Source organism: Arthrobacter sp. 05N429 (assembly GCF_056397045.1).
This window is the reverse complement of sequence record NZ_JBFTMQ010000010.1, coordinates 1-113845: the sequence shown is the minus strand read 5'-3', so window position 1 is coordinate 113845 and position 113845 is coordinate 1. Positions and strand designations below refer to the sequence as shown.

Annotated in this window: 100 protein-coding genes and 2 pseudogenes; 61 read left to right on the top strand and 41 right to left on the bottom strand. The window is 64.2% G+C overall.

Features of this window, described 5'->3' with window-relative positions; genetic code table 11:
• Nucleotides 1–658: 658 nt before the first annotated feature.
• Nucleotides 659–1315, bottom strand: a complete 657-nt coding sequence (locus AC1DF4_RS15605) for a hypothetical protein (RefSeq protein WP_476913733.1) — start codon at nucleotides 1313–1315, stop codon at nucleotides 659–661.
• 194 nt (nucleotides 1316–1509) lie between these two features.
• On the opposite strand from AC1DF4_RS15605, the gene AC1DF4_RS15600 reads away from it, so the two are divergent.
• A complete protein-coding gene (locus tag AC1DF4_RS15600; protein WP_441406564.1) occupies nucleotides 1510–1692 on the top strand; it encodes a PspC domain-containing protein in 183 nt (60 codons plus the stop codon).
• Nucleotides 1693–1864: 172 nt separating this feature from the next.
• Here AC1DF4_RS15600 and AC1DF4_RS15595 read toward each other — a convergent pair whose 3' ends face one another.
• Nucleotides 1865–2059, bottom strand: a complete 195-nt coding sequence (locus AC1DF4_RS15595; RefSeq protein ID WP_476866026.1) for a hypothetical protein — start codon at nucleotides 2057–2059, stop codon at nucleotides 1865–1867.
• Nucleotides 2060–2189: 130 nt separating this feature from the next.
• Between AC1DF4_RS15595 and AC1DF4_RS15590 the strand changes: the two genes are divergently transcribed.
• Nucleotides 2190–3998: an AfsR/SARP family transcriptional regulator gene (locus AC1DF4_RS15590; protein WP_476913732.1), complete on the top strand. Its 1809-nt coding sequence runs from the start codon at nucleotides 2190–2192 to the stop codon at nucleotides 3996–3998.
• 144 nt (nucleotides 3999–4142) lie between these two features.
• Nucleotides 4143–4493: a hypothetical protein gene (locus AC1DF4_RS15585; protein WP_476913731.1), complete on the top strand. Its 351-nt coding sequence runs from the start codon at nucleotides 4143–4145 to the stop codon at nucleotides 4491–4493.
• 111 nt (nucleotides 4494–4604) lie between these two features.
• On the opposite strand, the gene AC1DF4_RS15580 is transcribed toward AC1DF4_RS15585, so the two are convergent.
• Nucleotides 4605–4808, bottom strand: coding sequence for a cold-shock protein (locus AC1DF4_RS15580; RefSeq protein WP_024365339.1), 204 nt, complete (start codon nucleotides 4806–4808; stop codon nucleotides 4605–4607).
• A gap of 332 nt (nucleotides 4809–5140) precedes the next feature.
• On the opposite strand from AC1DF4_RS15580, the gene AC1DF4_RS15575 reads away from it, so the two are divergent.
• The gene (locus AC1DF4_RS15575) at nucleotides 5141–5524 is read left to right on the top strand and encodes a TfoX/Sxy family protein (protein WP_476913730.1); all 384 of its coding nucleotides are present in this window, start codon (nucleotides 5141–5143) and stop codon (nucleotides 5522–5524) included.
• A 90-nt stretch (nucleotides 5525–5614) separates the two neighbouring features.
• Here AC1DF4_RS15575 and AC1DF4_RS15570 read toward each other — a convergent pair whose 3' ends face one another.
• Nucleotides 5615–6352 carry a hypothetical protein gene (locus AC1DF4_RS15570; protein ID WP_476913729.1) on the bottom strand — a complete coding sequence of 246 codons (738 nt, stop codon included), beginning with the start codon at nucleotides 6350–6352 and terminating at the stop codon, nucleotides 5615–5617.
• A 366-nt stretch (nucleotides 6353–6718) separates the two neighbouring features.
• A complete protein-coding gene (locus tag AC1DF4_RS15565; protein WP_476913728.1) occupies nucleotides 6719–7933 on the bottom strand; it encodes an acyltransferase family protein in 1215 nt (404 codons plus the stop codon).
• Between the two features lie 291 nt (nucleotides 7934–8224).
• Here AC1DF4_RS15565 and AC1DF4_RS15560 point away from each other — a divergent pair, with 291 nt between their 5' ends.
• From AC1DF4_RS15560 to AC1DF4_RS15545, 4 genes are read left to right on the top strand one after another with little or no spacing between them, the layout of a single operon-like run.
• Nucleotides 8225–9214: a 2-keto-3-deoxygluconate permease gene (locus AC1DF4_RS15560; RefSeq protein WP_476913727.1), complete on the top strand. Its 990-nt coding sequence runs from the start codon at nucleotides 8225–8227 to the stop codon at nucleotides 9212–9214.
• Nucleotides 9211–10404 carry a four-carbon acid sugar kinase family protein gene (locus tag AC1DF4_RS15555; protein ID WP_476913726.1) on the top strand — a complete coding sequence of 398 codons (1194 nt, stop codon included), beginning with the start codon at nucleotides 9211–9213 and terminating at the stop codon, nucleotides 10402–10404. The genes AC1DF4_RS15560 and AC1DF4_RS15555 overlap by 4 nt, the downstream gene beginning before the upstream one ends.
• A gap of 10 nt (nucleotides 10405–10414) precedes the next feature.
• Nucleotides 10415–11419, top strand: coding sequence for a 4-hydroxythreonine-4-phosphate dehydrogenase PdxA (gene pdxA / locus AC1DF4_RS15550; protein WP_476913725.1), 1005 nt, complete (start codon nucleotides 10415–10417; stop codon nucleotides 11417–11419).
• 16 nt (nucleotides 11420–11435) lie between these two features.
• Nucleotides 11436–12203 (top strand): DeoR/GlpR family DNA-binding transcription regulator, encoded by a 768-nt coding sequence (locus AC1DF4_RS15545; RefSeq protein ID WP_476913724.1) that lies wholly within the window; start codon nucleotides 11436–11438, stop codon nucleotides 12201–12203.
• Nucleotides 12204–12212: 9 nt separating this feature from the next.
• Here AC1DF4_RS15545 and AC1DF4_RS15540 read toward each other — a convergent pair whose 3' ends face one another.
• Nucleotides 12213–13472: a S8 family serine peptidase gene (locus AC1DF4_RS15540; RefSeq protein WP_476913723.1), complete on the bottom strand. Its 1260-nt coding sequence runs from the start codon at nucleotides 13470–13472 to the stop codon at nucleotides 12213–12215.
• Between the two features lie 227 nt (nucleotides 13473–13699).
• On the opposite strand from AC1DF4_RS15540, the gene AC1DF4_RS15535 reads away from it, so the two are divergent.
• Nucleotides 13700–14179, top strand: coding sequence for a hypothetical protein (locus AC1DF4_RS15535; RefSeq protein ID WP_476913722.1), 480 nt, complete (start codon nucleotides 13700–13702; stop codon nucleotides 14177–14179).
• A gap of 136 nt (nucleotides 14180–14315) precedes the next feature.
• Nucleotides 14316–15896 carry an alkaline phosphatase D family protein gene (locus AC1DF4_RS15530; RefSeq protein ID WP_476913721.1) on the top strand — a complete coding sequence of 527 codons (1581 nt, stop codon included), beginning with the start codon at nucleotides 14316–14318 and terminating at the stop codon, nucleotides 15894–15896.
• Between the two features lie 65 nt (nucleotides 15897–15961).
• On the opposite strand, the gene AC1DF4_RS15525 is transcribed toward AC1DF4_RS15530, so the two are convergent.
• Nucleotides 15962–16810 carry an esterase/lipase family protein gene (locus tag AC1DF4_RS15525; RefSeq protein WP_476913720.1) on the bottom strand — a complete coding sequence of 283 codons (849 nt, stop codon included), beginning with the start codon at nucleotides 16808–16810 and terminating at the stop codon, nucleotides 15962–15964.
• 430 nt (nucleotides 16811–17240) lie between these two features.
• Between AC1DF4_RS15525 and AC1DF4_RS15520 the strand changes: the two genes are divergently transcribed.
• Nucleotides 17241–17459, top strand: coding sequence for a hypothetical protein (locus tag AC1DF4_RS15520; protein WP_476913719.1), 219 nt, complete (start codon nucleotides 17241–17243; stop codon nucleotides 17457–17459).
• A gap of 113 nt (nucleotides 17460–17572) precedes the next feature.
• Nucleotides 17573–17821: an HNH endonuclease gene (locus AC1DF4_RS15515; RefSeq protein WP_476913735.1), complete on the top strand. Its 249-nt coding sequence runs from the start codon at nucleotides 17573–17575 to the stop codon at nucleotides 17819–17821.
• A gap of 288 nt (nucleotides 17822–18109) precedes the next feature.
• On the opposite strand, the gene AC1DF4_RS15510 is transcribed toward AC1DF4_RS15515, so the two are convergent.
• Both AC1DF4_RS15510 and AC1DF4_RS15505 read right to left on the bottom strand, forming a co-directional pair.
• Nucleotides 18110–19966 (bottom strand): alpha/beta hydrolase family protein, encoded by a 1857-nt coding sequence (locus tag AC1DF4_RS15510; protein ID WP_476913718.1) that lies wholly within the window; start codon nucleotides 19964–19966, stop codon nucleotides 18110–18112.
• A 102-nt stretch (nucleotides 19967–20068) separates the two neighbouring features.
• Entirely contained in the window at nucleotides 20069–20680 is a 612-nt protein-coding gene (locus AC1DF4_RS15505) for a DUF4230 domain-containing protein (RefSeq protein WP_476913717.1), read from the bottom strand.
• A gap of 148 nt (nucleotides 20681–20828) precedes the next feature.
• On the opposite strand from AC1DF4_RS15505, the gene AC1DF4_RS15500 reads away from it, so the two are divergent.
• Entirely contained in the window at nucleotides 20829–22016 is a 1188-nt protein-coding gene (locus tag AC1DF4_RS15500; protein ID WP_476913716.1) for a flavin-containing monooxygenase, read from the top strand.
• Between the two features lie 22 nt (nucleotides 22017–22038).
• Here AC1DF4_RS15500 and AC1DF4_RS15495 read toward each other — a convergent pair whose 3' ends face one another.
• Nucleotides 22039–22806 (bottom strand): hypothetical protein, encoded by a 768-nt coding sequence (locus AC1DF4_RS15495; protein WP_476913715.1) that lies wholly within the window; start codon nucleotides 22804–22806, stop codon nucleotides 22039–22041.
• A 264-nt stretch (nucleotides 22807–23070) separates the two neighbouring features.
• On the opposite strand from AC1DF4_RS15495, the gene AC1DF4_RS15490 reads away from it, so the two are divergent.
• From AC1DF4_RS15490 to AC1DF4_RS15480, 3 genes are all read left to right on the top strand, one after another.
• Nucleotides 23071–23232 carry a hypothetical protein gene (locus AC1DF4_RS15490; RefSeq protein ID WP_476913714.1) on the top strand — a complete coding sequence of 54 codons (162 nt, stop codon included), beginning with the start codon at nucleotides 23071–23073 and terminating at the stop codon, nucleotides 23230–23232.
• 819 nt (nucleotides 23233–24051) lie between these two features.
• Nucleotides 24052–24372 carry a hypothetical protein gene (locus AC1DF4_RS15485; protein WP_476913713.1) on the top strand — a complete coding sequence of 107 codons (321 nt, stop codon included), beginning with the start codon at nucleotides 24052–24054 and terminating at the stop codon, nucleotides 24370–24372.
• A gap of 590 nt (nucleotides 24373–24962) precedes the next feature.
• Complete coding sequence (locus AC1DF4_RS15480; RefSeq protein ID WP_476913712.1) at nucleotides 24963–27758, top strand: ATP-dependent helicase; 2796 nt, start codon at nucleotides 24963–24965, stop codon at nucleotides 27756–27758.
• Between the two features lie 31 nt (nucleotides 27759–27789).
• Here AC1DF4_RS15480 and AC1DF4_RS15475 read toward each other — a convergent pair whose 3' ends face one another.
• The 8 genes from AC1DF4_RS15475 to AC1DF4_RS15440 all read right to left on the bottom strand — a co-directional run bounded on the left by AC1DF4_RS15475 (nucleotide 27790) and on the right by AC1DF4_RS15440 (nucleotide 46593).
• A complete protein-coding gene (locus tag AC1DF4_RS15475; protein ID WP_476913711.1) occupies nucleotides 27790–30423 on the bottom strand; it encodes a DEAD/DEAH box helicase in 2634 nt (877 codons plus the stop codon).
• Nucleotides 30420–32558 (bottom strand): site-specific DNA-methyltransferase, encoded by a 2139-nt coding sequence (locus tag AC1DF4_RS15470; protein ID WP_476913710.1) that lies wholly within the window; start codon nucleotides 32556–32558, stop codon nucleotides 30420–30422. The genes AC1DF4_RS15475 and AC1DF4_RS15470 overlap by 4 nt, the downstream gene beginning before the upstream one ends.
• Nucleotides 32559–32674: 116 nt before the next feature.
• On the bottom strand, nucleotides 32675–34177 hold the full coding sequence (locus AC1DF4_RS15465; RefSeq protein WP_476913709.1) for an AAA family ATPase: 1503 nt from the start codon (nucleotides 34175–34177) through the stop codon (nucleotides 32675–32677).
• 2 nt (nucleotides 34178–34179) lie between these two features.
• Nucleotides 34180–36744, bottom strand: a complete 2565-nt coding sequence (locus AC1DF4_RS15460; protein ID WP_476913708.1) for a hypothetical protein — start codon at nucleotides 36742–36744, stop codon at nucleotides 34180–34182.
• Nucleotides 36745–37106: 362 nt separating this feature from the next.
• The gene (locus AC1DF4_RS15455) at nucleotides 37107–38327 is read right to left on the bottom strand and encodes an exonuclease domain-containing protein (protein ID WP_476913707.1); all 1221 of its coding nucleotides are present in this window, start codon (nucleotides 38325–38327) and stop codon (nucleotides 37107–37109) included.
• 31 nt (nucleotides 38328–38358) lie between these two features.
• On the bottom strand, nucleotides 38359–40149 hold the full coding sequence (locus AC1DF4_RS15450; RefSeq protein ID WP_476913706.1) for a GmrSD restriction endonuclease domain-containing protein: 1791 nt from the start codon (nucleotides 40147–40149) through the stop codon (nucleotides 38359–38361).
• A gap of 161 nt (nucleotides 40150–40310) precedes the next feature.
• Nucleotides 40311–42647 carry a HelD family protein gene (locus tag AC1DF4_RS15445; RefSeq protein ID WP_476913705.1) on the bottom strand — a complete coding sequence of 779 codons (2337 nt, stop codon included), beginning with the start codon at nucleotides 42645–42647 and terminating at the stop codon, nucleotides 40311–40313.
• A gap of 790 nt (nucleotides 42648–43437) precedes the next feature.
• A complete protein-coding gene (locus tag AC1DF4_RS15440; RefSeq protein WP_476913704.1) occupies nucleotides 43438–46593 on the bottom strand; it encodes a DEAD/DEAH box helicase in 3156 nt (1051 codons plus the stop codon).
• 174 nt (nucleotides 46594–46767) lie between these two features.
• Here AC1DF4_RS15440 and AC1DF4_RS15435 point away from each other — a divergent pair, with 174 nt between their 5' ends.
• From AC1DF4_RS15435 to AC1DF4_RS15400, 8 genes are all read left to right on the top strand, one after another.
• Nucleotides 46768–47346 (top strand): DUF7255 family protein, encoded by a 579-nt coding sequence (locus AC1DF4_RS15435; protein ID WP_476913703.1) that lies wholly within the window; start codon nucleotides 46768–46770, stop codon nucleotides 47344–47346.
• Nucleotides 47347–48992: 1646 nt separating this feature from the next.
• Nucleotides 48993–50666: a nuclease-related domain-containing DEAD/DEAH box helicase gene (locus AC1DF4_RS15430; protein ID WP_476913702.1), complete on the top strand. Its 1674-nt coding sequence runs from the start codon at nucleotides 48993–48995 to the stop codon at nucleotides 50664–50666.
• 145 nt (nucleotides 50667–50811) lie between these two features.
• Nucleotides 50812–51447, top strand: a complete 636-nt coding sequence (locus tag AC1DF4_RS15425; RefSeq protein WP_476913701.1) for a DUF6308 family protein — start codon at nucleotides 50812–50814, stop codon at nucleotides 51445–51447.
• A 401-nt stretch (nucleotides 51448–51848) separates the two neighbouring features.
• Nucleotides 51849–52856 carry a substrate-binding domain-containing protein gene (locus tag AC1DF4_RS15420; RefSeq protein ID WP_476913700.1) on the top strand — a complete coding sequence of 336 codons (1008 nt, stop codon included), beginning with the start codon at nucleotides 51849–51851 and terminating at the stop codon, nucleotides 52854–52856.
• 136 nt (nucleotides 52857–52992) lie between these two features.
• Entirely contained in the window at nucleotides 52993–54312 is a 1320-nt protein-coding gene (locus AC1DF4_RS15415; RefSeq protein ID WP_476913699.1) for an ABC transporter substrate-binding protein, read from the top strand.
• 85 nt (nucleotides 54313–54397) lie between these two features.
• On the top strand, nucleotides 54398–55474 hold the full coding sequence (locus AC1DF4_RS15410) for a carbohydrate ABC transporter permease (RefSeq protein WP_476913698.1): 1077 nt from the start codon (nucleotides 54398–54400) through the stop codon (nucleotides 55472–55474).
• Nucleotides 55471–56397: a carbohydrate ABC transporter permease gene (locus tag AC1DF4_RS15405; RefSeq protein WP_476913697.1), complete on the top strand. Its 927-nt coding sequence runs from the start codon at nucleotides 55471–55473 to the stop codon at nucleotides 56395–56397. The genes AC1DF4_RS15410 and AC1DF4_RS15405 overlap by 4 nt, the downstream gene beginning before the upstream one ends.
• The gene (locus AC1DF4_RS15400; protein WP_476913696.1) at nucleotides 56394–58025 is read left to right on the top strand and encodes an alpha-amylase family glycosyl hydrolase; all 1632 of its coding nucleotides are present in this window, start codon (nucleotides 56394–56396) and stop codon (nucleotides 58023–58025) included. The genes AC1DF4_RS15405 and AC1DF4_RS15400 overlap by 4 nt, the downstream gene beginning before the upstream one ends.
• A 314-nt stretch (nucleotides 58026–58339) precedes the next feature.
• Here the strand turns inward: AC1DF4_RS15400 and AC1DF4_RS15395 are convergent, their stop codons facing one another.
• The gene (locus AC1DF4_RS15395; protein ID WP_476913695.1) at nucleotides 58340–60643 is read right to left on the bottom strand and encodes an nSTAND3 domain-containing NTPase; all 2304 of its coding nucleotides are present in this window, start codon (nucleotides 60641–60643) and stop codon (nucleotides 58340–58342) included.
• Nucleotides 60644–61215: 572 nt separating this feature from the next.
• Here AC1DF4_RS15395 and AC1DF4_RS15390 point away from each other — a divergent pair.
• Nucleotides 61216–61569 (top strand): hypothetical protein, encoded by a 354-nt coding sequence (locus AC1DF4_RS15390; RefSeq protein ID WP_476913694.1) that lies wholly within the window; start codon nucleotides 61216–61218, stop codon nucleotides 61567–61569.
• Between the two features lie 408 nt (nucleotides 61570–61977).
• Here the strand turns inward: AC1DF4_RS15390 and AC1DF4_RS15385 are convergent, their stop codons facing one another.
• A complete protein-coding gene (locus AC1DF4_RS15385) occupies nucleotides 61978–63585 on the bottom strand; it encodes a hypothetical protein (protein WP_476913736.1) in 1608 nt (535 codons plus the stop codon).
• Between the two features lie 109 nt (nucleotides 63586–63694).
• Between AC1DF4_RS15385 and AC1DF4_RS15380 the strand changes: the two genes are divergently transcribed.
• From AC1DF4_RS15380 to AC1DF4_RS15370, 3 genes and pseudogenes are all read left to right on the top strand, one after another.
• Nucleotides 63695–63898: a hypothetical protein gene (locus tag AC1DF4_RS15380; protein WP_476913693.1), complete on the top strand. Its 204-nt coding sequence runs from the start codon at nucleotides 63695–63697 to the stop codon at nucleotides 63896–63898.
• Nucleotides 63899–64179: 281 nt separating this feature from the next.
• On the top strand, nucleotides 64180–64314 hold the full coding sequence (locus AC1DF4_RS15375; protein WP_476913692.1) for a recombinase family protein: 135 nt from the start codon (nucleotides 64180–64182) through the stop codon (nucleotides 64312–64314).
• An 82-nt stretch (nucleotides 64315–64396) separates the two neighbouring features.
• A pseudogene (locus AC1DF4_RS15370) lies at nucleotides 64397–64525 on the top strand (IS3 family transposase); the annotation flags it as partial.
• 675 nt (nucleotides 64526–65200) lie between these two features.
• Here the strand turns inward: AC1DF4_RS15370 and AC1DF4_RS15365 are convergent.
• Nucleotides 65201–65407, bottom strand: a complete 207-nt coding sequence (locus AC1DF4_RS15365) for a helix-turn-helix domain-containing protein (RefSeq protein WP_476913691.1) — start codon at nucleotides 65405–65407, stop codon at nucleotides 65201–65203.
• A complete protein-coding gene (locus AC1DF4_RS15360) occupies nucleotides 65407–65886 on the bottom strand; it encodes a DUF2975 domain-containing protein (RefSeq protein ID WP_476913690.1) in 480 nt (159 codons plus the stop codon). The genes AC1DF4_RS15365 and AC1DF4_RS15360 overlap by 1 nt, the downstream gene beginning before the upstream one ends.
• A 150-nt stretch (nucleotides 65887–66036) precedes the next feature.
• Between AC1DF4_RS15360 and AC1DF4_RS15355 the strand changes: the two genes are divergently transcribed.
• The 3 genes from AC1DF4_RS15355 to AC1DF4_RS15345 all read left to right on the top strand — a co-directional run bounded on the left by AC1DF4_RS15355 (nucleotide 66037) and on the right by AC1DF4_RS15345 (nucleotide 68339).
• Nucleotides 66037–66390, top strand: a complete 354-nt coding sequence (locus tag AC1DF4_RS15355; protein ID WP_476913689.1) for a prefoldin domain-containing protein — start codon at nucleotides 66037–66039, stop codon at nucleotides 66388–66390.
• Nucleotides 66391–66575: 185 nt separating this feature from the next.
• Nucleotides 66576–67325, top strand: a complete 750-nt coding sequence (locus AC1DF4_RS15350; protein ID WP_476913688.1) for an ArsR/SmtB family transcription factor — start codon at nucleotides 66576–66578, stop codon at nucleotides 67323–67325.
• Between the two features lie 135 nt (nucleotides 67326–67460).
• Entirely contained in the window at nucleotides 67461–68339 is an 879-nt protein-coding gene (locus tag AC1DF4_RS15345) for an alpha/beta hydrolase (protein WP_476913687.1), read from the top strand.
• A gap of 3 nt (nucleotides 68340–68342) precedes the next feature.
• On the opposite strand, the gene AC1DF4_RS15340 is transcribed toward AC1DF4_RS15345, so the two are convergent.
• Entirely contained in the window at nucleotides 68343–68723 is a 381-nt protein-coding gene (locus AC1DF4_RS15340) for a VOC family protein (protein WP_476913686.1), read from the bottom strand.
• 468 nt (nucleotides 68724–69191) lie between these two features.
• Between AC1DF4_RS15340 and AC1DF4_RS15335 the strand changes: the two genes are divergently transcribed.
• Nucleotides 69192–70757: a hypothetical protein gene (locus AC1DF4_RS15335; protein WP_476913685.1), complete on the top strand. Its 1566-nt coding sequence runs from the start codon at nucleotides 69192–69194 to the stop codon at nucleotides 70755–70757.
• Nucleotides 70754–71293, top strand: a complete 540-nt coding sequence (locus tag AC1DF4_RS15330; protein WP_476913684.1) for an NUDIX hydrolase — start codon at nucleotides 70754–70756, stop codon at nucleotides 71291–71293. Before AC1DF4_RS15335 ends, AC1DF4_RS15330 begins: the two co-directional genes overlap by 4 nt.
• Before the next feature lie 121 nt (nucleotides 71294–71414).
• Here the strand turns inward: AC1DF4_RS15330 and AC1DF4_RS15325 are convergent, their stop codons facing one another.
• A complete protein-coding gene (locus tag AC1DF4_RS15325) occupies nucleotides 71415–71780 on the bottom strand; it encodes a hypothetical protein (protein ID WP_476913683.1) in 366 nt (121 codons plus the stop codon).
• Nucleotides 71781–72039: 259 nt separating this feature from the next.
• Here AC1DF4_RS15325 and AC1DF4_RS15320 point away from each other — a divergent pair, with 259 nt between their 5' ends.
• The 10 genes from AC1DF4_RS15320 (at nucleotide 72040) to AC1DF4_RS15275 (ending at nucleotide 79437) form a co-directional block, all read left to right on the top strand.
• Nucleotides 72040–72261: a hypothetical protein gene (locus tag AC1DF4_RS15320; RefSeq protein WP_476913682.1), complete on the top strand. Its 222-nt coding sequence runs from the start codon at nucleotides 72040–72042 to the stop codon at nucleotides 72259–72261.
• Between the two features lie 194 nt (nucleotides 72262–72455).
• Nucleotides 72456–73349 carry a potassium channel family protein gene (locus tag AC1DF4_RS15315; protein WP_476913681.1) on the top strand — a complete coding sequence of 298 codons (894 nt, stop codon included), beginning with the start codon at nucleotides 72456–72458 and terminating at the stop codon, nucleotides 73347–73349.
• A 46-nt stretch (nucleotides 73350–73395) separates the two neighbouring features.
• Nucleotides 73396–73848 carry an SRPBCC family protein gene (locus tag AC1DF4_RS15310; protein WP_476913680.1) on the top strand — a complete coding sequence of 151 codons (453 nt, stop codon included), beginning with the start codon at nucleotides 73396–73398 and terminating at the stop codon, nucleotides 73846–73848.
• Nucleotides 73849–73911: 63 nt separating this feature from the next.
• Nucleotides 73912–74493 (top strand): histidine phosphatase family protein, encoded by a 582-nt coding sequence (locus AC1DF4_RS15305; protein WP_476913679.1) that lies wholly within the window; start codon nucleotides 73912–73914, stop codon nucleotides 74491–74493.
• 42 nt (nucleotides 74494–74535) lie between these two features.
• Nucleotides 74536–74802: a type II toxin-antitoxin system Phd/YefM family antitoxin gene (locus tag AC1DF4_RS15300; RefSeq protein WP_476913678.1), complete on the top strand. Its 267-nt coding sequence runs from the start codon at nucleotides 74536–74538 to the stop codon at nucleotides 74800–74802.
• Entirely contained in the window at nucleotides 74799–75197 is a 399-nt protein-coding gene (locus AC1DF4_RS15295) for a type II toxin-antitoxin system VapC family toxin (RefSeq protein WP_476913677.1), read from the top strand. Before AC1DF4_RS15300 ends, AC1DF4_RS15295 begins: the two co-directional genes overlap by 4 nt.
• 56 nt (nucleotides 75198–75253) lie before the next feature.
• The gene (locus tag AC1DF4_RS15290) at nucleotides 75254–76018 is read left to right on the top strand and encodes a DinB family protein (RefSeq protein WP_476913676.1); all 765 of its coding nucleotides are present in this window, start codon (nucleotides 75254–75256) and stop codon (nucleotides 76016–76018) included.
• 168 nt (nucleotides 76019–76186) lie between these two features.
• The gene (locus AC1DF4_RS15285; RefSeq protein WP_476913675.1) at nucleotides 76187–77851 is read left to right on the top strand and encodes a LuxR C-terminal-related transcriptional regulator; all 1665 of its coding nucleotides are present in this window, start codon (nucleotides 76187–76189) and stop codon (nucleotides 77849–77851) included.
• 102 nt (nucleotides 77852–77953) lie between these two features.
• Nucleotides 77954–78253, top strand: a complete 300-nt coding sequence (locus tag AC1DF4_RS15280) for a hypothetical protein (protein ID WP_476913674.1) — start codon at nucleotides 77954–77956, stop codon at nucleotides 78251–78253.
• A gap of 38 nt (nucleotides 78254–78291) precedes the next feature.
• On the top strand, nucleotides 78292–79437 hold the full coding sequence (locus tag AC1DF4_RS15275) for a flavin-containing monooxygenase (protein ID WP_476913673.1): 1146 nt from the start codon (nucleotides 78292–78294) through the stop codon (nucleotides 79435–79437).
• Between the two features lie 63 nt (nucleotides 79438–79500).
• Here AC1DF4_RS15275 and AC1DF4_RS15270 read toward each other — a convergent pair.
• Nucleotides 79501–79916 (bottom strand): annotated as a pseudogene (locus AC1DF4_RS15270) (ester cyclase).
• A gap of 308 nt (nucleotides 79917–80224) precedes the next feature.
• On the opposite strand from AC1DF4_RS15270, the gene AC1DF4_RS15265 reads away from it, so the two are divergent.
• Nucleotides 80225–81403: a sigma-70 family RNA polymerase sigma factor gene (locus AC1DF4_RS15265; protein ID WP_476913672.1), complete on the top strand. Its 1179-nt coding sequence runs from the start codon at nucleotides 80225–80227 to the stop codon at nucleotides 81401–81403.
• Here AC1DF4_RS15265 and AC1DF4_RS15260 read toward each other — a convergent pair.
• From AC1DF4_RS15260 to AC1DF4_RS15225, 8 genes are all read right to left on the bottom strand, one after another.
• The gene (locus AC1DF4_RS15260; protein ID WP_476913671.1) at nucleotides 81306–82667 is read right to left on the bottom strand and encodes an MFS transporter; all 1362 of its coding nucleotides are present in this window, start codon (nucleotides 82665–82667) and stop codon (nucleotides 81306–81308) included. The genes AC1DF4_RS15265 and AC1DF4_RS15260 overlap by 98 nt on opposite strands.
• A gap of 121 nt (nucleotides 82668–82788) precedes the next feature.
• The gene (locus AC1DF4_RS15255) at nucleotides 82789–83556 is read right to left on the bottom strand and encodes an amino acid ABC transporter ATP-binding protein (RefSeq protein WP_476866074.1); all 768 of its coding nucleotides are present in this window, start codon (nucleotides 83554–83556) and stop codon (nucleotides 82789–82791) included.
• A complete protein-coding gene (locus AC1DF4_RS15250) occupies nucleotides 83553–84572 on the bottom strand; it encodes an amino acid ABC transporter permease (protein ID WP_476913670.1) in 1020 nt (339 codons plus the stop codon). Before AC1DF4_RS15250 ends, AC1DF4_RS15255 begins: the two co-directional genes overlap by 4 nt.
• Before the next feature lie 6 nt (nucleotides 84573–84578).
• Nucleotides 84579–85481: an ABC transporter substrate-binding protein gene (locus AC1DF4_RS15245; RefSeq protein WP_476913669.1), complete on the bottom strand. Its 903-nt coding sequence runs from the start codon at nucleotides 85479–85481 to the stop codon at nucleotides 84579–84581.
• 84 nt (nucleotides 85482–85565) lie between these two features.
• Nucleotides 85566–85934 carry an alpha-hydroxy-acid oxidizing protein gene (locus AC1DF4_RS15240; RefSeq protein WP_476913668.1) on the bottom strand — a complete coding sequence of 123 codons (369 nt, stop codon included), beginning with the start codon at nucleotides 85932–85934 and terminating at the stop codon, nucleotides 85566–85568.
• Between the two features lie 76 nt (nucleotides 85935–86010).
• Nucleotides 86011–87363 carry a diacylglycerol/lipid kinase family protein gene (locus AC1DF4_RS15235; RefSeq protein WP_476913667.1) on the bottom strand — a complete coding sequence of 451 codons (1353 nt, stop codon included), beginning with the start codon at nucleotides 87361–87363 and terminating at the stop codon, nucleotides 86011–86013.
• A 56-nt stretch (nucleotides 87364–87419) separates the two neighbouring features.
• Nucleotides 87420–87755 carry a cupin domain-containing protein gene (locus AC1DF4_RS15230; protein WP_224048753.1) on the bottom strand — a complete coding sequence of 112 codons (336 nt, stop codon included), beginning with the start codon at nucleotides 87753–87755 and terminating at the stop codon, nucleotides 87420–87422.
• 195 nt (nucleotides 87756–87950) lie between these two features.
• A complete protein-coding gene (locus AC1DF4_RS15225; RefSeq protein WP_441407068.1) occupies nucleotides 87951–88256 on the bottom strand; it encodes an acylphosphatase in 306 nt (101 codons plus the stop codon).
• Between the two features lie 202 nt (nucleotides 88257–88458).
• Here AC1DF4_RS15225 and AC1DF4_RS15220 point away from each other — a divergent pair, with 202 nt between their 5' ends.
• Genes AC1DF4_RS15220 through AC1DF4_RS15210 form a run of 3 tightly spaced genes read left to right on the top strand, consistent with a single transcriptional unit; the run spans nucleotide 88459 to nucleotide 91014 of the window.
• Entirely contained in the window at nucleotides 88459–88722 is a 264-nt protein-coding gene (locus tag AC1DF4_RS15220; RefSeq protein ID WP_476913666.1) for a YegP family protein, read from the top strand.
• Nucleotides 88723–88775: 53 nt separating this feature from the next.
• On the top strand, nucleotides 88776–89747 hold the full coding sequence (locus tag AC1DF4_RS15215; RefSeq protein WP_476913665.1) for an ABC transporter ATP-binding protein: 972 nt from the start codon (nucleotides 88776–88778) through the stop codon (nucleotides 89745–89747).
• Between the two features lie 4 nt (nucleotides 89748–89751).
• Complete coding sequence (locus AC1DF4_RS15210; protein WP_476913664.1) at nucleotides 89752–91014, top strand: ABC transporter permease; 1263 nt, start codon at nucleotides 89752–89754, stop codon at nucleotides 91012–91014.
• Nucleotides 91015–91026: 12 nt separating this feature from the next.
• Here the strand turns inward: AC1DF4_RS15210 and AC1DF4_RS15205 are convergent, their stop codons facing one another.
• Nucleotides 91027–91839, bottom strand: coding sequence for a hypothetical protein (locus AC1DF4_RS15205; protein ID WP_476913663.1), 813 nt, complete (start codon nucleotides 91837–91839; stop codon nucleotides 91027–91029).
• Between the two features lie 4 nt (nucleotides 91840–91843).
• Nucleotides 91844–92560, bottom strand: coding sequence for a hypothetical protein (locus AC1DF4_RS15200; protein ID WP_476913662.1), 717 nt, complete (start codon nucleotides 92558–92560; stop codon nucleotides 91844–91846).
• 191 nt (nucleotides 92561–92751) lie between these two features.
• Between AC1DF4_RS15200 and AC1DF4_RS15195 the strand changes: the two genes are divergently transcribed.
• Together AC1DF4_RS15195 and AC1DF4_RS15190 are read left to right on the top strand one after the other, a co-directional pair.
• The gene (locus AC1DF4_RS15195; protein ID WP_476913661.1) at nucleotides 92752–94035 is read left to right on the top strand and encodes a mechanosensitive ion channel family protein; all 1284 of its coding nucleotides are present in this window, start codon (nucleotides 92752–92754) and stop codon (nucleotides 94033–94035) included.
• A 165-nt stretch (nucleotides 94036–94200) separates the two neighbouring features.
• A complete protein-coding gene (locus tag AC1DF4_RS15190) occupies nucleotides 94201–95994 on the top strand; it encodes a glycoside hydrolase family 13 protein (protein WP_476913660.1) in 1794 nt (597 codons plus the stop codon).
• A gap of 362 nt (nucleotides 95995–96356) precedes the next feature.
• Here the strand turns inward: AC1DF4_RS15190 and AC1DF4_RS15185 are convergent, their stop codons facing one another.
• The gene (locus AC1DF4_RS15185) at nucleotides 96357–97151 is read right to left on the bottom strand and encodes an alpha/beta fold hydrolase (RefSeq protein WP_476913659.1); all 795 of its coding nucleotides are present in this window, start codon (nucleotides 97149–97151) and stop codon (nucleotides 96357–96359) included.
• A 212-nt stretch (nucleotides 97152–97363) separates the two neighbouring features.
• Nucleotides 97364–98224 (bottom strand): pullulanase X25 domain-containing protein, encoded by an 861-nt coding sequence (locus tag AC1DF4_RS15180; protein ID WP_476913658.1) that lies wholly within the window; start codon nucleotides 98222–98224, stop codon nucleotides 97364–97366.
• Nucleotides 98225–98485: 261 nt separating this feature from the next.
• On the opposite strand from AC1DF4_RS15180, the gene AC1DF4_RS15175 reads away from it, so the two are divergent.
• Both AC1DF4_RS15175 and AC1DF4_RS15170 read left to right on the top strand, forming a co-directional pair.
• Entirely contained in the window at nucleotides 98486–98752 is a 267-nt protein-coding gene (locus tag AC1DF4_RS15175; protein WP_476913657.1) for a hypothetical protein, read from the top strand.
• Between the two features lie 8 nt (nucleotides 98753–98760).
• Nucleotides 98761–99375 (top strand): hypothetical protein, encoded by a 615-nt coding sequence (locus tag AC1DF4_RS15170; protein ID WP_476913656.1) that lies wholly within the window; start codon nucleotides 98761–98763, stop codon nucleotides 99373–99375.
• Nucleotides 99376–99396: 21 nt separating this feature from the next.
• Here the strand turns inward: AC1DF4_RS15170 and AC1DF4_RS15165 are convergent, their stop codons facing one another.
• Entirely contained in the window at nucleotides 99397–101130 is a 1734-nt protein-coding gene (locus AC1DF4_RS15165) for a SulP family inorganic anion transporter (RefSeq protein ID WP_476913655.1), read from the bottom strand.
• A gap of 328 nt (nucleotides 101131–101458) precedes the next feature.
• Between AC1DF4_RS15165 and AC1DF4_RS15160 the strand changes: the two genes are divergently transcribed.
• Entirely contained in the window at nucleotides 101459–102433 is a 975-nt protein-coding gene (locus AC1DF4_RS15160; RefSeq protein WP_476913654.1) for an aldo/keto reductase, read from the top strand.
• A gap of 80 nt (nucleotides 102434–102513) precedes the next feature.
• Here AC1DF4_RS15160 and AC1DF4_RS15155 read toward each other — a convergent pair whose 3' ends face one another.
• Complete coding sequence (locus AC1DF4_RS15155) at nucleotides 102514–103605, bottom strand: adenosine deaminase (RefSeq protein ID WP_476913653.1); 1092 nt, start codon at nucleotides 103603–103605, stop codon at nucleotides 102514–102516.
• Nucleotides 103606–103653: 48 nt separating this feature from the next.
• On the opposite strand from AC1DF4_RS15155, the gene AC1DF4_RS15150 reads away from it, so the two are divergent.
• Both AC1DF4_RS15150 and AC1DF4_RS15145 read left to right on the top strand, forming a co-directional pair.
• Entirely contained in the window at nucleotides 103654–106314 is a 2661-nt protein-coding gene (locus AC1DF4_RS15150) for an excinuclease ABC subunit UvrA (protein ID WP_476913652.1), read from the top strand.
• Between the two features lie 259 nt (nucleotides 106315–106573).
• Nucleotides 106574–107269 carry a transglycosylase family protein gene (locus AC1DF4_RS15145; RefSeq protein ID WP_476913651.1) on the top strand — a complete coding sequence of 232 codons (696 nt, stop codon included), beginning with the start codon at nucleotides 106574–106576 and terminating at the stop codon, nucleotides 107267–107269.
• A 131-nt stretch (nucleotides 107270–107400) separates the two neighbouring features.
• On the opposite strand, the gene AC1DF4_RS15140 is transcribed toward AC1DF4_RS15145, so the two are convergent.
• A complete protein-coding gene (locus AC1DF4_RS15140; RefSeq protein WP_224048740.1) occupies nucleotides 107401–107928 on the bottom strand; it encodes a hypothetical protein in 528 nt (175 codons plus the stop codon).
• 214 nt (nucleotides 107929–108142) lie between these two features.
• On the opposite strand from AC1DF4_RS15140, the gene AC1DF4_RS15135 reads away from it, so the two are divergent.
• On the top strand, nucleotides 108143–109042 hold the full coding sequence (locus tag AC1DF4_RS15135) for an MSMEG_6728 family protein (RefSeq protein WP_476913650.1): 900 nt from the start codon (nucleotides 108143–108145) through the stop codon (nucleotides 109040–109042).
• Nucleotides 109043–109052: 10 nt separating this feature from the next.
• On the opposite strand, the gene AC1DF4_RS15130 is transcribed toward AC1DF4_RS15135, so the two are convergent.
• A complete protein-coding gene (locus AC1DF4_RS15130; protein WP_476913649.1) occupies nucleotides 109053–109679 on the bottom strand; it encodes a carboxymuconolactone decarboxylase family protein in 627 nt (208 codons plus the stop codon).
• A 175-nt stretch (nucleotides 109680–109854) separates the two neighbouring features.
• On the opposite strand from AC1DF4_RS15130, the gene AC1DF4_RS15125 reads away from it, so the two are divergent.
• From AC1DF4_RS15125 to AC1DF4_RS15100, 6 genes are all read left to right on the top strand, one after another.
• Nucleotides 109855–110199, top strand: a complete 345-nt coding sequence (locus AC1DF4_RS15125) for a PadR family transcriptional regulator (RefSeq protein ID WP_476913648.1) — start codon at nucleotides 109855–109857, stop codon at nucleotides 110197–110199.
• On the top strand, nucleotides 110196–110588 hold the full coding sequence (locus AC1DF4_RS15120) for a hypothetical protein (protein WP_476913647.1): 393 nt from the start codon (nucleotides 110196–110198) through the stop codon (nucleotides 110586–110588). The genes AC1DF4_RS15125 and AC1DF4_RS15120 overlap by 4 nt, the downstream gene beginning before the upstream one ends.
• A 131-nt stretch (nucleotides 110589–110719) precedes the next feature.
• Nucleotides 110720–111592, top strand: coding sequence for an SDR family oxidoreductase (locus AC1DF4_RS15115; protein WP_476913646.1), 873 nt, complete (start codon nucleotides 110720–110722; stop codon nucleotides 111590–111592).
• 44 nt (nucleotides 111593–111636) lie between these two features.
• Entirely contained in the window at nucleotides 111637–112026 is a 390-nt protein-coding gene (locus AC1DF4_RS15110; protein ID WP_476913645.1) for a DUF1622 domain-containing protein, read from the top strand.
• A 29-nt stretch (nucleotides 112027–112055) separates the two neighbouring features.
• Nucleotides 112056–112811 (top strand): YqjF family protein, encoded by a 756-nt coding sequence (locus AC1DF4_RS15105; RefSeq protein WP_476913734.1) that lies wholly within the window; start codon nucleotides 112056–112058, stop codon nucleotides 112809–112811.
• A gap of 252 nt (nucleotides 112812–113063) precedes the next feature.
• Nucleotides 113064–113845 (top strand): DUF222 domain-containing protein (locus AC1DF4_RS15100; RefSeq protein ID WP_476913644.1); only part of this gene is annotated, 782 nt, incomplete at its 3' end.

The window sequence follows — 113845 nt, the reverse complement described above, 5'->3', positions numbered from 1 at the left end:
AAATTTGAAACCAGCTGTAAAAACCARACCACACCACGGGGTGGCGCAACCTGGTCAATTCAACCAATTCAATACAATAAATTGGTATCAACAAACTTGGCACACTATTGAGTTCTCAAACAACAGACACACCCGGCACCACCACAACCTCAGCCGTGGATCGCTCCGGAGCAACTTCCCAAACTTACCCGAACCCGGGAGCCTAAGCAAGTCAGCGTTTCCGCGACTCACAACTCCGCCAGCAGGAACCCCACCCTAATCCGGCACGCTAATCAGCGAACCATTTTTCAGGCTGTTCAGAAGGGGGTCGGTCGCTATCTTTCCGCATCAGCGGCGGCGACTCGAATAACAATACACGCCCCCAGCACCCCGCACAAATCCACCCCCACCACCCCGCACACACCCCCAAAAACCCCGCCACCACACGGAACCGGGCACCCCAACAAGCCCCCCGCCGGCCAAAACCACAACCCAGGGCTTTTGTGCGGTGCGTCACCCGCAACGGGCCCGCCGCACGGCGTCGGGCATCCGGCTGCAAGCCGGCATCGTCGTCACCTACGACTGCAGGCCGCCGTCGTGGACGCTGGCCTCAACACACTTTCCCCAGGCTCCCGCGGAACCTTGGGGCAGCCCGGTGAGTACGAGCTGCTGGGCGCTACTACACGGGGCGGGCTACCGTCTTCTCTTTGCTGTCCGCCCAGGCGATCGTCGCGTAGTACGTCGACGTAGCCGGCGAAACTACCTTTTTAGCCCCAAGGGTTACCGTGCCGGTTGCACCGCCGACCCGGCTCTTGGTTTTTGCCGACGATACGAAGCGGATGCCCTCGGAAAAGTACTTGGACTTGGTAAAAGTAGTGGACGCTTGAGCAGTGGCCCGGAAGGACAGGTCGGCCGTCATCGGCGAAACCACCGGGTTATCGGGGTCGGCATAGTTCGTGAATTCCAGGGACATCTTCAGCTGCCCTTTAGCCAACCCGTTCGGAACGACCAGGTTCAGGGTTTCCGTCTCCCCGGACCCGTCGATCAGTGTTGTGAGTGTGCAGGTGTTTTCCTGCGTGACAGACACAAAGCCCAGCTTTTCGGGCGCATTCGATCCGCGGAGCGTTAGGGCGCTGCCGAACACGCTGACCCTGGTCCGTATGCAACCATCCGTCTGATCAAATTCCGCGGTTAGTGCCTCGCCCCTCACCACGGTTTTCGTAACGCCGGGTTTCGTAACGCCGGGCCGCTCCGCCGCGGTGCTCGCTCCGGCGCTGGCGAGTTGAATGACGAGTGTTCCGGCCAGCGCCAGTACTCCGAGTGCTGTCCTTTTCATGGCGCCTCACTTTCTTAGGGCCGCGAGTCCTCACGGTTATCGGATGGTAGGACCTCGAGGTTGAGAAAACAATGGAAGGCGCTGGCCAGCGGCGACTATTGCTCCTCCGGGCATCTGGAGCAGGAACTCGACTGGCCCCGGGCGCGGGAGCGGCTCCTGTTCTCCTGACGCGCCCGCACTGCTACCTTGGCTGGATGGAACGATCACTGGTGAGGCCAAGGAACCGCAAGATCCTCGCGGGCGTGTGCGCTGCCCTTGCTGACCGCTTCGGCATCTCCGTGAAACTGGTCCGCCTCGGATTCGTGCTGTTCGGATTCTTTGGCGTCGGTGAGCTCGTCTACATCGCGCTGTGGATCCTCATCCCGAAGGCCAGTTAGCGGCAGGTTCGACGGCGGCTGCCGGCTGAGTGCCGACGTCGCCGACGTCAGGCACGACGTCAGGCACGACATTGCGTAGTGTGCCGGGCATGCTGGGGGGCGGCGGGCCGCCGGCCCACCGCCCCCCCCACAAGTTCGCTGTACGGGCGCTTGTCCTGGTCAAAATCAACCTCTACTGCACCCGCGACCCCGGCAGGTACCAGGCAAGGGATGACGTGAAGGGTTCGCTGGGCAGGTTCCCGGCGTTCCACGAGTCGGTGGACCGCACCACGGGAGTGTGGCCGTGTCCGTCCTTGAGCACGGCGCGGACCGTGGCGGTTCCGGCGACGATCACGAGTCCGAACAGCAGGACTACGAACAGTTCCATTTTTGGTTCCTCAGGGGTTGAGCGGATTGGATGGCTCCAGTGTCGGCAGCCGCCGTGTGAGCAACCGTGTGAATCCCTGCGACTTAATTCCCCGGGACGCCAGAGTGCCCCGCGGCGTAAAATGACTCCTATGGCCGAGACGTGGATCCGCCTCCTCGGTCCGCCAAAGATCGAGTCCGCAGGCACCGCTCCCCCACAGCCCAAAGGCCGCAAAGCCTGGGCTGTGCTGGCCTACCTTGCCCTGCAGCCGGACGGCGTCAGCCGGTCCCGGACCGCCATGCTGCTGTTCCCGGACGCCGCGGATCCGCTGGGCGCCCTGCGCTGGAACCTGTCCGAGCTGCGCCGGACCCTGGCCGGCGTCTCCATCACCGGCGACCCGCTGCGGCTGGCGCTCCTGCCGCCCTGGCATTGCGATGCCGTCGACTTAGTCGGCTCGGCCAACGGCCACGGCCTGGACCCGCGGACGGTTAACGGCCAGCTGCTGGAGGGGCTGTCCTTCGCGGACAACGCCGTCTTTGATTCCTGGCTGGCGGACCAGCGGTACCGGCTCGACAACTGCGTCCAGTCGCTGCTGTACGAGGGGGCGCTGGCCGCTCTCGCCGCGGGCGCTCCCGCCGACGCCGTCGAACTCGCCTCGCTGGCACTGCGCCGGGATGCCTTCCACGCGGACTGCACCGCCGTCCTGGTGAAAGCCCTCGTCGCCCTGGGCGAGCACCGGCGGGCGCGGGAGGAGGTCGCCAAATGCGCGGACCTCTACCACCGTGAGCTGGGCCTGCCCCTGCCGGTGGAAGTCCAGCGCGCCCTGGCCGACTCTGAGCCGGTGGCCGACCCGGAGCTCCACGCCACCGTGGCCACCGTCCGGTCCTATCTCGACGCCGGCAGCGCCTCCCTGTCGGCGGGCGCCGTCGACCGGGGACTCGACCAGTTGCGCCTCGCCGTCGTCCTGGCCCAGCGCACCGCGGACCGGCACCTCGTGGCCGAGTCGCTGGTGACGCTGTCCGGGGCGCTGATCCACCAGGCCGGCGGCCGAGGCGCCGAGGTGGCCGACTTCCTGCACCGCGCGCTGTCGGCGGAAGCGCCCGACGGCGTCTCCCGGACTGCCGCCGCGGCGTACCGCGAGCTGGGCTACTTGTCCGTCCAGCGCGGGGTGCCGGACCGCGCGGCCGGCTGGCTGGACCGGGCGATGCAGGCGGCCGGGGGAATCCCGGAGGAGCAGGCACGGATCCTCGCGATCCAGGGCATGCTGGCCTCGGACACGGCGCACTACGGCGACGCGGTGGCTGCCTTCGCGGAGTCGAGGAGGCTGGCGAAGTCGGTCCGGAACCGCCGGCAGCTGGCGTTCAGTGAGGCGCTGCTGGGCCGTGTGCATCTGCTGCGGGGAGATTTGGAGCTGGCAGCCGCCGCCCTGGACCGGGCACTGGACGGGGTGGCGGCGGAACACTGGACCGCGTTCGAACCGTTCGTCGCCGGGGTCCGGGGTGAGACCTACCTGGCCGCCGGGCGGCTGGAGGAGGCGGCGGACCTGATCGACCGGTCCTGGGTGATGGCCGAACTCGCCGGCGACCACTGCTACCTGGCCCTGGCCGCGGGTGCCGAAGCCCGGCTGTTCCTGGCCCACGGGGACCTCGCCGCCGCCGAACACTGGATCGACCGGGGCCTCGAGCCCAAGCCATGGTACCTCTGGTACACGGCCCGGCTGCTCGATGTGGCGGCCGAAGTCACCATCGCCACGGGCTCGCCGCGGGCCGTACAGTTCACGGAGCGGCTGGCCAGACTGGCCAGCCGGAGCGGCATGCGGGAGTTCGTAGTGCGGGCGCAGTCACACCGGGCGGCCCTCGGTGACGAGGCGGCAGCCCAGTCCGTGCCCTGGCTCGCGAAGGAAATCGACAACCCCGCGCTGACCGCGTTCCTGGCCCGCCGGCACAGCGTCACCCTGTGAGCTGACCGGCAGTGAATTAGGCGGAGTTGAGCGGGTCCGGAGCCGGTTTCGGAAGCCCTGTCCCGCCGTCGTACGCGGGACTACCATGCTCCTGTACCGATGGGATCACCACCGTGCTCACTACTGCGTGGAAGGAAATCTGTCATGGAATGCATTACGTGGTTCGCGCCGATCCTGCCCGGGAAACTGGACGAGTGGAAGGCGCTCGATGCGGAGATGAACGGCCCGCGCCGGGAGGAACATGCCCGCTCGAGGAAGCGTATGGGAGTCACCCGGGAGGTCGCCAGCCTGGTGCCGACCCCGCAGGGGGATTTCGCCTGCCTGTTCCATGAGGCCGAGGACCTGGCGAAGGCCTTCCAGACGCTCGCGGCGTCGGACGATCCCTATGATGTCTGGTTCAAGGAGCATCTGGTGAGCATGCACGGGCTGACGGCGGAGATGCTGCAGGGGCCCATCCCGGCGACGCTGTTCTTCGACTACCGCGACGCCGGTTGAGCGCCGGGATGAAGCACACACGGGTTAAACAAAAGCAGGGCCCGTCAAAGACGGACCCTGCTCGAAACCTGTAAGGTTCCGGACTCAGAAGAGTTAGCTGGAAGCTAAGTCTTAGAGAGCCTGGATGTTTACGGCCTGGGGACCCTTGGGGCCCTGCTCGGTTTCGAAGGAGACCTTCTGGTTCTCTTCGAGGGAGCGGAAGCCGGAGGAAGCGATCGCGGAGTAGTGTGCGAAGACGTCCTGTGAGGAGTCATCGGGGGAAATGAAGCCGAAGCCCTTTTCAGCGTTAAACCATTTGACGGTACCAGTAGCCATTATTTTTTGTCCTTCGTGAAGGTGGAGGAAAAGTCCCGACTTTCGGGTCCTCCGGTGTGGGGTGCTCAAAACCGCTGCTTCAGAAGAACAAGGTCTTGCAACCTTGCGTACTGCCTGAACTACGAACTGCATAAACACAACAACAGGATCAACTCTACAGGAGTTTCCGGGGGCGGCTTACCACAGCCCTGCCGTCCGGCCGTCCGCGGCAGCCCCGCCCGGTCCCAGCCGGGGTCCCGCAGCGGCGGCCCGGCAGGCCGCCTGTACCGTGCCGGGCCGCGGGCATATCCTGCAGGAAGACCAGCCCGCCACCCGTTATAAGAGGAAGAATTATGGAAATGCCGAAAGCGTCCGACGCCGACAAGGACCACTTCCGCTCGGTGCTGCCTGACCATCCCGAGGTGGTCGTCAAGCCCATGTTCGGGAACCTGGGGGCCTTCGTGAACGGAAACATGTTCGCCGGCCTGTTCGGCCCCACCATCGGCGTGAAGCTGGCCGGCGCGGACAAGGAGACGCTTGAAAGCACCGAGCGGACCGTTCCGTTCGGGCCGCCCGAGCGACCCATGGGCGGCTACACCGGGCTGCCGGAAGTCTGGAACGCCGAGGGCGACGGCGATCAGGCACGCGCCAGGGCCTGGGTGGAGAAAGCATTTGAGCACGTGGCCGGGCTGCCGCCCAAGGAGCCGAAGGTTTCCAAGGTTCGGCCCAAAAAGTAGCCGCCGACGTCGGGCGCCTGATTGCCGCGCATGGCCTCCCGGATTCGGAAGCGCGCCGGATGAGCCTGCGGTAATAGTGTTGCGCGACGTCTAGGGCACTGAAACATTCACGAGTTCTGACCGGCTCCCTGTCTGCAGGTCCTCGGTCAGGACCAGCGCACCGACGTCGGGACAGTGATATTTGTACTCCCGGGCATTCTTTTCAAGCGGCGTCCAGTCGTAGACCTTGACGCAGTCGGTGTAGGTGCCGGATTTCGTGGTGACGGTCTCGCCGGTGGCGATGGTGTCCCGGATGTCTTCCGCATGGCCGACGTAGTATTCCTGCCGGTAGGAATCGCCGACGCTTTGCTCGGCCTTCATCCAGATGCCGGCTTTAGCCCCGTCTTTTCCATGCAGGAAGCTGCCGGAGTGGTTCAGCAACATTCCGTTCCAGTAGTTGTCCACTTCCTCGCCGAAATACCAGACGTCGCCGTTTGTGTGTTGCGCCAGGTAATCCCGGGTTTCCTCGACGAGCTGCCCGTTCTTGTATTCCCTGTCCAGATACACCGCCGTCTCCACGCCAGCGATGGTCATGGTCTCGGGCAGGATTTCGATCTCAACCCTCTCGGTGACTTTTCCTTGCTCGGTGGTCTCGTACGTCAATTTCTTGCCGACCGGGAGGGCGAAGTATTTGTTGGTGATCTTGGTGGTGAAATCGGCAGGATTGATCTGCGGGTTGTACTCCGCGGCCGTGCTCCGGTTTGTGGTGTTGAAGGCAAAGAGCGTCACCCCGCCAACAACCAGCATCAGGACGATGACTCCAAAGAAGATTCTGGTTCGTGGATTCATGACCTTCCCACTCCCTCTGAGCAGAAAATCCTGTCGGGGCCAGAGCACCGCTGCTTGCCCATGGCCACGTAGAAAAAGGTAGGGCAGTCCGCACCGAACCAGGACACCCTTGACGAACACCACGCGTGGAGAGGCACCGCTCCCCCGGAACGCCAGCGAACGTACCAGCTGTCGCAGCGGGCGGGCCGCCCGTCTTCATTTTGCCCGAGCCTTTATAGGGAAGACCAGAGGCTTCCGGGGCTTACGGGACACTATTGCGCGAGCTACTGGCCCCTACAGGCCTGTAGCCGCCGCGCCCGCTGAAACGTCCGACGGCGGCCGCCCTCCGGAGTGGTTGTGCTGCGGCCCGGTTCCTTGGGCTGCCGACTACCGGTAACCGGACGTCGCGTCCGCCATCTCCCGGACGGGCGGAGTCGCCGGAATGATTTTTGCGGCCGGGACGTACGGGGTTTCCGCCGGGGCGTCGCGGCGGGTCCTGCGCTCCACGGCACGCCCTGCCGCCGTCGAAAGCCGATGGGCGGGCTGTTCCACGTAGCGGAAGAACAGCTCGGCGATCACGAACGAGGCGGCCACGGAGAGCGCGAGCGCCAGTGGAAGCGAAACGGAGCGGAGCAGGGTGACGCCGGCCAGGATGATCGGAAGGTGCACCAGGTAGAGGCTGAAGGACACGCGCCCCAGCCATTGCGCCACGGCCGTGTCACCGAGCTTCTTGGCCGAGCCGCAGGACACGAACAGCAGGACGATCAGCAGGGCGCCCACGGTGACGACGGCCTCGACGCCGGGGATCGGCTGCTCGGGGCTGATCCATTCCGCGTTGGCCAGGAAAATGCCAGCGGCGGCCACGACGAACCAGACTCCGCGCGGCCAGGACCGGGTCAGCGCACTGATCCGCTCGCGCTCGACGCCAAGGACAGCTCCGATCGCGAAGATCGGGAGGTAGATCAGCCAGTCCACGTCCTGCAGGGCTCCCACCACAGCGAGCAGGAGGGCAACGCCGATTTTCACGTGCCAGAGGCGCCGCCAGCGGAGGGCGAGAAAGACGTAGGCCGGGAGCAGGAGCGAGAACGCGACCTCCCACTTGAGGGACCACAGCGGGGTGTTGATGGTGCTTGCGCTCAGCATGAGCAGGGAATCCTTGAAGACCTGGCCCACGCTGGGGTCGATCACGTACATGTCCGCCCACGGGCTCTGCAGCGGGGACGCTGTCCGGGGAATCATCAGGATCAATGCCACGGCCACCGCCAGGGACGCCCAGGCCGGCAGGTAGAGGCGGAAGAAGCGCTTGGCGTAGTACTGCGCCCAGCTCCTGGCCGCTCCCGGCCGGGTGAACGGCAGGACCAGCACGAAGCCGGAGAGCACAAAGAAGACGTGGACCGCCGGGGTTCCGTTCCAGAGGACGTGCAGCGGGGAGAAGACAGCCCATGACTCGGCGGCGGTGAGTTCCGCGGCGCGGTCGCCGTTGACAGCGTTCCCGATTCCGGGGAGCGTCGACATGACGTGGCAGGCGACAACCACCAGGGCGGCAATCCCCCTGAGGCCATCCAGCTGAGTGACTCTTGATTGACCAGACTTAGAGCGCATTCACCTTATGTTACCAGTTCGTTACATTGCATCCCTCGCCGACGAGGGTTCCTGAGCACGTTTCGTGGCCGCCAGGCGGCCTCCTATCCACGCGCCCGCGCTCCACCGGGCGAGCTGCGCCGGAGCGGACTGGGTGCGGCCGCGGCCGCGGGCCTGTTCAGGAGCCCGGCGAACTCCACCACACTGCGCGTTTCGCGCAGACCTCTTGCGCTAAACGCGCAGAGACTCTACGATCTGTACCATTGCCGAAGCCGGGCGGCTCGGTCCATCCCACAACAATGAGGTTGCTAAATGTCTGTTCCAATCAAGGCCACCATGGAAAAAGTTCCCGGCGGCATGATGCTGATCCCGCTGCTCATCGGCGCCCTTCTCGCCACCTTCGCACCGGATTCCGCCAAATTCTTCGGTTCGTTCACGGGTGCACTCTTCACCGGCGGCACGACCATCCTCGCCGTGTTTTACGTGTGCATGGGTGCAAGCATCGATATCAAGGCCACGCCTTACATCCTGAAAAAGGGCGGCGTCCTCTTCGGCGCCAAGGTCCTGTTTGCGGTCATCATCGGCGTTGTCGCTGGCCGGTTCATGGGTGAACTTCCCATCGACGGCGGACTGCTCGCAGGCTTGTCGGTCCTGGCCATCCTGGCAGCCCTTAACGACACCAACGGCGGCATGTACATGGCGCTTATGGGCCAGTACGGCAAGCCCAAAGACGTGGCCGCGTACTCGGTCATGACGCTCGAATCCGGCCCCTTCCTGACCATGCTCACCTTGGGCGTCGCCGGCCTGTCGGCCTTCCCGTGGCAGGCCTTGGTGGGCGCCATCATCCCCCTGCTCCTTGGCGTCCTGCTGGGCACCCTCGACCCGGCCATGCGCAAGTTCCTTTCGTCTGCGGCCCCCGTTCTTATTCCGTTCTTCGCCCTCGCCCTTGGCTTCGGCCTGAACCTCGAAAAGGTGCTGAGTGCCGGCCTGCTTGGCATAGCGCTTGGCCTGTTCGTCCTGATCGTCGGCGGTGCTGTGCTCTTCTTCGCTGACAAGCTGACCGGCGGCTCTGGCATTGCCGGCCTGGCGGCTGCTACCACCGCGGGCAACGCTGCCACGGTTCCCATGCTGGTAGCCGCAGCCAACCCCGCTTACCTTCCCGCAGCGGGACCCGCCACCGTCCTGGTTGCCGCGTCCGTAGTGGTCACCGCCATCGGCTGCCCCCTCATGGTTGCCTGGTACGCCAAGCGCCTTAAGGCCAAGGAAGCCACGGCAGTACCCGAGGTCGCACACGCAGTATGAACACCAAAGCAATGAAGCGCTGGGCAATCATCGCCGATGACCTGACGGGAGCGGCAGATGCCGCTGCCGCCTATGGCCCCACGCACACCAGTTCCGTAATCCTCGACGTCGAAGGCGCGTGGCCGGAGGCGGACATCCTGTCGGTCAACACCGAGAGCCGCTATCTGCCCGCGGCGGACGCCGCCGCGGCCGTCACGTCCGCCGTCGGGCGTTCGCTGGAGCAGCACCGTCGGATCTTCAAGAAGATCGACTCGTTGCTCCGGGGCAATGTCGGCGGGGAAATTGCCGCGACACTCGCGCGGCTCACCCAGGGCGGCGGCAAAGGGCTCGCTCTGGTGGCTCCGGCCTTCCCGGCCACGGGAAGGACCACCCGCGGCGGCATCGTCCACGTGGCCGGGATTCCAAACATAGAAGGAACCTTCGGTGGCGACGTCGCTAACGCCCTGGCCCCCGGCGGCCTCACGGTGGAAGTGGTTGCCGGCGAATCCGGACGTACGCCGGAGGAACTGGCGTCGCACCTGAGGGACGTGCAGGGCAGAGGGATCGACGCCGTCGTACTGGACGCCTCCTCCGATGAAGATCTCAAGCGCATCGCGGCCGCCGCGGAGCTGCTGGACTTCCCGACGCTCCTGGTGGGCTCCGGCGGACTGGCCGGGCACATTGCGGCAGGCGGCGACAGGGCGGACGCCCGCGACGAACAGGCGCGGCACATCACCCGGACCTTGACGGTGATCGGCAGCTACTCCAGCCTGGCGCGGCGGCAGATCCAGGAACTGGTCGAGGCCGGCGTCGAACACATCAAACTGGACCACACCAACCTGGACGACCCCGCGGTTCCCCGCGAGCTTGCACAGGCGATGTCCCGGAATGACGTGGTCTTGACGCCGGACCCGATGGGGATCGTCGACAAGTCGCAGGCGCTTGTGGTGGCAGAGGCCTTGGCCCGAGCCACGGCTGCGGGCGTCGGGGACTGTGACGCCCTTGTCCTGACGGGCGGGGAGACGGCCACCGCGGTCCTGAAGGCCCTCGGCGCCGGCAGCTTCACCGTCCTCGGCGAGATCGAGCCCGGCGTCGTCATGAGCCTGCTCCCCGAACCGCTCCCCCTGCTGGTCACCAAGGCCGGCGCCTTCGGGGACGCCGGAACGCTGGCCCGGACCAAACAATTTCTCACTGCACAACGACTGAAATGAGTATCAAATAATGGGACGCCCGATTGTTGCCATCACCATGGGCGATGCTGCCGGCATTGGCCCGGAAATCATCGTCAAAGCCCTGGCTGACGCGGAACTCCGGTCAAAAGCCCGCATGCTCGTCATCGGCGACCTGCGCCGGCTGCAGCTCGCCGCGGACATCGTCTCCAGCCCGCTGACCCTGCGCAAGGTCTCGGAGCCGTCGGAGGCCTTGTTCGACGAGGGCACCATCGACGTGCTCGACATCGACTGCATCCCGGCCGATCTCGCCTGGGGTGAACTTTCCGCCGCGGCCGGGCACGGCTCATACCTCTTCATCGAGAAGGCCGTTGCCCTGGCCATGGACCGCCAGGTCGATGCGATCTGCACGGGCCCGCTGAACAAGGCGGCGCTGCACGCAGCCGGTCACAAGTTCCCCGGCCACACCGAACTCCTCGCCGAGCTGACCGGCACCGAGGAAGTTTCCATGATGCTGACCGCCCCGAAGATGCGCGTCATCCACGTCACCACCCACATCGGCCTCATCGATGCAATCGCCAAGATCAACGGCGACCTGGTCTACCGGACCATCAAACGCGGCCACGAACTGCTGCGCGCCTCCGGGATCGAAAACCCGCGGATCGCTGTGTGCGCCATCAACCCGCATGCAGGCGAAAACGGGCTGTTCGGCTATGGCGAAGAAGCGGAAAAGATCCAGCCGGGCATCGAGAAGGCCCAGGCGGACGGGATCGACGCTTTTGGCCCGCTCCCGGCCGACACGCTGTTCTTCCTGGCAGGCCGCGGCGACTTCGACCTGGTGGTGGCCCAGTACCACGACCAGGGCCACGGCCCGGTCAAGGTCCTCGGTCTGGAGAACGGCGTCAACATCACCGTTGGCCTCCCCGTGGTGCGCACATCAGTTGACCACGGCACGGCCTTCGACATCGCGGGCAAGAACATCGCGGACCACGAGTCACTGCTCGAAGCACTGCGGCAGGCGGTGGACCTGGCGCCGTCGCGCGACGAGAAGCCCTAGGTGCGAGAATCACTAGGTGAACGCAAAAGATAGACGACTCGAAATTGGGTCGGTCCTGTCCGAACGGCCGGTCAGCGTTGAAGAGCTGGCCGGCCGTTACGGGGTTTCCCTGTCCACGATCCGGCGCGACCTCGAAGCCCTGGCCAAGTCGGGCCAGATTCTCCGCACCTATGGCGGCGCCCGGACCGCCGATGCCGGCGGCGAGAAGAGCCTGCGGCAACGCGAACAGATTGCCACCAGCCAAAAGGCTGCGATCGGCCGGCTCGCGGCCACCTTCGTTGCGCCGGGCTCCGTGAACATCCTCGACGCCGGAACCACCGCGGGCGCGCTGGCCGCCAGGATCGCCGGCCGGGAGGGCATCACCGTGGTGACCAACGGGCTCACCACCACACAGCTACTGGAGAACAGCGACGGCGTGGAGCTCATCGTCATCGGCGGGACCCTGCGGCACGTCAGCTCCGGCATGGTGGGGCCGCTCGCGGAACAGGTCATGTCCTCGATCACCGCAGACGCCGCCTTCCTCAGTGCCGACGGCGTGACCGCAGCACGGGGACTGTCGGAAGGAACCCCCGAGCAGGCCGCCCTCAAACGCCTCATGGTGGACAACTCCCACCAGGTCTACGTCGTTGCCGACTCGACGAAGCTCGGCCTGGAATCATCGCACTGGTGGACGCCGCTGGAGCGGCCCTGGCACCTGATAACTGACGACGGAGCAACTGAAGCGCAGCTCAAGTCCTTCCGTGACCTGGGAAACGTGGAGATCCACCTGGCAACGGTTGTTTAGGGCTGTAACTTACCGGACGGCTTTGTCTGCGTTTACCCGCCCATGGGCCCAGTAGGTGCCCGTGCCAGAAATCGTGTCGGCGGTTGATTCGATATTTGCGCGGACTGACGTGTGCGTGGCGCCAACGTGGGAGCTCCAGGCAAGCGCGGCCGTTGCAGCAACGATGGGCGAGGACATGGAGGTCCCGTTGCCGACGTCGTAACCGAAAGAGCGCTTGTTCTGCGTCCCGAGGACAAAAGTGTGGTTCGGGAACGTGGAGTAGACATTGACTCCGGGCGCCGCGACGTCCACCCAACTGGCTCCGTAGGTTGAGAACGATGCTTTGGCGTCGGTATTGTCCGTGGCGGCGACGGCAATGACGTTGGGGTAGGCGCCCGGGTAGATCTTGGACTGGTTACTGCCGTTGCCTGCTGCGGCAACGAGCACCACACCCTTACTCCAGGCGTTGTTGATGGCAGTTTCGAGGGTGCGTGATGCCCGCACTCCGAGGCTCATATTGATTACCTTCGCACCGTTACTTACGGCCCAATTGATACCGTTCGCAAGGCTTGAGCTCGAGCCGACGCCGCTGTCGTTGAGGACTTTGCCGTCCAGGATGGTGCATCCCGGGCACACACCGGCCACGCCAACCGTGTTGTTGGCGGTGGCGGCGACAATACCGGCCACATGCGTGCCGTGCCCATAGTTGTCCTCACCGGGTTTCCCGTTGGTGAAGTTGGCGCGCGCAACGACCTTCGGAGTGATGTCGGCGTTGTCGCTGGCGACTCCGGAATCGAGGACGGCGACTTTGATGCTGCTCCCCGTCGTGACGCCCCAAGCCTCGACGGCGTCGACATCAGCGTCCGCGGCGCCTCCGGCCACAGACAGCGTGCCGGCGGTGTTGGTGAATGCCTGGCCGTTGTTTTGCAGGGCGTACTGGCGGGGGAAATACTCGTCCGAGGAAGCAGCGGTAACGGTCTCGTCCGGTTCGGCGTACTCAACTGCCGGGTTCCGGCTGAGGGCTTCGATGAGCTGGAGCTCCCGGCCGGCCGGTACGTTGACGAGTCGAGCGCCGGTGCTGCCGATCCCGGGGCCCTCCCCGAGACCGTGCAGGCGCAGTACGCCTGCTGCCGCGCCGTTGTCGCGGAATTTGACCATAATGTGCCCCGCGGCGGGCGACGACTGCGTCGACGCGCTGCTCGTGGTCGCTGCGTTGCCTGGGGCTGCCAACGTGATGGTGCCGCAGCCTATGACTACCGCCGCGAAGCCAGCTATAACGGTTCGTTTCATGCGGAGTATCTTGCTTCAATCTGCGCCAGGTAGATAGGGCCTGTCGGAACATTACGTGCAGGCCTCGCGGGCGACGCTGTCATCGTCTCCGCCGTGGGCGCGAGGTCCAATAGCCCCTCGATGTGGACCTCCCCGAAAAATAGTCCCGCATCACGGGGCTGGATGCTCCCCCGCGGGTCTAGGGTGAGACGGTCGGCACCCGCCGCGAAAACCCTCAAGGAGGGTGCATGACTTCCAGCCAGTCCAGCTCCGAACAATTCGGACAGCATCTGAAAAGCGTCGGCGGCTCAGAGGCCGACGCCAACGGTTCCGCCTACGTCGTCACGGAGGAAGACACCGTGGAAAGCGTCGTCTCGGGTCTGCGGATGAAACAGCAGGAGCACGGGAATCAGGCCAGCGAGCCCTCCATCCTCCATGCCTCGGCCCAAGTCCTCATCAGCAGGCGTGATGAGCAGGATCCGGCCCATCACGCCGGGACCTCCCAACCGGGGACGTATCAGCTGGACATTCACTTCGGCGGGGGCCACAGCACCCGGGAATCCATCCCCGAAAAGGACCTGGAAGCCGCCCAGATCTGGGCCCAGGGACGGATCGACGCCGATGGCGCGGACTTCGGTGCCATCTACTTTCCCTCCGGCGGCGGCATTGCCCCCGGAACGGGTGCACTGGAGTGCAGCTACGACCGCGCGGTGGGCTGGTACCGGTAGGCTCCATGCCCCGGAATGACTGAGCCTGATGAATCCGAGCTTGCCGAAACCCAGTCAACAGTTCTTGTCACGTAGTTAACCGCTCATTCACATCTTCCTCAGACCTTGTCCAACCGGCCGCCGTACGGTCGACGGCATGGACAACATTTCACGCAGATCCCTCCTCTCCGCCGGCCTCGGGGCCGGGCTCGTCGCCGCCTGGCCGGGTGCCGCCGTCGCCGTTTCCACCGCGGACGACGCCGGCCTCCGCGCCGATCCGTTCCTGCTGGGTATCGCCTCCGGCGAGCCGTGGCCGGACGGCTTCGTGATCTGGACCCGGCTGGCCCTGGACCCCATTGCCGGGGACGGCCTGGGCGGCATGCCCTCCCGCAACGTCGCCGTGGCCTGGGAAGTGGCCGAGGACGCGGGCATGCGCACGGTAGTAGCCCGCGGCGTCGAGCGGGCCCGGATCGAAACCGCGCACTCGGTGCACGTGGAGCTGCGGGGCCTGCGGCCGGGTCGCGAATACTTCTACCGGTTCCGCACCGGCCGGCACATCAGCCCGGTGGGCCGCGCCCTCACCAGCCCGGCGCTGCACGAGACGCCGGCGGCGCTGGCCATGTCGTTCGCCAGCTGCGCGCAGTACGAGCACGGTTATTTCACCGCCTACGCGCGGCTGGCGCAGGACCACCCGGATCTGGTGCTGCACCTGGGCGATTACCTGTACGAGTACAGGAAGGACAGCTACGTGGTCGGCGGCGGCAACCCGCGCGACCACGAGGGTCCCGAGACCACCAGCCTGGCCGGCTACCGGCAGCGGCACGCGCAGTACAAGGCCGACGCCGACCTGCAGGCCGCGCACGCGGTGGCGCCGTGGCTGGTGGTGTGGGACGACCACGAGGTGGACAACAACTGGGCGGACGACGTCCCGGAGAACACCGACGCCGGGCAGCTGAACGACACCACGGAGCATTTCCGGCAGCGCCGCGCCGCCGCGTTCCAGGCGTACTACGAGAACATGCCGCTCCGGGCCTCGTCCGTGCCGGCCGGGTTCGACATGAAGATCTACCGCACCATCCAGTGGGGCCAACTGGCCAACTTCCATATGATGGACACCCGGCAGTACCGCGACGACCAGCTCGCCGGCGACGGCTGGAAGAAGAATGTCGCAGAGCGCCTGGCCGAGGACCGCACCATCACCGGCGCGGAGCAGGAGAAATGGCTGCTGGACAGCTTCAAGAACTCCACCCAGCGCTGGGACGTCCTGGGGCAGCAGGTGTTCTTCGCCGAGCGGGACCGGAACCAGGCGCCGGAGATCGACGACGTCTCCATGGACGGCTGGGACGGCTACGCCGCCTCGCGCCGCCGCATCACGCAGGGCTGGGTGGACGCGAACGTGCGCAACGCCGTGGTGCTCACCGGCGACGTGCACCGCAACTGGGCCAACGACGTAAAGGTGGACTACCAGGACCCGGCGTCGCCCGTGGTCGGCTCGGAACTGGTGAGCACTTCCATCACGTCCACCGGCAACGGCTCAGGATCCACCACGGACGCGACCATGGCCTGGAACCCGCACCTGAAGTTCTACAACGACAACCGCGGCTACGTGAACACCCGCATCACGAAGGACGCGATGACTGCGGACTTCCGGGTGCTGGACTACGTCACGACGCCGGGATCGCCCGTCAGCACGAAAGCTTCGTTTGAGATCCGGGACGGGGTGCCGGGGCTGCAGTAGCGGCGGGGCCGGGGGTGCAGCCAGCCCCGCTGGCGCCACTCCCCCGGCCCGGCCGCTACCCGCGGCTAGATGCAGTTGGGCTGGTAGGCCGGATCAGCGGGACCGGACACCCTGCCCAGCGAGTGGGCGACGAACTGGTGCACCACAGGGTCGTTCGGCGCCTGGTCATGTTCGATCTGGTCAGCCGGGCACTTGTCCTGGATGGTGATGTTGGTGACCTGCCGCGCCGGCCCGTTGAGGAACTGGCTGTTGTAGGGAATGACCACTTCGTCGTTCACCGTGGAGATGACGGTGTAGGAGGGACCCGCCACCGTATCGCCGATGAAGTTGAGCTTCTGCATAAAAGCCGACCCCGCCTGCTGGTCGGCGCAGGCGGCACAGCCCACCCCGGTGTAGTCGGGGTCCGGGACAGCGCCCGGCTGCGGGACGATTACCCCTTCAGTGCCGTGGTTGGAGGGTGCGATCCCGATGAGCTGATGGACATTCTTGGCGCCGCCGAGGAAGCCCATGTAGTAGCGGGGCATCATGCCGCCCTGGCTGTGGCCCACGAGATCCACCTTCTTGGCGCCGGTGGAGGCACGCACTCTATCCACGAACGGCGCGAGCTGCTGCGCCGAGTCCGCGACCGGCGCGGTGGCATACACGCCGTTGGTCTCGCCGTAGTTGAGGGCGAACACGCAGTACCCGGCGCTCTTGAGGTACGGCGATAGGGTGGACCAGTTCTTGTCCATGCTCTCAAAGGTTCCAGGCACCAGGATGACCGGATACGGATGCTCGGCGCTTGGCTTGCAAGACCAGTCATTGGCGCCCGGCGGGGAAATCTCAACAGGTCCCGCATGCGCGGGGGCCACGGCCAGCGAGCCGGCCAGGACGGCAGCGGCGGCGGTGGACAGGACTTTGGCGAGCAGCGACATTGGAAACCTCTTTGTTCGTTTGTCAGCGGGCTGCGGGGCCGGCAGTAACCGTTGTACTGCGGGTCGGCCAAGGTTGCCCGGTTACTCAACAGTAGGCAGCCCGCAGCCCGGTCCGGCCACGATTTTGCACGGATGTGCACAAAAAACCGGCTCCGCGGGCGAATCCTGTCCGCCCTGAAATGACGGCCGCTCGAGAAGCAAAGCTACTGGTCAGTACCTTCTTTTCGCCCGAGACTGCCTGAGAAAACGGCCAACAGCGGCTGCACAAACGTTCATTCCACGGGACGCCGACTGCGCCAGGCGCGTCGTTCGCCAGCTGCGCACCCTACAAAGACGGCTAATGGTGAGCCCGCAAGGCTAATGGCCCGACGGGACGATCTCCCTAACTGCAGGGATTCGACCGGGCTGAAGATCGATGGGGGACGACGGAATGGTGGAACTTAAACGCATCTACTGGAGCCGCCATGCTCTGCGTGCGGCCTATTTGGCGGTGGTTGTCTGGTTAGGCGCCTCCGTTGTCCTGTCGCTCATGCAGAAGGCGAACCCGGCGGGCAGCCGCAGCGCAGCAACCGTCGCTGAAATTCTTCGCGGCATGTTCGACGGCGTTCTGGCTGCGGTCACCGTCCCAGGGCTTTCCTGGTGGTTCTGACCATTATTGCGGTCGTCATTCGCAGTAGAGACATAAAACGCAGGGACCCGGTCCGGCGTTTCAGTCGCCCGCAGCGCCGGGAGGGCACGGCACGCGTCGGCGACCAGTGCGATATGGAGTCCGGGCTCCGGCGGCGGTGCCCACAGCACGCTGAGCATGGTGACCATTTCTGCCCGTGGTCCAAGGGCGGATCCACCAGCCTGCAGAACTTTGTCGCCGCCTGTGCCAGCTGCAACCGGACCAAGGGCGCGATGGTTCCCTCGCCCGGACAGCAGGAACGAATCGAACGACGCCGGCGGCGGCGGGCCAACGTTTCGCCGACCGGTCCCGTCAGCGTTGGCGCGCGGCACCAGCTCTCCTGAGCGGCCGGAGTCGACGCCGCGCGAGTTCCCCGCTGAAGGCTCGCGTGCATCGATCCCACCTCTGATGGAAGTGCCGCCCGGACGGCGTCCTGACGCTCATACCAGGGATCCATTTCCCACAACAGTGGAGAGCCGCCATGCTGGCGTTTGCCAGGGCTGTGACGGACGACGGCGCCGATTCTGGCCAGGTGTAAATGTTCAGGTAGTGGGGTACAGGCAAGGTTGCTGCAGTGGTGAAAAGGTCTGCCGGGTGAAAGTCACGGTTTGTTTCTTTCGGGTTTAGGAACCCTACTCGAGTTGCAGTTGAGGCTGGCGTGCGCCACTGCCTTGGCTCTCTTCAGCATTTGGTGAGCCCTCTGCAGGATCTTCGATCAGGTCCGGCTCAAGGCCATGGTCGGACAAATACTTCATCGCCCGTTCGATGGTCTCGAGTTTCTTCTTCAGCTCTTTCAGGGCCTGGGCTGACTCGTCGGAGAACTCATCTAGACGTTCGTATTCCCGGCGGAACGAAATCTCATTCGCGGCGAGAATTCCCCACAATGAGTAATCCGGTTCGAGGTCTTGCCGCTGCCGCAAAATTACGGCGGCCAGACGACGCTGTACCACTGCTTCAACGGTTTCGGCCGTGGTATCAGGGCTGGCAAGGCTGAAGGCGATGCCACCGCCGCCCGCCCCAACCAGCGCGCCGGCGGTCAACAGTCCACCGATCATGCCGCCCGGGCCGAATCCGGCCAGGGCACTTGTGATGATGGCTGCGCCGACCACTCCGGGTGCCGCAGCCAAGGCAAGGCCGCCGGTGGCCAGCACCAGCGCAACGGCGCCGGCACCCAATGCCCCCCATTTTTTCCAATTGACCACAAGCGCCCCGCTGAGGACGTCCTGGGCCTTTCTTGCTGCCTCAAAAACGTGAGCACCGTATGGGCTTCCCAGCCCCATCTCCGAGGCGAGGTCCTGCATGGCGCCGAGCCATTTATCGCGGTCAACGTTAATTTCAAACGGCCTGATGACGTTTTCGGATGCAAGAACAGTGAGCAGGGTTACCGCATCTTCCTTGGACAGATGGCGGCTCGGCAGAGGCTCAGGCACCTTGGCTTCTGGGTCCGATGGGTCGAAGGCCAACCGGGCAACTTGCGACGGCAATGGCCTACCCACTTCCCTATTCCGTTGGCGGATCTCATTGATGGCAGTGGCCTGCACCTGCCGCAAGGCTCCAGCAAACCTGACTCTTTGCTCGCCGTTAAGCCGTAATTGCAGCAAATAGGCATAGCGCAGTGCAACCAAGGCTATGAGTTCAGATGCATCCAGTTGGATGTCCAGACCCTTGTCCGCGCTGACGATTTCGGTGGACTTGGAGCCGAAGAGCGCGAAACCTACTGCTTCGGCAACGGCGTCGTGGGAGAGGTATGCCTCCGCGTCATGGACGTGGTGGTTGAATCCGGTCCCAATGCGGAAATCAAGCATCCAGCTGTACACCGAAGAGAGACCCCTGTGGGCGGCTACAGGATCCAACACATTCCAGAAGTTGGCCCACCAGGTCAAATTGGTGGGAGGTTCCTGCATACTCTCCCGCAACTTGTCCACGTCGAACCGCCCGCTGGCGAGTGGACTGCCGATCGTAACCAAACCGACTACTTCAAGCCCGATTGGCAACCGCTGAAGGAGGTCGGCAGCGATCACGGATCCCAGGCTGTGACCGATAATCACGATCCGGCCGGAAACGGGCAGTTTTTTCAGGATTCGATGCAGAACCTGCGCCCTGACATCCGCGTTGCCGAGGTACTTGCGTACTTGCCCGAAGCCGGGAAGGCTGGCCGACCCGTTGACGACCAATTCAGCGCCGCCCCAGCCATTCCCTTGATTGTGTCTTCCCAACCGGAATTCGAGCGCGGCCGTGCGTCGCTCAAAATCCCGGCGATTCTGGCGGATTTGATCCCTGGCCGGCTGCTTGACGGTTATTCGAGGGAGCGGCAGGGGTTCGTCGCTCCCTCTCAGTGCATGAGCGTACTTCGGTGCAATAACGCGTTCGCGGTCCACGTTTGGGTATCCAAGGCGGGACAACGCTGCACTGAGGCCAGTCAGCCAAGCGCCATCACTGTTTCCGTCGCCGACGCCGTGCAGGAAGAGCAGTGTAGGTTCTTGGGACATGGGTGCTCCGATCGAAATTGACGTTCATGATGGTGAGAGTTGCCGCTTTGTCCGCCGCGTCTGGCCTTGGTGGGAAGGACATAGGCGCCCTGCATTTGGTGACTAACCGGCGCCTGCGTCAAGGAAGGTGACCTGCGTTCCGAGGGAGTCGAACAGAGCAGTCAGGGTGGAGCGTGCACTTGCGGTGGCACGCTTGCGGAGCTCGGACTTTTCAGCCGCGGAAGCCATTTCAGTTTCAGCTCGGAGGAATATAGCGGACTGTTCGGGGGATTCGAAAACATCTGCGATGCGGTCAAGCACGCCTCGGTCACTGCGATACACCTTCGAAGCCTCGTGATCCAGGTTGGGTTTTTCCAGCCGAGCTTCGGGTAAGCGCAGTGTGGCGGACTTTCCGTCGGAAGACACCTTCAGGTCGTCTTCCTGGATACCTGAGAGATCGACGATGGCGTCAACCGTACCAACCGCCAGGAAAAGCGTTCGCCGCCCGGAAATGATATCGGGCATGGCTACGTTGTCGTCGCCAGTATCTACGACCAGTTGGAAGGTCCCGATGGCACTCTGCAGCTGCGAAACGTCCTTGATGGACTGCATGATGACTGTTTGGTCAGTGGATTTCTCGCTCCAAGGATACTCATTAAACCCAAGCAGGCTGGCCCCACCGATTACCCCCAGCACAGCGCCAGACACGATAGCGATGCCCTTCAATGCCTTCAAAATTGAGTTCCCCCCAGTTATGAGAAACGGCGGAGCCGCGTTCCGTCAGTGAGACTTCATCCAGGAAATATCTCGCCCGGAGAGCTCAGATTATTGTAAGCGGGCTCACCGACGGGGTCGGGAGAATTGCCGGAGAAGTTGTCACCTCTTGCTGAGCCGGGCAGGCGTCGAACATCAGTTGCTGGAACGGCGCGAGACGCTGGGCGGGGCGTGGCAGGACCGGTGGGACGCGTTTTGCCAGAACACTCCGAACTTCTCGCTCGCGCTGCCCGGCATGCCGTATGACGGCCCCGCCCCGGAAGCATTCATGCCGCGGGATGACCTCATCGGCTATTTCCGGCACTATGCAGAGCTCATCGACGCTCCTGTCCGAACGGGTGCGGACGTCACGCGGATCGCGGCCGCGGAGGGCGGCGTCTTCAACGTGGCCACCACCCGGGGCAGCTGGCGGGCCCGGAACGTGGTACTCGCCACCGGCGGCTACCAGACGCCGAAAATCCCCGCACTGTCGGCGCGACTGTCTGGCTGCCTCCTGCAACTTCACACCGACAGCTCCCGCAGCCCAGGCCAACTGCCCGGCTGTGCCTTGCTCATCGTTGGCACCGGCCAGTCCGGCGATCAGATCGCCGAGGAACTGCTCGCCGTCGGCCGCGACATCCACCTGACGGTGTCCACGTGCCCGGAGGCGCCGCGCCGGTACCGCGGCCAGGACCTCCTCTACTGGATGATGCAGCTTGCACAATTCGGCCCCGAGTATGGACTGAACGACCTCACCGTGGGGCAGCTGCCCTCCCCCGCGGCGAGGTTCGCCTGCAACCCGCTGGTGTCCGGCGCCGACGGCGGCCACGACCTCCACCTGCGGGACCTCGGCCGGCGCGGCGTCCTGCTGCACGGCCATTTGGAGGCAGCCGACGACGGCGACCTCGTCTTCAGTGATGATCTTCCGGAACACCTGGGACTGGTGGAGGCGGCGTTCTACCAGCGGATGAAGCCGATGTTCTATATTGCCGCCACCGGCATGTCGGCACGGGAGCCCGAGCCGGCGAGCCAGGACCGCTGGCTTCCTTCGGAGCCGGCGCGGCTGAATCTCGAGTCCGCCAACGTCACTTCGGTCCTCTGGGCCACGGGTTACCGGCTGGACTTCAGCATCCTGGACATCCCGGTGCTGGACGAATGGAACTACCCCCGGCACCACCGCGGCGTCACCGAACACCCGGGCCTGTTCGCCGTCGGGCTGCCGTGGCTCACCGGGCACGACTCGTCCATCGTGGCGGGCGTGGGCCGCGACGCCGAATATATTTCGCAGCACATCGCCGGGAACAGCGCCGCCCGGTGAAGGCGACGTTCCCGAGAGGGGTCTACCCCGCGCAATTCCCGTCGAAGTCCCCTTGCGCGGCGAGGCCGGCCGAGCTGAACCATTCCCCGGCCCACGCTTGGACCGAGGGCATCGCGAGCTGCTCGGCAACAAGCTCAGGCGGCCCGTCGAACACGGACTTCCCCTCCTCAAGGAGGTCACCGGTGCCGCTGCCGGCGAGAAGCCCGAAGAGGGCAGGCTGGTCGAGGAAGGGAAGCTTCCCGCCGTCGCCGTCGGTCAGCACGCCCCAGCGCGAGGTGAACAGCGAAAACTCCTCCGGACGTTCCCCGTAGTCCGCCACGAGCGGGCAGGCTTCGCCGTCGAGCTGGATCCGCCGGTAGTTGGGCTCCGTTTCGTCGAGGGCCATCAGTTGGACGTCGTCCAGCCACGAAAGCCAGACTTCTATGCACTCTCCCATCAGCGGATACGGGGCGGCGGCGATGTAGCCGGCCTTGCTCACGTGCGCGGAGTGGCCAACGGCGATGTTGTGAAGCTGCCCCCGGACCAGCGGCAGGACCGCGCTGACAGGCTGGTGGTAGTTGGCGAATTTCCGCCGCATCACGTCGGCGCTTGAATTCGAGCCGATGGAGACCACCAGGAAACGGGCTTCCAGCGGTGCCGCGCTGGCTTGCGCGAGGGCTTCTTCCAGTCCGGTTGAAAGGTCAATGAGCCGGAATTCATTGCCGTCCATGACACCCGAGGCCCCGGGCGGGTCCCACGGATACAGCAGCGGATCGAGATGGCCGGTGCCGCCAATGCTGCTCAGCACCATGGCGTCAGCTTGGTGAAGCCGTCGGCATGGTGCTGGAGACCAGTCAAGGTGGCCCGCTTTCATGGTCGGGACTTCCAGTGTCCCGCACATTTAGGCGAACTGGACCTTCGGCGTTAGCGTCGACCGGCCCGCGACGCTTCGGTGCCGGGCCTTTCCTATGTGTGAAGGCAGCCTGGCGGGTCACCGGCAGCACCACGCACAAGTACAAGGCCAACGCCGAACTGCAGGGCGCTCGTGGAGTGGCGCCGGACATTGGAGTGTGGGATGGAATCGCGGCAGTTCCGGGACGACGACCTGGCCGGGGCCGGCTGGCGGAAGAACGTGGCAGAGCGCCTGGCCGAGGACCGCAGCATCACCGGCGCGGAGCAGGACCTGAGCCAGGAACCCGAGATTGACGACGGCACCATCGACGGGCGTGACGGCTAAAACATCGTGCCGCCGGTGAGTTGGTAGAAACTCCGATGTTGGCCGGCACGCCGCACCTACGACAGCGCGGTCTCGGCGCACGTCCGTGCGGCTCGTTATCCGCAGAAGTGATGTATTGCTACCGCCAAATCCAGATGTTATGTTGCCCAGACCTGAATAATTCCAACCAGCGCGTCCAACGCGGCTGCGGCGATTTTGACAATGGTGTGGAAATCATCCTTGAGAGAAGGCACGCATGACAGATTCGATTGATGAGTGGTATCTGAACGGCGAGGACGCATCGATGGGTGACGGGCTCGATGATGAGTATGTGGAGTCGCAGGAACCTTGGGATCAGGCGGAGCTGGACTAATCCGCGTAGACGGCTAGCGGCCCCGAAAGCGATAAGCTCGGGCCGCATCTTGACCTTTTCCGACGTGGTCCAATCACGACCCACGACAGTTGCAAAGCGCACAGTAGTTCCCTTATCCCACCAGCGGTGCGCGGACCAGTTTCATTTTGAGCTATGCGTTAGCTTTGCAGGACTCCCCAAGCCGCAGCTCCGGAGCAGCGGCAGGGTCGCATTTTGCGGTAATCAGCCTGGCGCCGGGCATTCGATCGGCCGATGAGCAGAATTGCTGAAGCGTTGGACGACCAAGGCCGCCCAAGATGGAGAACCTGACGGAGCCCGAGTGTCAACATGCGCTGTAAGCGACTCACGTGCCCATTCTCCCGAGAGCCGTAGCTCCACGTCGCGGACGGTTTGGCTCGTGGCCGCTTAGCCTGTCGCCACCCGCCGGGAGCCGCCCGGATGTGGTCTGTCAATGTATCCTCGTCATTGTGAGTGACGCACTTTTTAGCATTGCCCCAGAGGAAGAGCCCGTTCAAAGCGCGGGTCCTGCCGAGCATCCGATTAGGGATGAGCAGGTTGCCGCCATCCGCGAAGCATTCGCCACGGCCGGGATCGACAGCCAGGAACGTCGCCAAGAAATCGCGCAAAGCTGCGTTGTTCGGCCCTTGGCTTCGCTTCGTGAACTCACATCGGCCGAAGCCCATCGCGTTCTGAAGCGCATTAAAGCAAACGCGGCGGCCAAACCTCGAGCTGTTGGGGCTTCTGACTGGGATCTTCGAGAAGAAGATACTTGGATTGACAAACTTTAGCTTCAGCCGGGAAAACAACCGACGTGCCAAATGACGCGGCAGGCGTGAAACCGGACTCAGTATCTTTGTCCGTTCCCATCAGAGCATTTGCAGATGTATTCCACAAAGTTGGCATGTTCCGCGGCTAATAAATGGCAAGACCCCAGTCGATTCTGTTCGAATTCCCTGCGGCTGCACGCATGTCGACGGGTGCGAGGTCTCGTCCCTCTGTTGCCGGGCGGCTGAGGCGACCAAAACACCGATTTGCAGCGCACTGGCTATGAGGTGAGCCCGAAGTCGGGCCGAAAGGCCACACAGCAGATAAGATCTGTCAAAGGTCGTTCACGAATTGCAATTGCCAACGACGAACAACTTCAACGATGATTCGGTCGCGTGAGTTGGTGCCACAAACAGGGGGAAAGTACGTGAAATTCAAGTGGGTCTCGCCCAAGGAGAAGAAGGCAACTACGCCCTCCCCGTTCAGCATCAAGCCCGCGGCGTCCTCTGCCAACGTCGGGTCCCCTCAGATCTCACCACCGGGGCCGGTGGCTGTCGTGCCCGCGGGAGCCCCTGAGTCCGTGATCCCGGCACAGCCAGGTACGTCCACTCCAGTGGAAGCCGGCGTACCGGTCACCGCTCCGAGCCGTCCCAAACCGTCGACTTCGGAAATCCCGGAGCTCGAAGGAGACGCGGCGGCGGCTGTCTCCCATCGAGGCAGCCATATCCAGATCATCGCCGCTGCCGGCTCCGGTAAGACGGAGGTAGTCTCGCAGCGAGTCGCATCGCTCCTGGCTGACGGTGAAGCGCCGGAGTCAATCGTGGCGTTTACGTTCACGGAGAAGGCCGCTGCGGAGCTCAAGGAGCGTATTCGCGAACGCGTGACGGCTGCCCAAGGAACCGAGGCGACCGACAAGCTGGGTCGCCTGTTCGTCGGCACGATTCACGCTTACTGCTTTCGAATGCTCCAGACGTATGTGCCGCGCTACGAGACGTACACACCCTTGGACGCAAACCAGCTGACCAATCTTCTGTACCGCGAAAGCTACTTGCTCGGCATCAAGAACTTGTCCGCGACGAAAGGCGTATTCCAAAACCTCGCGATGTTCCAGCGCGGCGTGGACGTCCTCGAGAACGAGATGATCGACGTCGGTGCGCTGCCAGAGGATGACTTCAAGGCCGCCGTCACGGAGTACTACGCGATGCTCGACCGGTACCAGTTCATGTCCTTTGGCACCCAAATCGTCCGTGCTGTCGAGGCTCTGCAGGTCCCCGAAATCCATGCGAAGGTCACTGAGCCGCTTCGGCATCTGATTGTTGACGAGTACCAGGACGTCAATCCAGCGCAAGAGTGCCTGATATCGCTTTTGGCGAAGCCATACGGCAATGCCGACATTGTCGTTGTCGGTGACGATGACCAGGCCATCTACCAGTGGCGCGGCTCGGCGGTCGAGAACATTGTGACTTTCGACGAGCGGTACCCTGCCGTCAAGCAGTTTCGCTTGCTGACGAATCGCCGGTCACGTCCCGGCATCGTCGAACTCGCCAACGCATTCGCCAAGACGGTCCCAGGGCGAATCGACAAGGAGATGCACCCTTTTCGTGAAGCTGTCGGGCCGTCCGTCGCCTTCACCAGCAATCCGGGCACCGAGAATGACGAAGCGGAGGAGATCGCGAGGCAAATCCTCGAATTCCGCGAATTGGGTGTGGAGTACAAGGACATTGCCATTCTGGTACGAGGCAGGGCCGCTTACCCGGCGATTCTTGAGTCACTCTCAGCCCTCCGGATCCCCGTCCAACCAGGCGGACGCACCGGCCTGTTCGCTCAGCCCGAAGCAGAGGTTTTCGCGGCTACGTACGCTTGGATCGGAGAAATCGATTGGTCACCCGAGAAGTACGGCACCCCACGGCAGGCGGTCACTCTGGACCGCCTTCTAGATGACTACACACGCATTTTCGGCCTGACGCCAGCGAGCTTCACCGCATTGAAAGAGCGCCTGGTGAGCTGGAAGGCGAAGGCGCTGGCCAGCCAGTTCAACGAGAGCCTAGTTGGGGACTTCTACATTCTCGTGGAGATGCTCGGCGTAAATCGGTGGGACCTCACCGAAAGTCTGACGCGGAACCGGCTAGGCACAATTGCACGTTTCACTAATGTCCTCGCCGATTACGAGGGCGTCAGCTGGCGGGCCCGGAAGGACCCGAACAACCCCGGAGAGCAGGTCGGGGCAAGGAGCGGCGGCGAGTGGTTCTACAAGAACTTCGCGATCCTGCTCTCGAACTACGCGGTCGGGAGCTACGACGACTTCGCGGGCGAAGAGGATCTCTTCGAAGACGGAGTCGCACTCGGAACTGTCCACGGAGCCAAGGGGCTCGAGTGGCCGGTCGTCTTCCTGCCCTCGCTGGTTAAGACGCGCTTCCCCTCCAGCAAAAGCGGCCAGAGCCAGGAATGGCCACCGTCACTAGTTGGCAAATTCGACGTCGCACGCTACCAAGGCACCGACGCCGACGAACGCCGTCTCTTCTACGTCGCCATAACTCGGGCCCGCGATGCCGTCCTGCTCTCAAGTCATGCACGGCAGAAGAGCGGCAGGATACGCAATGCTTCCGGATACTTCGAGTACGCCCGCCAAGTCTTCACGAACCAAGGCGTGCCAACTTCGGTCTCCGGCAAGGGTGGCACAGCCGATTCCGAACTGGCGATCACCTATAGCGAACTAGCCGCATTCGACTCCTGTCCGCGAAGCTACATGCTGAAGAATCAACTTGGCTTTATGCCGACGATCCAGGCAGAACTGGGATACGGCAACGCGGTCCACCACACCATGCGAGTGCTCGCGGAGAAGACGAAGGCCACCGGGACACTTCCAACCGAGATCCAGGTTAATCAACTGCTCGACTCTGAGTTCTTCCTGCCGTACGCAAACAAGGCCGGGCATAAAGAGATGCGCGAAAAGGCCCGCAAGCTAGTTCAGCGTTACGTTACCGACCATTCGTCGGATCTCTTGCGCACGTGGGCCACCGAACGCCCATTCGAGCTCTACCTGGACGGTGTGGTCGTTTCCGGCCGGGCAGACGTGATCTACGACGAGCACGACGGCCAAATCGGCAGTCTCGCAATCGTCGACTACAAGACTTCTACCGGCGAGCAGACCAGTCCGCTGCAACTCCAGATTTACGCCGACGCCGGACGCCGCGAAGGACTCGACGTCTCCGCCGCATTTATTCACGACCTCGGCACGACCCAACGTTATGACGTCGATGTCGATCAACACGCCATCGCGTCTGCGGAGGCCTCGGTCATCGCCACGATAGGGAGTCTTAGGCGACGCGAGTACGAACCGAAGCCTGAGCGCACGAAGTGCCGAATGTGCGATGTCCGGCGGCTCTGTAACGCAGCGGGAGCCCGGTAGGCCTGGACGGGCTACCGGGCTCCCTACACCGTCAGTGGTTCATCAGGCGACCGTGGCCGGGCGTCTTCGAAGAGTCATATTCGACAGCAATGTCTGAGAAATAGAAGTCAGCTGCCGAATCGTTCCGGTGACGCACGGCATCGCGAACCTCGGAGACCTGCATGTCAAGCACTCGCATCGAGTTATCCAGCTGACTGATGGCCTCGATTCGGTAAAAGCTATCGCCGTACTTTTCGGCGAATTCCGCCAGCGCCCTTAGCTTCGTGACTGCATCTTCAAGGTGATGTCCGTGAGGGTCGACGATGGATGCCTTGATCTGACCGTTGATCTCATGGAAGAAAATGAAGTCTGGGTGCATCGATCGCCAGTTGCCTTTCCCATCACGGTACGCGATACCTAGCGAGTCGACAGCGGCACGCGACGGGTTCCGGTACCACCCGACGGCATTCGGACGAGAAAGCTCGGTATTCACTACGTCATGTTCCCACTTGTTTAGCGAGCTGAGCGGGAATTGACCGTCTTCATCCGACATGAGGTGAAGGCTCGCCAGTGGCGCCACGCTTAGCTGCTCGTTTGCGTCTACTACCTGGTAATCCTCCATGCGGGAGCGCGGTCGACCGAGGACCCCCCGTTGTGGATCGGTGGACATCGAACGGATGTCCTCGTACTCCTGCTGTCGCTCGTCCGGCAGGCCCTTCAGGTCCACCCGGCTCTCGGCAAACCAACGATCCACGATCTCGGTTGCCTCTTGATCTACCTTTTCGCGGACTTCTTTGATCGTTGCAAGGGCTGACGCTTTAACAAAAGCGTCCCGCAGTCCGTCATCATCCGCGTCTTCGTCGTCTGGGCCGGCCAGATAGTTGACGTACGACTGGGCAACGTCTGCACCGAAGGCTTTCTTCGCATCTTCGAATGCGGTGCGGATCGCCCGTTCGTCGGCATGTTCAGCAAACTCGCGATAGCTGAGTTTGGAGGCTCCGACCTTTCCGGAAATTTCCTGGACGTCCACTCGCCAAACCTGCCCGACGGCTTCATCGAGCAGCTTTGAATACCGAGCGGCGTAGCCATCGAGGATGGCGTGCATCTCCCTCTCGGCATCGCGGAGAGCTTCGGGCCTTAGGCCGTCCATGGCGAGGGCTTGGGCCAGAGCCACGAGTCGCTTGACCGGGCGTGCACCGCGCTTTGGAAGCGTTTCAGTTGGAAGCTCGTCCCACGCTGCCCAGACAGTTTCCGAAATAGTGGGATTGGCCAACAATTCCCGTCCGTCGAGCAGGATCTTCTTGCCTGCTGTTCCGGGCATTTCCTCCAGCTGACCGGTGAGGTATTTAACGACCTGCCCGGCGGTGGTTCGGTCGAAGAACGGCAGGATGCAGTCGACCGAATTGAGCCGCTCGTCGCCAGGCACCCGGCGCGCGAGGGGGCTGCGCACCATGCGACCAAGCAATTGCGTGATGTGCGTGTTGTCCTTGGCCGGGCGGAACGACACCATTACCTCAGCACGCGGGCAGTCCCACCCCGTGGAGATCGCATCCTTAGCGATGAGTACTCGAACCTTGTCGTTCTCTTCAACGTGTTGGGGCTCGATCCAGTCGACCTCCCAGGCGCCGAATCGCTGAGTTGTGTGATCACCGAACACGTGCCGAACGTTATAGCCGTTTAGCTGAGGATATTCTTCGGCAATGGCGTCAAGCGCGCGTCCAATATCATCGCCCTCCGGCTTGTTAGGCGTCTGCAACACCAGTAGCGGCTTGACGACCTCGAGAGCCCCTTGGGACTGACCGTACTTGGCCCACCGCTCGGTGGACTGAGTGAGCTTCCGTGCAGCCAGTCGGACGAGAGTCGTGTCAAAGTTGCCGGCTTCGTTTGGAATGTTCAACGCCACGACATCTTTTACCAGGCCGGATTCCTGCACCCTGGAAGGATCGACCACGACAGAAGGGTACGCACGGCGATCTTTGTTCGCATCGGCCGCCGTCATCGCCTCTTGAAAACGCTCGATTGTAGCGGAAATGCCCCAAACGATCGGAACCGCTGGGTAGCCCGCGTGCCCGTTGACAAGCTTTCGAACGATCGTGGGCTTGTCTCCGGTCACTCTCGTGTTGAATCCGCGATGCGCTTCATCGAGCACCAGATAGAGCGTGAGATTCTCGTCCGCTATGGTGTTGGCGATCGTCTCCCAAATCGTCCATCCCTGCATGTCCGGCGTGGCAATGTCGGTCAGTCCTGAAAGCTGGTCATCCGGGTTCTCGTCGTGGCCGCGCGTGAGGAGAGAGTTCTTCGTTAGCTTGCCCGTGTTGAGGAAGTAGACCTTGCCCGGGTCCAGACGGGGCTTCGCGAACGGTGGCTGGATAGCAACAAGGTCCGATGACGAGAACTTCTCGGATGCATCCATCAGGCGCATTCGGGTCTGGTCATTGAGGTTTGGGTCATCGGAGAACCAGATAACGACGGCGCCGGGATCCGGGTCGAAATCAAAGCGCTCGCTTCCGTAAAAAAGTGCTTCGATCGCTGCCGCCGCCATCACGGTCTTGCCTGCGCCGGTAGCAGCAGTAAGAGAAAACGACGACTCTCGCCCGTCTCGTTCATACTCCGTCTTGGCACGTTCGAGGTTGACTAGTACATCGGCGACGGCGTCGTCCTGATAGTCCTTCAGTGTGAATTTCACCGTGAGTTCCTTCCCGTCTCGATCTCGAAGTTGCGCAAGTAGGCCTCGTACAGCCGCACGGGTTCAACATGCTCGGGCAGCTCCCGCACCACCGATTCGAAAAGACGGTCCTCGTCAGTCACGATGTAGACGAGCGTCACGCCTTCGTTTGCTTTCACTTCTTTGAGGAAAACCTCGGTCTGGTTCAAATCTGTAATGACACCATAGGTTTCGGCGACATCCCATCCGGCCGTGACGTCATCGATGCGCCGGCCTAGGGATCCTGCCCGTGTCCAAAGTAGAGGGGCAATTTTGGCGAACTCCCGGTTGGAGGACACTCGAAGAGGAGACTCGTATGTAAGCGTAAAGAACTCGACGTTCTCTTCAAAGCCATGGGCCATTGGAAAATCATCTATAAATTTATAGTCGCCCTTGATTGGTTCACCATCAGGAGTGAGTCCAGTAATTGCGGCCTCTAGCCTCGGTTTAGTTATGTACTCACAAATACCGAGGGCCTCCCACTCCGGGTCGCCGGGACGTAGATTCCTCTTCCTGAGAGCGGCCTGCTCGTCAGCCGACACTTCGTTGTTAGTCACGCAAATGGCCCGTCTGCGTCCACCGTCCTGCCGGTTCAATCGCATGACAGCGTGGGCGGTCGTCCCTGACCCTGAGAAGAAATCGAGCACCACCCCGTCCGGCTTTTCGCCCAGGAATACTCGCAGCATGTCTTCGACCAAGTACAGCGATTTAGGGAACGGAAACTTGCGCCCAGGGACAAAACGGCTCAGCAGCTCAGACCCATAAGTGCCCGCGTTATGAGAGTCCCTATACCAGACGGTCCGCGGCAACTTCTTTCGCTCTATTTCCTGAGCGTGCTCGAGATTAAGCACTCCGTTCGCATCTCTTCCAACGACCCGAATCTCACCACTCTCGATCCTCCCGATGTCTTTGCTGATGAGGTAGCTAATCGACCACGTATCGCGGGTCTTGTTGTAGGCGCCGACCTTCGCTATGCCCTCAGATGCGTACTTGCGCAGAGTCTCAGAACTTAGAGTCCACCGTCCTTCTGCTCCATTGGTTCGCATCGGCCAAACAGCAACCAGTCCCTCAGGTACCAAGACATCTTTTCGCGATGCTTGAAGGGGAAGCGGGTCTCCCACTGAGACAATGGCCTTCCGGTGCGGATCAATGAAGATGGGGTAGAACTGCCGCGGCGAGTCGGCGCGAAGCGAGTCCGTTCCCCGTCGCATCAGGCGATTCCAAATGTCTATTCGCTGTTTGGCGATTGTCTCGTTCGATGTGAGCTTGTCGTCGACTCCTTGCGCAACGCGAGCTGCCCCAAGGAAGACGACCAGAGCGTACTCCTCGACTCGGGCAAATTCCTGACCTCGAGCTACACCGCGCTGATTCGTAACCGTAGTAATCATTTGGATACGTGCTCCCCCGAAGACGTGCTCCAGAAGAAGCCCCAGTCGATGCACTTCCTTTTCGTCGATCGTCACGATGAGAACCGAGTCATCAGGATTTAGCAACTGCTGGGCCAGCATAAGGCGTCGTTCCATGAAAGCCAGCCACTTGGAGTGGCGGTAGAGGTCGTCGCCTTCTACATAGTCGTTGTTGTACTTCCAGTCCTTTGCCCCAGTGTTATAGGGCGGGTCGATGTAGATGCAGTCGACCTTGCCACGATGTGTGAACAGCAACGACTGGAGAGCGTGGAAATTCTCTGCGTTGATCACCGTGTGGAACGGTTTGTCGCCGCCCCGTTCCACCGTTCCGGTCGAGACGAGACCAGGAAAGATCGGATCACGAAATTCAGCGACGACGACTAGGTCGCTGAGCTGGGCACTCTGCGTATCCTCTCCGTCGAGCGCCTCAAGATTCGCGGTTGCTGTCTCGCTGACTCGGTTGATGGATAGAACTCGCCAGAGTCTGTCGTTCTCCGCCGTTCGTTTTGTCCCGCGCTGCGGCAAGATTCGTACCTTGGCGTTCTTTTGTACCTTGCGGCCAGGAAGCTCGACAGCCTCCGGTGCGTGACGCTCGAAGTTAAGGCCAAATGCCCGGCGGTCAGCAAGGGCATCCACCTCCCGCTTAAGGTCAGCAGCTAGCGCGGGGTCGCTGGTGTTCAACCGTCTGAGCAGGTCATTTAGCCGGGACATCAGGCTCCTTTGTCGTCGATATATGTGGAAGTGAGCAAGCCTAAGGGGCTCCGTAAGCGGTGGAAGTGATCCGGTGGTTGCCGGCGGCTTCCTCACCACTCTGCTGCGAGTGCCAGCTACCCGTCATCAGAGACATCGACCCGGCCGCGCGCAAACGTAGCGAGAATCCGCTGGTGGGTCTGCCGGGGCAGCTGCCGGTTGCCGGGCTCTCCGAACGGTGTGCCCGGCCGCGCGGGTGCTTGGGCAAGCAGTTCGTCGAGGCCCGGCCGCGCAACCATGAGTAGCCCGTGGGTGGCGCGGGTGCATGTCACGGCTAGCCGCCCGAACGCAGAGTTGAACGTGTCAAGCTCGGCTGCTCCGTTGAGCGGGTGGATGGCGACTGTGATTCCGTTGGTCTGTCCCTGGTATGAGTCTACCGTCGAGCTCACGATGTCTCGTTCGGTGAGGTCGTACTTCTCTCGCAATCGAACAACTACTTCTGCCGCATCGTCGACGGCCTGGTTGCGCGTGGCGAGGATGGCCACCAGAGGATTTTCGTGGTCACCGCCGGGCTTAGCAACGGCGAAGCTGCCGATCGGCGTTCCGTCAGAGTCGTATTCCTGAGTCTCAAGGCTTGGTCCGGCAGAGAAGAATTCGCCGAGCAACGCCTCGACGAATTCCAACAACGGACCGTCGATGTCTGCGGCCTCTGGCTCGGGCAAACCCTCGACTTCGAGAAGCGTAGGTACGCCGGTACCGACCTGTCCCCAGATCTCAGTAATTGGACCATCCATCGTCCCCAGGTTAAGGACTCGGTCACCGAGCGCCGCGACACAGTCGAGCCTGTCCCACTCGGGATAGAAGGCCCGCCACAGGCCCAGATGCCCAACAGATGGGCGCCACACTGCAGGCAGCTCTCTGGCCCAGGTATGGGCGTCGTCATCGTAGTCGGTCGGCCAAGCACGGTAAGGATTGTATCCAGCATCCCCCCGCCACGGGTTTTCGCCGATCTCGAGCGGTGGGAGCTGACCGACGTCGCCAACGGCAACCCACTTGGGCGCAGCCTTGGTGACCTTGTCGAAAAGGTGATGCGGTATCTGCCACGCCTCGTCGACGAACATGACGTCGAACGGCGCTTCGCCGTTGTTTCCAGCACCCAAGCGGTCCCGAAGCCGACTAATCTCATTGGGTGCCCCGAGCCGGCTGCAGGTAGCCACTACGACGGAAGCCGTGTCAGGAATGTCTGACGTTCTCGTGACGACTGTGGCTGCGTCGCTCACCTCCTGAGGTACCTCGCCCCACTGCTGGACTGAAACCAACAGGCACACGCGGTCGCGGCCCAGGCCCTTCCCCAGCGCGGTTGCCAGTGGACGCACCTGCTTGTTGGTGAATGCAACGACGACGGCCCGCTTGCAGGCAGGGTGGGCATATGCCTCAGCTACGAGACGCTTCAGGACGTGCGACTTGCCAGCGCCGGCTGCGGCCTTAAGCAGAATACGTTCGACGGGAGACGCCCCCGAGAGGACATCGGCAAGTTCGCGACTAGCGTCGTCGGAGATTGCGGCGTTGCGCGCTACCGCGGCAAGGTGATGAGCGGCACCTGTTGCGATGATTTCTGGTGGTGCGAAGTAGTCGGCCATCGTCACTCCACGTCATCGATCGTGAGGTCCGCCGGAACCATTTCGCTTGGCTCAGAGTAAGGGTTGCCGACAGGGGATCCAGAAGGGATGACTTCAAACGCATCGCCGTCGCGAACCGGGGGCCATACCTGTGGGTTAAGTTGGCCGCGGGCTCGGCGGTCGGCGATGACGTCAGACCACTCCCCTTCCCGACTCTCGTGAGAACGGCAGCACCACTGATGGAGCTGCGGCGCCTCGTCATGTGAACCACTCTCACAGTCCGCCCTAGGCGCAGATTGGGAATCGAGTCCCGGCTTAGCAACTTGGAGGTAGCGGTTCCCTTGGTTATTTGAGAACCACTCAAAGTCAGCAACTATCAGCCGGTCCCCCACGCTCAGGGGGGGAACCACCTGCGGCGACCAGACGAGATGCGTCTTGGGCGCTGCTTCGTCCACAACGCCTGCTCGGTGAAGCGGACCAATGCTCATGCCGTCGATCTTAAACGAGCTCTTGGGCGACACATCTACGGAGGTGATCGCCGCTTCGCTGCAGGCCTTGTCGTCGTGAACGACCATGACGACTCTCGAGCCGTCCACAATCCGACGCGAATCCACATCGAGGATTATCGGATCTGTCGATACCACCGTCGCGAATGCGACTTCTCGCGTGCCGGCCAAAGTCGCAAGGTCGTGGGCGGACTGCGGGTTCGACAGGGCCAGCAATTGGGCTGTGCAGCGTTGGTCACTTTCGATCATCCRGACTTGCGAGTTTCTCCAAAAGCGGTAGGTGCGCCCGAACCGAACGAGGTCGGACGCGTGCAGCGAAAGCCGCCGGCGCCAGACTTCCTGGGCCGCGCTTTCGACTGTCCGGTGCGCGTCGCGGAGCGTTGACGCCGGGAGATTCTCGAGCGCATCCAGAGCGCGGTCGAGAACGCCGCACTTGTACGCGAGTTCTTCTTTAACGAGGTCTTGATAAGACTGTTGATCGGCAGGGCCACTTCCGGCCGCCCGACCGCGTGTGCCGGTGAGAGCCACGTGAATCGCGTCTGACTGAGTGTTCGTGAGGCGGGCCCCCGGCGTATGTATGCTCCCCTCGACCGCATCGGCATAGGCACGCTGATCCAGTGCGCCTCGGTTCGCGGCCTCCGCCCATCCGAGGAGATAGTCGAGACGGCCGGAGCTCGCAGTCGGACCTCCGGCGATGAAATGCTTAGCGAGTACGGCGCGCACGTCAATGATGGGACATCTGAGTGAGAACGCACGAGCGCGGTCCTCCTCGAGCAAGAATGAGATGGCAGTCCTGTCGGTCTCGCTGATGGCTGGGGGCATCTCGGCTGGCTCACCATCGAAAGTCAGGGCCGGCCGCCCCATGTCCTTGTCACGCTGCCAACGCAGTCGGCTCAGCTCAACGCCAGCGAGGTTGTCCGCTATGGAAACGAGAACATCGGCAGTGACCCGGTCAGGAACAACGACGTGGATCGCGCCGGGCGACTCGGGGTTGGCTATCCGCTGCTCGCGCATCGCAAGGTTTAAGGCCCTTCCAAGGGTCCGCATCACCTGGCGTCGCGTGGCCGGAGATTGAGGGTCGTTGTAAACGTAGTTCTGCCACTCGGTTCGGCCGTCAGGGGTGACACGTTGGATAGCCAGACCGTGAACACCGAGCGCGGCGGCGTCGGACTTGGCCATGACAATGTTCACGGTACCGGGGAGTCCGACCGCGTCCACACGCAGCTGACCGGTCGGCTGGGCTACGCCGTGAAGGGTTGCAATGATATTTGCGGCCACAGTCGCAGGGACTCGGCCGACGTCGCTCGCACCGTCGACCAAGCCGAGCGCCGGTGTACGCAGGTCGCGCCTGATTCCCAGTTCGATCAGGAGATCAGCCGGGTCCTTGGACCTGCGGAGTTCGTCTCGGCAGAAGGAGAAGAGCGTACATGTGGTGCAGGCTGTCGGGTCGAACGTGGCTTCTAGGTGAGACACCAACTCGGGCAGCGGAGTTGACTCGTCATAGTTGGCCGCAAGGGCCTCGGCGCGGCGCTCCGCAATGCGGAGCAGCACCTCCTCCCGGTAATCGTGAAGGTTTTCCACCACGGGTTCAGGCTGCAGGAAGGAGTTTCGCGGCACTGCCAGGACTCCATGGGTGTGGACGCCCATTTCCGCCGGCAGCTGGGACCACCCCCTGCAGGATTCGGCACCGACCGCGACTTGCAGGAAGCCCTTGAGCATGCGGGAGTCCTCGATACGCGAACGCAGTCGCTCATAGTCTTTGGCGTCGCCGACTATGAGCCAGGTTCCCGGTCCGTCTAACGCGGCTTTGCGCGCTACGACGGCGAAGTCTGGCTTCACGTCAGTTGCCCGAGAATCTTCGAAGCCGACGAACGGAACAGCCATGTCGTAGATAAGTGTGGCCGAACCGGATAGGAGCGCGCGTTCGTGGGCGTCAGCCAGTAGTTTCGCTGTTGTACTCACGTTGACGTGGGCATTGACGGTAACAACCTCGCTCGGGCGGTCAAGACCGAGGTACCCGACGGCCGTCGTAGCAATCTTGCTTGCAAACGATTCTTGACGAATCAAGCGCTCGAACGTCATTGCACGCATCCACCGCGCTTGCGGGATACCACCCGCTGTGTCAGCGAAGCCCACAGCCTTCGCGAGGTTTCGCCGAGTCAATCCAGTAATGAGCGGGTCAGTGCCTCGAAATCGCGCACACGCTGCGTGCGAGGAGGAGGCAACGGCACCAGAGCCGCCCCCGACTGACTTCGTTGCCAATGAACCTCCCCAGTTGCTTCGCAGTTCACCCTATCGCCTGAGAGAGGACATCGGCATGAAGACGCGCGTTGTTGCCACCTCTACGGGCACCAATGCCTCGGCGAGCGGACGGAGTGCGGTTTGGAGCCGACAGGGAGCCTCTTTGGTGCACTGAGCGTCAGCGGCATCAACGAGCACTCAGACTAAGCCCCCAACAACTGGGACAGGTAGCTCTCCCCTACCACCGTGATTCCATATCCGCGGGCTTTCTTGGCTTTGCCCGACAGGCTGTCGGGATCTGCCGCGACCAGCAGTTTCACCGCCTTGGTGATCGCCGGATGCGGGACAAACCCGGCAGCTCGCAGATCCGCCTCAATGTCGCTCCGATCCCGCGACATTTCACCGGTGAGCACGACCTTGTCGCCGGCAGCCAGCACCAGCGACTGCACTGCAGCACCGGTTTCCGCATCCTGCCCGGAGACAGGACCAGCGAGCCCGCGGGTGATGGATTCCTGGCTGATGTCGAGGAGGGCACCGACGATCCGGAGGTCAGCCTCCTCATCGGCAGTAACCACTCCGTCGTCCCAGGCTGCGGCGAGCATGGAAATCATGTACTTGATGTGAAGTTCTTCAGCGGTGCTTCGGCTGATCCCCAGCGAGTCGGCGAGCGTCACAAGTCCGTCTGCCTCGGACACGGAAATCTGCCGGTCCATAAGTGCGCGGTCAAGCATGGCCAGATAGGCACTGTGCTCGTCCGGGCCCGCGACTTCGGGCAGCCGGTTCACCAGGCGCTCCAAGAAATGTGGCTGCGGATCCTCCACCGTACGACGCAGGGTCGGCGGCAGTCGCTTGGGCGAGACCGTCGGCCACGACGCAAAGTAGGCGCGGTCCAGGGCGCTGAACCACTCGGGGTTATCGGCGTCCATCCGGAGGTAGTTGCTCAGCACATGGGCGGCGGCTTCAGCGTCGTCCCCGGCGCTGTGGGCGTTCTCCAGGTTCAGCCCAAAGCTGTCGCAGCAGTCCTTCAGGGAGCGGCCAGCCCCGGGCAGGTAGCGGCGTGCGAGCTTCATCGTGCACAGGCAATCATGGACCTCGAACGGCAGCTCCAGGCCGGCGCGCCCCAGTTCATGCGAGACAAACCGGTAGTCGAAGTGAACGTTGTGCGCAACCAACACGCGTCCGGCCAGCAACTCCATGACGTCATGCGCAATGTCCCCGAAGACAGGGGCATGGAGGATGTCTGCTGCGCGGATGCCATGGATGTGCTGCGGGCCCAGGTCCCGCTGCGGATTGACCAGCGTATCCCAGCGGTTGCTGACAGTGCCGTCCGGTTCGACGTGCACGACGGCGATCTCGGCAATGCGGTGACTCCCCGGAAAGAGCCCTGTCGTCTCCACGTCTACGACGGCGAATCCTGCGTTCATTTGTTCCCCCAGAGTTGATGCCGAATTGAACTTACAGGCTGCGGTAGTAGTCCCGAATGAAGTGCGACATCAACAGACGACGCTCGACAAGGAAGTCACTATACGACTCTGCCGTTGTCGTGTAGATCGAATCCGGCACCGCATTCGCAGCGAGATTTTCTTTCAGCTCGTACGTTTCCGTAATTTCCCCGAGCCGAAGCTCACCATCACCGATCTGTTGGCCCACACGTTCCATGTAATCAGCAGGCGCCGAGTCCTTGATTCCGATGTTGATCGGGGTCTCTGTCAGGGCAAAGTTGGCAATTTGGTTGTAGTCGTTGCGATCAGCGACGCCGTTCTTCTGCAGGTAGTTTTTCGGAACCAAGTGGTGGATGTCGCCGGATTCCTCCAGCATGTTGGCCACCGTGATGTTCTTGGAGAGGAATCCTCTGGCGCCGGAATGCACCTGGGCGGCCAGAAAGGTTTGGAAGAACGGGCTCCTAACGCTCGGGCTGTCCATCGCCATCGGGACCGCGACATCCCAGAAGTTGTCGCTCATTGACGATTTCTCGATGTTGTCAAGGAACTCGCTTGCGCCCTGTTCTGATATTTTTCGGATGTCGGAGTCGAAGGCCGACTCAAAGGAGCCCGTGTAGCGGCTGGTAATCAAGGACATCACGAACCACTTCCGGACTACGCGTTTGATCTCGCCCTCCGTCATCCGCCCGTCGCTGCGCAGGTGAAGGTACATGGCGTAGGCGAAGTTCAGGGCATTCTTGGAACTGATCATGCTCGGCGCAACGAATCCAGCTGACTTGATAGTCATCGTGAATTGCTGAAAGTTGTATTCGTTGACGATTTCGAGGAGAACGCTTTCCAACTTATTGAAGGACTCAACGGCGAGTGCTTCGTCAAAGCTCCTGGTCTCGAAGTCGCGCCCGGACAAGACGCTGACCAGTGCCGCAACTTTGCCGCGTTTGAAACCCTTGATTCCCGCCACACGGATAACATCTGTGTACGTCGGATCGTAGAGGTCGGAAGTATCCCGGCGCAGCCACGCAATCTTCTGCATGTATCCCGAGGCCGCAAAGGCGGAATCATTCTCCGATATGTCGTCATAGACGTGGGGTGCAACGGCCAAGTGGCAGAAGTAGTCGATCAACTTGCGCAGATTGGACCCGAAGTCGCCATGGCTAGCAATCTTGCTCATGGCGAAGTCGGCGCTGCTGAGTGGTACGCCTTTTGAATTGATACGGATGAAGATTTCGGTAACCGTGTTGATGTCGAGATCTTCACCCAGGGTGATGATGCCCACCTGTGCCGTCTTGATGGCCCCAAGCTTGCCTAGGGCTTGTTCGACGGCGACTTCATCAACACCCGGATTAGCGGACATATAGTCCTTCATGATCCTGAGGACCGAGGCTGCGTTGATGAACTCCGCCACGTCGGAAAGCCACTCGGGATTCTTCTCGATCACCGGCGTGAGGGTGGCAAATTCCTCCGACACCGGGTTGAACGCGATCTTGATCCGCTTTCTCGCGTACGACTTGTCAACCACGGGTTCTCCAACCAGTGCCGCGGTCATGGCAGTGATACGTTGCTGGCCGTCGATGAGGATCTGCTTGAAATTGGAAGTACTGCCATCTTTGAGCCCCACTTCGAGGCTCTGCCACGTGATCAGGTAGCCAATTGGGAATCCGTTGTACAGCGAATCCATGAGGTCGCGGACCTTGGTTGAGTTCCAGACGAACGGCCGCTGCATTTCGGGGATGGCAATTTGTTTGCTTCGAACCCATCCGAGCAACGTGTCTACTTGCTGCTGCTGAACTGTATATTTCGCCATGGTTCTCGTCTTTCCTTTAGGTTTTGAGCGACCGCCGCGGAGAAAGGCCGTCGTCTTCCGGCTCGAAGGCAGGTGAACCGCTGCCAGCCTGCGAAGTCGAGGACGTCATTCATGATGGTCGTCGTCTCCGCCGAGACCCGAGTGTCCAAGTGAAGGCCGTGCTAGGTTCTGTCAATGTCGCTCAAGATGATCGCGATCTTTTCCAACACCGCCGGCAGGATGGCTGGCTGGACGCTTTGCCGGATCTTTTCAGCCAGGTAGACGGCATTTGACTCAGCAAGCCCAAGCTCAAAGGGACCAAGCTTGTCCAATTCGATCCCGCCAAAGGGCGCACGCAGTACGTCTGGGTCGGCCTGGTCTGGACCGCTAGATGGGTTGCTTTGTTCCACTTTCTCTTCTGACCGAACTGAGGGATGCTCTCCTACTTCAGCGGCGTCTCTCTCGGGCATTCCTGGCACCGGCGCTTCGTCCGGTCCACCGAGGAGTACCGGCAGCCGCCCAGCCGGATATACAACATCCAAGTACGTTGTCGTGCGGGTTAGCGCGATGTAGAGCATCCGGCCGCCGTGCGGCATATCCAAAATCGCCTGGGGGTCCGCAACAATGACAGCGTCAAACTCAAGACCTTTGGAATCCACCGGGGTAACCAGATTTATGGCGGAGGATAGTCCGCCGTCGCTCGACTGGCTCCACTGGAGATCTTTCGCCTCGAATGCTGTTCGTAGTTCCGGCCACCGTTCCTCACAGGCGACCACACCTACAAATCGCCCGCGCCCGCTGTGTTCGAAGACCGCAGCGACAATAGCATCAGCAAAATCCGTTTGAGTAGTTCTTATGAAGCGCGGCTGCTGCTCGGCCTCACGGAGAATCGTGGGGGGTGTGACAGCGGGCGCTGCCGACTTCAGAACCGGCAGCGCGACGTCGAAAACCTCTTTAGGCACACGATAACCATGCTCGAGCTCCACTACGGCGGACGGCAACGACGACCCGAGCAAGACTTGAACGTCATCCCAGGAATTACGGGAGTAAGGTCCGGTGGACTGGGCAATGTCGCCAACGACAGTCATGGAGCCGGTCTTTGACCGTCGACGGATCGCCATAAGCTGCATCTCTGACAGGTCCTGTGCTTCGTCGACCACTATGTGCCCATAGAGCTTTGGTTCGCCGCGCATGATTTCAGTGGCTTCATCGATCAAGGCCAGGTCGGCCATGGTCCATGGTTCGTCAGCAATTCGGGGGGCGGAAGGCCGGTGTAGCAGAGAAATTTCTACTGCGCTGAGGAATCCTTCCCCAGCGCGCTGCAGCCGTTCCGATGATCCGAGTAGTTCGCGGATGAACTGGGGCGGCGTTATCTGAGGCCAAATCTTTTCGACTTCGGCGTCGAGCGACACTGGGTCAAGAGCCGATTCCAGAACCGTGCCGCGGGCAGCGCCAAGCTGGGGCCCTACGAGCCGCAGGATTTGTTGGCGGAGGGCAAGACGGCCATCAGCAAAAGTTGCGCTGCTTATGGACTTGATGATCTCTGCCAGTTCACCGGCGTTTGCAGTCACCGTCGAACCAGATCCCCTGCGCCGAATCTTGATGTCCGCCTTCGGGATTCGTACCCGCTGCTGGAGTCCAGTGGCGAGTACGTCGCTCATTCTGGATGAGCCCTTTACCGATGCGACGTTGTCGGATTCGCGGCCGCTGACCCGAATGTCAGCAGCGAGCAGCTGCTGGAGTGCTTGCTGTTGGACCTTTTCGTCACCGAGATCCGGGAGGACCCGCCGGATGTAGCGTGTGAAAGTCGGGTTCGGTCCCACCACGAGAACATCCTCTGGCGGCAACTCGTCTTGAAAGTTGAAGAGAAGCCAGGATACCCGGTGCAGGGCAACCGCTGTCTTGCCCGTTCCCGGTCCGCCCTGAACAACGAGGAGTTGGTCTTTGGCGGCTCGTACCAGCTTGTCCTGGGCGGCCTGTATGGTCCGCACGATGTCGACCATGGCTCCACTTCGACGCCGCTGCATGGCCTGCAATAGGGCGTCGCCGCCGTACTTGGCGCTTTCAAGCTCGACGACGGCTGCAGCAATATCGCCAAAGACCAAGTCCTCGAAGTCGCGGATTTCGTTTCCGAGGCAGTCGTAGGTCCTTTTCCGAGACAGGCCCAGAGGTTCCTGCGCAGTGGCCTGGCTGTAGGGCTCGGCCGCTTTCGACTGCCAGTTGGTCACCAGCAGGTCTTTCTGTTCATTGAGGATTCGCACTTTGCCGATGTAAAGGGGATCTTCACCGTCGGCGTCGATGCGGCCAAAGGCAGCCGGCTCATCCGGCGCGACGATTGTCCGTCGGTTGGCTTCTAAATGCATGGCGCGGCGCTCTGCGGCTGTCCCCCCAGAGAAATTCGACGGAGCCCAAGATGCTGCGGCGGCTTCACGATGTTCCTTGGCGGCGTCGAAATAAGCCTGCTCTTGATCTTTCTCGGCGATCTTAGAGAGATCCCTGACTGTCGCTTCCGCGCTCATGAACGAGCCCCTTCGCTGAGGACCCCCACGGCCCGGACTGATGTACGAAGACAAATGTAATCTGTGGCACAGACATTTCTTTGCAGGTTCGCCACGACAAGCCAGGCTTATAGTGTGGTACATTGCCAGCCACGGGCAAGAGAGGACCATCAGATTTGGCGCTCTCGGCACGTTCTGGTGCGAGCACGCGCAGTCACCCCTTAGTTGTCAGATGACGCGGCGTACGGACCGTCTGCTCATTCGCCCCGGCCAAGCACTCCTGTCCCGCGCAGAACGCTGTAGCGCCAAAGCCTCTTCATAGAAAGCTAGTCTCGTAGCGGAACGGCCGAGATTGTTTTGGGTGAGCGCAAAGCTCAGTGCCAGAACCAGACCCAAGGCAGCGACTCCACCCCCGACAATCAAAGGATGAATAGGCAGATCGGCCAACTGAAATACCCCCGAAACGATCAGTGGGTAGGCGACCAGGGCGGCACCCGCAAAGACGGCCACCAAAGCCCCAAAGCTCCCTCCACCCAGGTGTGCCGTATCTCGTCGAAGCTCTCTCAATTCTTCAAACTGCAGCAGGGGATCCAGCGCCAGGAATGCGGCTACTTCAGACGGTCGAACACGAGGATCTAGTCGGAACAGCCTTTCCAAGCGTTCGCTACTTATTGTGGGATATTGCCTGGGTTCGTATGAATGCTTGGAGGAAGCCTATTGGTTTGATGTCTCAGAGATCTGCCGCACCTCCGCGGGTTCCCTGCCCAAACTGCCATAATCTATCGTGCCTACTCGTTCCGCATGGGGCCGGTTATTGAGCTACCGCGGCCGCTGTGGCGTAAACATCCGCCGGCATCGGCCGGTGCAGCTTCCAGGTGATCGCGATCGGCTTCTCCCCGGCGTGCTGAACATAGTCCACCTGGCCCAGGCACGTGTACGGAACGGTCAGTCCGGTCTCGTCCTCTGAGGTGTCACGAGTGAAAATCAGAACCCTTGAACCGTGCGAGGCCCGGTTCAGGTACCGCTTGCCCGTCGGGCTTCCCGGAGAGGTCGCGTTCTGCGATTCCCAGTGAAAGAGCTCCGGGCTGATGGCGTAGTCCTTGTACATCGTGGTGGCCGAATGCTTCTTGTCGTCCTTGTTGAGCGTGACGAAGAAGGCGTCGGTGGAAGTCGCAGGGCACCAGGCCACTCCTTCGCGATGCTGCACGTTCTTGCCGAGCTCCAGCGACCCGTACTGCAGAGCAGCCAGGACCTCCTCGCGCCGGTACGTCGCGTGCGAGAGCAGGGGTACATGCTGCAGCCCCGCACCCAAACCCTTGGCGGCATGCTTGGACGCGGCCACGCCGAGCTTTACAACTTGGCGGATCTCGCTGCAGACAAACTGGTAGCCGCGCAGATAGTCCAGACCGTTGTCGTACGACTGAAACCCGCCGCCATCGTCCCAGAGCGTGTAGAAGAGCATGCGGGCGAACGTCTGCTCGCGCATGCCGAGCTCCGCGTAGCGGGGCGCGTCGGCGCCGACGAGCATCGAATACGCTCTGGCACGTTCCGGATCGTCCACGTGGATCAGCGCAGCCATGCGGCCGAGGAGCTTCTTCTCGTCGGCGTCGGAGAGCTCCTCAATCCGTCCGCTGAGGAGCGCTTCCAGCGGCGAGAACCCGTCGATCAGCCCGGCCTGGCGCAAGTACCCCGTCCACGAGTCCTTCGTGGACCGGTAAATCGACTTCAAGTCGTTCCCGGACCGCTCGAGATACGCCTGCAGCTCGGTCTCCGCGTAGGAGGCGATGTCCCGGACCAGCTGCGCCCTGTTGAACCGCAGCTGCGCCTTGATGTTGTCCAGCACTACTTTCTGCGCCACCCGGTCCAGGACAATCTGCGAGCCCGACGGCAGGTAGGGGAACTCGTCTTCGACAGCCTTTTCTAGCTCCTTGCGCCCGTAGCCGGTGAGCGCCCGGTAGCGCAGATCGAAGCGGAACTCCCGGCGCTGCTGGCCGATGAAGTCCATGACGGTCAGCACCGCCTTGCCCTCTGCGCGGCGCAGCCCGCGCCCCAGCTGCTGGAGGAAGATCGTGGCGCTCTGCGTGGGCCGGAGCAGCAGGATGGTGTCTACCTGCGGCAGGTCCAGGCCTTCGTTGAAGAGGTCGACGGCGAAGACGCAGTTGATCTCCCGGGTGCGGAGCCGCTCTAGCGCAGCCGCGCGGGCGGCGTCGTCGGTGCTCCCGTCGACGGCAACGGAGGCGATCCCGGCGCGGTTGAAGACGTCTGCCATGTAGTTGGCGTGCTGGACCGAGACGCAGAAGCCGATGGCCCGCATCTGCTCCGTGCTGGTGATCTTGTCGCGCAGTTCGCGGATCACCTTGGCGGCGCGGGCGTCGTTGCCCGTGTAGAGGTTGCTCAGCTGGGCGGTGTCGTAGTGGCCGCGCTTCCACTCCAGCTGGCTGAGGTCGACGTCGTCCGAGACTCCGAAGTAATGGAACGGCACCAGCAGATCCGCGTCCAGGGCATCCCAGAGGCGCAGTTCGCTGGCGGTGCGGCCGTCGAAGAACTGCTTGGCGACGTCGACGCCGTCGCCGCGTTCGGGCGTCGCGGTCAGTCCGAGGAGCTGCTGCGGCTGCAGGTGGTCCAGCAGCCGGCGGTAGGTGGGCGCCATGGCGTGGTGAAATTCATCGATGACGACGACGTCGAAGAAGTCGGGTGCCAGCTGTTCAATGCCGAGGGATGACAGTGACTGGACGGAGGCGAAGATGTGCTTCCACTGCCGGGGTTTGTGTTCCCCGACGTAGAGTTCGCCGAAGGCGCCGTCCTGCATGACGTCACGGTAGGTGCGCATGGCCTGTTTTAGGATTTCCTGGCGGTGGGCGACGAAGAGCAGCTTCAGACCACGGCTGGCTGCCTCACACAGGCGTTTGTAGTCCAGGGCGGCAATGACGGTCTTGCCGGTGCCGGTGGCGGCGACCACGAGATTGTGGTCAAAGCCCTTGAGCCGCTCGGCCTCTAGATCTTCAAGCATCTCCTCCTGGTGGAGGAACGGCTGGACCTCCAGTCCGGTGACTGCCCCGGGGATTGCCGTCCGCCGGCCGCCGTTGCGTTCCAGGGCGGCGTCCAGCTTGTCGCCGTCACGTTCCGGATCGTAGCTTTGGAAGGCGCGCTGCGCCCAGTAGCTGTCGAAGGTGACCTCGAACTTCTGCAGCAGTGCGGGCGTGCCGACTGAGCTGAGCCTGACGTTCCATTCGAGGCCGTCCAGCAGAGCTGCCTGGCTGAGGTTGGAGCTGCCGACGAAGGCGGTGTCGAAGCCGGAGTCCCGGCGGAACAGCCAGGCTTTGGCGTGCAGGCGGGTGGCCTGGGTTTCGTAGCTGATCTTCACTTCGGCGCCGTACCGGGTGACAAGCTCGTCAATGGCGCGGCGTTCCGTGGCGCCCATGTAGGTGGTGGTGATGACACGGAGTTTGGCGCCGCGTTCCTTGAGCTGCTCGAGGGCCGGGTGGAGCAGGCGGAGGCCTGTCCAGCGGACGAAGGCGCAGAGCAGGTCGACGGTGTTGGCGGACTCGATCTCTGCACGGAGTTCCGCGGCGAGGTTGGGATCGTCCTTGCTGTTAGTCAGAAGCGCAGAGTCGCTGAGCTTAGTGGTGGGACGGCGAAGGTTTCGGCGTTTGAGGGTGTCGGCGCGATGAAGGGACTGGAGCTGGGTGGGACCAGCCGCGATGCGGTCTGCGTGCTGTAGCTCCTCGAGCAGCTTGTTTGCGAGGGCCACTCGTTCGGCGGGTTTTGCTGCTGCCAGGGCATGGCGGACCGCGTTGGCAACGTGTCGGGAGAGTACGTCCGGACTGTCTTCGTCGTCTATGGCTGCGAAGAGAGGCTGCAGATCAGACGCGTTGTTCAGCAGAGTGCCGAGCGCCTCCGTGTTGAGCCGTTCGTACAAGCCCTCGGGCAGCTGCTTCGCTGCCACTCCCCCAATGGAATTAGTCACTGCGCCAGGCTATTGCGTACTCGTCTTGGGTCCAAACTTTTAGCCCCGAGTAGTGCAACGCTGCCATTTGACGGTTCCAAACTTCACCCGTGCCCACGGAGAAACTGGATCGACCCTGCCGGCGATTGCATCAAAGTACTCGTTGACCGTGGAGCACACCTCTATGCTGGCTCCATGCCTGTTGGGGATTGTGAGAATGCGTTTCTGGAAGCCGCTCGCTGTGAGGGTCTGGAATTGGCTCGGTGCAAGACACCGTGGCTCAATCAGAGAGGGCACTTCGGTTTACCCGATCGAGCCTCTAACGTCACCGGCCCGCTACATGACATCTTCGTGTCCCTCGGAGGTCAGGCCACTGAGCAAGCGGCGAAACGAACGACGGCTTTGCCAGGCGACTTCATCCACGTTGAGACTGGAACGATCATTGAGATCGACGAACTACAGCACTTCACCAGCTTCCGACTGAAGTCATTCGAGTACTACCCAGCCGGTTATCCCTTGGATTTCGGAGTTAAGGAGTATCAAGAACTCTGCCGCCAATTCGCTCCGAAGGCCGACAAGTACCGGCAGGCGAAGACTGCGGCAGCCTTCGGGTCTGGCGGCCGGCAGCGGCAGCGCGCATATTACGACGCTCTTCGCGATCTCGCCACCCCGGCGATGGGACATCCACCCATAATTCGCGTTCCAGCACCCGACGGCAACGGCGCTGCGGCTTTCGAAAGGAATCGAGAACGGATTTTGCGGGCTCTTCATTAAACGTAGGCCCGGAGGCTCGTGGTCCAGGCTCCGCATCAAGACAACTTGGCGGTCGCCGATCACGCGTTGGCTCCTTGGCGTGCGATGCTCTGTTCGAGCTCGACTACATTACGGAGACAGCCGGCTGCAAGTCGCTGTGGAGGGCGGGGATGCCACTCGGCATGGCGCTTCTTCGGACTGCGAGCCTTCGCCCGCCTTGGCGTCATTCGGACGCCGATAAGAACCGACCAGAGAATGCAAGAATTGCGTTTGTTCCGGACATCACCCGCATTTAGGATCGCCCAATGACAACGTATCGCCGCCGCGGTCACTATCGTCGAGGCCCCAACGGACAGCGAGTTTGGGTTTCCAGCCATACCGTGACGCGATCTCGCCGACAGCAATATCCATATCGTGCCTCGAATTCCAAGTCTCCTCGTACGCGCGTGGTCGCTCCCAAAGCGCCCCCGCCGTGGTCAATTCGCTGGGCGAAGCCTAACGGCCGCTGTCCCGTTTGTGGCGCTCCTGTCTACTTCTATGCAAACGAGTTCGGGAGCCGTGTCTATTTTGACGAGATCGGCCCCCCATGGCCAAAGCATCCGTGCACGGTTAGTTCCGATGCACAAGGTACGGGAGCGACGCGCGGTCGCCGCATAGCACCGCTCATCTATTCACCCACTAAAGGTCGTCGGAAACTAGCCGCAGCTCATCGAAGCGATCGCAACCCCGAGTTGCAGCCCTCTAGTAGGCCACGGACCAGCACCACATCTCAACCATTCACATTGCGGAGGGCACTGCACGGCACAGGCGGCACTCACCTTCACCTTCAGCGACTTTTTGAGGCGTCAGTTCCGGAGGTGTGGGAATCGACCGAGAATGTCTCCCTGCAGCCCGACCAATTGGTATTCATAGACGAGGGTCATTTGTCGTACATGGACCTGGGCCGGATGGAAGTTGTGAGATTTCCGGTGCATATCAACTCAACAGCGCCCGGAATTAGTCAGGCGTATGACCAGCAAGGCAGACAGCCAGCTTTGCAGGCGGATTCGAGCGCCGGCTGCGGCGGGTGCCTCCTTGTGATCGCCATACCCATGCTCGTGTGGCTGCTGGTCAGCATATGGAACCCTATCAATCACAATTCCAACGGAATCGGCGCGGCCGTTTTCCTCTTCCTAGTAGCGGCCTGCTGTCTCGTCTCAGGCGTTCGCTTGATCACCCGAGCCCGGCAACTAAGGTGCAATGACGAAAACTCAGGCTAAGTAGGAAAAAGACACAAGCATCACTGCCTTACTGGCATATAAGGGGCAAGAGTATATGTTGCGGCCCCGCGACCGCTGTCAGTTGTCCGCGGATACGTTCAATGCCTGACAGCGTGTTGATCCTCAGCTCCGCAACCTGCTCAAGCGAACTCACGCCGCCTAGCCAGACGCCATCGTTGTGCGGGTTCCGGAGGAGGACATCGGCGCGGGCCCGCATCTTTGAAACCGCGCTGCACGAAACCCGTGGGATGGAATACACAGTTGGAGGCGCTGGCTCTACTTCGACAAGTGCTGCCGGGCGTGAACCCTAACGCTGCGTTCCTGGCGTTGCTGTGGAATGTTTAGACCGCACCTTAGGCTTAGCAAAAGTGATTCCGTTTATCTAGGCAAAAATCGCAGGGGGCAGCAGTGAGATGCATTCCGGAGGAACCGGACTTCGGTGACGGCCAGGTTGCGGAGAAAGTCGTTTGGGAGGCGCTGAAGAATAGCCTTCCGGATGACGCAGTCCTTGCCCATTCGGTACAGGTGCGCGACGGAGCACGGGAATTCGAAATTGACCTGCTGGTGTTGTGGCCGAGGGTCGGGATAGCGGCAATCGAAGTCAAGGGCGGTCAGATCAGCGTCGCTGACGGGCAGTGGTATCAATCGGATCGTTCCGGGAAACGGCCTCTCAAGAGCCCCGTGGTGCAGTCCCAGGGATCCACGCACGCCTTCAAGAACTGGATCGAGGCTCAGCTCGGGAGTCGCCTGACTAGCCGCTTCGCTTACATGGTCAGTTTTCCGTACACGGACGTCCCTCCGGACTGGGAGATGGCAGGTTGCCCCCGAACACTCGTCCTAGACAGGGCCAATACCACCTCCACGGCCGAACTGGTCCGCGCCGCCATCGAGCGGGAAGGTGGCGGGTCATCTCCGCTGGCACCAGCGTTCATGGAGCGAATCGTCCGCGTACTCAGCGGAACTTTGGGAGACGACCGCGCCAAGCCCCAGGATCCTAAGGAAGCCGAAGACGCGCAAGATCACCTCACTGAACGGCAGACGGTGTTGCTGCAGGCCACTCGGTCTCTGCCGCGGGTCAAGTTCACCGGCGGCGCAGGTAGTGGGAAAACGTGGCTGGCCGTGGAAAAGGCTCGGCTCCTCTGCAAGCAAGGCAAACGGGTCGGCCTTTTCAGCTACAACAAGGGCCTCAGCCAGTACCTGCAGCAGCAGGTGGCGGGCTGGCGGCAAGCGAAGCCCGTCTTCACGGGGGAATTCCACGAGTACGTGCGCGGGCTAGGGGTCCCGGACGGTTCGGAGCCGAATTACTTCGAGGAGGAAATGCCCCGACTCCTGAAGAACCTGGCGGCCCAGATGGACCCGCACGACCGGCTTGACGCCGTCGTTGTCGATGAAGCGCAGGACTTTGCCCCGCTGTGGTGGGAGTCCCTGCTCGCCTGCACCACAAATCCCGACGGCGGTGAGGTTTACGCGTTTATGGACGACCGGCAGGACGTCTACAGGAGGTGGGGCGCGGCCTCGGACGGTGAGCATCCCACGGCGGATCTAGTGCCCATCCACATCGATGAGAACCTCAGGAACACCAGGAAAATCGCTGAGACCTTCAAGTCCTTCGCTGGTGAGCACTTCACTCCGCGGGGTGGCACCGGGCTGCCGGTCCGGAGAGTCGAGTGCTTCACAGACGACGCCCTCAACGCCGCCGACGACTGCGTCGAGGCGCTCATGGACGAAGGCTGGTCCAACAACCAGATAGCTCTCCTCACCACCAAATCTCGACACCCGGCTCACTTGGAGCATGTCGACGCCGGCACCATCGCTGACTACTGGCTCGACTTCCACGCGAACAAAGACGTCTTCTATGGCCACGTGCTGGGTTTCAAGGGCCTCGAGCGGTCAGCCGTGGTGCTATGCGTAAACGGATTTAAGGACATGGAGCGCGCCGCGGAACAGCTCTACGTTGGCCTCTCCCGGGCTAGGAGCTTGCTGGTGGTCGTCGGTGATAGCACCCTGCTGGAGGAAGCAGGTGGCCGAGAGTTAAAGACCGCGCTCTCAAGGGCAGAGCTTTGGGAGCCCTCTCAAGCTTGACCCTGCTATTTCGGCAACAGTGCTGACGGCCGCGTTGCGCACATCGCGCCGACGGACCGCCAATTCACTGTCCGAAGTCCAGCAACAGCATGGGAACTGTGAACTTGGCGGCTAAACACACCAAGCCAGACTTCAAGGAGTAACAATGACGGCAAGGATTTCCATAGCGGGCCGCACTTTGTCCGAGCCGATGGCGACGCTTATCGACTACGGCAAACGGTACGCAGACACGCTGACGAAGTACGACTTCGGCGACAAAGGAGATCCGAATATTCTCACCGCGGACGAGATCTGGATGACACGAATCATTCACTCACGATTCTCTCGCGCGGAGCAGTCGGAGTTGGAGAGGAAATCCGCAACCTGGAGCAAGAGTTGGGCAGCAATCGCCCCAAGCGCCTGCATCGAAGACGCCGATCCAGCCAGTGACGACGGACTTTATGACGCGATGCAAGATCTCTACTCACTGATGACTGATCTGCGCGGAGTGGGTTGGGCTAAGGCATCAAAGGTCCTGCACTTCAAACGCCCAGACCTCTACCCCATCTTGGATTCGCGTCTCATGGATCTCTACCGAGTCCCGGCAACTAATGCGGCACAACAATGCAAGAAGCGCGGATTCAAAAGGATGTATTGGGCAGCCATCCGCAGCGACGTCATGTCCAACAAGGATGCGCTCAAGCAACTTCGCGAGGACCTGACTATGCAGGGCAACGAAACCGGCCAGCTCTCAGCCCTAGGCGATCTCCGAATCTTGGACATTCTTAGCTGGTCCCGATGAGGCCGTAGGGGCACAAATGCCGGCGCAACACTCGCACGCATGGCGCCAAGCTCCACCCTGATCATCCTCAGTTGCTCCTTGGTACCCCGGAACACTGCCCCACCGAGGGACCATCGGCGTTGGACACACCCCGCCACTACGCACTAGTCCTGACGGCGCGCCCGCGTTCAGCGAGGCTGTACGTCTTCTCATTCATACGTACTGCGTCGCTGCCCACACTTGTAACTTCCGTCTGGAGCGCTTCGCTTGGTCGCACCCCGTTTACGAAACGCAACGCGATCCCCCGCCCACCCCTTACTGTTGATCCTGCACGCAACGAAACCGTTTACGTAAACCGTTTGCGTAACGCACTCAACAGCTAGCATGCCAGCACCCCCAGGCACCCTCAGAGAGGAGGAACAGTGGTCACCATCCGCGATGTCGCCAAGCACGCCGGCGTCTCCCCCGCCACTGTTTCCCGGGTGGTCAACGGGCTGGTGGGCTACTCCGACGAAACCCGCGAACGGGTCGAGACCGCGGTCAAGAGCCTCAGCTACGAAACCGACTACCTCGCCCGGGGCCTCAAGACCCGGCAGACCTCCGTGATCGGGCTCCTCGCCCCCATGGTCTCCGATGCCCTCGCCTCCAAGGTCATGCAGGGTGTCGAGGAGGAAGCCCAGGAACGCGGCTACGCCGTGATGCTCGGCCGCACCGGCGCCAAATCCGCCTACATCGCCGGCTACCTGCGGACGCTGCGCACCTACCGGGCCGCCGGCGTCATCCTCATCTCCGCGGTGATCACGCCGGAGACGAGGCAGCTGCTGGGGCCCAACGTCCCCATCATTTCCGTCGCCATCAGCGACAAGTCGGGCTCACCCAGCGTGGCCATCGACGACGAGCAGGCCGCCTACGACACGACCCGTCACCTGCTGCGGCTCGGCCACCGCCGCATCGGCCTCCTCACGGGCGACCCGGCGTCGATCTATGTCGCCCAGCCCCGGAAACGCGGCTACCTCCGCGCCATGACCGAGGCGAACTGCACCCCGGTGACCGCGACCGGCAGCTTCTTCTACGAAAGCGGCGCTCCCGGCGTCGATGAGCTGCTGCAGCAGGAACCGGGCCTTACCGCGGTCTTCGCGATGAGCGACGAGATGGGCGCCGCCGTCGTCAATGAACTGCAGCGGCGCGGGCTCCGGGTGCCGGAGGACGTCTCCGTCCTGGGCTTCGACAACACCTCCACCTCCCTGCACGTGAACCCTCCGCTGAGCACCATGGCGCAGCCGCTCGAGGAGATGGGGCGGATGGCCGTGAAGAAGCTGCTCCGCTCCCGCGACCTGGGGCCGAAGATCATGCCGCACCGGCTGATCGAGCGCGGCTCCACCGCGCCGCCCGGTCCGACACCGGCCGGCACCCCAGAACCCACCGGCTAGCCCCACCAAAACCACCCACCACCGGCGGCAGCCGGCACTCCCCCGTGCCACCAACCAGCCAGCCGCCGCGATTCCGCCTGCACCAAACCACCCGCACCACCCGCAACGCACCACCCCAATGAACAAGGAGCAACACATGAGGCAGCGCCGCCGCACCTGGCAGACTCTTCTCGCCACCACCGCAACCCTGACGGTCGCCGCCGTCGCCCTCACCGGCTGCGGCGGGACCGGCACGGAAGCAAAGAGCACCCCGAAGGCCGCCGCCGCGTCCTTCGAGGGCAAGGGCCCCATCAACTATGTCTCCAACCGCGACGCCTCCGGGGCCGCGAACAAGACCATCGAGGAGTGGAACGCCGCCCACCCGGAGGAGAAGGTCACGTTCATCGAACTGCCGGACTCCGCGGACCAGCAGCGCCAGCAGCTCATCCAGAACGCGCAGATCAAGTCGGACACCTTCAGCGTGCTGAACCTGGACGTCGTCTGGACCTCCGAGTTCGCCGCCAACAAGTGGATCCTGCCGCTGCCCGCGGACGCCGTGCCCACCGACAAGATGATCCCCGCCACGGTCAACGCCGCGACCTACCGGGACTCCCTGGTCGGCGCCCCGTACTACACCGACGGCGCCCTGTTTTACTTCCGCTCCGACCTGCTCCAGGCCGCCGGCATCGCCGCCCCGCCCAAGACCTGGGACGAGATGAAGACCGCCTGCAAGGCGATCCTGGCGCTCCCCGAAGCCGCCGGCATGTCCTGCTACACCGGCCAGTTCGACAAGAACGAGGCCCTCACGGTCAACTTCTCCGAGGCCGTGGCCTCCGCCGGCGGATCGATCGTTGACGCCGAGGGCAAGCCCACCGTCAACACCCCCGAAGCCAAGGAAGGCCTGAACCTGCTGGTGGACGGCTTCAAGGACGGAATGTTCCCGTCCGACGCCATCACCTACCTCGAGGAGCAAGGCCGCCGCTCGTTCCAGGACGGCAAGCTCGTCTTTATGCGCAACTGGCCCTTCCTCCACGCCTCCCTGAGCGCCACCGACGGCTCCAGCAAGGTGAACGGCAAGTTCAACATCACCTCCATCCCCGGCACCGACGGCCCCGGCGTCTCCACCCTGGGCGGCCGCAGCCTCGCCATCTCCCCGTTCACCCCAAACAAGGCCACCGCGCTGGAGTTCGTCAAGTTCTTCACCAGCGAGGAGCAGGCCCAGAAGCGCCTCGCCCTGTCCTCCCGTGCCCCGGTGTACGCCTCCCTGTTCGAGGACCCCGCCGTCGTCGCCAAGCGCCCGTTCTTCCCCACCCTGCTGACCTCGCTGAACAACGCCCAGCCGCGCCCCAAGGTGGTCCAGTACGGCGCCACCACCAAGGCCATCCAGGAGGAGGCCTACGCGGCCATCACCGGCGCCAAGGACACGGACACGGCCCTGAAGGACATGCAGGCCAAGCTCACCGAGCTGTCCAAGTAACTCAGCCCGCAGTTCAGACCACACGCCTGGCCGGCCGGTCCACCCCGGCCGGCCAGGCAGCTGCAACTCCAGTTAGGTATCCAGCATGACGACGACGACCGCCCCGCCCGCCGGCGCGCAGACCGGCACGCCCAAGCCAGGAAGCCCGCGCAGACGCGGCAAACGCTCCCCCGGCGAAGGCCGCATGGCCGCGATGCTGCTCTCCCCCACCATCCTGGTGCTGGCCCTGGTGATTGTGTACCCGCTGCTCTCCGCGGTGCACCAGTCCCTGTTCCGCGCCGAATCCGGCCTGGACGCGGACGGCTTCGTCTCCGATGTCGAATCCTTCGTGGGCCTGGCCAACTACGCCGACCTCTTCGTCGGCGAGTCCGGCCGGCGCTTCCTGAACGCCTTCGCCAACACCACCTTCTTCACGCTCACCACGGTCTTCCTCGAGACCGTCCTGGGCCTCTGCCTGGCCCTCGCCATGAACCGCGCCTTCCGCGGACGGTCCTTCCTGCGCGCCAGCATCCTGGTCCCGTGGGCCGTGCCCACCGCCGTCTCCGGCCTGCTGTGGCGCTGGATCTTCCAGTCCGACGGCATCGCCAACAACCTGCTCGGCTCCGAAATCCTCTGGACCGCCGAAGGCAACGCCTCCAAGGTGGCCGTCATCATCGCCGAAGTCTGGAAGACCGCCCCGTTCATCGGTCTCCTGGTCCTCGCCGGCATGCAGGTCATCCCCGGCGAAGTCTACGAAGCCGCCCGGATCGACGGTGCCGGCTGGTGGCGCCAGCTCGGCTCCATCACCCTCCCGCTGGTCAAGCCCACGCTCCTGGTCGCAGTGCTGTTCCGCATGCTCGACGCCCTGCGCATGTTCGACCTGCCCTTCGTCCTGATCGGCCCCGGCAAGGAATCCGTGGAAACCCTCTCCATGCTGGCCTGGGACGAATCCAACCAGCTCCGCTACGGCTCGGCCTCCGCGTTCGCCGTCATGCTCTTCCTGTACGTCGCCGTCGTCGCGATCGTCTTCGTGAAGGTCCTCGGCGCCGACGTCACCGGCGCGAAGGAACTGAAGCTGCTGTCGAAGAAGAGTGCCCGGAAGAACCGCATCGCGGCGCAGGCGACAGCTGAACAGGCTGCCCAGGCCAACTCCGAACAGAAGAAGGCCGAGGCCACCCGATGACCATCTCCGACCTCCGCAACGCCGCCGCCGACTCCGGCGCTGGCTCGCCCAAGGCGACTGCCGCCGTCGTAACCGGCTCATCGAAAGCCGGCAAACCCAAGCGCACCTGGCGCTCGTACAGCGTCTACGCCGGCCTGGCCCTGATCTTCGCCTACTGCCTGGCGCCGTTCTACTGGATGCTGGTCTCCAGCCTGCGCCGCACCGCGGACATCTTCGTCAACACCCTGCTGCCGGCGCCGTTCTCGCTGGAGAACTACGCCAAGGTGTTCGACGGCTCCACGATGTTCGGCCAGGCGCTGCTGAACTCGCTGATCGTCGCCGGCACCACCACCACGTTCGCGCTGATCCTGGGCGTCTTCGCCGCGTACGCGATCTCCCGCCTGAACTTCCGCTTCAAGTCGCTGATCCTGGGCGTCATCATCGCGACGTCGATGTTCCCCGGCATCTCCGTGGTGGTCCCGCTGCTGCGCCTCTTCACGGACATCGGCTGGATCAACACGTACCAGGCGATGATCGTGCCCAACCTGTCCTTCGCGATCCCGCTGGCCGTCTGGAACCTCACCACGTTCATGAAGGCCCTGCCGTTCGACCTCGAAGAGGCCGCCATGATCGACGGCTGCACGAAGTGGCAGGCGTTCCGCCGCGTGCTGCTGCCGCTCGCCGCGCCGGGCGTCTTCACCACCGCGATCCTGACGTTCATCCACAGCTGGAACGAATTCATCATCGCGCTGTCCATGATCAACGACCCGAAGATCCAGACCGCCACCGTAGCGATCTCCAAGTTCACCGGCGCCACCGAATTCCAGGCGCCGTTCGGCGAGCAGATGGCCGCAGGCGTGATCGTCACCGTCCCGCTGGTGATCATGGTGCTGGTCTTCCAGCGCCGGATCGTCGAAGGCCTCACCGCCGGCGCCAGCAAATGAGCCCTGTCGAGGAAACCGCCCTGGCGCCCGCCGCGGAGTGGTGGCAGTCCGCCGTCATCTACCAGGTCTATCCGCGGTCCTTCGCCGACGGCGACGGCGACGGCGTGGGCGACCTCGCCGGGCTCACCGCCCGGCTGCCGTACATCGCCGCCCTTGGCGTCGACGGCATCTGGATGACCCCGTTCCAGCCCTCCCCGCAGGTGGACCAGGGCTACGACGTGAGTGACTACTGCGGTGTGGACCCGCTGTTCGGCACCATGGAGCAGTTCGATGCTTTGCTGGCTCAGGCGCACGCGCTGGGCCTGCGGGTCCTGCTCGACGTCGTCCCCAACCACTGCTCCTCGGAGCACCCGCTGTTCCAGGCTGCTTTGGCGGCCGGGCCGGGCTCGCCGGAACGGGACATGTTCCACTTCGTCCCGGGTCCGGTGGACATGTCCGACGGCGGCGTCCCGCCGAACAACTGGCAGAGCGTCTTCGGCGGCCGGGCCTGGAGCCGCGCCAACCCGGACTCCGAAACGGACACGGACTGGTACCTGCACCTGTTCTCCCCCGAACAGCCGGACTGGAACTGGCGCAATCCCGCCGTCGGCGATTACTTCGACGGTGTGCTTCGCTTCTGGTTCGACAAGGGCGTGGACGGACTCCGGATCGACGTCGCGCATGCCCTGTTCAAGGCCGACGGGCTGCCGGATTCGCCCTCCGAGGGCGGAGTGGTGGACGGGCTGCGGTCCAACCCGCAGGTCTCGGACCAGGAAGAAGTCCACGAGGTCTACCGCCGCTGGCGCACCCTGGCCGAAAAGTACGAGCCGCACCGCCTGCTGGTGGGCGAGGTCAACCTGGAACCGGCCCGCGCCGCCCGCTACACCCGCGCGGACGAGATGCAGCAGGCCTTCGCCTTCGCGTTTGTGAAGCTGGGCTGGGACCCGGCGGCGTGGGCCGCCGTCGGGAATGAGCTCGAAGCCGCACGCCGACTGCACGGCGCCACCCCGACGTGGGCGCTGGAGAACCACGACATCGTCCGTTCCGTGACCCGCTTCGGCGGCGGGGAGGTCGGCGCGCTGCGCGCCCGCGCCGCGCTGGTCGCTTTGCTGGGTCTGCCGGGTCCGGCGTACCTCTACCAGGGCCAGGAGCTCGGGCTGCCCGAGGTCGACGTGCCGCTGGAGTCCCGGGTGGACCCGATGTGGGCCCGCGGCGGCGTCTGCCGCGACGGCGCCCGCGTCCCGCTGCCGTGGACCGCGGACGATGCGTTGAGCCAGGGATTCTCGCTGACTGAAGCTGCGGCCGCGGTTCAAGTGCCGTGGCTGCCGCAGCCCGAAGGCTGGGGTTCACACGCGATCGAACGCCAGCAGCAGGACCCGGAGTCCTCGCTGACGCTGGTCACCAGGGCTCTGGAGCTCCGCCGGCTGCTCTGGAAGACGGAGGTCTTCGGCCCGAACGACGGCGGCACCTGGCGCGTCGAAGCGGGGAACCTGCTGATCTGCGAACGCAGCGCCGACTTCTTCGTCGCCGTCGCAATGGGCACCGAACCGGTGCGGCTGCCGGTCGGCTCGGTGCTGCTCAGCGCCGCCCCGCTCGCGGAGGACGGCTGGCTGCAGCCGAACAATGCCGCGTGGGTGCTGCGGGACTGACTCGTGCCGTAGCGGGCCGTCCACTTTCCAGACACACCCCGTTGCGCTATCACTTGTAGCTGTTCTCAGCGCTCAGAACGACCGAAAGTGATAGCGCATCGGGGCGTGGGCGGCGCGCAGGACATCTAAACCTCGACACGTGGGGCGGAAATCCAGCGCCGTCGCGGGGACCGCCCCTGGTGAAATCCGCGCATGGGCTTAAGCCCAGGGGCTGATAATCAACGGCCGGGAAGCATTCCATCCGACATCAGACGGGTGTTCGCCCAGAGAGGCTAGTCGACCGAACACAGGGTCGCCGACGGGTTAGCTCCGCCCTAGCGGAGGCCCTTCATCAATCCGGCGACGTCGAAATCGGCCGTCGTCGAACGGGCGGTCGTTCCGTCCCACTGACTCCCCCGCCTCAACTCCCGGCGTCTGGAAACTGCGATCGCATAGTTCGATGCCTGGTCATAGCCAGGAAACGTTCGTTCGGGCTCTGAATAATTGGATGCATACTCGAGCATTCCTTCCAGCTCGGAGTCGACCATGCCATCCAGACGCCTACCTTCATTGTCCTCGTCGATATGTTGCCACTCCTTCAGAGCTTCGATCACATGATCGTGGAGCGCTTCTTCGATCAACGACTCGAGGTTCAACTGACCCGGGTCGGCAAGTCTTTGTACCTCGGAAAGTGACTCCTGAGCGCCGTCCCAGGTGCCGAGTGTGGCTCGGACGGCCGACTCCAGCTCAGCCACTAGTCGGCCTTGCGCCAGGCTGGCTTCTGGATGACCTTCAAGCTGGATCAATAGTCCTACGATGTCGTCCACGCAATCCCAGTCAAACATGGCTGAGCCTTCGTCTATGCACTCTATGAGTTCCGACGTAAGCTTCAACACCGCTTCGATCTCGGTCCCGGAAGTCGCCACGCTCCAAAGGGAGGTTAGTCGCCTGCATCGCTCCTGGCCTGCATTGAGCCGCCCGACGCCAAGAGGATCAGGCTCGTGCAGTAGTCGCATGTAGGCGGCAAAGACCTTCTGCTGAATCGACTCTCCCCACGCACCCTCCCGAGTGTCCTTTTCGTCAAAGTCAAGGCGCTTCTCGAAGACCCGCTGGATGCCTTCGACATGACGATGAGATGGAGTTTGGAGCAAGAACGTCGCTAAAAGACGCACTCGATCCCGGAGCCGAAAAGCCATGTAGTCATCAATGGATGGATTTGCGGTCATGAGCATCGGATCGTCCCCGGAACCGCCAACGGCGATAAAATCCCCTTCCAGAATCTCGAGGATCGCTTCAAACCGATCTTCCACAGTAGCTTCGCTCCTGGGGTCTCCCAGCTCTGCCCACATATATCTCAGCTTCGACAAGGACACTTGCGCGCCAATGGTTCCCATGAGATCCAACAGCCCCCTAGCCTCATCTGAGAGGTCTCTGGAAATTGCATGATGCCACAAGTCAAGCGGCCTATTGAGGTTGCGGAGCATTAGCTGGGGAGCTGTTAGCTTTGAGTCATCCAATCCATTTGAGTAGATCTCCAGGCTGACACTTATGAGGCGTGGGCTGTAATTCTTGCTCCGTAGGATCGGCCAAAAGTTGTCTTTATCGGCGAAGAGTGCCTTTTTTGAAGGATCCAGATTTGTTGTCCACACATGATTGTAGAGAATCATGGCACGCGAACGCAGGTCCAGATCTTCAAGTTCCAGTAGGCACTCGGACAGCCTTAGAGTGGGACTCGAGAGCCTTTCGTAGATGACTCTGGCCTGTCCAAGAATGTAACCACGCGTCGTCATTATGAAGCATTTGTCTGGTGTCGAAAAGACCTTTTCGGCGAAACGAATGATATCTTCGTCCTCATTTCGATCAAGGTTGTCCCCTTTTGCGGAGCGACCAAGAAAGTCATCAAAGATAAACACTTGCTTCTTGTCAGCCTGCCAATGGTTGCGGGCCTCAGAGATGCGACTTGCGACGTGCACTGCCTCGTAACCGTCCGCCATTAGCTCCGCGCAAAGTATGTGAGCGAGCGTTGTCTTACCTATACCGGGGGGACCCGAAATGAGACAGACTCGGCGTCGGCGCAGTATCTCCTGCGCCCTGGGAAGTGACGGAGTGTCGACAAATATCGGCAACTGGGCTTCGATTCTTCCCATGAGATCAGACGAGCGCATTGCCACGTCCTGACGCAGCACAGCTTGCAGCACGCTACTGCTGGTCAGCCACAGGCGGAGGTGGGATCTGACGGCGTCGGGATTATTCTCCAGGAAGTGTTCGATCTGCTGACGTCCATAGATGTCGCCTTCGCGGAGGATGTAGGGGGCCATGTCCCTTTTAAGGGCGGCCTTATTCGCCTTGGACAGCGCTGCAGAAGTAAAGACAACGTAGCGATTCGGTTTTAGCTTGCTTATCTTCGGAAGCTCTTCATTCTTGAACTGCCGCTGCAAGCTCCGAATTGTCGCCTCTGGCGTGTGCTTGCACTGGACGATAAGCTCGCCCTCTTTGCCGCTCCAGGCGTGTCGCAAGTCAATGCCTTGGTCCCTGCCACTCTTGTAAATTTCGAGGTCCAAGCCGAGCGAGGCGTCCAGAACTGTCTTGGCCAGGGATTCGAAGTCGAAAGGTGTTAGTGCTTCAAGGTTGTGGGACATTAGGCCTCTGTCGAAACTTGGGTGTGGGGAATGGTCACGTGGTCAGCCCTAGCGTCGGACCCGCCGGCGACGTCAGCCGCTACGGGGCCGGGCTGCCTACGTCATCGCATCTGGCTGAGCGCCAGTCCTCATCAATGGCAGGCGTACACCTTTCGGACGGTGTGGCCGGGGGTGCGGCCGTCGCTCCACTGAACGCGGCCTTCGGGCCAATTCTCAGGGGAAGAAGAGCCCGGCGACGCTACCTATCCACCCCACTCCAATCCGCATCGGATGCCCCATGGGAAGGGGAATCAGAAGAAACCCGGCCAGTCGCTCTATGTGCACGTTTCCCCCTGCATGAACTGTTACTCACCGATACACTACACATCCGGAGAAGTACCGCGTGTGCTCGAGCTCGAGACGGCCCGGCAGCTGCACGGCGCCTCACCCACGTGAGCGGTGGAGAACCACGACATCGTCCCCTCCGCGAGCCGCTTCGGCGGCGGCGAAGTCGGCGCCCTGCGGGCCCGGGTTTCTCTCGTGGCCCTGCTGGGGCTGCCCGGCGTACCTCTACCGGGGGGCAGGAGCTCGGGGTGCCCGAGGTCAACGTCCCGCTGGATCCGATGTGGGCCCGCGGCTGCGGCTCCCGCGACGGCGCCCGCGTCCCGCTGCCGTGGACCGCGGACGATGCGCTGAACCACGGTTTCCCGCTGACTGAAGGAGCGGCCGCGGCTCAGGCATCAGTGCCGTGGCTGCCGCAGCCTGTGAACAGGGGCACACACGCAATCGAACTCCAGCAGCAGGACCCGGAGTCCTCGCTGGCGCCGGTCACCGAGGCACTGGAGCTGGGGCCGGCTGCTGTGGAAGACGGAGGTCTTCGGCCCGGACGACGGCGGCACCTGGCGGGTCGAGGCTGGGAACCTGCTGATCTGCGAATGCAGCGCTGACTTCTTCGTCGCGGTCGCCATGGGCACCGAACCTATGCAGCTCCCGGCCGGAACCGTGCTCCTCAGCGCCGCGCCGCTGGCGGAGGACGGCTGGCTGCAGCCCAACAACGCCGTGTGGGTCCTGCGGGACTGACGACAGTCACTTTCCGAATCGGACCAGTCCTATGCGGTCGGTTCGGTGCGTTCGGTCACGGGTGGCGATGAGCCAGGCCGCGTCGGAGATGTCGCTTGGCCGAGGGAACCTGTGACCTTCTAATCCGCCCGGCCTTGGTAGGGTTCCCGCTCCTGATCGGGCGGCCCGGCGGCCGTGGCGGGGAGGTTCTCCCGGCCGTGGGACTGGCCGGAGGTCCAGCGGAAGAACGCCTCGGCGGCGGAGTGTCCGTGCCCTCTCCAGCGTATGGCGCCCGCTTATCGTTCCGCCGACCGTTTTACTGCCCATCTCGGCTGGTTCCGTGTTCCGTTGTTGACCGTCCAGCCCTGACGTCTCGCTTTCGTCAACAGATTTTTCATCCAGGCCGGGTCCACTGCCAAGTTCTGCGTCTCTTTGATGTGGCCCTCGATCTGGGCGCGGGTGGCTTCGCCAACTTCACCAAGGAACCTAACCAGGCGGTGTACGTCTGGGTCATCAGGTACGTTGGCTTCGAGCTTGGCGCGCGAGAGATTCAGCTCTGTAATTCGCTGGAGGGCTGCTGTCATTCCAGTCGGGCCGGCCTTGGAGCCTTGGAGGTCGACTTCCTTTGTTGGCACTTCAGCCGCCTTTGCAAGCGGAGTCAGCGCCGCTGCAAGTCCCTGGATATCGACTTCCTTCGCTACCATTTCAGTCGCCTTTGCAAGCGGAGTCAGCGCCGCTGCAAGTCCCTGGATATCGACTTCCTTCGCTACCATTTCCATCGCCTCTGCAAGCACAGTCAGCCCGGCGATGGCGCCGTCAAGCTTGGGGTAGATCCACACCTTTTCCGAGCCGCGGACTCGGTAGTCCCGCTGAACCGTTCGATTTGGGTTGGACAGCCACTCGCTTCTCCCTGGAAGAGCCGCAAACCCGACCGCCGTGATCTGGCCAGACGAAGGAGAGGTTGCAACCTCTCGGATTCGGTAGCCAGCCGCCCACCAAGCGCTGATTTGGGGGCGCCCTTCAGACTTCGTTCCGCTTCCCGACCACCAGGACCGGTCAGCGGTGGCGCTGGCAGGAAGGCGCTTCTCGCCAGCCTCAACGAGGAAGCGGTCAATCTCGGCGAGTGTGTAGTCAGGGGCAACCCTCTCGTCTGCGGCGAGGACCGTGTAAAGCGACCAATAGCGGCCACCGAGCTGGGGAGCATGATAGACATCCAGGTCCTGTGCCCGCCCAGCATCGGCGGATCCTCGTGGAAGCTTCTTCGCGATGCTCTCGAGATTATCGATGGTGAGGTACTGCAGCTGGCTGGAGATACTGCTCGCAACGACTGACCGTTCGATGCGGTGCAGTAGGCCGTCCAGGTCGATTTGGAAGCCAACGTCAACAAATTCCAGCTGGAGGGCGCTACATAGTCTGACAATGACCGGGAACGCGAATGGCGTGCACCCGGTGAGCAGCCGATCCAGCTCTAGGTCGGTGAGAGGAACCGACCATTTCAGGTGGGTTTTGAGGTCCTCAATGGAGCAATCAACCGTCTCCGCTGTCCACTTAATGATTCGATCAAAGCGATGAGCGATGACTTCGCGCTGTCTTTGGACTCGGCGTTTCAACGCAAACTCAACAGCCGCAGTTCTGTTCTCTGCACCAATGCCCGGCGAGAGATTGGCGATATTCTCCCACACTGCCTGATTTACTCGCGACGCGACGTGGAACGGATCATCGCTCTCCAGATAGAGCGGGCTCGGCCAGAGCCAAGCGATGATCAGAAGGCCATCCTTCGAGTTCAGAAGCTCCGCATCGTCACGCATCTCATCCTCCGACGGATGAATTCGATCGAGGTAGGAAACCTCATTCTGGAAACGGACGAGCTGCGCTTTGTCCACAGCGATGGCGTTGGGTGTCATACTCAGACTCTAGCGCATGGTGCACAGGACTGTCACTACTGTGCAAGAATCAAAAATGGTGTTAGCCTTTTTGAACATGCAATACATACTCATCTGAAAGAAGATCACCATGGCTCATCCCAAACCTGCTCGGCGTGTATTCGGCTCAAGCAAATTCGCCAAACTCGGGCTGGCAATCCACTTTCTGTCAAACCCTGCGCTATATGAAGGTTGGCGTCCTGTGGCCGACAACTGCAAAGTAACCTTCGACTCGTTCGTCATGGCCAGCAGAGAAACAGCCAAACTCTGGCGCCACTCCGATAAAATTGATTGAAAATGCATGATATTAAGAAGTCCATTTGCAGCACGGCTCGCACGCCCTTGCCGTTGCGGGTTCGGACCGGAACAAGGAACTGCCTGACTTGTGCCAGAAACTGAACAAAAATCCAAATAGAAGAGACGACTTCGGCCGTGTTCCACTCCTTGGAAACGGGACATTCTCGGTGGGACACCCCGCCAAGCCGAATCGCCTCGTAACTTGACTGTCCCTTTTGTGGTTCTAAATCCCCTGCCACAATCCCCTGTCACACGGATAACTCTCCGTACGGTTTCGGCATGGAGATTGGTTATGCGCGTGTATCAACGGCGAAGCAGAACCTCGCCCGGCAGTTGGATGCCTTGACGGCCGCGGCATTGAGACGATCTTCTCGGATAAGAAGTCCGGCGCCACTACGGATCGCGCGGGCTTGAGGCCGCGTTACGCCTGGACCGGCTGGGACGGACAACGCGGGACACGATAAATCTGGTTTACGACCTGAAAGAACGTGCCGGAGGGTCTCTGGGCCGGGTGGGCGCGTGCGCGGACAACGCCGCAATGCAATCCTTCTTCTCGCTGCTGCAGAGGAACGTCCTGGACCGTCAGCGGTGGCTCACACGCCAGGTACTCCGGACCGCGCTCATAGCGGCCTAAGACCCCGAGTCAACAAAAAGCCGGGGCAGTCCCTACTTTGAAGCACTTGCGCTGGCGCGCCCGGTGAACGCTTTCCGCGTCGTTCCGCGACGCCTTCCAGACACCCTGGCCGATTTATCGCCTTGTGAAGGTCTCCCAACCGGAGCAGGGGCGGTCTCACAACCCTTGGAATACGAGGCGTCTCACCGACTGAACGACCGCGACAGATGGGAGGGCCCTAATTACCACGGAATGGTGTGGGCTCGTCCGCGGCCAGCAATTGCCGTAGCCATGTCTCGAAACCTTCCGAATGAAGCGGGGTGGCCACCTTGAGTTACGACACAGCGGAGCGCCTCATGACGAAGCCGATCAGATGCGCATGCGCGTTTCGACGCGGCAGCAGTCCACCGGCCAGCAGCAGGCAGACCTTCTAGCTGCCGGCGTAATACTCGATGTCCCTCTACGTGCATCACGGCGTGCCCGGGGCGCGAGCCTCACGACCCCAGTTTGATCGGGCAACCGAGTCCTAATCGATGGCGACACCATCTCATCACGATGCTGGATCGGATCGGTGCTGGCGCAGCCGAACAACGCCGCGGGGGGTGCTACGGGACTGAGCCCGTCTCTCAGGGCTCCGGCAGCCGCTGGTGCCGGAACATCTGAAAGGCCTTTCGCCGTCACACCCGCTCACTCCTCGACGTACTCCAGCAGGTCACCCGGCTGGCACTTGAGGACCCGACACATTGCCTCCAGGGTGCTGAAGCGGACAGCCTTCGCCCGGCCGTTTTTGAGCACGCCCACGTTCGCCGGGGTGAGTCCCACGCGGTCGGCGAACTCGCCCACGCTCATTTTTTGTTTGGCCAGCTCGACCTCGATGCGCACCACGATGGGCATCAGATCACCGCCTCCATGTCGGTGCGAAGGTCCGTAGCCTGCCGAAGCAGCGCGCGCAGCACCACGACCACAAGGCCCAGGGCGGCGCCGGCCACCAACATCAGGAACAGCAGGAGCGGCAGGCCGGGGTCATCCGCGCTGAGCACCACGGAAGCGGACAGCACCGCCAGCATGGTCCACGCGGCGGCAATGGCCCAGACGATCGCGTCAACCCATCGCAGTGCGCCGCTGCTGAAGATGCTGTCGTGCTTGATCATCGTGAGCAGCTTCCAGGTGCTTACGATCACCACCTGAACGCAGGCGACCTCCAGGATCGAGAAGATGGTGAGCGGCCACTGCAGGAACGCGCGGTCCGGATTCTCCTGCGCCATGTGAGCGAACTGCCCGGGGAGGGACATGACCTGGAACAGGACCAACAGGAGGAACGCCACAACAAGGACAATCCGAAGGGCGATGACAGCCAATCGAGTGAATTGCATGCATCGAGTTTCGGCCTTTAGCTATCGAAAGTTAATCGATTGCACATGGTCCATGCCCGGCGTCCTCGCCGCCAGCGGAACCGCCGGAGCTGCACGGGCCTCGTATATAGACTGCTCGGGTACGTGTCCCTCGACTTATAGGAGAAGTTCATGAGCTACAGCGGAAGTCCGTCCGAGAAGCCCGTCGCAGCCGGCGACCTGGACCGCAGCCATATCGGTCAGACTGTGAGCTTTGAACCTAACGACTTCACAGTTGTCTTCGGAACACTCTCCGGCGTTGCCCGCACAGACGCTATGGTCTACCTGTCCCTTCGGGGCGTGGGCGGCGGCACGCATCTGAAGGACGAGTACGAAGTGCCCGTCGGCCAGAACGTCTACGTTCAGTTGGATCCCCTGAGCAGTGCCAGCAAAACCCTCTCGGAGGCGGAACGGGTCATCAAGGAGAAGTTCGACGAGATCAAGAAGAATCTCCGGGACCGGGAACAGAAACCCGGTTCCGAGTAACAGGCGCCTAGCCACAGAGGAACCCCGCAGTGCCCGGCACTGCGGGGTTCCTCTGTTTGTCACTATGCCCAGCGCGCTACGCGCAGTCGCGGAGGTCTTCGAGGCAAATTCGGCCGCTCAGGAACGCACCACCGGCACCGAAAAGTCCCTAGACATGTGACCAATCAGTCACCTATTCTGGAGCTGTGGACGCCGTATTCAAGGCCCTGGCCGACGCCACCCGCCGCGATCTCCTGGATGAGCTCTTCAGGAACGACGGGCAGACCCTCCACGCCCTTGAGGCTCGCTTCGAGATGACCCGCTACGGCGTGATGAAGCACCTCAGGGTCCTGGAGGACGCCGGCTTGGTGTTGACCCGCCGTCGGGGGCGCGAGAAACTCCACTTCCTGAATCCGGTGCCCATCCGGCTGGTCCACGACCGCTGGGTGAGCAAGTATGCCGAACCATGGGCCGCTGGCCTCAGCGACCTCAAAACCAGATTGGAAAGTCCCATGGAAAAGATCTTCGAAATCTATATCAAGACCACCCCGGAGCGACTCTGGGAGGCCATCACGGACGGCGGGATCCGCAGCAAGTACCAGTTCGGGTCCGTCGTCACCTCGGACTGGACGCCGGGATCCCGGTTCGAGATGGCCACCAAGGGCGGGGAACCCCTCGGCGAGGGCGAAAACCTGGAGGTGGACCGGCCCCGCCGGCTCGTCCAGAGCATGCGCGCGCTCTGGGGCGAGGACGTCAAGGCCGAAGGCACATCCCGGGTCACCTGGGAGATCGAACCCGTGGGTGATTCCTGCCGCCTGACCGTCACCCACGACCAGCTCCGCGAAGGCGCCAACGACCAGCTCTATGGCGGCTGGCCGATGATCCTCTCCGGCCTGAAGACCTGGTTGGAAACCGGCGAGCTCCTCACGACTCCCGGCTCCCTTATGTACACCTGAGCCGGCTCACGCCTGGTGCTCTCGCAGGGACCGTTCCTGACAGTAGAGCGGGTGGAACTGCACCGCGGCGGACCGAGTCGTTCGAGAATTGCAGGCGGTATTACGTAGCCGCAGCTGAAGAACCCGGGAGGAAACGTGCCCCACACTCTTGAAGCTGTCCTGCACGACAGCACTGCCATCCCCCTGTCGGTCCAAGGAGCAGGGCGTTCCGTGCTGCTGCCGGTCCGGATTGAGCCCTACCCGCCGTCCGAAGCCGAGACGATGCGGCGGTGGGGTGCGGACCCTGAGCTGGGGCCGAACCTGGTGCAGGGTCTTTCCCGCTCTCATCGCGTCATCTCGGCGGACTACGAGGGCCACCGGATGGCACAACCTGCGCCGGACACCCTGACCCCGGCCAATTTAGCCGCCGACCTCCTGGCGATCGCGGACGCGGTCGGGGCCGATACTTTCGCGTACTACGGGTACTCGTGGCTGGCGCTGGCCGGCCTGCAGCTTGCCGTCCGCACGGAGCGGCTCTGGGCGCTGGCCATGGGCGGCTTTCCGCCTCTCGACGGCCCCTACAAGAGCATGCTCTCCGTTACACGGTCGGCGCACAGGATGGCCACCGAAGCGGCCGCCCACAGCCAGCCGGCCGACGTCGAGGCTGGTGTCGCCGCGATTGACCTCAGCGAGATTGAGCCGGGCGACTGGGACGCCTTCCCGGTCCAGACATCAGAGGCGCAGATGCGGCAATTCGTCACGTTATACGAGGCGCTTCAAGGCTTCGACGACGCCCAAGTGACGCTGCCGCCGCGTCTTGCGCGGCTGGCTTTTGCCGGCTCGGCAGACAGGATCGACTACGGCCCGGCCTGGGACAACGTGCAGGTGAGAATCGGCGAGCCCCTCGCCGCCCACGAACGGGAGCTCACGGCCGCCGGTTGGGAGGTGCGTGTCCTCCCCGGCCTGGACCACATCGGTGCAATGAACAGCAGGATCGTGCTGCCCCTGCTTCAGGACTGGCTCCGGAATCTCTAGCCGCTACGCGCGCTGGGCGATGTTAATGATGTTGCCCTCGCTGTCCAGGAACCAGGCTGCCTTCCCCCAGTCGGCGGTGGCAACGCCGTTTTCCGTCTTCAGGCCTGGGAAGTCGTACTCTTCAAAGACGACGCCGCGGCCGCGCAGTTCCTCCATCTCCTGTTCGAGATTGTCTGTTTCCCAGCCCATCTGGGTGTTCTTGGCTGTCCCTGCATTCTCCGTCTGGTAGATGAGGAAGCCTGTTCCCTGGCCGCAGCTGTACATCAGGCTCCCCTCCTCCATGGAATCGGAGGGCTCTATCCCCAGCTTGTCCCGGTAGAAATCCTTCGCCCTGTTGATGTCCTTCGCGGCGAGGACAGCGATGATGTTTGAATCCTTGAGCATGATGATTCCCTTCTATGCGTTGATGATCGCAGCGATGGCGTTGCTCCCCCCGGTTTGGGTCCCCGGAGTCCTGGTCCGGGGCCCGTGACCGCCCCGTGCGCCGAGCCGGGGCAGCCACCTGGGACTCTTCAACGCCACGCCATTCATCACCAGCGCAAGGGGTCCCAGATGCTTATGTGGCCATTATGGACCGATCTGGTCCTGCGGAACATGGTGGTTCCTCACGTCCGGTTGAAAGGTCCGGCAACGGCCGGCTGCAGCCGAACGACGCCGTCTGGTTGGTGCGGAATCCCCGACCTCCTGCCCAACGCGCCGGATACTCGAACGAAAGAACAGCGAGTGGGCTCCCGTGATTGACTACGCTCAGAGCGCGGCGACTGCAAAGTCACTCGCCGGAGCACACGAGTACTAATTCGCCAGAACAAGTGAGGACCAATGCCGGATTCGGATACAGATGACCAGACTGGCGTGTCCACCCGGATCAGCGTCTTCAACCTCGACCCGGTCGAGCAGTCGAAGCTCTGGTTGCAAGTCGGGCCGACCGAGGCGAGGCGGATACTTGTCGGGGTGTTGCGAGCCGCGCTGCTCTTCGGCGGCACGGTCGTCGTCGACCGCAATCAGCTCCTTGAGGGGATATTCTTCATCGCCATGCCTCCGGAGCGGTTGGCCTGGCACCTCGGATTAGAGCCTGGAGCGCCGCTCCCAATCGAAGTGCAACTGCTGCCGGCGCCACCCAGCCCGTCGGCAGTATCAGGACCATGGGAACTCTCCGACGGACAGCAACGCTGGGGCGTCGACGACGAACTCGTGACGGCAATCGAGGCCAATCACGCGGCGATCCGTGACGACCTCCACCGGGTATCGTCTCCGCTCATCGCCCTGACCGGGGGAGCCTACGAACGTGCCTCGGATGCAAGCCAGCGGTCCCATTCGTCCTCCGGCGCCAAGTTCGATGAGGCCTGGCGCGTTTCGGACCCGGTCGTGATGCCACAGGCCCTCTGGGCCGCGCGGGATATCAAAGTGGCGAAAACAGTGCGGGAGAGCGGCCGGAGCGCCTGGGTCGAGGCAATGCGGGACGGGCGCGTCCAGGTCCGCAGCAGCGCCAGCCTCGGACCCAATCCCCTTGGACCGGAGCTCGACACCGAGCTTCCCCCGAACGGTGACCAGCTCCCGGAGGTGGATGAACTCGTCGCCGCGCTGATGAATCTCGAGTACGCGAACGATGCTGACCGGCGCAAGACCGCTCCCTGCCGGGTTGTGCATTTGGGCCAAGCGGAGCCGTGTCAGCGTGCCCACGTGACGACCCGGTCCCTTGTGACCCGGTGGCTTGACGGCGAGCACGTGGAACTATTGAACCCGCCGCGGCTGCCGGACTCCCTGCAGCGTCACGAGTTGGCCGTACACCGCAGCGCTGCACTCGGCTGGTGGACCCTTGCCTACAACCGTGCCATCTGCAACCGGGACAACCTGAGGTTGCTCACAATCTTCAACGCGCTGCCGTCGCCCTCGGGCATCCGTGGCGACGATGCTGAGGCTGCCGAGCTCGCCTGGGGACTTCGGCGGCCTAAGGAGAGATTCAGCGCCCGGATGCGCGCGCGCCTTCGACGCCGGTCGAGGTCGTCGGTCGCGAACACTCTGCCTATCGCGGGCGATGTTGTCACGCGCCTCGCGGCATTCACGCCCGCCGAGTACTCACGGCTGCAGGCGTTCGATGCTGTTGGCTCGCGCGAGTTGTTGCGAAACCCGGGGCGGCGGTCGCTCTTCGACCTCGTGGTCGCTATCGACGAGATCGCCGGTGACACGACGTCACGATCCCGGCGGATGCGGTCGACGATGCTGCGTGCCGCCGTCGTCACTTTCGGCGGGCTCGCGGTGGTGCTTTACGACAACGGGGTCATCGCCCTTGACGGCCCAGAGTGGGCGGTCATCGCATTCGTTGCTGCTGCTCTCCTCGCCGCACCGTGGTCGGATCTTGGCAGCCTCCGCCGCATGTCGGGCTCCAAGTTGCAGTCCACACTTCGGTTCAAGGCATGACAGCGGCCCGCCGCTGGCGCGACGTCTGGACGGCACCGGGAGAACGGCTCTTCGTGCAGGCGCGCGACGAAAAAGGTTGGACTCGTCACAGGATCCTGTCGAATTCCGAAGGTGACGGGGCCGTTGCCGTCGTCGTCGACGGATCGCGGGTCTTGTTCATTGACGCGGAACGCCCCGCAATCGGGAGGAATCTGTGGGAACTGCCGCGCGGACAAGCCGACGCCGCGGACGGATCCCCGGAGGCGACGGCTGCCCGGGAACTTCTCGAAGAGACCGGTCTGATCGCGGTTGAGTCCCGCATGCTCGGCCAGATCTGGGCGGAAAGCGGCCTGAGCGGTGACGCGGTGAACGTCGTGCAAATCCGCGTCGATCCTCTTGCCAGGCCGGCCGCCGCGGAGTACTCGGCGCTGCGGTGGATTGATATGCACCGGATCAGTCAGGAGATAGCCGACGACCAGATCCGTGACGGCATCAGCATTGCCGCCCTCGCGCTCGCGTGGGCGAAAGGCGGGCTCAGTACTGCATCTCCCGCCTAGGAAGTCGAGCCACGTGCCCTAAATACCTCGATGCGGCGGGCCATCCCGGTGGCATGGGCCTGTGCGGCCGACTCCACCTTCAGGGGGCCGTCCGCATTCCTTCACGGAACGTGGACGGCCCTCAGCGTTTCTTGCCTGCCTCGGTGCCCGTGATGTTGAATGAGGCGTCCAGTTTCACCGTCGCTTTTGTCCCGTCGGCCTTCCGGATGTGTGCCTCGTAGGCAGCCCCCTCGGCATCGGTTTCGACGCGGACGATGGTCGCGTCAGGGTTGGCGGCCTTCACTACCGCTTCCACCCGGGCGGCAGTGTCGCCGGTCAGCAGTTGCTCCGTGATGCCGTTGGCTTGGTGGCCACCCTTGTGCTGGGCGGCCGACGATGTTGTAGAAGTCGCTGCGCCGTCCGGAGCAGCGACTGCGAGATACATGCCGCCGCCGACGAGTGCGGCAGTTAATGCTGCGCCCGCTGCGACGTTTTGAGCTGTTTTCATCACGTGCTCCTGATTTCTGCGATCAGGCCCCTCGGTGCTTTCGCTGACCGCTTTATCGTCCTGGCCATCGCGTCCCAGCAACGCCCAGCGCGGGTGGATCCAGACAATGTGGATTCTACGCATTTGTCGGGGTGGCGACTAGGAGAATTCAGGACCATGATCGCCCCATCGCCCAAGATGGCTAAAAAGCGCGAAACGCCGTCGGGCGAGAGCAGAAAACATATCTCCTCCGGCGGATCTGAGATGAAAGAGTAGCCACATGAACGACAACCTCAGCGCTGACGACGCCGCCAAGATAGTAAGCAGATCAGGAAGAACTTTGCGTGCGCGTCTCCGGGAACTCCGGGATGGTGGCGTATTGGACAGCAACAACGCATGGCAGGATCCTCCTCAGAAAAACGGAACCTGGACTATCAAACGGACATTCTTACGAAGGCTGGCCCAAGAGAACAACTGGCCATTTCACGATCAGCAGGGCTGAGCCACTTGGTTCTTTTCCCTGGCTGATCAGCCTGCCGCCCAGTGGCCAACAGTCTCCGCTGTCTGAACATACGGACGACTCCCGCGCTGGCGCACGCCGCCCGTCGAATTGATCATCAGTGAAGGGGCATCGTCGTCAGCCTGCCCCGCAATGTCCCTCCCGGTGTCGAAGCAGCGCCGCCTCTAAGATGAGGCATGGACTTCGAAGGCACGCTCTGGACGGTTTTGGGGGCCGGGCTGGTTCTCCTGATGCTCGTTGATGTCTTTCGTACGCTCCTCTACCCGCACGGTACTGGTCCGGTAGGCCGGGCGATCATGCGCGGATTCTGGCTGGTGTCCAGAAAACTGCGGGGCCGGGGCTCCTTCATCGCAGCACCTTTGGCCATGGCCGCTGTCATTGGCGCCTGGGCAAGCCTGGCCGCCATCGGCTGGGCCCTGCTCTATCTGCCCCACCTGCCGGCCGGCTTTGTTCACGGACCAGGAGTTCCACAGCGGGGCGACTTTGCCGAAGCGCTCTACATCTCCCTCGTCACTCTTTCCACTTTGGGGTTCGGCGACATCGTGCCGGCGAATCCGCTGCTCAGGCTGGTTGTGGCCCTGCAGGCCGTCGCCGGGTTCGGGTTGCTGACGGCAACGGTCACTTGGATCCTGCAGACGTACCCGGCCCTGAACCGCCGCCGGACCCTTGCCCGCCAGCTGAACCTGTTCAGGGAGGCTGCAGGTCCGGCGGGTGTATTGTCGCTGGAACCCTTGCATGCTGCCGGACTGCTGGAATCAATGGCCGGAAACGTGGCGTCGGTGAGCACAGACCTGCTTGCGTTCCATGAAACCTACTACTTCCGTGAAATTGAGCAGCGCGGCTCCTTGCCCGCCACGGTGGCCTACGCCCAGGAGCTCGCATCCCAGGCCCAGGGCAGCGACAGCCCTGAACTCCAATTCGCCGGACGTATGCTGCACGCGTCGCTGGACGCCCTCGCGGAGGTCCTCCGCGGAAAATTCGGCCATTCAGGAACCACGTCTTCCGATGTGTTCGACAGTTACGAGCTGCACCATCGACACCGTCGGAGTGGGGACGCGGACACGAACTAGTGTCACGGCGCTTCCGTCATTGTCCGCAGGGTGACAGAGTTGAACGATGAATGAGGAAACCGGCGGGCTGATCCTTGACCTGGAATGCACGCTCGATGCTCCCCCGGAAGAAGTCTTCAGGATGCTGACGGAGTCCGCCGAACTGGTGAAGTGGTGGGGTCCGCATGGTTTCACCATCCCCGCAGCCGAGGTAAGCCTGACGGAAGGCGGCAGCTACCGGTTGCGGATGACGCCACCGGACGGCGATCCGTTCCACCTTTCCGGCGAGTTCCTGGAGATCGATCCGCCATGGCGCCTGGTGTACACCTTCCGCTGGGAGGAACCGACGCCTGATGACCGGGACACCGTCGTCGACCTCGCACTGGGGAGCACCGACGAAGCCACGCGCCTGGTGCTCTCGCAGGGACCGTTCCTGACGGCAGAGCGGCTGGATCTGCACCGCGCCGGATGGACCGAGTCGTTCGAGAAATTGCAGGCGGTACTGAACAGCCGCACCTGAGAAGGCCCCGGGCCCTATTTCAGCGATGTCCGGTTCCACCGCCCTGCAAGGCAGACTGGAACCATGACCGTTACAACTTTCGCGCTCATCCGTCACGGCCAGACCGACTGGAATGCGCAGCGCCGGCTGCAAGGATCCACCGACATTCCGCTGAACGACGTCGGGCGGGACCAGGCGCGGGACGCCGTCGAAACCCTGGCCGGATACGGGTGGGACGCCATCGTGTCTTCACCGCTGAGCCGCGCCGCGGAAACCGCCGACCTGATCGCCGCCGGGCTCGGGCTCACCGTGGCCCGGCGGGTCCCGGAGCTTACCGAGCGCAGCTTCGGTCCCGCAGAGGGCCTGCAGGACGGTGCCGAGCTGGATGCCCTGCGCACACCCGGCGGCTTCCGCGGCGCCGAAGGCGAGGACGAAACTGCGGACCGCGGGCTTGCCGCACTGGAAACGCTGGCAGAGGAGTTCCGCGGCGGCCGCGTCCTGGTGGTCACGCACGGCTCGCTCCTCCGGGTGAGCCTCAGCCGCGCGGTCGGCCGCACCCTGCCGAGCGTCACCAACGCCGTGCTCAACCTGGCCCACCACCACCCCGCGGAGGGCTGGAACCTCGAATACTTCAACGGCGAACGGCTGGCCGCCACCGTCAGCTGACCACAAACCAGACCCGGTGCTACGATTGCTACGGAGGCAGTCATGACAACCATCCCGCACCGCGAGCTCCGCAATCAGAGCAGCAAGATCCTTGAGCGTGTGAAGAACGGCGAAACCATCGACGTCACCAACAATGGCGAAGTGGCCGCCACCCTGATCCCGCCCGCCGCCTCGCCGTTCGAGCGGCTCCTGCTGTCCGGAAGCGTGCGCCGCGCGACGTCGGAACCCGTGGATTTCCAGATCCTTCGCCGCGTCAGCAGCGACGCCGGCAGCGCGGAAATCCTGTCCGAACTGCGCGGCGACCGGTGATCATCTACGTTGACGCTTCTGCGGCCCTCAAACTGGTCGTGGAGGAGACAGAGTCCGCCGCTGCCGCGCAGTACCTGTCAACGGCCGCGCATCGGGGCGATCAGCTGGTCGCCTCCATGTTGCTCTATACAGAACTCCACTGCGCGGGCCACCGGCGGGGGCTGCCGGCCGACTTGATCACGACAGTGTTGGACGGAATCAATCTCGTGGACGTGGCGCGTTCGGATCTTATGTACGCCGCCGCCATGCCCGGAAAATTGCTCAGCGCCGACGCCATCCACCTGGCCACCGCCGTCCGGCTGCAGACGGACATCCTGGTGGCCTACGACGTCGAACTCGTCACCGCAGCGACGGAAGCCGGGCTCCGGACCCAGTCACCGGGGATGGCTCCGTAGCGGAATCCGGCCGGTTTCGGGTGCGTCCGGGTGAAAAGCGTGGGACAGTTTTCGCCATGGCAGCTTTTGATCAGTCCGACGACCTCAGCGGAGCAAGATTCGTCGACGTGAACTTGCGTGGAGCCCGGTTCGTCCGGTCCGACCTGTCCGGCACGGTGATGCGCGGCGTGGACGTTGGCGGGGCAGACATCGATGCGCCGTGGCTGTTCGACGGCGGAGACGTCCTGCGCGTCAACGGCGTCGATGTGGTCCCCTTCGTCGAGGCCGAACTCAACCGTCGCTTTCCCGGCCGTGCCGAAAGACGCGCCGGCGATCCGGACGGGCTGCGATCCGCCTGGTCCGCGCTGGAGCGGACCTGGCAGGCGACGCTTGAGCGGGTCGCGGCGATGCCGTCCGGCACGGTCGATATTTCGGTGGACGGCGAGTGGTCATTCGCCCAGACGCTCCGTCACCTGGTCATGGCCACAGACACGTGGCTGCGGCGGGCCATCCTGGAGATCGAACAGCCCTACCACCCCGCAGGCCAGCCGAACTTTGAGTACGAGCCTGACGGTTACGACATGTCGGTCTTCTCCACGACCGCGCCGACGTATGCGGAAGTGCTCGAGGTGCGGGCCGGCCGGGTAGCCATGGTGCGCGACTTCCTCGCCGCCGCCACCCCGGCTGACCTGGCCAAGGGGCGCAAGAACCCCTGGGGCCCCGAACACCCGGTGACCATCCTGTCGTGCCTGCACACAATCATTAACGAGGAGTGGGAGCACCACCGCTACGCCGTCCGTGATCTGGAGGCGATCGAGGCCGGGAGAGACTCCACGTCCTGAATCCGGTGCCCATCCGGTGGCGGTTCGACCCCGCACCTTGCCGCCCCATAACCGGGGGCAGTAGCCTGAAAAGCAGATGACGAGCCGAGCCGCCCACCACCGGTCCGGGAGTGCCGGGCCGGGCAGCGCCCACAGGCTCAGACCCGCCACCGGAAACGGGGCAACGCGATGTCGACACTCGCAGACGGCCGGGAAGCCTACGCCCAACGGCGCTGGCCGGACGCCGTCGGGCAGTACACCGCTGCCGACCACGACGCCGAACTTCCGGCCAGCGATCTGGAACAGCTGGCCACCTCCGTCATCCTCACCGGCCGGGGCTCCGAGGGAGTGGACATCCTGGCCCGAGCGCACCTGAAGTACCTCGCCGACGGCGACTACCCCGCCGCCGCCCGCAGCGCCGCCTGGACCGGGATGAACCTCATCCTGCTGGGCGAACCGGCCCGCAGCGCCGGCTGGCTCGCCCGCGCCCACCGGATCGTCGACGACCTGCCCGAGCCCTGCATTTTCGAGGGCCTGCTGTACATCCCTGCCGGGCTGGGCGCCCTCTACCAAGGCGACGGCGCCGCCGCCGCGGAAGCCTTCACCCGGGCCGCCGACCTCGGACGGGCACGTGGCGACGCTGACGCGGCCGCCCTCGGTACGCTGGGCCTCGGGCAGGCGAAGATCATGCTGGACCAGTTCGACGACGGCCTGGCCCTGCTTGACGAGGCCATGGTTGCCGTCACCGTCGGGGAAATCTCCCCGATCCCCGCCGGGATCATCTACTGCGCAGTGATCGAAACCTGCCATCTGGCCTTCGATCTGCAGCGCGCCCACGAGTGGACACGGGCGCTGGACCGGTGGTGCGACGGGCAACAGAACCTTGTGGCCTTCAGCGGCCAGTGCCAGATGCACCGGGCCGAGCTGTACCGGCTGCACGGCGCCTGGACCGAGGCAATCGACGCGGCCAAAACGGCGCTGGACCTCGCCTTCCGCGGCGACCGGATGGCCACCTACGGCGGCTTCTACGAACAGGGCGAAATCCACCGGCTCCGGGGCGACTTCGACGCCGCCGAGGCCTCCTACCTGCACGCTCAGGAGACCGGTTTCCCGCCGCAGCCCGGGCTGGCGCTCCTGCGTTTGGCCCAAGGCAAGCCGGACCAGGCCCAGTCCCTGCTCCGGCATACCATGGACGGCGTCGGCCCTGCCTACCGGCGCCCGATGCTCGCCGCCCGGGTGGAGATCGAACTGGCAGCAGGCGACGCACTGGCAGCACGGGCCGCCATGGAGGAACTGGCCTCGCTGTGCGTCGCGATGGACATGCCCATGGTGCACGCACTAGCCGACCAGTCCCAAGCCGCTGTCCTCTTCCACGAAGGCGACCCCAAAGCCGCCCTGGTCCCGCTTCGCCGCGCGTGGTCTGGCTGGCTCAGCCTCGACGCGCCCTTCGAAGCGGCCCGCTGCCGCGCCCTGCTGGCGAGGCTGTGCGCCGCGATCGGCGATGAGGACTCCGCCCGGCTTGAGCGTGAGGCGGCCCGTGCCGTGTTTTCCGAACTGGGCGCCGCGCCGGAGCTGTCGGGGCTTGAGGTGCCCGTAGCGCCGGACGCCCGGACGGCCCCGCCGCCAACCACGGGGGACGCCGCTCATGACGCGGCCGACGCCGGGCCGCTCACCACCCGCGAAACCGAGGTGGTCCAGCTGGTGTCCGCCGGACTGAGCAACCGAAACATCGCTGCCGAGCTGTTCATCAGCGAAAAAACGGTGGCCCGGCACCTGAGCAATATCTTCACCAAGTTGGGCCTGACCTCCCGGGCCGCGGTCACGGCCTACGCCTACCAGCACGGACTAGCCTGAGTTCCCGCCCTGCGTAAAACTACCCATTCCGGCTCCCCGCCAAATGGGAAATGGGTGATTCGCCCGATTCGCCGCGACGCGACGAAAAATAGCGTTAATGGCATGAACGTTTCAGTGCTCGCAGGAATGGTTTCCACCGGCCTCTTCGCGGTGAGCTACCTGCCCATGCTGCTCAAGGCCCTGCGCACCAGGGATCTTGACTCCTACAGCCTCGGCTACCTCGCGCTAAGCAACGTCGCCAATGCCGTGCACTGCCTATACGTCTTCAGCCTCCCGCCGGGGCCGCTCTGGGCGTTGCACGCCTTCTACGTCGTCGCCGCCGCGCTGCTGCTCATCTGGTACGTGCGCTTCCGCTCCGACCCGGCCGGCCACCCGGCTCCACAGCAGGCACAGCGTTCATAACCACTCCATTTCACATGCAACACCAAGGAGGCACCACCATGAACACCACCCCAGCAACTGACACCGGCGGCGCCGTCGGAACTGCCGCAGTCGACACCGTCATCATCGGCGCTGGACAGTCCGGCCTCGCGCTGGGCTACTACCTGGCGCAGCAGCACCGGAACTTTGTCATTCTGGACGCCGGCACACGCGTTGGCGACGCGTGGCGGAGCCGCTGGGACTCGCTGCGCCTGTTCACCCCCGCCAAGTACAACGGCCTGCCCGGCCGGCGCTTCCCAGGCGACCCCCTCGCGTTCCCCACCAAGGACGAGCAGGCGGACTATCTGGATGACTACGCCTCTCGGTTTCACCTGCCGGTTCGACCCAACACGGCCGTCACCCGGCTGAGCCACGACGGGGAGCGGTTCCATGTCACGGCTGGGACGCAGCGCTGGACGGCAGCGAACGTCGTCCTGGCCACAGGTGCCTGCCAGCTCCCCAAGACGCCGGGCTTCGCGGCGGAACTGCCGTCCGACGTCGTGCAGCTCCACTCCCGCAACTACACGAACCCGGCCCAGCTCAGGCCCGGTCCCGTCCTGGTGGTGGGGGCGGGCAACTCGGGGGCGGAGATCGCCCTGGACACCAGCCGCACGCATGAAACCTGGCTGGCCGGCAAGCCGAGTTCCGAGCTTCCGTTCCGGCACGGCCGGACCGCTGCCCGCTTCTTCCTCCCGGTGATCCGCTTCGCCGGGATGTACGTGCTGAACACCAACACGCCGGTGGGGCGCAAGGTGCTGCCCAAGATGGCTGTCACGGCTACGCCGTTGATCCGCACCAAACTCGCGGACCTGGGCGCCGCTGGCGTCCACCTGGTGCCGCGGGTCACCGGAGTCCAGGACGGCGAGGTAATGCTCGACGACGGTCAAGGCCTTCCGGTGGCAACCGTCATCTGGTGCACCGGCTTCACCGAGGCCTACCCCTGGCTGGACATCCCGGCGCTGCCCGCCAACTGGCGGGAGCAGCAGCACCGCGGGATCGTGGATGCCCTGCCGGGCCTGTACCTGCTGGGGAAAGACTTCATCTTCGCGGCAGCATCGGACACCCTCCCCGGCGCCTGCCGGGACGCCAAGTACCTGGCGAAGCGGCTCGCGGACACCCGGGCCCCGCAGCACGCGGCGGAGGTCCAGAGCGGGCTGGCGGCCTAACACACCCGGCCTCCCTGATGCCCGACGGCGGTCTTGCCGGCCGCCGTCGTGCTTCAGTTCCACTCAGCCGACAGCCCCGGCGCCGATCTGCTGCATGAGGGCTATGATGTCCGTGGCTCCCCAATGTTCGACGACCTTGCCGCCGTCGATGCGGATGATGTCGATGCCGCTGAATTCGACGTTGCGGCCGGTGGGCTCGACACCATCAGTTCGCCTTTGTGCGTGCCGGTCAGGACCACGTAGAGCGCCTCCAGATTTCCGTCCACGAGCGCCGGTTCGCTGGTTGTGGCCTTGAGGTCCGGGAAGGCCGCCCGCATCGTGTTGACGAAGAACCCGACACCGTCCTTGGAGGGCGATTGTCCGGGCATGGGATTGTGATCGACGAAGTCATCGCTCACCAGTTCATCGATGAGGGCGAGGTTTCCGTCCCCAATCACCTCTGTGTAGAACCGCTTGATCAATCCAGTTCCTTCAGCCATTTTCCGACTCCTTGCAGGCATGAGACCGATTTGGATCCCCAGACGTTTGGCGCCCCGGATTGCCGCGCAGGCGCCTGCCGGACCGACATTATTGGCCCGGCTCGGAGCGCTGGGAAGTACGGTGAAAAGTCATGTGGAACGGGCGAAGCGCCCCGATAAGGCCGAACGTAATCCGGGGGTTTGGGTGTGTCAAGGTGCCATGGCTACCGCATTTGCCTCCCGCCCGGTCCGCGAGATCGCGCCCGCAAATTGTCGCACCGGCCGCATAGTCTGCCCCCACAAGCTTGAACCGTCCGACAGGGGATGACATGGCTGATCCGATCCGCGAGGCTGCCGGTAGCGCGCCATCCTCGCCCGCAATAGCTACCCCCGCCCCTGAGCCATTCGAACCGGATGAACCTCCCTGGCCGGAAATACTGGCCGCAGGCGGCAGGGTCTCGGACGACGCCGTCGGGGACTACCTTTGCCGGCTGGGCCGTTACGCCTTGCTCACCGCCGAGCAGGAAGTGGACCTGGCGCAAGAGATCGAAGCAGGACTTTTCGCGGAACAGCTCTTGGTGGACGGCAGACAGCGGCACGGCGACGAAGTGGCGGAGCTTCAAGCCATTGTCCTTCTGGGAAGGCGTGCCGCCGACGCGCTGCTCCACGCCAATCTCCGGCTGGTGGTGTCGATCGCCAAGCACTTCACCCGCCGGGGACTCGACCTTCCGGACTTGATCCAGGAAGGAAACCTGGGACTGCTCAGGGCCGTCCGCATGTTCGACTTCACCATGGGTTTCAGATTCTCCACCCTTGCCACCACGTGCATTCGGAGCGACATCATTCGGGCCCTGGCTGATCACGCCCGCCTGATCCGGCTGCCGACCAACGTCGTCCATCAGTTGCAGCAGGTGCGGTCCGCGCAGCGGGCAGCGGCCATGGCCGGGACCGCCTGCAGCAACGAGGATCTCAGCCGGCTGACGGGCATTCCGATCGGGAAGGTTGAGTGTCTGCTGGCCGTGGACGAACCGGTTTCTTCTTTGGACTCCGAGGTGCCCGACGGACGGGGCGGCACCGAGGCCCTGGCTGAACAGCTGTTGGATTCCTCCACCCCCGACGCCACCGATCCGCTCTTCCACCAACAGCTCAAGGCGCAGCTGCACACCGTCCTCGGAACGCTGGAGGACCGGGAGGCCCGGGTCATTGCGATGCGCTTCGGCCTGGCGGGCGGCGCGCAGAGCCTCGACGCCGTAGCGAAAAGTTACGCAGTGCCCCGCGAAAGCATCCGCCGGATCGAGACCTTGGCGCTGGCGAAGCTCAAGGACCCGTCCCGGTCCAGCCTCCTGCGGCAGTTCCAGTTTGACGGTAAGGGCCCGCCGGGCGGTGAGGCGGAGTCCGCACCGGCGGCCTTCAGCCCCGCCGCTCCCGCCACAGCAGCGACACCACCAGTACCACTCCCCCGAGTCCCAGCATCGCAATCACGGCGAGGCCCCAGTTGGCCTGGTTGACGCCCGTGCCGTAGAAAATCCCGATCAGCACCGTGGCCGTGATCGCCCCGATGTACCGGCAGGTCTGAAAGATCCCGGCGGCCACACCGCGCTCCTCCGGCCGGGTGGAGAGGTACATGCCCTGGTTGTACGCGATGCTGGCCACCCCGTACGGCACACCCAGCAACGCGGTCAGGGCAACCACCAGAGGAATGGCGAACGAGGCGGTGAGCAGCCACATCGCCGCCGAGGCAACCATGAGCAGCACGACGCCGGTCACCAGCACGCGTTTGACCCCGAACCGGTCCATCGCGCGGACGGCCACTGGCGTCGAGACCACCGAGACGGCGGCCAGCGGCAGCACCAGGAGCCCGACGACTCTGGGATCGTAGCCGCCGGCTTCCTGCAGCAGCTGCGGCAGGCCGAAAAACGCGAAGTAATAGACGCAGCTGAACAATGCAAAGCCCAGATAGACCAGCAGCAGCGGTCGGTTCCTGCCCAGCAGCCGCAGGTCCAGGAACGGCGGGGCGAAGCGCAGTTCGCGCCACACGAACAGCGCGGCCAGCAACGTTCCTCCGCCCAGCAGCCACCAGCGGTAGCCCGGCAGGACGTTGAGCAGCGCCATCATCACCAGCACCATGGAGCCGATGAAGGCCAGGATGCCCGGAATGTCCGAGTCCCGCAGCAGTTCCGACGCCGAGCCGCGTTCCCGGGCCCCGTCCGGCGGGGCGAACCGCCCGACCAGGAGGATCGCGGCCAGGGCCAGCGGGACGTTCAGCAGGAACAGGGCCTCCCAGCCAACGAAGCCCACCAACAGCCCGCCCACCACGGGCCCGACGGCCGCCGCGGAAGTGTTGGCCATCTGGATCCGGCCCAGCGGCCGGGTGGACTTCACGTTCGCCTGCTTCGCCAGAGCCCCGACCATGACGACGGCGCTCGGGTACGCGGCCGCCGTGCCCAGGGCCATGACGGCGCGGGCCACGCAGAGCACGGCGAAGTTCGGCGCGAACGGAGCCACCGCGCAGGTCACGGCCACCAGGACCATGCCGAGCATGAACAGGCGCCGCGGGCCGAAGCGGTCCGCCAGCCGGCCCATGAGCGGCTGGCCCGCGGCGGAGGTGAGGTAGAAGGAGGTGATTACCCAGGTGACGGTGGCGACGTCGAGCCCAAAGTCCGTGCGCAGCACCACCAGGGCGACGGCGATCATCGAGGAGTTCAGCGGGTTCAGGGCCGTGCCCAGGCTGAGTCCTGCGACAGCGAGGCCCGTCCGGGGAGAGTTGCTCACGGCAACAGTCTGTCCCACGGGGTGCGCAAAAATCGAACCGGATGAGACTTTCCGCGGCGAGGGGGCGGGTGGCGCTCAGCAGCACGGCCCAGACCCACCGCCGAGGGGTCAACTGCAGATGTCAGAGGACCTTGGAAAGGAACGCCTTGGTCCGGTCGTGCTGCGGATCGCTCAGGATCTGCCGGGGTGGTCCGGCCTCCACCACCACGCCTTCATCCATGAACACCAGCGTGTCCGCCACTTCGCGGGCGAACCCCATCTCATGCGTCACCACAATCATGGTCATGCCGCTCTTGGCCAGTTCCTTCATGACGTCGAGCACCTCGCCCACCAGTTCGGGGTCCAGGGCGCTTGTCGGCTCGTCGAAGAGCATCAGCTTCGGGTCCATGGCCAGTGCACGTGCGATGGCCACACGCTGCTGCTGCCCGCCCGACAGGTGCGCCGGATAGGCGTCCCCCTTGTCGCCCAGCCCCACACGCTCCAGCAGTTCCATGGCCCGGGCGGTGGCTTTGGCTTTGGAAAGACCTTTCACCCGCATGGGGGCGAGGATGATGTTCTCCACAGCGGTCAGGTGCGGAAACAGGTTGAACCGCTGGAACACCATGCCGATTTCCTGGCGCTGGAAGGCTGCTTCCTTGAGCTTCAGTTCGTAGAGCTTGTCTCCCTTTTGACGGTAGCCAACAAGCTGTCCGTCGACCGAAAGCCGGCCGCCGTCAACCCGTTCCAGGTGGTTGATGCACCGCAGGAACGTCGACTTACCAGAACCGCTGGGGCCCACAATGCAGAGCACCTCGCCGGGATCGACCTCGAGACTGATCCCGCGCAGCACCTTGTTAGTGCCGAAATTCTTGGAGACCCGCTCCGCAAGCACCATCGGCGCGTCCGTCATCCTTTTCCTCCAAAATCTGTGCCGAGCGGTGGGGTGGGCCCGCCGGGAACCGCCGTCGGTCCCGGCTCCGGCGTCGCCGGTTCCTTGCCCGTCTTGACGCGCCCGGTTCCGCGCGAGAACCGCTTCTCAATAAAGTGCTGTCCCACCATCAGGACGGAGGTGAACAGCAGGTACCAGAGGGAAGCCACAATCAGCAGCGGCACCGGAGTGAACGTCACTGCGGAAATACCGCGGGACACACCGTAGAGGTCGATGCTCAACGGAATTGCGGCCACCAGCGAGGTGGTCTTGAGCATCGAGATCACCTCGTTGCCGGTGGGCGGAATGATGATCTTCATCGCCTGCGGAACCACGACATACCGCATCGTCTGCCCCCAGGACATGGCCAGCGCCGTCGACGCTTCCTCCTGGCCCTCGTCCACGGACAACAGCCCGGCGCGCACGATTTCGGACATGTAGGCAGCTTCGTTGAGCGCCAGCCCGATCACTGCAGTGACGAAGAGGTTGGTGAACACCTCATTCGGGATGGTGGCCCACGGCTCCATGAACGGAATGCCCAGCGTGAACACGGGATAGATCAAGGACACGATGCCCCAGAAAACCAGTTGCACATAGACGGGAGTTCCCCGGAAGATCCAGATGTACAACCAGGCAACGCTCTTCAGCACAGGATTCGGTGAAAGCCGCATGATGGCGAGCAGCAGGCCGATGACGATCGCGCCGATCATCGAGTAGATGGTCAGCCACAGCGTTACCCACGCGGCCTGGCTGATCCGGCGGTCGAAGATGTACTTGCCTACGTCCGGCCAGCCAAAGTCCGGGCGCTGGGCGGCGTCCAGCACAAAGACAGCCAGCCCGAGAACGAGGAGTACCGCCACCACGTTCCGCCAGGGGTGGCGCAGCGGTATGGCGACGATCGCCTCCGGCGGCGCGTCCTCCGCGCCCCGTCCCCTTCCGGTCCGCGGCGTCCCGCCGGGTTCCGCCTCAATCACCCGGTCGGATTCCGGCTCGCTCATCTGCCATCACCCTTTCGCTGCCACATTGAGGTCCGCCGTCTTCACTCCGCCGGCTTCCACTCCCCACTTGGACAGGATCTTGACGTAGGTGCCATCGTCGATCAGCGACTGGAGGGCCTTCTGGAGGACCGGCGTAAATTCGCTGCCTTGGGCCACCGGAATGCCGTACGGTGCCACTTCGAAGGCGTCTCCGGCGGGCTCCAGCTTGTCCTTGGTCTTGGAGATCGCGTAGAGGGTGACGGGCGAATCGGCGCTCATGGCGTCGACCTGTCCGACCACGAGGGCGTTGGTCGCCTGATCCTGCGCGTCGTACCTGAAGATGGTGATGGCCGGCTTGCCGGCGTCGGTGCAGGCCTTCGACTTTGCGGGCACTTCGTGGGTGTCCTCATAGGTGGTTGCCTGGACGGCGACCTTGAGTCCGCAGGCGTTGTCGGGGTCCACGGTCTTGCCCTTCGGGGCGGCCCATTGGATCCCGGCGGAGTAATAGTTGACGAAATCCACCTGCTTTTCGCGTTCCAGCGTGTCGGTGAAGGAGGACATGCCCATGTCATCCTTTCCTGCGCGCACGGCCGGAAGGATGTTGTCGAAGGTGCCGATGTCGAAGTTGACCTTCAAGCCCATGACTTGGCCCAGGGCGTTGGTGAGGTCCACTGACCAGCCTGCCGGCGCACCGTTATCGTCCTTGAACTCGTTGGGCGGGTAGTTGTTGGCCATGCCAACATTGAGGACACCCGCGGTTTTCATCTTCTCCGGGAGCATCGCGGCAATGGAGTCATTCTTTTTCACCTCAATGGCGTCGGCGGTTCCGGATGCCGAGCCGGTGGCGGCAGGTTCGCTGTTGTTGACGCAGCCGGAGAGCGAGAGAGCTGTGGCTATGGTGAGAACGGGAAGTAGGTATCGGGTGCGCATGGTTTCCTTAGCTGTTCAGAGAATCACAAGGTTCCCGCAAGTCTGCGGGAGGAGGGCACTTTGTGCCCGCAAGTTCCGAACTCCTCAATGAGTGTTGCCTGACGCTGTGGTTTCAATCTCTCCCGAATGACGGATGTCCCGCAGAATTTCCCCGCCTCGAGCTTTCAACTCCGAGATGCTGGAAACGCCCACTAACGTCATCGTACGCCGCAGCTCGTCCGCGAAGATCTCAATGATGCGCCCGACGCCGGGCGAGCCCGCCGCCACCAACCCGTACAGGTAGGCTCTGCCGATCGAGCAGGCATCGGCGCCCAGCGCCAGCGCCTTGAGGATGTCGCTTCCCCGGCGGATGCCCGAGTCCACGAACATCTCGATCGAGCCGCCCACCCGTTGCCGGGATTCCGCTCGGGATATCGGCGACCTCAATCCGGGTGTGCAGCCGCTCTTCGGCATTGGCCTGACGATCCCGAAACGCGCCTGCTTGTATGGCTGCAACTATGGACGAGGTGCAACTAGCCCTTCCGAGCTATTAGCCACGCGCAGCCTCCGCGACAGACAATGCCGCCCGACGCCCCCAGGCCAGTTCGCGTAGCCGGATCAGGTCCAGCGCCGGCTGGGCGGGCGGGACGCCCGGACGCTTCCGCGGAACCAGGACCCGCAGAGCGGCGGGTTCCACCGTGCACCGCACCGGTGTGGGAAGCATCAGCGCCTCGCCGTCCACGCCGACGGGAATCTCGGGCACATCGGCGTCGACCACCACCTCCACGGCGGCCCGCTGCACCAGTCCGCGTTTCGTCGCCCGGCGCAGCAGCCCGACGGCCTCACGGGTACTGGACGCGGAGAGTGCCACCGCGCCGAGCACGCCGCGGTCGAGCCGGGTGCGGCGGCCCAGGCCCGCGAGATCATGGCTTCCGTACGGGCCGTTGCTGACCAGCACCGCCTGCGGCCCGTCCACGGTGGTGCCGTCGAACTGGGCGCGCAACCGAGCCCCCTTGTCGCCCTTGATCAGGTCCGGGAGCATTTGCAGCACGGTGCCGGTCTTGTCGTCGCGATACTCCGGGCTCTGCACCACCTCGGCGTAGACCCCGAAGGAGGAATTGTTGACGAAGGTGCGCCCGTTGATCTTGCCCAGATCGACGTGCAGTTCCACCCCGTCGCGGAGGGCGTCCAGGCATCCCGTCGGGTCCTCGCGGTCCAGGCCCAGATCGAGGGCGAAGTGGTTGCGGGTGCCGGCGCTGATCACCAGGAAGGGCAGGTTATGTTCGGCCGCGATGCCGGCCACCAGCGCCTGGGTCCCGTCACCACCGGCGACGCCGAGCAGGTCGGCTCCCCGTTCCACCGCCTGCCGGGCCAACGCATCCACATCCACCTGTCCGGGTCCCTCGAGCAGCGCCACCTCGGCCCCGAGTTCCTCAGCCTTTCGCTGCAGGTCAAACTTCACCACCTTGCCCCCGCCGCTGCGCGGATTCATCACCAGGAAGGGATGCCGCCAGGCAGGAGCAGGGTACTCGGTCATCTTCGATCCTGTCCGGGGTTCCCGCAGGGCCGCGCGGGCACAGACCACCGCCACAAACACCAGACCCACGGCGATCATGACCTCCAACAGCAGGCCCGCCTGGACGTACAGGAACACGACCACCAGCGGGGCGAGCACCGCGAGCGCCAGCGCACACCAGCGCAGGAATCCGCGGCTGATGAGGAACCAGTAGATTCCGGCCACGGTCACGACGACGGCGCCGGCACCGGTCAGGAGCAGCGCGACAATGCCCGCCACACCGGCCGCCGTCAGCGGGACCAACACCGCGCACACCACCGCGAGGTAGGCGGCCCGCGCCCACCACCGCCGGGTCGACGGGACCTCTTCGAAGGGAACGACAGTCATAGCTGGCTCCTTGCCGTGTCCAGCCCCGGCCGATCGCACCGACCGAGGCCCGGCCGTCAGGTCTTGATCTTCGCGACGGTCATCAGGATCGCCGAGTCCTCTTCAGCTTCCAGGCTGTGCAACCCGTCCGGCACAATCAGCAGGTCCCCGGTCTTCCCCTGCCAGGATTCCTTGCCGGCCCTAAGCCGCACGCAGCCGCGGAGCACAAACACGGTGGCTTCGCCCGGGTTCTGGTGCTCGCTCAATTGCGTCCCCGCCCGGAACGCCATCACCGTCTGGCGGAGCGTCTTCTCATGTCCGCCAAACGCCGTATCCGCAGCACGTCCGCTCGGTGCCGCCACCGCAGCCGCAATCTGCTGACGGGCAAGCGCATCGAGCGATATCTTCTGCATGGGGCCACCCTACTCAGAATCGTGCCCGCTGCCGAGGGTCCTTTGCCCCGGTAACGGCCGGCGCCTGCCCACCCGGCCCGTGGGACATGCCCATTCTTCAGGCCCAGGAGTGGGCATAGCGGGAGTCAGTCCACTGGCCGGGGCGGAGGCGGGGCATGTCCCGTGCGAAGAGGAGCACGGATAGCCTGCTAACGCTCAGTACACCACCCGGAAATTGCTGAACGCCCCCGTGGCCCGGGAGATCGATTCGTCCACGTTCTCCACCCGCCCGGGCGCGTCCGGCGAGCGCAGCCAGCGCCGGAACTCCAGCACCACCGACTGGGGCCCCTCCGCGGCGATGCCCACGGAACCGTCGCTGTTGTTCCGGACCGTGCCGGTCAGCCCCAGCTCCTCGGCCTTGCGCACGGTCCAATAGCGGAAGCCGACGGCCTGCACCACACCGTCCACCCGCGCCGTCAGCCGGACCCACTCGCCGGAATCGCCCTTCGGAAGCTCAGCCATGCTCCCAATCTAGCGCCCACTCCGGAGGCCACCGCCAGAGGAACTGTTCGCTTTCCACATAGGGACCTTCGCCCCTTACCTTCCGCAGAGCGCAGCCGTAAGGATGGTCGGGTGCACTGTGGGGACTTGTCGAGAAAACGGCATGGCACATGGAAGTGCTTCACCCTCCCGCCGTGCTGCATTGCCCGAAAGGACAACAAAGATGGCAGGACAATTCGAGATCTTTACGGACGCTGAGGCCAACGTCCGTTTCCGGCTCCTCGGCGCCGACGGTACCGTCTTGGCGATATCCAGGGCCTTTGAGGACAAGCGGGCCGCCGCGGACGGCATCATGGCAGTCCGCGAATGCGCCGGGACCGGCCTGATCAAGGAAGCCCGCTCCAACGCCTGGGGCGGTACCGGCACCACCAGGGCGGGCGTGCCAAAACCGGCGCATCGCCGGCACCGGCATATCCCCGCCGTCTAGGCGGCAAACCAGCACCACTCCGGGCAGGCAGCCCGGCGCAATCGGGAGCCGCAATGGACGAAGCACGGGTCCACATCAGCGGCTTCCGAATGGACTTCGGCGACACCACCGTGGTCCGCGACCTGTCCTTCGACGTGCACGCCGGCGAGACCTTCGGCTTCCTCGGCAGCAACGGCTCCGGCAAGACCACCACCATCCGGGCCCTGCTCGGCATCTATGAGCCCACCGCCGGGACTCTTCACATCAATGGCAGGGACTTCAAGCCTGAGCACGGCGACCGGCTGGGCTACCTTCCCGAAGAGCGCGGGCTCTACAAGAAGGAAAAGGTCATCGACATCATGACCTACTTCGGCCGGCTCAAGGGGATGGAGCGGCGCACCGCCAAGCAATGGTCGCTCGAGTACCTGGACAGGGTGGCGCTCGCGGACCGCGCCTCCACCGTGCTGGACAAGCTCTCCAGCGGGCAGCAGCAAAAGGTTCAGCTCGGCGTCACCATCATGAACAACCCCGAGCTGCTGATCCTGGACGAACCCACCAAGGGCTTCGATCCGGTCAACCGGCGCCTGCTGATGGACATCATCGCCGAGCAGAAGCGGGGCGGCGCCACCGTGGTCATGGTCACCCACCAGATGGAGGAGGTGGAGCGGCTCTGCGACCGGGTCATCCTGCTCAAGGACGGCACCGCCGAGGCCTACGGGACCATCGACGAAGTGCAGAACAAGTACGGCGGCCGCATCATCCGGATCCGGCACAGCGGCCCCATCCCCCGCTCACCCCATTACGAGGCGATGCTCGAGGAGACCAACTACTCGGAGCTCTCCATCACCGACGCCACCGACGAGGCCGTCATACTCAAGGACCTGATCGACGCCGGCGTGACCGTCCGGAGCTTCACCACCACCAAGATCTCCCTCGAAGATATCTTCATCCGGGTCTACGGCGACCAGAACAAGCCTCCCACCCCCGGACCAGGCAACCCCGGCCCAGCCACCCCCGCACCGTCCCCTGGCCGGGAGGGGGCGTAGTGCCGTGGCGCAGCACAACCTCGGCACCGTCCTGAGCTTCGAGTTCATCCGCACCGTCACCAAGGGTCGGTTCTGGATTGGTACCTTGTCCGTCCCGGTCATCATTGCCGTGGTCTTTGGGCTGATCTTCCTCAGCAACACCACCACGGACACCGCCGCCGAAGCGCAGAAAAGCGCGCAGTTCAGCATCTCCTACACGGACGCCTCCGGGCTGATCACCCCCGCGGACGCCGCGCTCTTCGGCGCCACCCCCGCAGAATCCCCCGACGCCGGGATCCAGGCCGTGCAGTCCGGCGCCGTGGACGCATTCTTCGACTACCCGGCCCAGCCCGAATCGACCACAGTGCGCGTCTACGGCGCGGACCAGGGGATCTTCCAGAACGGCAAGTACGCCGCCGTCGCGCAGGCCATGCTGACGCACGCCGTCGAACAGAAGATCGGCTCGCCGCAGCTGTCCGCCCTCGCAGCCGGCCAAGTGAAGATCGAGACCGTCACCTATGACGGCACGAAGGAATCCGGCGGCCTGGGCTCGGTGATTCCGCCGATGGTGTTCCTGGTCATCTTCTACGGGCTGATCGTGCTCCTGGCCGGGCAGATGCTGAACTCCACGCTGGAGGAGAAGGAAAACCGCGTCACCGAGATGATCCTGACCACCCTCAAACCGACCACCCTCATCGCGGGCAAGGTGATCGCCCTGTTCGGGATCGGTCTGGTGCAGATGCTCGTGTTCCTCTCCCCCATTGTGATCGGCAGGCTGTTCTTCCCCGAGGAGCTCAGCCTGACCTCCCTGGACCTGCCCCCGCTGGTCCTGGACCCGGTCCGGATGACCATCGGACTGCTGATCCTGGTTGGCGGCTTCGCCCTGTTCACCACCACTCTCGTGGCCATCGGCGCCGTGATGCCCACCGCCAAGGAGGCCGGCAACTTCATGGGCGTGATGATGGCGCTGATCTTTGTGCCGTTCTACGCCGTGTCGCTGGTGATCTCCGATCCGCAGTCCGTGATCGTGCAGATCTTCACCTTCTTCCCGTTCTCCGCCCCGGTCACCGCGCTCTTGCGGAACGGCTTCGGCTCCCTGAGCCTGCTGGAGGCGGGAATCGTGATCGCGATCCTTTGCGTAGGCGCCGCCGTGATGCTCCGCGTCGCCGTGCGGCTGTTCCAGTACGGCTCGATCTCTTACACCTCGAAGGTCAACGTCCGCACGGCGCTCAGGTCAGGCTCGCGGCGCACCGTCGCTGATGAGCCCCCGACGACGGCGGGCCGCTAACGGGAATTCCGGCTACTTCCCTGACGGGGTGCCGGTGCCGGCCGAAGCGGTAGAGGTGGGTCCCGGCCGCAGCGACGTGATCATCTTCCGGATGTCCTGGTACTCCGGGGTGGACGCGTACAGCTTGGCCTTCTCCAGGTACGGCAGCGCGGCATCACCCGGCGTGGCATTGTTCTCCGGGTTGTAGGTCCCACCGAAGAAGGCACCACTCGGCGGCCACAAGAACAGATGGAACATCGGGCACGCCAGATCGCCGGACTCCTCGGGGATCATGGTGATGCCATAGGCCGCGATAGTGGACTTCGTGGCCACTGCATCAGGGTCGTCACCCCGGGACTCGAACACGTAGCGGGGCACCCCGCCGTCGGCGCCGCCGCCTTCGGCCAGAGCCACCATCGGCTCGGTGTCATAGACCTGGTACGGGCTCTTGCCGACACACTCGGCACCGGTGACGATGTTGGTCCGCAGGCCGGCCAGGGGTTTCCCCCCGGCATTGAGCACGTCCACGAACTCCCCGCCGAGCGCCCCGCCGGGATCCTTGACCGTCCAACCCGCGGGGTAGTCGAACGAGAGGGCGCCGTCCGTCGTCGTGAACGTCTTCCAGCCCGACGACGGCGTCCCTTCAGTGGGCGAGGCGCTCGGCGCTGCGCCCGACGCCGTGGGCGGTGCGGCCGTGGGCGCACCGCTTCCGTCCGACGGCCCCGGCACCAGACCGCAGGACGTCAGCAGCAGGACCAGAGCGAGGGCCGTCCCGGCAGCGGCGCTGGCGCCGGCGCGCACCTTGGCGTCCTGCGCCGTGCCGGATGATCCTGCCGCTTTCCTCACGTCCCTACTTTCCGGCCGGCCGCAGTGAAGTGATCGCCTGCTTGACGTTCTTGTACTCGGCGGTGTCCATGTACACCTCGGGGGTGTCCACGTTCTGGGGACCGCCCGGCATGGTGTCGAAGGGGTCATAGACGCCGCCGAACGTGGCGCCGCTGGGCGGCCAGGTGAAGATCTGGGAAATCGGGCAGGCGGTGTCCCCGGTGGGCTCCGGCCCTGAGGTGATGCCGTAGGCCAGGCTGAGGGACCCCGCCGGATCACCAGTCTCGGGGCCGGTCCGGCCCTCGTAGACGAACCGCGGCGTCGCTCCGCCCTGGGCCAGCGCAGGGACGGGCTCGGTGTCGTACACCATGAAGGGGAACTTCACCGTGCATTCGGCACCAGTGGCAATGTTGGTCCGCAGGGTGGCCATGGTCTTGCCGTAGTCACTCACCAGATCCACAGCGACGCCGCCCTCGGCGGGTTCGTCGGCCGGGTCCTTGATGGTCCACGACTCCGGGTAGTCGAACGCGAGGGTGCCGTCCGACGTCGTAAATGTCTTCCAGCCCGCCGGGACGGTGGCGGCGGACGAGCCGGTCGCGGCCGGCGACGCGGTGGCGGTGGCCGTCGATGGCGGCGGAGAACTGGTGGGGGCCGGTGCCGGTGCCGGTGACCCGCACCCTGCCAGTAGTGCCGCCGCGCAGAACGCGGAAATGACTGTGGCCAACGATGCGGCTGGGCGCATGACACCCTCCCCCTGGGAATATTCAGTGATTGGTCAATTCTCGGTGCTTCCCGCGGGGAAACTAGGGCCTTTGGACCCTTGGATTCGCGGCTGTGCGAGTCCGCCGGCCAGGGGATCGCCGGCCGTGATGCTTCCCACAATGACATCCCGCCGATTTCAGTTGGCCGTGGAAGCTTGCTAGAGCTTAAGTAATGCAAGACGTCCTCGATCCCGCCATGCCCTTCCTGGCCCCCATCCTCGCCGTCACCCTCGCGGTGGCCGGCGGGCTCCTCGCCTCCTGGCTGCTACGCCGGATTGTGCTCCGGTTCAACCGCAATCAGCCGGCCCTGCGCGAGACCTCCCGGGTGGCCCGGCTGCCGCTGCGCCTGGCGCTCTGCCTCATCGGCGTCCGGATCGCCCTGGGCCTGACCACGGAGGATGCCGAATGGCGGCGCAACGTGGACCACGCGCTGCAGATCGCGCTCATCGGGTCGATCGCCTGGCTGGCCATCGCCGTGCTCCTCATCATCGAGACCCTGGTGCTCACCCGCTACCGGGTGGACGTGGCGGACAACCGCCGTGCCCGCAGACTCCGCACGCAGGTAATCCTGGCCCGGCGGATCGGCGTCGCCCTGATCGCCATCGTGGCGCTGGGCATCGCAATGCTCACTTTCCCCGCAATCCAGGCCCTCGGCGCCGGGCTGCTGGCCTCCGCCGGCGTGATCTCGATCGTGGCCGGCCTCGCCGCCCAGACCTCTTTGGTGAACGTCTTCGCCGGCATCCAGCTCGCCTTCACTGACGCGATCCGGGTGGACGACGTGGTGGTGGTGCAGAAGGAATGGGGCCGGATCGAGGAGATCACCCTGACCTACGTGGTGGTCCACATCTGGGACGACCGGCGGCTGATCCTGCCCTCCACCTACTTCACCACCACGCCGTTCGAGAACTGGACCCGGCGGCAGTCCGAGGTCATGGGCACCGTGGAGTTCGACCTCGACTGGCGCGCCCCGGTGGAAGACATGCGCGCCGAGCTCAAAAAGGTCCTGGCCACCACCGAACTCTGGGACGAACGCGTGGGCATCCTGCAGATCACGGACGCGACCGCCGGCTTTGTCCGGGTCCGCATCCTGGTCAGCGCCGCGGACAGCGCCCAGCTCTTTGACCTGCGCTGCCTGATCCGCGAGGAACTGGTGCTGTTCCTGCAGCAGGAACACCCGACGGCGCTCCCACACGTCCGGCTCGAGTCGCTCGGTGCTGCTTCGCTGGGGTCCGGGACGACGGGTGCCTCAGCTTCGTCCGCCACGTCTGGTTCGAACGCCGCCACGCGGCCCGGCAAGGTCTCCGCCGCGGATGAGCCCACCCGGCACCCGGCCGATCCGCATGACTCCCAGCTGTTCACCGGATCGATCGAGGCGATCCAGCGCTCCAAGGCGTTCACCGGCCCGGGCGAGGAAGTGTTCGAGGACCGGGACAAGAGCATCGCCTCTCAAAACTAGGAGGCTGCCAGCCGGCTGCACCGGGCGCAGTTGCCGCCGGACGGACGCCGTCCCCATGGCGCCGTCGGGGGCTTCCCTGCCTGCGGGAACTGTTCAATAATCAGACGTTGGTGGGTCAGCGTCGGCGCTGGCCGACGAGCCTGCTGGACCAGCTGAGGAGTTCCGATGACGGTAGAACAGCCCACTGAAGAATCCGTTGAAGCTCCTGCCCGCGACTGGTTCCAGAGCGCCGTCGTTTATCAGATCTATCCGCGCAGCTTCGCGGATTCCAACGGGGACGGCATCGGTGACCTGCGCGGCATCATCAGCAAGCTGGACTACCTGCACCGGCTCGGCGTCGACGTCGTCTGGCTGTCCCCGATCTACACCTCCCCGCAGGACGACAACGGCTACGACATCAGCGACTACCGCAATGTGGACCCGCTTTTCGGCACCCTCGAGGACCTGCAGGAACTGACGGACGGACTGCACGCCCGGGGCATGAAGCTGGTTATGGACCTGGTGGTCAACCACACCTCGGACGAGCACCCCTGGTTCGTCGAATCGCGGTCCTCGAAGGACAACCCCAAGCGGGACTGGTACTGGTGGCGGCCGCCGCGCGGGGATGCCTCTGATGGCTCCGCCGGTGGTCCCGGCACTGGCTCCAACAACGTGGCACCGAACAACTGGGGTTCGGTGTTTTCCGGCCCGGCCTGGGAGTTCGACCAGGCCACCGGCGAGTATTACCTCCACATCTTCTCCCGGACGCAGCCGGACCTGAACTGGGAAAACCCGCAGGTCCGGGCAGCGGTCTACGAGATGATGAACTGGTGGCTGGACCGGGGCGTGGACGGCTTCCGGATGGACGTCATCAACTTCATCTCCAAGGACACCGCCCTGCCGGACGGGCCCATCGCCGCCGGGATGCTGTACGGCGACGGCACACCGTTTTACATCGGCGGCCCGCGGATCCACGAGTTCCTGCAGGAGATGCACCGGGAAGTCTTCGCGGGCCGCCCCGGACAGCTGCTCACGGTCGGCGAAATGCCCGGCGTCACGGTGGACGAGGCCGTCCTGTTCACCGACCCCGCGCGGGCCGAGGTGGACATGGTCTTCCAGTTCGAGCATGTGGCCCTGGACCAGGAGGACGGCAACAAGTGGCGGCCCAAGAAGCTCAAGCTCACGGACCTCAAGAGGACCCTGGGGCACTGGCAGACGGGCCTGGCGGAGCGCGGTTGGAACAGCCTCTACTGGGGCAACCACGACCAGGCCCGGGCGGTGTCGCGCTTCGGCGACGACGGCCGGTACCGTGAACTTTCCGCGAAGATGCTCGCCGGCATCCTGCACCTGCACCGCGGCACGCCCTACGTCTACCAGGGCGAAGAACTCGGCATGACCAACATGACGTTCGGTGCGATCAGCGACTACCGCGACATCGAGGTCCTCAACCACCACCGCGAAGCCACCACCCATCTGGGCCACACCGACGCCGAGGTCCTCGCCGCGCTGGCACCGCTGAACCGCGACAACGCGCGCACCCCGGTCCAGTGGGACGCCTCGCGGCACGCCGGCTTCACCACCGGTTCGCCCTGGATCGCGGTCAACCCCAACGCCAACCACATCAACGCCGCCGCGCAGGTGGACGATCCGGACTCGGTGTACAGCTTCTACCGGAAGGTGATCGCGCTGCGGCACAGCGAGCCGGTGGTTTCCCACGGGGACTTCACGATGCTGCTGCCACGGGACGAGCACGTGTACGCCTTTGTCCGCTCGCTGCCGGACACCCGGCTGCTCGTGCTGGGTAACTTCTCCGGCCAGGACCAGGAGGTAACGCTCGACGACGCCGACGTGCCGCTCGCCTGGGGCAGCGCGGAACTGGTGTTGGGCAACTACACCGCCGACGCCGCGGTGTCCCGGCTGCACCTGCGGCCGTGGGAGTTGAAGGTCTTCCGCGCCGGAGCAGCGCGGTCCGGCGGGTAAACGCGGGCAGGACCGTAATCCGCCGGAGGCAACCCGGCGCAATACGCACCATCCACAAAGAGTGAGGGAGCCTGGCATGACCATTCCACCGCCACACGAACCTGAGCCGTTTCCGCCGGAACCCGGGCCCACCACACCGGAGCCCCAGCCCGGGGATCCGTTTCCCCCGGAGCCCGGGCCGGTCCCGCCGCCGGCGCCGATTCCGGAACCTGGCCCCGCACCAACCCCCGGCCCGTTCCCCACACCGGGTCCGCTGCCGATTCCCGACCCCGGCCCGGTCCCGCCCCGGCCGGACCCGACACGGTTCTAGCGACACGGTTCTAGCACGCTGAGCGCGAACGACGCTCAGCCGGCGTGCTGGTTCAGCCGGCGATGCTGTGGAGGAAGGTCCGCACTTCCGTGTTGAAGGCGGCGGGCGCTTCCATCGGAGCGAGGTGTCCGACGTCGGGAATCACCGCAAGCCTCGACCCCGGGATCTGTCGGTGCAGCTCGTGGGCGACGTTCAGCGGGGACCGCTGGTCGTCCGCGCCGTACAGCAGGAGCGTGGGAATGGTGATGGTGGGCAGCAACGGGCGGTAGTCGGCCCGGCCGCTGGCGGAGAGCAGGGCCCGCATCCCGGCCGGGCGGACGTCGGCCATGATCGTGGCAACTTCGGCCACCACGGCGGGATCGGCTTTGTCCGTGAACAGCGTCGGCAGCCAGTCCTCGATGAACTTCTCCGGAGGCTGATCGATCTCGGCCAGCACCTGGGCGTACCGCCGTTCCACCTCCTCGGGCGGCAGGGAGCCCGCCCAGCCCGCAGAGGCGGAGGCCAGGACCAGGGACGCGGGAATCCCGGGATACCGGCGATACAATTCCAGGGACACCATGGAGCCCCACGACAGCCCTAGAAGGTGCGGCTTCGTCGGCACGACAGCACGCAGAAATCCGGCTGTGAGGTCACCGAGGTCTTCGGCGGACAAATCCTGGGCGGGGTCTTCGGACTGGCCGCACCCGGGAGCTTCCCAGGCGAACACCGTGAAGTCATCCGAGAGTCCCTCCAGCTGCGGACGCCAGATCCTGCTGTCCTCGCCGGCCCCGTGGAACAGGACCACCGGCGGGCCGTGGCCAACCCGCTGATATGCGATCCGCAACCCAGCAACCTCGACGGTTTCCATAAGCCAATGCTAGGCCGGTGAGCGGGTGCCGGGCAGGCAGGTTCTGGACGCCGAAGTCCGGGGAGCCCCGAACCGGCGAGCTGCCTTGTCACGACGCGCAAACCCGCCCGCGACGCTCTATCCTGCCCGCGCCACGCAAAAGACCCTTCGACACCCGAATACCGGTGTCGAAGGGTCTTTTGCGCGTCGGCGAGAAGGGTGCGTGTCGGCGCTTACGCGAAGACGATGTCGCGGGTCCGGTGGTCGTAGTGAATGACCAACTGGCCGCCGGAGTGGTGCACCTCGTGGTTGGCGCCGTCGAACGCACCAAAGGCACCAAAGTTCTCATCCCAGGACCGGTTCAGTGCGATCTTGAAGCTGTAGGTACCGGCCGGGAGGTCTGCCGCGATCTTCCACAGCTGATCGACCAGGTCCAGTTCCATCTGGGATTCGTCGTACTGCGGGGCCCAGTTGGCTGGCGCGCCCAGCAGGACGTTGAAGTCCCCTGCCACGGCGACTGCTTCAGGCTGGTCAATAGTCTCGACGGTGACTGGCGCCGCAGCTGCTGGAGCCTCGACGGGCGCCGAAGCAACCGGGGCCTTGCGCTTGCGGACTGACTTGGCGACCGGGGCAACGGCCTCTTCGACCAGTTTGGCAGCCTTGCCGACAACCTTTTCGGCAACCTTGGCGGCCTTCGGAGCGGCCTTCGCGGCAGGCTTCCCGGCGGACGCGGACGGCAGCGGGGTGTCCGCGGGAACGGGGGTTCCGGCGTCGAGCGCTGCGGCGAAAGCGGCAGGATCAGCGAACGCAACGGTGGCGCGCTGGCCGTCCTCGGTGATGGTCCAGCCGGCACGGCCCTTGACCAGCCAGCCGGCCTTGACCAGCTTCGCGGTGGCGGTGGTCAGCGTCTTGTGGCCGCGGGGAATTCCGCCGCTCAGCAGCTCACGCTCGAACTCGTTGAGCGGGACGCGGGCGATCGCCTCGCCCAGCACCGCTCCGGCGTTCAGCTTCTCCTCCGTCCACACCCCCTCGGTCAGAACTTCCAGCACGGCCTTCAGTCGTCGGTTGGTGTTTTCGGCAGTGTTCGCGCCCATGGGTCTCCTCTAGAAGCAATTGATCCACCTGCATTTTGCCAAGGATGGATGCGTTTCCGCGAGTAAAAACTGTTAACTCTGTGTGTCGTGACCCACTATTACACCCCATTCCGGTCGGGGCGAGAGGCCTGTGACGGGGTACCCGCGAGTAGCTTTTGGCTGCGATGTCCCCCTGCCGGGCCGCGGGGACGGCAACCGCTGGCGTCCGGACGCCGGCGGGGGCACACTGGGCCGTATACGTCCTGATCCCGGGGAGCCGTCATGCCTCGTTACACGGCCTGGCTGCAGCGCCGTCGCCTTTCGGCATTCGTTGTTCTGGCCTTCGCGATTTCCTGGTCCTCCTGGCCGCTCTACGCTGCCGGGCTGATGCCTCGGATGGAATTCCTGCCCATCTACCTTCTGGTGCTCAGCGTTGCGGCCCTGGGCACCATTCTCATAGGCCAGAGCGGCTGGCGAACGGCGCCCGCATCCGCCGTCGACGCCGGGCCTGGACAACTCGCCGCCGCTGTCCCCCGACCCACTGCCTAGGAGGAATCGTGTCGTCACCGCTCACCAACGCCGCCGGGCCTATTGCCCTGGTTGCCGGCCTCAGCTTCGCCGCCGTGGACCTTGCCCGCCTGCTCGCCGCCGACAGGAGCCTCGACCGGATTGCGATGATGCGCCAGATGCCGTTTATCGTCACCAACGCGCTCTACTTTGTCGTCTTTGTCGGGTTGGTTCTCGCACTGGTGGCCGTTTACTTCAGGAGCGCGGACAGCGCCGGCGGCCTGGGCGTCTTCGCCTTCTGTGCCGCACTGGTGGGCACCATGGATATGGCGGGGAACATGTGGTTCGACGGCTTCGCCGGGCCCTGGATCGCCGAAACGGCGCCGCAGGCCATCCTTGCGGGAGGGTCCGGGATGCTGGCGGTCGGCGGGTTGTCCAGCTACCTCTTGTTTGCCCTGGGCTGGATCATCTTTGGCATCGCAGGCTGGCGGGCGGGCATGTTCCCGGCCTGGGCCGCCGCGGCATTCGTTGTGGCCGGGTTCCTGGGCTTCAACGCGGGCCTGCCGCCGTACGGGATTCCGATCGGGCTGGCCATGGCGGCGCTGGGCTGGTGGATCACCCGTGCCTCGCGTGCCCCGGCAGGCCCGCCGGTGCAGCGCCCCTGACGCTCCCGACGTCGTGGCCGGCTAGTCGCCGGCGCTCCAGTCGGCGCCGGTCTCGGCCATGTAGGCGGCCACCGCCGCGTCGATGGTGCGGTAGAAGTGGCGCGGATCGATTTGGGCGGTCAGTTCGTAGCGTTCGATCTTGGTCCGGACCCCGTGCTTGAGCTCAGCGAACACCAGCGAGGTGCCCTGCGCGTTCAGCTCCGCGTCCAGTTCAAGCAGCACATCCGAGGCAGTGGTGTCCACGTCCGTGATGGGCTCGGCCGCGATGACGATCCACCGCGGTTTGGGTTCGGTCCGTGCCAGCCGCCGGATATTTTCTCGGAACGGCCTGACGTTGGCGAAGAACAACGGCGCGTCGAACCGGTAGATCACCAGGCCGGGCAGGTGCTTCGCGTCCGGGTGGAAGTGCACGTCATGGAAGCCTTCGACGCCGGGCACCCGGCCGATCACCGTCTCGTAGGGCCACCACGCCCGGCGGAAGATGTTGAGGATGGACAGCCCCACCGCAATGCCGATGCCGGGCAGAACCCCCAGTAACGTCACCCCCAGGAAGGCCGCGATCGAAAGGTTGAACTCGGTCTTACGCTGATGCCAGAGGCGCACCGTGCCCGGGATGTCGGCGAGGGATATTGATGCGGTGATCACGATGGCCGCCAGGGCCGGCTGCGGCAGGTTCCGGAACAGACCCGGCAGCAGCACCAGCATCAGGATAATCAGCACGGCACCCGTCACGCCCGTGAGCTGGGTCTTCGAGCCGGATCGTTCCGCCACGGCGGTCCGGGAGCCGCTGGTGCTCACCGGGAACCCCTGGAACAGGCCCGCAGCGAGGTTCGCCGCACCGATGCCGATCATTTCCTGGTTGCCACGGATCTCCTCGCCGGAGCGCGCGGCGAACGCCGACGCCGTCGAGATCGTGTCCGTCAGGGACACCAGCGCGATGCCGAGGGCGCCGGCGAACATGAGGGCGATATCCGAGAACTCCAGATACGGGATGGTGAACGGCGGGAAGCCCCGCGGGAGTTCCCCGACGAGTGAGACGCCCCGCTCGGCGAGACCGAAGAGCGTCGCCGCCCCGATCGCGAGCACCACCATAACCAGCACCGACGGGACCTTGGGCAGCCACCGCTGCAGCGCCAGGATCAGCACAATCCCGACGATGCCGACGGCGGCCGCGGCCACCACCGCCTCGCCGTTGGCCAGCCCCTGGATGAACCCCACAAGGTCCCCGATGAAGTCATCCGCGCTCACCGAGAAACCGAAGAGCTTCGGGAGCTGGCCGACCAGAATGGTGAGCGCGAGACCGTTCATGTACCCGATCATCGTGGGCTTGGAGATGAGGTCCGCGATGAACCCGAGTTTCGCGACGGACGCGAGGACCATAATGACGCCGACCATGAGCGCGAGCATAGACGCGAGGACCACCGCCTTCTGCGGGTCGCCGTCGGAGGCTACGAGCGGCAGGACCGTCGCCGCGATCATCGGGCCGAGCGACGAGTCCGGCCCCAGCACCAGGATGCGGGACGGGCCGAAGACTGCGTAGGCGAACAGGCAGAGGACGGTCGTGTAGAGCCCGGTGATCGGAGGCAGCCCAGCCAGCTCCGCGTAGGCCATGCCCTGGGGAACCAACAGCGTCGCCAGGACGATTCCGGCGACGATGTCCTTGCCGAACCAGCTCCCCTGGTACGACGCGGCGACGTCGACGCCCGGCATCAGCTGGCGCAGCCAGCCCGTCCGCGGCTGTCGGGTCTCGGTCATACCTGCACTCTGCCGGGCGGGGGCGACCGGTGCATCCTCCGTCGAGGGTGACCCGGCGCAGCCGGGCCCGGCCCCCGTTGCCCTATCAGTTATGGTGCCCATCCGCCGGTTTTGGCAACCAGGAGTGATAGGGCAAATGGAAGTCGGTACTCGGAGGCCGGCCGCGGAACGCAGACAGGGGCCGCGCAGGCGGGATTCAGCACGCCCGGAGGCCCGGTTGTGCGCCCGGACCGATAGGCCTAGAGTGGCCATCGGCCAACTGCATGCCGCCCCGTTGCACGGACAGGCGCCGGAGGCCGCTCCCACCGTCTTGATCGAGGAGATATCTATGGAAACCCGCACACTCGGTTCGCTCACCGTCTCGGCCCTGGGTTTGGGCTGCATGGGCATGAGCGAGTTCTACGGCCACGGGGCTGACAACGAATCCGTCGCCACCATCCAGGCCTTTCTCGACGCCGGCGGAAGCCTCCTCGACACAGCTGACATGTACGGCCCGTTCACCAACGAAGAGCTCGTCGGCCGCGCCATCGCCGGCCGGCGCGACGACGTCGTCCTGGCCACCAAATTCGGCAACGAACGCCGGGCCGACGGCTCCTGGGTGGGCATCAACGGCTCCCCCGCCTACGTGCGCGCCGCTTGCGACGCGAGCCTGCAGCGGCTGGGCGTGGACCACATCGACCTGTACTACCAGCACCGGGTGGACAAGACCGTCCCGATCGAGGAAACCGTCGGAGCCATGGCTGAGCTGGTGCAGGCCGGAAAGGTCCGGCACCTTGGCCTGTCCGAGGCCAGCGCCGACACCGTGCGCCGGGCCCATGCCGTGCACCCCATCACCGCTCTGCAGACCGAATACTCGCTGTGGGAACGCGAGCCGGAAACCAAGGTCTTCCCGGTCCTCGCGGAACTGGGCATCGGCTTTGTCCCCTACAGCCCGCTGGGCCGCGGCTTCCTGACAGGCCAGTTCCGCAGCCCCGAGGACTTTGCCGCGGACGATTTCCGCCGGCACTCCCCGCGCTTCCAGGGCGAGAACTTTTACCGGAACCTGAAACTCGTGGAGCGGGTCAAGGAGTTGGCGGATGCGAAGGGCTGCACCCCGGGGCAACTGGCACTGGCCTGGCTGCTGGCCCAGGGAGAACACATCGTTCCCATCCCTGGCACCAAGAAGCGCGACCGTCTGCGGGAGAACGTGGGCGCCATCGACGTCGAACTCTCCGCCGAGGACCTGACCCGCCTGGACGAACTGGCTCCGGCCGGGGCGGCCGCCGGAGCGCGGTACCCGCATATGGACAGCATCGACGTCTAAGAAGCGCCGCCCGTTGCCCTATCAGTTACGGTTCCTATCCGCCCGTTTTAGCGACCAAAGGTGATAGGGCAACTGCGGGTTTAGTGCCCGGACGCGGCCAGTTCGGCCAGCAGCTCCGTCTTGCGTTCCTCGCTAGCGAAGGACGAGCGGATCGAGTTGGCCGCCATCCGCACGCAGTCGAACTCAGACAGGCCGATTATCGATTTCAGCTGCGCGAAGTTGTCGTCCACGTACCCGCCGAAATACGCCGGATCGTCCGAGTTCACGCTCACGTTCAACCCGGCAGCGAGCATCGCCGGCAGCGGGTGCTCCTTCAGGGTGTCCACGGCCCGGAGCCGGACGTTGGACAGCGGGCACACGGTCAGCGGCATGAGTTCCTGCACCAGCCGTTCCACCAGTTCGGGGTCCTCCATGCAGCGGATCCCGTGGTCGATCCGCTCCACGTCCAGGAGGTCCAGCGCGTCGGAGATGTACGACGGCGGGCCCTCCTCGCCGGCGTGCGCGATCCGGCGGAGCCCGGCGTCCTTGGCCCGGGCGAACAGCCGCTGGAACTTCGCCGGCGGGTTGCCCACCTCGGCCGAGTCGAGGCCGATGCCAGCGATCGGCGCGTCCATGGCCAGCAGCTGTTCCAGCACCTCCAGCGCTGAGTCCTCGGACTGGTCGCGCAGGAACGCCGCGATCAGCAGGGTCGAGATCCCGAACTCCTCGCGGGAGTTCGCCAGTACCGATGCGACGCCGTTCACGCAGGTCTCGAGGGCCACCCCGCGGGACACGTGTGCCTGCGGATCCAGCATGATCTCGGCATGCCGCACCCCGGCGAGCGCGGCCCGGGACAGGTACGCCCGGGTCATGTCCGCGAAGTCCTGTTCGGTCTGCAGCACGGCCATGTTGGCGTAGTACAGGTCCAGGAACGATTGCAGGTCCGTGAACTCATAGCGGGAGCGCAGCTCGTCCAGGTCCGCATACGGCAGCTGGATCCCGTTGCGTTCCGCGAGCGCGAAGATCAGCTCGGGCTCGAGGGTGCCTTCGATGTGCAGGTGAAGTTCCGCGACCGGCAGCGGGCCGTGCACTTCCTCGGGGACCTCGGCGAATTCGGGAACCTCCGGGGTGGCGGTTGCTGGGCTGTCCTGCGCAGTGCCCTCGGTGGGAGCGGCGCCGTCGTTAGTTTCCATTCGGTAAGGATATGCCCGCAGGTGGCAGACCCGGATAGAGTCGGTTGGATGCACAGTGATCAGCATGCTTCCGATCCCACCGCCCCGGCCGTCCCAGGGTTGGGCGCCGGCCACCCCGCGGATGGCTTCGTCCGCGTCCGCGGCGCCCGGGAGAACAACCTGCGGAACGTGGACGTGGATGTGCCCCGCGACGCGATCGTCGCGTTCACCGGCGTTTCCGGTTCCGGGAAGTCCTCGCTGGCCTTCGGCACGATCTACGCCGAGGCCCAGCGCCGCTACTTCGAGTCCGTGGCGCCGTACGCCCGCCGGCTGATCCAGCAGGGCCACAACCCCAAGGTGGAAATGATCACCGGGCTGCCGCCCGCCGTCGCGCTTCAACAGCGCCGCGGGACGCCCAGTTCCCGCTCGACGGTGGGCACGATCACCACGCTCTCCAATTCGCTGCGCATGCTCTTCTCCCGCGCCGGCAGCTACCCCGACGGCGCCAGCCCGCTCGATTCGGACGCGTTCTCCCCCAACACCGCCGCCGGGGCGTGCCCGGAGTGCCACGGCCTGGGCATCGCGCACACCGTCACCGAAGCCTCGCTGGTCCCGGACACGTCGCTGAGCATCCGCGACGGCGCGATCGCCGCGTGGCCCGGTGCCTGGCAGGGCAAGAACCTGCGCGACATCCTCACCCATCTCGGCCACGACGTCGACACCCCCTGGCGGAAGCTGCCCAAAAAGGACCGCGACTGGATCCTCTTCACCGAGGAGCAGCCCGTGGTCGAAGTGACACCCCAACGCGACCGGGTGGCCAAGCCATACAAGGGCCGGTTCTGGAGCGCCAAGAGCTACGTGCTGCACACCCTCGCCGATTCCAAGAGCACCACCATGCGCGACCGCGTGCTGCGGTTCATGGAAACCGGCCCCTGCCCGGTCTGCGGCGGCAGCGGCCTTACCCCCGCCGCCCTGGCCGTGACGTTCGCCGGCCGCACCATCGCGGAGCTCAACGCCGTGCCCATGAGCGAGCTGGCCGACATCATCCGCCCCACCACCGAACTGGAGGCCGCGGGGACCGCCTCCCGCAAGCAAACGTCCGGCGAGGGCAACGAGGTGGCCGTCGCCATCACCCGGGACCTGCTCCAGCGGGTCACGGTGCTGCTGGACCTCGGCCTGGGCTACCTCGCGCTGGGCCGGTCCACCCCCACCCTCTCCCCCGGCGAGATGCAGCGGCTACGGATCGCCACCCAGCTGCGCTCCGGCCTTTTCGGCGTGATCTACGTGCTGGACGAGCCCTCGGCCGGCCTGCACCCGGCCGACGCCGAGCCCCTCCTCGCGGTCCTGGACCAGCTCAAGTCCTCCGGCAACTCGGTGTTTGTCGTGGAGCACAACATGGACATCGTCCGCCGCGCCGACTGGCTCGTCGACGTCGGCCCGCGCGCGGGTGAAGGCGGGGGCGAGGTGCTCTACAGCGGCCCCGTCGCCGGGCTCGCCGAGGTGGACGCGTCCGTGACCCGGCCGTTCCTGTTCCCGAACGGGCCAGGTGCAGCGGACCCGGCCGCAGCGGCCGCTTCACGGTCAGCGGACCGTTCCGGTACCGCGGACGACGGCGGCGACGGTCACCATCGTGGCGGGGCCGGTTCTTCTGCGGCCGGGACGCGGCGGGAGGCTGCCGGCTGGCTGGAGCTGCGCGACATCAGCCGCCACAACCTGCGCGAACTCGACGCCGACTTCCCGCTCGGCGTGCTGACCGCGGTCACCGGCGTCTCCGGCTCCGGCAAGTCGACCCTGGTCAGCCAGGTGCTCGCGGAGGTGGTGGGCGCCCGGCTGCACCCCGACGTCGACGCAGCGGCGAAAGACACGGATGGCCCCGAGACCGCCGACGCCGGGTCCGCCGGGTCCGGGGAGCCGCTCAGCGTCGGCCCGGTCTCCGGGCTGGACCAGCTGGACCGCCTGGTCAAGGTGGACCAGAAACCGATTGGCCGCACGCCTCGCTCCAACCTCGCCACGTACACCGGACTGTTCGACGCCGTCCGCAAAGAATTCGCGGCCACGGACGAGGCACGGGCCCGTGGTTTCGGCGCCGGCCGTTTCTCCTTCAACGTCGCGGGCGGGCGCTGCGAGATCTGCCAGGGCGAGGGCTTCGTGGCCGTCGAACTGTTGTTCCTGCCCGGCAGCTACGGCCCCTGCCCGGAATGCCACGGCTCGCGCTACAACCCTGAAACCCTCGAGGTCACCTACCGCGGCAAGAACGTCGCGGAGGTCCTCGGCATGACGGTAAACGCCGCCGCCGAGTTCCTGGACGCGGTGCCGGCGGCGGCGCGCAGCCTGCAGACCCTGCGTGAAGTGGGCCTGGGCTACCTCCGGCTCGGCCAGCCGGCCACGGAACTCTCCGGCGGCGAAGCCCAGCGCATCAAGCTCGCCACGGAACTGCAGCGGGCCCAGCGCGGGCACTCGCTGTACCTGCTGGATGAGCCCACCACGGGCCTGCACCCGGCCGACGTCGAACTCCTCATGGCGCAGCTGCACCGGCTGGTGGACGCGGGCAACACCGTGATCGTGGTGGAGCACGAGATGGACGTGGTGGCCGCAGCGGACTGGGTGATCGATCTCGGCCCTGCCGGGGGCGACGCCGGCGGCAAGATCATCGCGGTGGGGACGCCGGCCGCCGTCGCGCGTTCCAAGAAGAGCCGGACGGCGCCGTACCTCGCCGCGGTACTCGGCTGAGGCGGATTCGGGCGCCCCGGCAGAGAGACGACTGATTTTACCGGGAACGCCAGGGAAAATAACGTCTTGATAACGGTGGGGCCTTGTCTTAGCCTTGGGTCCATGCCCGGACACCGGGCATTGAGTGCCCGGTGCTGCCACCACCAGATACTGCCCGACCGGTAGACACCGTAATGACCTCTATTGTCAGGGGCGGGCAGTAGTGCGACAACGTCCGGGGACGGACCGAGCACCGGTGGCCCTCAGGAGCATCTGTCCCATGAAAAAATCAACCTACAGCACTGCCGCGCGCCGCGGCGTCACTCTTGCGGCCGTCTCGATCGCGGGCGTCGCCTTGTCCGCCTCGGCTGCCAACGCAGCCGTTCCGGCAACAGCCCCCGCCTCCACGTGGGATTCCCTGGCCCAGTGCGAAAGCGGCGGCAACTGGGGCATCAACACGGGCAACGGGTATGCCGGCGGGCTGCAGTTCAGCCCCAGCACCTGGGCCGCTTATGGCGGAACGGGGTCCGCGGCCAACGCCAGCCGTGAGCAGCAGATCGCCGTTGCCGAGAAGGTTCGGGCCGGGCAGGGTTGGGGTGCGTGGCCGGCTTGCGCCGCGAAACTGGGCCTAAGCGGCGGGGCAATAGCTCCGCAAAGCACGCCAAGGACACTTGCGCCTGCTTCCGTTCCGGCACCGGCCAAGGTGCCCGCCCGGACCGCGGCCCCCAAGGCCGCCGCTCCCAAGGCGTCCGCGCCAAAGGTCGCCGCCCCCAAGGCCGCCGCAGCACCGCGCCACGTGGCGGCTGTCGCCCTGAGCGGCCAGACCTACACCATCCAGAGCGGCGACACCTTGAGCAAGGTCGCCGAGCACCTCAACATCGCCGGCGGCTGGCAGTTGCTGGCCGACGCCAACGCCAACACGATCAGCAATCCTGATCTGGTGTTCCCGGGCCAGGTGCTGCAGCTGCCGGCCTGATCGGTTCGGCTGGGCTGGGCTGATCGCCTCGATCGGCTCGCAGCAGACGCTTAAACCACGACGCCGGAGCGTTCCCTCAGGGGGACCCTCCGGCGTCGTGCTGTGTTCTAGTGAGTTGCGTTTGCTCTGACCTAGGCGGCGAGCGGAATCTCCCGCACAATCCGCACTTTCCAGGCGGTGTCGTCACTGGTGTCCAGCAGGGCCACGGTGCCCATGGCCAGGTGGAGTGCGACGCGCTTGGCGGCGAGGAGTTCGAGGTAGAGGTTCTCGTTCATGCGGGCCGGGGCATCGATGACGTACTTCACGGCGTCGCGGACCTTGCGGTAGTTGTCGCTTTTCTCGCGGTTGAGATGCAGTTCCAGCATCCGCCGCTGCTTGATCTTCGGCTCATGTCGGTTCAACCACGACACTGCAGCGTGGACCGCCACCACGAGGGTCAAGGAGATGACGTAAATCTCCCAGCCGCTGGAGAGCAGGAACAGGGGAAGGTTGGCGATGGCCACGCCCGCGATGAACAGCCGGAGCGCCAGCAGCCGCCGCATGGTCAGCGCCACCGAGGCAAGCGCCGTCCGGAAGCCGTGCTGCTCCTTGCGGGCCGCCGCGGGATCGATGGTGAACTCTTCCAGGACCAGGATGCCCTGTGCTTCAGGGCTCAACATTCGTCCGTACTTGGGCAGTTGTCCGGGCGCAGGCGGCGCCGCAGGTGCAAGGATTAAATTCGTCGACATTGGCGTGCCCTCCGCGGCGCAGGGATGTTTTGTGCTAGTTTACTCGCCGACCGCGTGGGCTGTCTGTCCCATTCCGAAATGTGAACACGCTCACCCGCGGCCTCCCGCAATTGGCGCATTGGCTCCGTGGCCTCAAACTGGAGAGATGCAGACTTTTCTCCCCTTCCCCGATTTCCAGCAGAGCGCCGCGGTTTTGGACCGCGAACGGCTCGGCAAGCAGCGCGTTGAAGCGCTGCAGACCCTGCGTGCGCTGGTGATCCCGGAGTACGGCTGGCAGTCGCACCCGGCCATCCGGATGTGGATGGGGTACGTTCCCGCACTGACTCTGTACGGCCTGGCGATGGTCGACGAGTGGACGGCGCGAGGCGGCGAGGACACCACCCGCGAGAAGATCATGGAATTCGCGCCCCAGGCGGCCCACCCCGACTATGCCGCGAAGATCCCGATGCCGCCGTGGCTTGGCGCCCCCGATGTGCACCTCAGCCACCGCTCCCGGCTGATCGCCAAGGACCCGCGGTTCTACACGGAAGTGTTCCCCGGTACCGATCCAGACCTGGAGTACGTCTGGCCAGAGCCCAAGCATGAGCTGGTGCCCGAGGACCCTGCCGGCGACCGCATGTGGGTCCTCCGCCTGCCGCTCGGGGACTCCGCACCGGAAAAGCTCGACACCGTCAGCCTGCCGCCCGTCGGCAAGGCCAAAGCCGCCCCCGCGGGCGAAGACGATTACCAGTTCGTGTACGCCGATTCCGGCTCCCGCCGGCCTAAGGTGCGCAAGCTCCCGCCGAAGCAGCTCGTCAAGAAGCCCACGCGCAAGCGCCAGCACCAGGAAGACGCGTTCACCACGCTTCCGGGCAACTCGACGATTGCCGTCCCGTTCGACGGCGGCGCGTCCTTCGCCGTCGGCAAGGTCCTGGGCCGTCCGATCACCGTGGAAGGCCGCTTCGCGCGCAACTTCAAGGTGGACGAGATCCTGAGCCGCTCGGACTTTGACTACCCGGCGCTGCTGCAGGATCCGCGCGTCTTCTTCCCGATCCCCGCGCGGTAGCCCTCACAGTTCAATTACCGGCTGAATTTGCGGGGGCACTGCCCTCTTCGGCTGTACCCCGCGTCTGGGGTAGCGGTGCGAGTAAGGCGTTCTGCAGCTCTTCGCTGACGCCATCGGGAACGTCTAAGTCAACGCCCATCGCCAGCACCGCCCTGCTGAAGAAGTTTCGGGCGGCCGCAGCCAGAGTGATGTCGGCGATCTCACGGTCACTGAAACCGAAGTCACGCAGTCGCTTAGCGTCGCTATCGGTCATGAAAGCGGCATCGGCGCTGAGCTTCACCGCGTAATCCATCATGGCAACCTCCGCCTCCGGAAGGCCAGCATCGTGGAAGTCCCTTGCTATGGCAAGCAATTGCTCTTCACCAATGATCTGGAGCGTCTTTTTCCCGTGTGCCAGCCTGCAATGAGTGGATCCGATGGCCTGGGCGGCGGCCAGCGTCACCAACTCGTAGCGGCGGATGCCTAAGGAGGAGCTGATGGCTTTTGTGAGGGCCTCCCAGGCGAAGTAGGCCTCAGGGTTCAGGCTCATGGCCTTTGTATGGCTCGGCACGTAGCCGAGCGAACGGCGGTCGGCGTCGTAGATCTCAGCCGTCAAGCCTGAGGCCTCGGCTTCGGGCGTCATTCTCAGGATCGTCATTGAAAACTCCTCCAAAGCGCGGCTGGGGTCAATGAGACCTCCAGCCCGTCGGTGAAGGCCATGATTCGACTCATTGTGGCCTTCGACGTGATGGTTGTAAACGGCCGACGTTGGCCCATCAACGCGAAACCCATTTCGCATTGCGAACCTACCTACTTAGTGACACTATCTATTCGTGGATGGCATCGACCTTGACCAGGAGCTGACCCGCGCTGCGCTTCCGCAGGCAGTGCTCGCGGTGCTCAGCCACGGCGAAAGCCATGGGTACGCCATCGCCGAGGTCCTCCGGCAGCACGGCTTCACTCGCATCAAGGGAGGGACCCTGTACCCCCTCCTGAAGAGACTTGAAGATCAGGGCTTCGTTGAGCACACGTGGGTACACGAGCAGGCAGGTCCGGGCCGCAAGCAGTTCACACTCACCGGGCAAGGGCGCAACGAACTGGAGCGCTCGGCAGCAGCCTGGCACCGAATGAGCCGGGCCCTCACCCACATCCGAACGACCCCACAGGAACAATCATGAGCTACGAGCGACGCCTGGCCTTCAATCTCAGAATCCGTGGGTTGGCCGAACCCGAAATCGCCGAAGTAATTTATGAGATGCGGGCGCATCAGGTCGCCGCAGGAGCTCCTGCGGAGGCTGAATTCGGCACAGCCGGGGAGTACGCGAAGCAGTTCCCAAAGATGAAGAGACGGTCACGGGGACAAACCATCGTGACGATTGGGACGGTATCGGCGATCGCCTACGTACTTTTCGCAGTCCTCCTGGCACTTCTTTTCAGGGTCGACATTCGCGAGTATGTCGGTCCGATCACCCTCCTTCCTGGGCTCGCGCTGATTCTGGCCGGTTTCGTGGCAGGGTTCCTGACCGACTACTTCCAGCCGGTGCAGAGCTCCCACGCCTCCCGCTGAGGTCCCTCAATCAGCCGCTGGCGACACCAATCGGGGCTGCGGATTGCGCGCCAGCTTCCGACCACAGTCCCGGAGGGTACGGCGGGGCTGTCCGAGCGTGGCAGCGCCGCGATTGCTGGCAGACTGGACCTATGACTGTACTCATGGCCGGTTGCGGCGATCTGGGCACCGAGGCCGGGCTGCGGTTCGCCGCGGCCGGACACCGTGTGGTGGGCTGGCGGCGTTCGCCGGAGAAACTTCCGGCCGCTATCGAAGGCGCAGCGGCTGACCTGGGCTCCGGGGAACTGCCGGCCATCCCGGTGGACACCACCGCCGTCGTCGTCGCAATCGCGGCGGACTCGCCGACGGAAGCTGCCTACCGGACGGCGTACGTGGACGGGCTGTCGAACGTGCTGGACGCCGTCCTGGGCTCGAGTGCGCCGGTCCGGCGGGTGCTCTTTGTCTCCTCCACCGCGGTCTACGGCGACGCCGGCGGGGAATGGATCGATGAAAGCACGACGCCGGAGCCCGGCGGGTTCTCAGGCCGCATCATCCGCGAGGCGGAGGAGCTGCTCTTCAGCCGGCTGGGCGGCACCGGGATCACGCCGGTTGTCCTGCGGCTCGGGGGCATCTATGGCCCGGGTCGGACGCGGCTCATTGACCAGGTGCGCGGCGGTTCGGCCGTGATCCCGGCGGGGCCACGCTTCACGAACCGCATACACCGCGACGACGCCGCAGCGGCGATCGTCCACTTGTGCACCATGGACCGCGTCCCGGCACCGGTGTATCTGGGTGTGGACAATGAGCCTGCCGAACTTGGCGAGGTGCTGCGCTTTCTGGCCGCCGAGCTGGGACTGCCCCAGCCGCCGTCGGACGCGGCTGGAGGCGGCGGCGAGCCGTCCCGCGGCGGCAACAAACGGTGCAGCAACGCACTGCTGCGGAACACCGGATTCGAGTTCGAATACCCGAGCTTCCGGGAAGGTTACCGGGACATCCTGGCCGGCGTAGGCGTACGGTACCCCTAAGGCTTCCCCGTTCAAGCCACCCGCAAGCATTCCAGTGAGGGACTATGGAACTTCCGCAGATCATCGAAGCCGCCGGCCGGTACATGGACGTGGCCGGTGTGGCCGTCATGGTGATCGGCGCCGTCGTGTCCATCCCGCTGGCGTTGCGAGGATTCCAGCCGAGGGGCCAGACGCCGGGCTCCGAACCGTTCTCCGTCTACCGCTCCTACCGGCAACTGCTGGGCCGCTCCATCCTGCTCGGGCTGGAACTGCTCGTGGCGGCCGACATCATCCGCACGGTCGCCGTCGCACCCACCTATGAAAGTGTGGGTGTGCTCGCCATCATTGTGCTGATCCGGACGTTCCTGAGCTTCTCCCTCGAGCTGGAAATAACCGGCCGCTGGCCATGGCAGAAGGAACCCGACGGATCCCCGGCTGCTTCGCGGGTGGGCTGAACGCCGCCGACCTGCTGGTGGACCGTGTTATGGATCCCGACCCCTGGCCCAGCGCCCCGCAACTTCCGGCCCCGATCATCATGGATCAGCGGTGGACGGACGCGGTCTTCCTCCACTGGCGCATTCCTGAGTTTGTGGCCGGCTCGTTCATGCCTCCCGGCGTGGTTCCGGACAATTTTGACGGATCCGCCTGGGTGGGGCTGATCGGATTCCGCATGAAGGGCGCCGGACTGGGCCGCGGGCCCGGAATTCCGTATTTCGGGAGTTTCACGGAAATCAACGTGCGCCTCTACTCCCGGGAGCCCGACGGCACCCGGGGTGTGGTTTTCCTCAGCCTCGACGCGTCGCGGCTCGCTGTGGTGCTGGCTGCGCGGGCGGCCGGGATTCCTTATGTGTGGTCGCGTGCGGGGTTCCGGGGTGCGGAGCGCACGGATCTTGCGGGCCGGGAGGGCCCGGAGGGCGTCCCATCTGCCGGGTACTGGGTCCGGCGGTTCCGTGGCGGGGCGCGGACCGATTTTGCGATTGCCCCGGAGCACGACGTCGAAGCAACCGACCCGCTGTCCCTCCACCTCACGGCCCGGTTCGGCCTGCACACCCGGTTCCGGGGCCGGACGCTGTATGTTCCCAATACCCACAGCGCGTGGCCGCTGCACCGGGCGCAACTGATTTCTTGTGAGGACCAACTGGTTGCAGCGGCCGGCATCAGCGTGGCGGGGCCGCCCGAATCAGTGCTCTACTCCCCCGGCGTCGGCACCCAGTTCGGCCGCCCGCGAGTCCTCAGCTAGCGGGCCGGACCCGGTTTATCGACATCATCTGGCTGAAATTTGAGCCCGACGCCTGGCCGCCCTATTTCTGTCGGTGGTCTCTGATGTACTGAGTTCATGGAAGCCGCTAGGGATTTCATGACCGTCGAAGATCCGGGCCGGGGCATCGCTCCGGCGGGGCCCTCCGGTGGGGGCCGCGTTGGGGAAATGCAATCCTCCGACCCACCGGTCAGCACGGACAGTCTGAAAAGTGCCCTGGCGTTACTGCGGAACGTGAGTTCGACGGCGGCCGGGGACGCCGCGCTGTGGGGGTTCCGGGAGGCGGCGGATTTCGCCGGCACGGTCGAGGAGTTCTCACGGACCGCGGAGTACCTGCAGCTCGTGGCGGCCGCCGCCGTGGACAGGACCAGGAAACAGTCCGCATCCGCCGCCGCGAAGACCACCACGACGTGGACCACCGGTTGGCGCGACGACACCAGCTACGGCGCCCCCGCCACGCCGGATGATGATTCCGGGACTACTTCCTGCGCGGTGGCCGTGACCGCCGCTACGGCGGCTGTTGCCGGGTCTGCGGCGGATTCAGGTGCCGCGGTGGATGACGGTTACCGGAACACGGCGGAGTTTCTGCGGGCGCGGCTGAGGATCAGCGCCGTCGAGTCCCGCCGCCGGCTCTGTCTCGGCGGGGCCCTCCTGCCGCGGCAGGGATTCCCTGGGGATCCCTTGCCTGCCGTCCATGCGGAACTCGGGGCCGCCGTCGCCGCCGGTGAGATCGCGTCCAGGGCCGCGACCATCATCACCCTGGCCCTGGATCGGGTCCGGCACACCTGCGACGAGGAGGCCGTCGCCGGGATGGAGCACGCCCTGACCCGCACCGCGGCCGAGAACGACCCGGACTTCCTCTCCCGCATGGCCCGGTCCTGGATTGACGCGCTGGACCAGGACGGCGCCGAGCCCTCCGAGGAACTCCTGCGCCAGCTCCAGGGCGCCTTCATCCGCAAACCCCGCCACGGACTCCAGCACCTGGAAATCTTCGCGACCGCCGAACAGTTCGAACA

Coding starts and splice junctions, on each gene's coding strand:
- AC1DF4_RS15605 (WP_476913733.1), bottom strand. CDS start 1,315: ATGAAAAGGACAGCACTCGGAGTACTGGCGCTGGCCGGAACACTCGTC.
- AC1DF4_RS15600 (WP_441406564.1), top strand. CDS start 1,510: ATGGAACGATCACTGGTGAGGCCAAGGAACCGCAAGATCCTCGCGGGC.
- AC1DF4_RS15595 (WP_476866026.1), bottom strand. CDS start 2,059: ATGGAACTGTTCGTAGTCCTGCTGTTCGGACTCGTGATCGTCGCCGGA.
- AC1DF4_RS15590 (WP_476913732.1), top strand. CDS start 2,190: ATGGCCGAGACGTGGATCCGCCTCCTCGGTCCGCCAAAGATCGAGTCC.
- AC1DF4_RS15585 (WP_476913731.1), top strand. CDS start 4,143: ATGGAATGCATTACGTGGTTCGCGCCGATCCTGCCCGGGAAACTGGAC.
- AC1DF4_RS15580 (WP_024365339.1), bottom strand. CDS start 4,808: ATGGCTACTGGTACCGTCAAATGGTTTAACGCTGAAAAGGGCTTCGGC.
- AC1DF4_RS15575 (WP_476913730.1), top strand. CDS start 5,141: ATGGAAATGCCGAAAGCGTCCGACGCCGACAAGGACCACTTCCGCTCG.
- AC1DF4_RS15570 (WP_476913729.1), bottom strand. CDS start 6,352: ATGAATCCACGAACCAGAATCTTCTTTGGAGTCATCGTCCTGATGCTG.
- AC1DF4_RS15565 (WP_476913728.1), bottom strand. CDS start 7,933: ATGCGCTCTAAGTCTGGTCAATCAAGAGTCACTCAGCTGGATGGCCTC.
- AC1DF4_RS15560 (WP_476913727.1), top strand. CDS start 8,225: ATGTCTGTTCCAATCAAGGCCACCATGGAAAAAGTTCCCGGCGGCATG.
- AC1DF4_RS15555 (WP_476913726.1), top strand. CDS start 9,211: ATGAACACCAAAGCAATGAAGCGCTGGGCAATCATCGCCGATGACCTG.
- pdxA (WP_476913725.1), top strand. CDS start 10,415: ATGGGACGCCCGATTGTTGCCATCACCATGGGCGATGCTGCCGGCATT.
- AC1DF4_RS15540 (WP_476913723.1), bottom strand. CDS start 13,472: ATGAAACGAACCGTTATAGCTGGCTTCGCGGCGGTAGTCATAGGCTGC.
- AC1DF4_RS15535 (WP_476913722.1), top strand. CDS start 13,700: ATGACTTCCAGCCAGTCCAGCTCCGAACAATTCGGACAGCATCTGAAA.
- AC1DF4_RS15530 (WP_476913721.1), top strand. CDS start 14,316: ATGGACAACATTTCACGCAGATCCCTCCTCTCCGCCGGCCTCGGGGCC.
- AC1DF4_RS15525 (WP_476913720.1), bottom strand. CDS start 16,810: ATGTCGCTGCTCGCCAAAGTCCTGTCCACCGCCGCCGCTGCCGTCCTG.
- AC1DF4_RS15520 (WP_476913719.1), top strand. CDS start 17,241: ATGGTGGAACTTAAACGCATCTACTGGAGCCGCCATGCTCTGCGTGCG.
- AC1DF4_RS15515 (WP_476913735.1), top strand. CDS start 17,573: ATGGAGTCCGGGCTCCGGCGGCGGTGCCCACAGCACGCTGAGCATGGT.
- AC1DF4_RS15510 (WP_476913718.1), bottom strand. CDS start 19,966: ATGTCCCAAGAACCTACACTGCTCTTCCTGCACGGCGTCGGCGACGGA.
- AC1DF4_RS15495 (WP_476913715.1), bottom strand. CDS start 22,806: ATGGTGCTGAGCAGCATTGGCGGCACCGGCCATCTCGATCCGCTGCTG.
- AC1DF4_RS15490 (WP_476913714.1), top strand. CDS start 23,071: ATGGAATCGCGGCAGTTCCGGGACGACGACCTGGCCGGGGCCGGCTGG.
- AC1DF4_RS15470 (WP_476913710.1), bottom strand. CDS start 32,558: ATGTCCCGGCTAAATGACCTGCTCAGACGGTTGAACACCAGCGACCCC.
- AC1DF4_RS15465 (WP_476913709.1), bottom strand. CDS start 34,177: ATGGCCGACTACTTCGCACCACCAGAAATCATCGCAACAGGTGCCGCT.
- AC1DF4_RS15455 (WP_476913707.1), bottom strand. CDS start 38,327: ATGAACGCAGGATTCGCCGTCGTAGACGTGGAGACGACAGGGCTCTTT.
- AC1DF4_RS15450 (WP_476913706.1), bottom strand. CDS start 40,149: ATGGCGAAATATACAGTTCAGCAGCAGCAAGTAGACACGTTGCTCGGA.
- AC1DF4_RS15445 (WP_476913705.1), bottom strand. CDS start 42,647: ATGAGCGCGGAAGCGACAGTCAGGGATCTCTCTAAGATCGCCGAGAAA.
- AC1DF4_RS15435 (WP_476913703.1), top strand. CDS start 46,768: ATGCCTGTTGGGGATTGTGAGAATGCGTTTCTGGAAGCCGCTCGCTGT.
- AC1DF4_RS15425 (WP_476913701.1), top strand. CDS start 50,812: ATGACGGCAAGGATTTCCATAGCGGGCCGCACTTTGTCCGAGCCGATG.
- AC1DF4_RS15415 (WP_476913699.1), top strand. CDS start 52,993: ATGAGGCAGCGCCGCCGCACCTGGCAGACTCTTCTCGCCACCACCGCA.
- AC1DF4_RS15410 (WP_476913698.1), top strand. CDS start 54,398: ATGACGACGACGACCGCCCCGCCCGCCGGCGCGCAGACCGGCACGCCC.
- AC1DF4_RS15405 (WP_476913697.1), top strand. CDS start 55,471: ATGACCATCTCCGACCTCCGCAACGCCGCCGCCGACTCCGGCGCTGGC.
- AC1DF4_RS15400 (WP_476913696.1), top strand. CDS start 56,394: ATGAGCCCTGTCGAGGAAACCGCCCTGGCGCCCGCCGCGGAGTGGTGG.
- AC1DF4_RS15395 (WP_476913695.1), bottom strand. CDS start 60,643: ATGTCCCACAACCTTGAAGCACTAACACCTTTCGACTTCGAATCCCTG.
- AC1DF4_RS15385 (WP_476913736.1), bottom strand. CDS start 63,585: ATGACACCCAACGCCATCGCTGTGGACAAAGCGCAGCTCGTCCGTTTC.
- AC1DF4_RS15380 (WP_476913693.1), top strand. CDS start 63,695: ATGGCTCATCCCAAACCTGCTCGGCGTGTATTCGGCTCAAGCAAATTC.
- AC1DF4_RS15375 (WP_476913692.1), top strand. CDS start 64,180: ATGGAGATTGGTTATGCGCGTGTATCAACGGCGAAGCAGAACCTCGCC.
- AC1DF4_RS15365 (WP_476913691.1), bottom strand. CDS start 65,407: ATGCCCATCGTGGTGCGCATCGAGGTCGAGCTGGCCAAACAAAAAATG.
- AC1DF4_RS15360 (WP_476913690.1), bottom strand. CDS start 65,886: ATGCAATTCACTCGATTGGCTGTCATCGCCCTTCGGATTGTCCTTGTT.
- AC1DF4_RS15355 (WP_476913689.1), top strand. CDS start 66,037: ATGAGCTACAGCGGAAGTCCGTCCGAGAAGCCCGTCGCAGCCGGCGAC.
- AC1DF4_RS15340 (WP_476913686.1), bottom strand. CDS start 68,723: ATGCTCAAGGATTCAAACATCATCGCTGTCCTCGCCGCGAAGGACATC.
- AC1DF4_RS15330 (WP_476913684.1), top strand. CDS start 70,754: ATGACAGCGGCCCGCCGCTGGCGCGACGTCTGGACGGCACCGGGAGAA.
- AC1DF4_RS15325 (WP_476913683.1), bottom strand. CDS start 71,780: ATGAAAACAGCTCAAAACGTCGCAGCGGGCGCAGCATTAACTGCCGCA.
- AC1DF4_RS15320 (WP_476913682.1), top strand. CDS start 72,040: ATGAACGACAACCTCAGCGCTGACGACGCCGCCAAGATAGTAAGCAGA.
- AC1DF4_RS15315 (WP_476913681.1), top strand. CDS start 72,456: ATGGACTTCGAAGGCACGCTCTGGACGGTTTTGGGGGCCGGGCTGGTT.
- AC1DF4_RS15310 (WP_476913680.1), top strand. CDS start 73,396: ATGAATGAGGAAACCGGCGGGCTGATCCTTGACCTGGAATGCACGCTC.
- AC1DF4_RS15305 (WP_476913679.1), top strand. CDS start 73,912: ATGACCGTTACAACTTTCGCGCTCATCCGTCACGGCCAGACCGACTGG.
- AC1DF4_RS15300 (WP_476913678.1), top strand. CDS start 74,536: ATGACAACCATCCCGCACCGCGAGCTCCGCAATCAGAGCAGCAAGATC.
- AC1DF4_RS15290 (WP_476913676.1), top strand. CDS start 75,254: ATGGCAGCTTTTGATCAGTCCGACGACCTCAGCGGAGCAAGATTCGTC.
- AC1DF4_RS15285 (WP_476913675.1), top strand. CDS start 76,187: ATGTCGACACTCGCAGACGGCCGGGAAGCCTACGCCCAACGGCGCTGG.
- AC1DF4_RS15280 (WP_476913674.1), top strand. CDS start 77,954: ATGAACGTTTCAGTGCTCGCAGGAATGGTTTCCACCGGCCTCTTCGCG.
- AC1DF4_RS15275 (WP_476913673.1), top strand. CDS start 78,292: ATGAACACCACCCCAGCAACTGACACCGGCGGCGCCGTCGGAACTGCC.
- AC1DF4_RS15265 (WP_476913672.1), top strand. CDS start 80,225: ATGGCTGATCCGATCCGCGAGGCTGCCGGTAGCGCGCCATCCTCGCCC.
- AC1DF4_RS15255 (WP_476866074.1), bottom strand. CDS start 83,556: ATGACGGACGCGCCGATGGTGCTTGCGGAGCGGGTCTCCAAGAATTTC.
- AC1DF4_RS15250 (WP_476913670.1), bottom strand. CDS start 84,572: ATGAGCGAGCCGGAATCCGACCGGGTGATTGAGGCGGAACCCGGCGGG.
- AC1DF4_RS15245 (WP_476913669.1), bottom strand. CDS start 85,481: ATGCGCACCCGATACCTACTTCCCGTTCTCACCATAGCCACAGCTCTC.
- AC1DF4_RS15240 (WP_476913668.1), bottom strand. CDS start 85,934: ATGCCGAAGAGCGGCTGCACACCCGGATTGAGGTCGCCGATATCCCGA.
- AC1DF4_RS15235 (WP_476913667.1), bottom strand. CDS start 87,363: ATGACTGTCGTTCCCTTCGAAGAGGTCCCGTCGACCCGGCGGTGGTGG.
- AC1DF4_RS15230 (WP_224048753.1), bottom strand. CDS start 87,755: ATGCAGAAGATATCGCTCGATGCGCTTGCCCGTCAGCAGATTGCGGCT.
- AC1DF4_RS15225 (WP_441407068.1), bottom strand. CDS start 88,256: ATGGCTGAGCTTCCGAAGGGCGATTCCGGCGAGTGGGTCCGGCTGACG.
- AC1DF4_RS15220 (WP_476913666.1), top strand. CDS start 88,459: ATGGCAGGACAATTCGAGATCTTTACGGACGCTGAGGCCAACGTCCGT.
- AC1DF4_RS15215 (WP_476913665.1), top strand. CDS start 88,776: ATGGACGAAGCACGGGTCCACATCAGCGGCTTCCGAATGGACTTCGGC.
- AC1DF4_RS15200 (WP_476913662.1), bottom strand. CDS start 92,560: ATGCGCCCAGCCGCATCGTTGGCCACAGTCATTTCCGCGTTCTGCGCG.
- AC1DF4_RS15195 (WP_476913661.1), top strand. CDS start 92,752: ATGCAAGACGTCCTCGATCCCGCCATGCCCTTCCTGGCCCCCATCCTC.
- AC1DF4_RS15190 (WP_476913660.1), top strand. CDS start 94,201: ATGACGGTAGAACAGCCCACTGAAGAATCCGTTGAAGCTCCTGCCCGC.
- AC1DF4_RS15185 (WP_476913659.1), bottom strand. CDS start 97,151: ATGGAAACCGTCGAGGTTGCTGGGTTGCGGATCGCATATCAGCGGGTT.
- AC1DF4_RS15180 (WP_476913658.1), bottom strand. CDS start 98,224: ATGGGCGCGAACACTGCCGAAAACACCAACCGACGACTGAAGGCCGTG.
- AC1DF4_RS15175 (WP_476913657.1), top strand. CDS start 98,486: ATGCCTCGTTACACGGCCTGGCTGCAGCGCCGTCGCCTTTCGGCATTC.
- AC1DF4_RS15165 (WP_476913655.1), bottom strand. CDS start 101,130: ATGACCGAGACCCGACAGCCGCGGACGGGCTGGCTGCGCCAGCTGATG.
- AC1DF4_RS15160 (WP_476913654.1), top strand. CDS start 101,459: ATGGAAACCCGCACACTCGGTTCGCTCACCGTCTCGGCCCTGGGTTTG.
- AC1DF4_RS15155 (WP_476913653.1), bottom strand. CDS start 103,605: ATGGAAACTAACGACGGCGCCGCTCCCACCGAGGGCACTGCGCAGGAC.
- AC1DF4_RS15150 (WP_476913652.1), top strand. CDS start 103,654: ATGCACAGTGATCAGCATGCTTCCGATCCCACCGCCCCGGCCGTCCCA.
- AC1DF4_RS15145 (WP_476913651.1), top strand. CDS start 106,574: ATGAAAAAATCAACCTACAGCACTGCCGCGCGCCGCGGCGTCACTCTT.
- AC1DF4_RS15140 (WP_224048740.1), bottom strand. CDS start 107,928: ATGTTGAGCCCTGAAGCACAGGGCATCCTGGTCCTGGAAGAGTTCACC.
- AC1DF4_RS15135 (WP_476913650.1), top strand. CDS start 108,143: ATGCAGACTTTTCTCCCCTTCCCCGATTTCCAGCAGAGCGCCGCGGTT.
- AC1DF4_RS15130 (WP_476913649.1), bottom strand. CDS start 109,679: ATGACGATCCTGAGAATGACGCCCGAAGCCGAGGCCTCAGGCTTGACG.
- AC1DF4_RS15120 (WP_476913647.1), top strand. CDS start 110,196: ATGAGCTACGAGCGACGCCTGGCCTTCAATCTCAGAATCCGTGGGTTG.
- AC1DF4_RS15115 (WP_476913646.1), top strand. CDS start 110,720: ATGACTGTACTCATGGCCGGTTGCGGCGATCTGGGCACCGAGGCCGGG.
- AC1DF4_RS15110 (WP_476913645.1), top strand. CDS start 111,637: ATGGAACTTCCGCAGATCATCGAAGCCGCCGGCCGGTACATGGACGTG.
- AC1DF4_RS15105 (WP_476913734.1), top strand. CDS start 112,056: ATGGATCCCGACCCCTGGCCCAGCGCCCCGCAACTTCCGGCCCCGATC.